The organism is Nocardia aurea (assembly GCF_003123685.1).
Lineage (GTDB): Bacteria > Actinomycetota > Actinomycetes > Mycobacteriales > Mycobacteriaceae > Nocardia > Nocardia aurea.
In genome coordinates this window covers 285,638-397,598 of sequence record NZ_QCYJ01000130.1, presented here as the reverse complement: position 1 = coordinate 397,598, position 111,961 = coordinate 285,638, and the positions used below count along the sequence as shown (strand labels likewise).

The 111,961-nt window shown below is 67.4% G+C and carries 118 protein-coding genes and 4 tRNA genes (2 of these 122 cut by a window edge); 82 read left to right on the top strand and 40 right to left on the bottom strand.

Features of this window, described 5'->3' with window-relative positions:
• The 5 genes from DAT37_RS33730 to DAT37_RS33710 form a co-directional block, all read left to right on the top strand.
• Positions 1-534 carry the 3' portion of a DUF445 domain-containing protein gene (locus DAT37_RS33730; RefSeq protein ID WP_408637473.1) on the top strand. The gene continues 858 nt to the left of window position 1, outside the view, so only the last 534 of its 1,392 coding nucleotides appear in the window; its start codon lies beyond the left edge, outside the window; the stop codon is at positions 532-534.
• Positions 535-711: 177 nt separating this feature from the next.
• Positions 712-1,212, top strand: a complete 501-nt coding sequence (locus DAT37_RS33725; RefSeq protein WP_109528913.1) for a helix-turn-helix domain-containing protein — start codon at positions 712-714, stop codon at positions 1,210-1,212.
• Positions 1,209-1,898 carry a heparin-binding hemagglutinin gene (locus DAT37_RS33720; protein WP_109528912.1) on the top strand — a complete coding sequence of 230 codons (690 nt, stop codon included), beginning with the start codon at positions 1,209-1,211 and terminating at the stop codon, positions 1,896-1,898. The genes DAT37_RS33725 and DAT37_RS33720 overlap by 4 nt, the downstream gene beginning before the upstream one ends.
• A gap of 61 nt (positions 1,899-1,959) precedes the next feature.
• Positions 1,960-2,265 carry a DUF2516 family protein gene (locus DAT37_RS33715; protein WP_109528911.1) on the top strand — a complete coding sequence of 102 codons (306 nt, stop codon included), beginning with the start codon at positions 1,960-1,962 and terminating at the stop codon, positions 2,263-2,265.
• 197 nt (positions 2,266-2,462) lie between these two features.
• Positions 2,463-3,506 carry an alpha/beta fold hydrolase gene (locus DAT37_RS33710; protein ID WP_109528910.1) on the top strand — a complete coding sequence of 348 codons (1,044 nt, stop codon included), beginning with the start codon at positions 2,463-2,465 and terminating at the stop codon, positions 3,504-3,506.
• A gap of 24 nt (positions 3,507-3,530) precedes the next feature.
• Here the strand turns inward: DAT37_RS33710 and purU are convergent, their stop codons facing one another.
• Positions 3,531-4,412, bottom strand: a complete 882-nt coding sequence (gene purU / locus DAT37_RS33705; protein ID WP_109529142.1) for a formyltetrahydrofolate deformylase — start codon at positions 4,410-4,412, stop codon at positions 3,531-3,533.
• Positions 4,413-4,794: 382 nt separating this feature from the next.
• Complete coding sequence (locus tag DAT37_RS33700) at positions 4,795-5,337, bottom strand: GNAT family N-acetyltransferase (protein WP_109529141.1); 543 nt, start codon at positions 5,335-5,337, stop codon at positions 4,795-4,797.
• Positions 5,338-5,489: 152 nt separating this feature from the next.
• Between DAT37_RS33700 and deoC the strand changes: the two genes are divergently transcribed.
• On the top strand, positions 5,490-6,161 hold the full coding sequence (gene deoC, locus DAT37_RS33695) for a deoxyribose-phosphate aldolase (RefSeq protein ID WP_109528909.1): 672 nt from the start codon (positions 5,490-5,492) through the stop codon (positions 6,159-6,161).
• A gap of 69 nt (positions 6,162-6,230) precedes the next feature.
• On the opposite strand, the gene DAT37_RS33690 is transcribed toward deoC, so the two are convergent.
• Genes DAT37_RS33690 through DAT37_RS33665 form a run of 6 tightly spaced genes read right to left on the bottom strand, consistent with a single transcriptional unit; the run spans position 6,231 to position 13,025 of the window.
• Positions 6,231-7,466: an allantoate amidohydrolase gene (locus tag DAT37_RS33690; protein ID WP_109528908.1), complete on the bottom strand. Its 1,236-nt coding sequence runs from the start codon at positions 7,464-7,466 to the stop codon at positions 6,231-6,233.
• A gap of 33 nt (positions 7,467-7,499) precedes the next feature.
• Positions 7,500-8,816 carry an FMN-binding glutamate synthase family protein gene (locus DAT37_RS33685; RefSeq protein ID WP_109528907.1) on the bottom strand — a complete coding sequence of 439 codons (1,317 nt, stop codon included), beginning with the start codon at positions 8,814-8,816 and terminating at the stop codon, positions 7,500-7,502.
• Positions 8,817-8,825: 9 nt separating this feature from the next.
• On the bottom strand, positions 8,826-9,527 hold the full coding sequence (locus DAT37_RS33680) for a GltB/FmdC/FwdC-like GXGXG domain-containing protein (protein WP_109528906.1): 702 nt from the start codon (positions 9,525-9,527) through the stop codon (positions 8,826-8,828).
• Positions 9,512-10,411: a class II glutamine amidotransferase gene (locus DAT37_RS33675; protein ID WP_109528905.1), complete on the bottom strand. Its 900-nt coding sequence runs from the start codon at positions 10,409-10,411 to the stop codon at positions 9,512-9,514. Before DAT37_RS33675 ends, DAT37_RS33680 begins: the two co-directional genes overlap by 16 nt.
• Before the next feature lie 29 nt (positions 10,412-10,440).
• Positions 10,441-11,787 carry a type III glutamate--ammonia ligase gene (gene glnT, locus DAT37_RS33670; protein ID WP_109528904.1) on the bottom strand — a complete coding sequence of 449 codons (1,347 nt, stop codon included), beginning with the start codon at positions 11,785-11,787 and terminating at the stop codon, positions 10,441-10,443.
• A 47-nt stretch (positions 11,788-11,834) separates the two neighbouring features.
• On the bottom strand, positions 11,835-13,025 hold the full coding sequence (locus DAT37_RS33665; protein ID WP_109528903.1) for an NAD(P)/FAD-dependent oxidoreductase: 1,191 nt from the start codon (positions 13,023-13,025) through the stop codon (positions 11,835-11,837).
• 253 nt (positions 13,026-13,278) lie between these two features.
• Here DAT37_RS33665 and DAT37_RS33660 point away from each other — a divergent pair, with 253 nt between their 5' ends.
• The 5 genes from DAT37_RS33660 (at position 13,279) to DAT37_RS33640 (ending at position 17,821) form a co-directional block, all read left to right on the top strand.
• On the top strand, positions 13,279-13,671 hold the full coding sequence (locus tag DAT37_RS33660; RefSeq protein WP_109528902.1) for a cupin domain-containing protein: 393 nt from the start codon (positions 13,279-13,281) through the stop codon (positions 13,669-13,671).
• Positions 13,672-13,673: 2 nt separating this feature from the next.
• The gene (locus DAT37_RS33655; RefSeq protein WP_109528901.1) at positions 13,674-14,207 is read left to right on the top strand and encodes a dimethylamine monooxygenase subunit DmmA family protein; all 534 of its coding nucleotides are present in this window, start codon (positions 13,674-13,676) and stop codon (positions 14,205-14,207) included.
• A 177-nt stretch (positions 14,208-14,384) separates the two neighbouring features.
• The gene (locus tag DAT37_RS33650) at positions 14,385-15,326 is read left to right on the top strand and encodes a PDR/VanB family oxidoreductase (RefSeq protein WP_109529140.1); all 942 of its coding nucleotides are present in this window, start codon (positions 14,385-14,387) and stop codon (positions 15,324-15,326) included.
• Positions 15,323-16,348 (top strand): heme-dependent oxidative N-demethylase family protein, encoded by a 1,026-nt coding sequence (locus DAT37_RS33645; protein WP_157978827.1) that lies wholly within the window; start codon positions 15,323-15,325, stop codon positions 16,346-16,348. Before DAT37_RS33650 ends, DAT37_RS33645 begins: the two co-directional genes overlap by 4 nt.
• A gap of 117 nt (positions 16,349-16,465) precedes the next feature.
• A complete protein-coding gene (locus DAT37_RS33640; protein ID WP_109528900.1) occupies positions 16,466-17,821 on the top strand; it encodes an ammonium transporter in 1,356 nt (451 codons plus the stop codon).
• A 73-nt stretch (positions 17,822-17,894) separates the two neighbouring features.
• Here the strand turns inward: DAT37_RS33640 and DAT37_RS33635 are convergent, their stop codons facing one another.
• A complete protein-coding gene (locus DAT37_RS33635; protein WP_198654562.1) occupies positions 17,895-18,584 on the bottom strand; it encodes a helix-turn-helix domain-containing protein in 690 nt (229 codons plus the stop codon).
• A gap of 48 nt (positions 18,585-18,632) precedes the next feature.
• Positions 18,633-19,355, bottom strand: a complete 723-nt coding sequence (locus DAT37_RS33630; RefSeq protein WP_198654561.1) for an LmeA family phospholipid-binding protein — start codon at positions 19,353-19,355, stop codon at positions 18,633-18,635.
• A 99-nt stretch (positions 19,356-19,454) separates the two neighbouring features.
• Here DAT37_RS33630 and DAT37_RS33625 point away from each other — a divergent pair, with 99 nt between their 5' ends.
• Positions 19,455-20,063, top strand: a complete 609-nt coding sequence (locus tag DAT37_RS33625; RefSeq protein WP_109528899.1) for a hypothetical protein — start codon at positions 19,455-19,457, stop codon at positions 20,061-20,063.
• A gap of 37 nt (positions 20,064-20,100) precedes the next feature.
• Here the strand turns inward: DAT37_RS33625 and DAT37_RS33620 are convergent, their stop codons facing one another.
• The 3 genes from DAT37_RS33620 to DAT37_RS33610 form a co-directional block, all read right to left on the bottom strand.
• On the bottom strand, positions 20,101-20,913 hold the full coding sequence (locus DAT37_RS33620) for a class I SAM-dependent methyltransferase (protein ID WP_232840159.1): 813 nt from the start codon (positions 20,911-20,913) through the stop codon (positions 20,101-20,103).
• Complete coding sequence (locus tag DAT37_RS33615) at positions 20,883-21,401, bottom strand: DUF2505 domain-containing protein (RefSeq protein WP_109528898.1); 519 nt, start codon at positions 21,399-21,401, stop codon at positions 20,883-20,885. Before DAT37_RS33615 ends, DAT37_RS33620 begins: the two co-directional genes overlap by 31 nt.
• 82 nt (positions 21,402-21,483) lie before the next feature.
• The gene (locus tag DAT37_RS33610) at positions 21,484-21,975 is read right to left on the bottom strand and encodes a DUF2505 domain-containing protein (RefSeq protein ID WP_109528897.1); all 492 of its coding nucleotides are present in this window, start codon (positions 21,973-21,975) and stop codon (positions 21,484-21,486) included.
• A gap of 91 nt (positions 21,976-22,066) precedes the next feature.
• On the opposite strand from DAT37_RS33610, the gene DAT37_RS33605 reads away from it, so the two are divergent.
• Positions 22,067-23,107 carry a UDP-N-acetylmuramate dehydrogenase gene (locus DAT37_RS33605; RefSeq protein ID WP_232840186.1) on the top strand — a complete coding sequence of 347 codons (1,041 nt, stop codon included), beginning with the start codon at positions 22,067-22,069 and terminating at the stop codon, positions 23,105-23,107.
• 86 nt (positions 23,108-23,193) lie between these two features.
• Positions 23,194-24,435, top strand: coding sequence for a L,D-transpeptidase (locus DAT37_RS33600; RefSeq protein WP_232840158.1), 1,242 nt, complete (start codon positions 23,194-23,196; stop codon positions 24,433-24,435).
• A gap of 6 nt (positions 24,436-24,441) precedes the next feature.
• On the opposite strand, the gene mscL is transcribed toward DAT37_RS33600, so the two are convergent.
• Both mscL and DAT37_RS33590 read right to left on the bottom strand, forming a co-directional pair.
• A complete protein-coding gene (mscL, locus tag DAT37_RS46300) occupies positions 24,442-25,005 on the bottom strand; it encodes a large conductance mechanosensitive channel protein MscL (RefSeq protein ID WP_109528895.1) in 564 nt (187 codons plus the stop codon).
• Between the two features lie 299 nt (positions 25,006-25,304).
• Positions 25,305-26,039, bottom strand: a complete 735-nt coding sequence (locus DAT37_RS33590) for an SDR family oxidoreductase (protein WP_109528894.1) — start codon at positions 26,037-26,039, stop codon at positions 25,305-25,307.
• A 72-nt stretch (positions 26,040-26,111) separates the two neighbouring features.
• Between DAT37_RS33590 and DAT37_RS33585 the strand changes: the two genes are divergently transcribed.
• The 8 genes from DAT37_RS33585 (at position 26,112) to DAT37_RS33550 (ending at position 35,209) form a co-directional block, all read left to right on the top strand.
• The gene (locus tag DAT37_RS33585) at positions 26,112-26,930 is read left to right on the top strand and encodes an alpha/beta fold hydrolase (RefSeq protein ID WP_109528893.1); all 819 of its coding nucleotides are present in this window, start codon (positions 26,112-26,114) and stop codon (positions 26,928-26,930) included.
• Between the two features lie 129 nt (positions 26,931-27,059).
• On the top strand, positions 27,060-28,493 hold the full coding sequence (mshA, locus tag DAT37_RS33580; protein ID WP_109528892.1) for a D-inositol-3-phosphate glycosyltransferase: 1,434 nt from the start codon (positions 27,060-27,062) through the stop codon (positions 28,491-28,493).
• Positions 28,490-29,008: a type III secretion system chaperone family protein gene (locus DAT37_RS33575; protein WP_109528891.1), complete on the top strand. Its 519-nt coding sequence runs from the start codon at positions 28,490-28,492 to the stop codon at positions 29,006-29,008. The genes mshA and DAT37_RS33575 overlap by 4 nt, the downstream gene beginning before the upstream one ends.
• Before the next feature lie 160 nt (positions 29,009-29,168).
• Positions 29,169-30,062, top strand: a complete 894-nt coding sequence (locus DAT37_RS33570; RefSeq protein WP_109528890.1) for an ROK family protein — start codon at positions 29,169-29,171, stop codon at positions 30,060-30,062.
• Positions 30,063-30,120: 58 nt separating this feature from the next.
• Complete coding sequence (locus DAT37_RS33565; RefSeq protein WP_109528889.1) at positions 30,121-30,858, top strand: phosphoglyceromutase; 738 nt, start codon at positions 30,121-30,123, stop codon at positions 30,856-30,858.
• A 190-nt stretch (positions 30,859-31,048) separates the two neighbouring features.
• Entirely contained in the window at positions 31,049-33,100 is a 2,052-nt protein-coding gene (locus tag DAT37_RS33560) for a CocE/NonD family hydrolase (protein ID WP_109528888.1), read from the top strand.
• A 187-nt stretch (positions 33,101-33,287) separates the two neighbouring features.
• A complete protein-coding gene (locus tag DAT37_RS33555; protein ID WP_109528887.1) occupies positions 33,288-34,523 on the top strand; it encodes a sensor histidine kinase in 1,236 nt (411 codons plus the stop codon).
• Entirely contained in the window at positions 34,520-35,209 is a 690-nt protein-coding gene (locus DAT37_RS33550) for a response regulator transcription factor (RefSeq protein WP_109528886.1), read from the top strand. Before DAT37_RS33555 ends, DAT37_RS33550 begins: the two co-directional genes overlap by 4 nt.
• A gap of 60 nt (positions 35,210-35,269) precedes the next feature.
• On the opposite strand, the gene DAT37_RS33545 is transcribed toward DAT37_RS33550, so the two are convergent.
• Positions 35,270-35,602 carry a hypothetical protein gene (locus tag DAT37_RS33545; RefSeq protein WP_109528885.1) on the bottom strand — a complete coding sequence of 111 codons (333 nt, stop codon included), beginning with the start codon at positions 35,600-35,602 and terminating at the stop codon, positions 35,270-35,272.
• Between the two features lie 103 nt (positions 35,603-35,705).
• Positions 35,706-36,530 (bottom strand): hypothetical protein, encoded by an 825-nt coding sequence (locus DAT37_RS33540; RefSeq protein WP_109529134.1) that lies wholly within the window; start codon positions 36,528-36,530, stop codon positions 35,706-35,708.
• A gap of 119 nt (positions 36,531-36,649) precedes the next feature.
• Here DAT37_RS33540 and DAT37_RS33535 point away from each other — a divergent pair, with 119 nt between their 5' ends.
• The 9 genes from DAT37_RS33535 to DAT37_RS33495 all read left to right on the top strand — a co-directional run bounded on the left by DAT37_RS33535 (position 36,650) and on the right by DAT37_RS33495 (position 45,401).
• A complete protein-coding gene (locus tag DAT37_RS33535) occupies positions 36,650-37,684 on the top strand; it encodes a Ppx/GppA phosphatase family protein (protein WP_109528884.1) in 1,035 nt (344 codons plus the stop codon).
• Entirely contained in the window at positions 37,681-39,357 is a 1,677-nt protein-coding gene (locus DAT37_RS33530; protein WP_109528883.1) for a hypothetical protein, read from the top strand. Before DAT37_RS33535 ends, DAT37_RS33530 begins: the two co-directional genes overlap by 4 nt.
• 13 nt (positions 39,358-39,370) lie before the next feature.
• Positions 39,371-40,285 (top strand): sugar phosphate isomerase/epimerase family protein, encoded by a 915-nt coding sequence (locus DAT37_RS33525; RefSeq protein WP_232840157.1) that lies wholly within the window; start codon positions 39,371-39,373, stop codon positions 40,283-40,285.
• 154 nt (positions 40,286-40,439) lie between these two features.
• Complete coding sequence (locus DAT37_RS33520) at positions 40,440-41,339, top strand: thioesterase family protein (protein ID WP_109529132.1); 900 nt, start codon at positions 40,440-40,442, stop codon at positions 41,337-41,339.
• A gap of 77 nt (positions 41,340-41,416) precedes the next feature.
• On the top strand, positions 41,417-42,250 hold the full coding sequence (proC, locus tag DAT37_RS33515) for a pyrroline-5-carboxylate reductase (protein ID WP_109528882.1): 834 nt from the start codon (positions 41,417-41,419) through the stop codon (positions 42,248-42,250).
• 242 nt (positions 42,251-42,492) lie between these two features.
• A complete protein-coding gene (locus DAT37_RS33510; RefSeq protein WP_109528881.1) occupies positions 42,493-42,756 on the top strand; it encodes a helix-turn-helix domain-containing protein in 264 nt (87 codons plus the stop codon).
• A gap of 239 nt (positions 42,757-42,995) precedes the next feature.
• Positions 42,996-43,097 carry a 30S ribosomal protein bS22 gene (locus tag DAT37_RS33505; protein ID WP_003402602.1) on the top strand — a complete coding sequence of 34 codons (102 nt, stop codon included), beginning with the start codon at positions 42,996-42,998 and terminating at the stop codon, positions 43,095-43,097.
• Between the two features lie 247 nt (positions 43,098-43,344).
• Entirely contained in the window at positions 43,345-44,376 is a 1,032-nt protein-coding gene (locus DAT37_RS33500) for an NAD-dependent epimerase/dehydratase family protein (RefSeq protein ID WP_198654579.1), read from the top strand.
• Entirely contained in the window at positions 44,373-45,401 is a 1,029-nt protein-coding gene (locus DAT37_RS33495) for a lysophospholipid acyltransferase family protein (RefSeq protein WP_109528879.1), read from the top strand. Before DAT37_RS33500 ends, DAT37_RS33495 begins: the two co-directional genes overlap by 4 nt.
• Positions 45,402-45,476: 75 nt before the next feature.
• On the opposite strand, the gene DAT37_RS33490 is transcribed toward DAT37_RS33495, so the two are convergent.
• A complete protein-coding gene (locus DAT37_RS33490; RefSeq protein ID WP_232840185.1) occupies positions 45,477-46,412 on the bottom strand; it encodes an HAD family hydrolase in 936 nt (311 codons plus the stop codon).
• A 208-nt stretch (positions 46,413-46,620) separates the two neighbouring features.
• On the opposite strand from DAT37_RS33490, the gene DAT37_RS33485 reads away from it, so the two are divergent.
• From DAT37_RS33485 to DAT37_RS33465, 5 genes are all read left to right on the top strand, one after another.
• Complete coding sequence (locus tag DAT37_RS33485) at positions 46,621-46,881, top strand: glutaredoxin family protein (RefSeq protein WP_109528878.1); 261 nt, start codon at positions 46,621-46,623, stop codon at positions 46,879-46,881.
• A 237-nt stretch (positions 46,882-47,118) separates the two neighbouring features.
• The gene (locus tag DAT37_RS33480; protein ID WP_232840156.1) at positions 47,119-47,961 is read left to right on the top strand and encodes a redox-sensing transcriptional repressor Rex; all 843 of its coding nucleotides are present in this window, start codon (positions 47,119-47,121) and stop codon (positions 47,959-47,961) included.
• Positions 47,958-49,397 (top strand): glutamyl-tRNA reductase, encoded by a 1,440-nt coding sequence (locus DAT37_RS33475; RefSeq protein WP_109528876.1) that lies wholly within the window; start codon positions 47,958-47,960, stop codon positions 49,395-49,397. The genes DAT37_RS33480 and DAT37_RS33475 overlap by 4 nt, the downstream gene beginning before the upstream one ends.
• Positions 49,394-50,443, top strand: a complete 1,050-nt coding sequence (gene hemC / locus DAT37_RS33470; RefSeq protein WP_109528875.1) for a hydroxymethylbilane synthase — start codon at positions 49,394-49,396, stop codon at positions 50,441-50,443. Before DAT37_RS33475 ends, hemC begins: the two co-directional genes overlap by 4 nt.
• Positions 50,440-52,002: a bifunctional uroporphyrinogen-III C-methyltransferase/uroporphyrinogen-III synthase gene (locus DAT37_RS33465; RefSeq protein ID WP_109528874.1), complete on the top strand. Its 1,563-nt coding sequence runs from the start codon at positions 50,440-50,442 to the stop codon at positions 52,000-52,002. The genes hemC and DAT37_RS33465 overlap by 4 nt, the downstream gene beginning before the upstream one ends.
• A 354-nt stretch (positions 52,003-52,356) precedes the next feature.
• On the opposite strand, the gene DAT37_RS33460 is transcribed toward DAT37_RS33465, so the two are convergent.
• Positions 52,357-52,659, bottom strand: a complete 303-nt coding sequence (locus tag DAT37_RS33460) for a hypothetical protein (protein ID WP_232840155.1) — start codon at positions 52,657-52,659, stop codon at positions 52,357-52,359.
• A 203-nt stretch (positions 52,660-52,862) separates the two neighbouring features.
• On the opposite strand from DAT37_RS33460, the gene hemB reads away from it, so the two are divergent.
• The 6 genes from hemB to DAT37_RS44465 all read left to right on the top strand — a co-directional run bounded on the left by hemB (position 52,863) and on the right by DAT37_RS44465 (position 56,998).
• Positions 52,863-53,840 (top strand): porphobilinogen synthase, encoded by a 978-nt coding sequence (gene hemB / locus DAT37_RS33455; protein WP_109528873.1) that lies wholly within the window; start codon positions 52,863-52,865, stop codon positions 53,838-53,840.
• 5 nt (positions 53,841-53,845) lie between these two features.
• A complete protein-coding gene (locus DAT37_RS33450; RefSeq protein ID WP_232840184.1) occupies positions 53,846-54,364 on the top strand; it encodes a hypothetical protein in 519 nt (172 codons plus the stop codon).
• A 325-nt stretch (positions 54,365-54,689) separates the two neighbouring features.
• Positions 54,690-55,295, top strand: a complete 606-nt coding sequence (locus tag DAT37_RS33445; protein ID WP_232840154.1) for a hypothetical protein — start codon at positions 54,690-54,692, stop codon at positions 55,293-55,295.
• Between the two features lie 487 nt (positions 55,296-55,782).
• A complete protein-coding gene (locus DAT37_RS33435) occupies positions 55,783-56,058 on the top strand; it encodes a hypothetical protein (RefSeq protein WP_109528870.1) in 276 nt (91 codons plus the stop codon).
• A gap of 384 nt (positions 56,059-56,442) precedes the next feature.
• Positions 56,443-56,592 (top strand): hypothetical protein, encoded by a 150-nt coding sequence (locus tag DAT37_RS44470; RefSeq protein WP_157978826.1) that lies wholly within the window; start codon positions 56,443-56,445, stop codon positions 56,590-56,592.
• A 184-nt stretch (positions 56,593-56,776) separates the two neighbouring features.
• Complete coding sequence (locus tag DAT37_RS44465) at positions 56,777-56,998, top strand: hypothetical protein (protein WP_157978825.1); 222 nt, start codon at positions 56,777-56,779, stop codon at positions 56,996-56,998.
• A gap of 61 nt (positions 56,999-57,059) precedes the next feature.
• On the opposite strand, the gene DAT37_RS33425 is transcribed toward DAT37_RS44465, so the two are convergent.
• Positions 57,060-57,452, bottom strand: a complete 393-nt coding sequence (locus tag DAT37_RS33425; RefSeq protein ID WP_109528868.1) for a hypothetical protein — start codon at positions 57,450-57,452, stop codon at positions 57,060-57,062.
• Positions 57,453-57,633: 181 nt separating this feature from the next.
• Between DAT37_RS33425 and hemL the strand changes: the two genes are divergently transcribed.
• The 10 genes from hemL (at position 57,634) to DAT37_RS33375 (ending at position 68,530) form a co-directional block, all read left to right on the top strand.
• Complete coding sequence (hemL, locus tag DAT37_RS33420) at positions 57,634-58,971, top strand: glutamate-1-semialdehyde 2,1-aminomutase (RefSeq protein ID WP_109529129.1); 1,338 nt, start codon at positions 57,634-57,636, stop codon at positions 58,969-58,971.
• A gap of 461 nt (positions 58,972-59,432) precedes the next feature.
• Positions 59,433-60,074, top strand: a complete 642-nt coding sequence (locus DAT37_RS33415; protein ID WP_109529128.1) for a histidine phosphatase family protein — start codon at positions 59,433-59,435, stop codon at positions 60,072-60,074.
• A gap of 98 nt (positions 60,075-60,172) precedes the next feature.
• Positions 60,173-60,796, top strand: coding sequence for a TlpA disulfide reductase family protein (locus tag DAT37_RS33410; RefSeq protein WP_109528867.1), 624 nt, complete (start codon positions 60,173-60,175; stop codon positions 60,794-60,796).
• A gap of 70 nt (positions 60,797-60,866) precedes the next feature.
• A complete protein-coding gene (locus DAT37_RS33405; RefSeq protein ID WP_109529127.1) occupies positions 60,867-61,742 on the top strand; it encodes a cytochrome c biogenesis CcdA family protein in 876 nt (291 codons plus the stop codon).
• The gene (gene resB / locus DAT37_RS33400; protein WP_109528866.1) at positions 61,739-63,505 is read left to right on the top strand and encodes a cytochrome c biogenesis protein ResB; all 1,767 of its coding nucleotides are present in this window, start codon (positions 61,739-61,741) and stop codon (positions 63,503-63,505) included. Before DAT37_RS33405 ends, resB begins: the two co-directional genes overlap by 4 nt.
• Positions 63,506-63,507: 2 nt before the next feature.
• Positions 63,508-64,467 carry a c-type cytochrome biogenesis protein CcsB gene (gene ccsB / locus DAT37_RS33395; protein ID WP_109529126.1) on the top strand — a complete coding sequence of 320 codons (960 nt, stop codon included), beginning with the start codon at positions 63,508-63,510 and terminating at the stop codon, positions 64,465-64,467.
• A 913-nt stretch (positions 64,468-65,380) separates the two neighbouring features.
• Positions 65,381-65,938, top strand: coding sequence for a hypothetical protein (locus tag DAT37_RS33390; RefSeq protein WP_109528865.1), 558 nt, complete (start codon positions 65,381-65,383; stop codon positions 65,936-65,938).
• A gap of 375 nt (positions 65,939-66,313) precedes the next feature.
• Entirely contained in the window at positions 66,314-66,655 is a 342-nt protein-coding gene (locus tag DAT37_RS33385; protein WP_109528864.1) for a DUF5713 family protein, read from the top strand.
• A 188-nt stretch (positions 66,656-66,843) separates the two neighbouring features.
• Positions 66,844-67,614 (top strand): SDR family NAD(P)-dependent oxidoreductase, encoded by a 771-nt coding sequence (locus DAT37_RS33380; RefSeq protein WP_109528863.1) that lies wholly within the window; start codon positions 66,844-66,846, stop codon positions 67,612-67,614.
• Between the two features lie 205 nt (positions 67,615-67,819).
• A complete protein-coding gene (locus DAT37_RS33375) occupies positions 67,820-68,530 on the top strand; it encodes a phage holin family protein (protein WP_109528862.1) in 711 nt (236 codons plus the stop codon).
• A 12-nt stretch (positions 68,531-68,542) separates the two neighbouring features.
• Here the strand turns inward: DAT37_RS33375 and DAT37_RS33370 are convergent, their stop codons facing one another.
• Together DAT37_RS33370 and DAT37_RS33365 are read right to left on the bottom strand one after the other, a co-directional pair.
• Positions 68,543-68,743: a hypothetical protein gene (locus DAT37_RS33370; protein WP_109529125.1), complete on the bottom strand. Its 201-nt coding sequence runs from the start codon at positions 68,741-68,743 to the stop codon at positions 68,543-68,545.
• Between the two features lie 118 nt (positions 68,744-68,861).
• The gene (locus DAT37_RS33365) at positions 68,862-69,071 is read right to left on the bottom strand and encodes a BldC family transcriptional regulator (protein WP_062983746.1); all 210 of its coding nucleotides are present in this window, start codon (positions 69,069-69,071) and stop codon (positions 68,862-68,864) included.
• 184 nt (positions 69,072-69,255) lie between these two features.
• Between DAT37_RS33365 and DAT37_RS33360 the strand changes: the two genes are divergently transcribed.
• From DAT37_RS33360 to DAT37_RS33340, 5 genes are all read left to right on the top strand, one after another.
• Positions 69,256-69,600, top strand: coding sequence for a DUF4229 domain-containing protein (locus DAT37_RS33360; protein WP_109528861.1), 345 nt, complete (start codon positions 69,256-69,258; stop codon positions 69,598-69,600).
• Entirely contained in the window at positions 69,597-70,682 is a 1,086-nt protein-coding gene (cds1, locus tag DAT37_RS33355; protein WP_109528860.1) for an L-cysteine desulfhydrase Cds1, read from the top strand. The genes DAT37_RS33360 and cds1 overlap by 4 nt, the downstream gene beginning before the upstream one ends.
• Before the next feature lie 90 nt (positions 70,683-70,772).
• A complete protein-coding gene (locus DAT37_RS33350; RefSeq protein ID WP_109528859.1) occupies positions 70,773-70,994 on the top strand; it encodes a helix-turn-helix domain-containing protein in 222 nt (73 codons plus the stop codon).
• Complete coding sequence (locus DAT37_RS33345; protein WP_109528858.1) at positions 70,994-71,575, top strand: Clp protease N-terminal domain-containing protein; 582 nt, start codon at positions 70,994-70,996, stop codon at positions 71,573-71,575. The genes DAT37_RS33350 and DAT37_RS33345 overlap by 1 nt, the downstream gene beginning before the upstream one ends.
• Before the next feature lie 71 nt (positions 71,576-71,646).
• Positions 71,647-72,030, top strand: a complete 384-nt coding sequence (locus DAT37_RS33340; RefSeq protein ID WP_109528857.1) for a phage holin family protein — start codon at positions 71,647-71,649, stop codon at positions 72,028-72,030.
• 23 nt (positions 72,031-72,053) lie between these two features.
• Here the strand turns inward: DAT37_RS33340 and DAT37_RS33335 are convergent, their stop codons facing one another.
• Both DAT37_RS33335 and DAT37_RS33330 read right to left on the bottom strand, forming a co-directional pair.
• A complete protein-coding gene (locus DAT37_RS33335) occupies positions 72,054-72,923 on the bottom strand; it encodes a 1,4-dihydroxy-2-naphthoate polyprenyltransferase (RefSeq protein WP_109528856.1) in 870 nt (289 codons plus the stop codon).
• 54 nt (positions 72,924-72,977) lie between these two features.
• On the bottom strand, positions 72,978-73,433 hold the full coding sequence (locus DAT37_RS33330) for an SRPBCC family protein (RefSeq protein WP_109528855.1): 456 nt from the start codon (positions 73,431-73,433) through the stop codon (positions 72,978-72,980).
• Between the two features lie 88 nt (positions 73,434-73,521).
• On the opposite strand from DAT37_RS33330, the gene DAT37_RS33325 reads away from it, so the two are divergent.
• Positions 73,522-77,073, top strand: a complete 3,552-nt coding sequence (locus DAT37_RS33325) for an AfsR/SARP family transcriptional regulator (protein WP_109529124.1) — start codon at positions 73,522-73,524, stop codon at positions 77,071-77,073.
• Positions 77,074-77,126: 53 nt separating this feature from the next.
• Here DAT37_RS33325 and DAT37_RS33320 read toward each other — a convergent pair whose 3' ends face one another.
• From DAT37_RS33320 to DAT37_RS33300, 5 genes are all read right to left on the bottom strand, one after another.
• Positions 77,127-77,954: an ABC transporter permease gene (locus DAT37_RS33320; RefSeq protein ID WP_109528854.1), complete on the bottom strand. Its 828-nt coding sequence runs from the start codon at positions 77,952-77,954 to the stop codon at positions 77,127-77,129.
• A complete protein-coding gene (locus tag DAT37_RS33315; RefSeq protein ID WP_109528853.1) occupies positions 77,951-78,940 on the bottom strand; it encodes an ATP-binding cassette domain-containing protein in 990 nt (329 codons plus the stop codon). The genes DAT37_RS33320 and DAT37_RS33315 overlap by 4 nt, the downstream gene beginning before the upstream one ends.
• Before the next feature lie 152 nt (positions 78,941-79,092).
• The gene (gene menE, locus DAT37_RS33310) at positions 79,093-80,247 is read right to left on the bottom strand and encodes an o-succinylbenzoate--CoA ligase (protein WP_198654560.1); all 1,155 of its coding nucleotides are present in this window, start codon (positions 80,245-80,247) and stop codon (positions 79,093-79,095) included.
• Positions 80,248-80,668: 421 nt separating this feature from the next.
• Positions 80,669-81,061 carry a VOC family protein gene (locus tag DAT37_RS33305; protein WP_109528852.1) on the bottom strand — a complete coding sequence of 131 codons (393 nt, stop codon included), beginning with the start codon at positions 81,059-81,061 and terminating at the stop codon, positions 80,669-80,671.
• Positions 81,062-81,086: 25 nt separating this feature from the next.
• Positions 81,087-81,980, bottom strand: a complete 894-nt coding sequence (locus DAT37_RS33300) for a 1,4-dihydroxy-2-naphthoyl-CoA synthase (RefSeq protein WP_109528851.1) — start codon at positions 81,978-81,980, stop codon at positions 81,087-81,089.
• A 197-nt stretch (positions 81,981-82,177) separates the two neighbouring features.
• Between DAT37_RS33300 and DAT37_RS33295 the strand changes: the two genes are divergently transcribed.
• From DAT37_RS33295 to menD, 3 genes are all read left to right on the top strand, one after another.
• The gene (locus tag DAT37_RS33295; protein ID WP_109528850.1) at positions 82,178-82,858 is read left to right on the top strand and encodes a PaaI family thioesterase; all 681 of its coding nucleotides are present in this window, start codon (positions 82,178-82,180) and stop codon (positions 82,856-82,858) included.
• A 142-nt stretch (positions 82,859-83,000) separates the two neighbouring features.
• A complete protein-coding gene (locus tag DAT37_RS33290) occupies positions 83,001-83,447 on the top strand; it encodes a DUF6918 family protein (protein ID WP_109528849.1) in 447 nt (148 codons plus the stop codon).
• A gap of 301 nt (positions 83,448-83,748) precedes the next feature.
• Positions 83,749-85,410, top strand: a complete 1,662-nt coding sequence (gene menD / locus DAT37_RS33285; protein WP_109528848.1) for a 2-succinyl-5-enolpyruvyl-6-hydroxy-3-cyclohexene-1-carboxylic-acid synthase — start codon at positions 83,749-83,751, stop codon at positions 85,408-85,410.
• Between the two features lie 154 nt (positions 85,411-85,564).
• Here menD and DAT37_RS33280 read toward each other — a convergent pair whose 3' ends face one another.
• The 3 genes from DAT37_RS33280 to DAT37_RS33270 form a co-directional block, all read right to left on the bottom strand.
• Entirely contained in the window at positions 85,565-85,792 is a 228-nt protein-coding gene (locus DAT37_RS33280; RefSeq protein ID WP_109529122.1) for a hypothetical protein, read from the bottom strand.
• Positions 85,793-85,933: 141 nt separating this feature from the next.
• Positions 85,934-86,170: a hypothetical protein gene (locus tag DAT37_RS33275; RefSeq protein WP_109528847.1), complete on the bottom strand. Its 237-nt coding sequence runs from the start codon at positions 86,168-86,170 to the stop codon at positions 85,934-85,936.
• 35 nt (positions 86,171-86,205) lie between these two features.
• On the bottom strand, positions 86,206-86,832 hold the full coding sequence (locus tag DAT37_RS33270; protein WP_109528846.1) for a TetR/AcrR family transcriptional regulator: 627 nt from the start codon (positions 86,830-86,832) through the stop codon (positions 86,206-86,208).
• Between the two features lie 79 nt (positions 86,833-86,911).
• Between DAT37_RS33270 and DAT37_RS33265 the strand changes: the two genes are divergently transcribed.
• Positions 86,912-87,946, top strand: a complete 1,035-nt coding sequence (locus tag DAT37_RS33265) for an aldo/keto reductase (protein ID WP_109528845.1) — start codon at positions 86,912-86,914, stop codon at positions 87,944-87,946.
• A gap of 73 nt (positions 87,947-88,019) precedes the next feature.
• Here the strand turns inward: DAT37_RS33265 and DAT37_RS33260 are convergent, their stop codons facing one another.
• The 4 genes from DAT37_RS33260 to DAT37_RS33245 form a co-directional block, all read right to left on the bottom strand.
• Positions 88,020-92,255: a bifunctional nitrate reductase/sulfite reductase flavoprotein subunit alpha gene (locus DAT37_RS33260; protein ID WP_109528844.1), complete on the bottom strand. Its 4,236-nt coding sequence runs from the start codon at positions 92,253-92,255 to the stop codon at positions 88,020-88,022.
• Between the two features lie 261 nt (positions 92,256-92,516).
• Entirely contained in the window at positions 92,517-93,227 is a 711-nt protein-coding gene (locus DAT37_RS33255; RefSeq protein ID WP_109528843.1) for a demethylmenaquinone methyltransferase, read from the bottom strand.
• Between the two features lie 135 nt (positions 93,228-93,362).
• Positions 93,363-94,505, bottom strand: a complete 1,143-nt coding sequence (locus DAT37_RS33250) for a glycosyltransferase family 4 protein (protein ID WP_109529121.1) — start codon at positions 94,503-94,505, stop codon at positions 93,363-93,365.
• Between the two features lie 112 nt (positions 94,506-94,617).
• Positions 94,618-95,082, bottom strand: a complete 465-nt coding sequence (locus tag DAT37_RS33245) for a DUF3592 domain-containing protein (protein WP_109528842.1) — start codon at positions 95,080-95,082, stop codon at positions 94,618-94,620.
• Positions 95,083-95,122: 40 nt separating this feature from the next.
• On the opposite strand from DAT37_RS33245, the gene DAT37_RS33240 reads away from it, so the two are divergent.
• Positions 95,123-95,629 carry a DUF2505 domain-containing protein gene (locus DAT37_RS33240; RefSeq protein WP_109528841.1) on the top strand — a complete coding sequence of 169 codons (507 nt, stop codon included), beginning with the start codon at positions 95,123-95,125 and terminating at the stop codon, positions 95,627-95,629.
• A gap of 69 nt (positions 95,630-95,698) precedes the next feature.
• Here DAT37_RS33240 and DAT37_RS33235 read toward each other — a convergent pair whose 3' ends face one another.
• From DAT37_RS33235 to DAT37_RS33225, 3 genes are all read right to left on the bottom strand, one after another.
• Positions 95,699-96,139 (bottom strand): VOC family protein, encoded by a 441-nt coding sequence (locus tag DAT37_RS33235; protein ID WP_109528840.1) that lies wholly within the window; start codon positions 96,137-96,139, stop codon positions 95,699-95,701.
• A gap of 63 nt (positions 96,140-96,202) precedes the next feature.
• Complete coding sequence (locus DAT37_RS33230; protein ID WP_109528839.1) at positions 96,203-96,628, bottom strand: helix-turn-helix domain-containing protein; 426 nt, start codon at positions 96,626-96,628, stop codon at positions 96,203-96,205.
• Positions 96,629-96,640: 12 nt separating this feature from the next.
• Positions 96,641-97,912: a geranylgeranyl reductase family protein gene (locus DAT37_RS33225; protein ID WP_109528838.1), complete on the bottom strand. Its 1,272-nt coding sequence runs from the start codon at positions 97,910-97,912 to the stop codon at positions 96,641-96,643.
• 207 nt (positions 97,913-98,119) lie between these two features.
• Between DAT37_RS33225 and DAT37_RS33220 the strand changes: the two genes are divergently transcribed.
• Positions 98,120-99,142 carry a polyprenyl synthetase family protein gene (locus tag DAT37_RS33220; RefSeq protein ID WP_109528837.1) on the top strand — a complete coding sequence of 341 codons (1,023 nt, stop codon included), beginning with the start codon at positions 98,120-98,122 and terminating at the stop codon, positions 99,140-99,142.
• Between the two features lie 211 nt (positions 99,143-99,353).
• A complete protein-coding gene (htpX, locus tag DAT37_RS33215; RefSeq protein WP_109529120.1) occupies positions 99,354-100,229 on the top strand; it encodes a zinc metalloprotease HtpX in 876 nt (291 codons plus the stop codon).
• An 87-nt stretch (positions 100,230-100,316) separates the two neighbouring features.
• Here htpX and DAT37_RS33210 read toward each other — a convergent pair.
• A tRNA-Tyr gene (locus tag DAT37_RS33210) sits at positions 100,317-100,399 on the bottom strand.
• A 184-nt stretch (positions 100,400-100,583) separates the two neighbouring features.
• Between DAT37_RS33210 and DAT37_RS33205 the strand changes: the two genes are divergently transcribed.
• The 17 genes from DAT37_RS33205 to DAT37_RS33125 all read left to right on the top strand — a co-directional run.
• Positions 100,584-101,075, top strand: coding sequence for a YajQ family cyclic di-GMP-binding protein (locus DAT37_RS33205; protein ID WP_109528836.1), 492 nt, complete (start codon positions 100,584-100,586; stop codon positions 101,073-101,075).
• A gap of 145 nt (positions 101,076-101,220) precedes the next feature.
• A tRNA-Thr gene (locus DAT37_RS33200) sits at positions 101,221-101,293 on the top strand.
• A 91-nt stretch (positions 101,294-101,384) separates the two neighbouring features.
• Positions 101,385-101,460, top strand: a tRNA-Met gene (locus DAT37_RS33195).
• 43 nt (positions 101,461-101,503) lie between these two features.
• Positions 101,504-101,674: a 50S ribosomal protein L33 gene (gene rpmG / locus DAT37_RS33190; RefSeq protein ID WP_011211653.1), complete on the top strand. Its 171-nt coding sequence runs from the start codon at positions 101,504-101,506 to the stop codon at positions 101,672-101,674.
• Positions 101,675-101,932: 258 nt separating this feature from the next.
• A complete protein-coding gene (locus DAT37_RS33185) occupies positions 101,933-103,003 on the top strand; it encodes a fused (3R)-hydroxyacyl-ACP dehydratase subunits HadA/HadB (RefSeq protein ID WP_109528835.1) in 1,071 nt (356 codons plus the stop codon).
• 277 nt (positions 103,004-103,280) lie between these two features.
• Positions 103,281-103,353: transfer RNA gene (locus DAT37_RS33180), tRNA-Trp, on the top strand.
• Between the two features lie 31 nt (positions 103,354-103,384).
• Positions 103,385-103,753 (top strand): preprotein translocase subunit SecE, encoded by a 369-nt coding sequence (gene secE, locus DAT37_RS33175; protein ID WP_109528834.1) that lies wholly within the window; start codon positions 103,385-103,387, stop codon positions 103,751-103,753.
• A gap of 113 nt (positions 103,754-103,866) precedes the next feature.
• Entirely contained in the window at positions 103,867-104,670 is an 804-nt protein-coding gene (gene nusG / locus DAT37_RS33170; protein WP_198654576.1) for a transcription termination/antitermination protein NusG, read from the top strand.
• A gap of 190 nt (positions 104,671-104,860) precedes the next feature.
• Complete coding sequence (gene rplK, locus DAT37_RS33165) at positions 104,861-105,295, top strand: 50S ribosomal protein L11 (protein WP_109528833.1); 435 nt, start codon at positions 104,861-104,863, stop codon at positions 105,293-105,295.
• A gap of 89 nt (positions 105,296-105,384) precedes the next feature.
• A complete protein-coding gene (gene rplA / locus DAT37_RS33160; RefSeq protein ID WP_109528832.1) occupies positions 105,385-106,098 on the top strand; it encodes a 50S ribosomal protein L1 in 714 nt (237 codons plus the stop codon).
• Positions 106,099-106,613: 515 nt separating this feature from the next.
• Complete coding sequence (gene rplJ / locus DAT37_RS33155) at positions 106,614-107,156, top strand: 50S ribosomal protein L10 (protein WP_109528831.1); 543 nt, start codon at positions 106,614-106,616, stop codon at positions 107,154-107,156.
• 66 nt (positions 107,157-107,222) lie between these two features.
• Positions 107,223-107,597: a 50S ribosomal protein L7/L12 gene (rplL, locus tag DAT37_RS33150; RefSeq protein WP_109528830.1), complete on the top strand. Its 375-nt coding sequence runs from the start codon at positions 107,223-107,225 to the stop codon at positions 107,595-107,597.
• A gap of 242 nt (positions 107,598-107,839) precedes the next feature.
• The gene (locus tag DAT37_RS33145) at positions 107,840-108,916 is read left to right on the top strand and encodes an ABC transporter ATP-binding protein (RefSeq protein WP_198654559.1); all 1,077 of its coding nucleotides are present in this window, start codon (positions 107,840-107,842) and stop codon (positions 108,914-108,916) included.
• A gap of 43 nt (positions 108,917-108,959) precedes the next feature.
• Positions 108,960-109,721 carry an MlaE family ABC transporter permease gene (locus DAT37_RS33140; protein WP_109528828.1) on the top strand — a complete coding sequence of 254 codons (762 nt, stop codon included), beginning with the start codon at positions 108,960-108,962 and terminating at the stop codon, positions 109,719-109,721.
• Between the two features lie 3 nt (positions 109,722-109,724).
• A complete protein-coding gene (locus DAT37_RS33135; RefSeq protein WP_109528827.1) occupies positions 109,725-110,591 on the top strand; it encodes an MlaE family ABC transporter permease in 867 nt (288 codons plus the stop codon).
• Complete coding sequence (locus tag DAT37_RS33130) at positions 110,588-111,937, top strand: MCE family protein (RefSeq protein ID WP_109528826.1); 1,350 nt, start codon at positions 110,588-110,590, stop codon at positions 111,935-111,937. Before DAT37_RS33135 ends, DAT37_RS33130 begins: the two co-directional genes overlap by 4 nt.
• An 8-nt stretch (positions 111,938-111,945) precedes the next feature.
• A protein-coding gene (locus DAT37_RS33125; protein ID WP_109528825.1) for an MCE family protein crosses the window boundary here: on the top strand, positions 111,946-111,961 show its beginning. The gene runs 1,049 nt beyond the window's last position; 16 of the gene's 1,065 nt are visible here — the first part of the coding sequence; it begins with the start codon at positions 111,946-111,948; its stop codon lies beyond the right edge, outside the window.

Sequence of the window (111,961 nt, the reverse complement as noted above, 5' to 3'; positions counted from 1 at the left end):
TTCACCTGGAAGGTGCGGTCGAATCCGGAGCACGAGGTGCGGCTGGCGGCGAACCGTTTCCTGGAGGAATTCGCCCACGATCTGCAATACGACGACGCCATGATCAAGAAGGCCGAGCGGATCAAAGCCCAGGTGATGGGCCGCGAGGAGATCACCGGTATGGCCGAGGCCACATGGCGGGCGGCCAAGCGGCTGATTCTGGAGTCGGCCGACGATCCGAACAGTACGCTGCGCCGCAAGGTGGCCGAGAACGTGCGTCAACTCGGTGAACGGCTTCGCGACGACGACGAGATGCGGACCAAGGTCGACGACTGGATCGACCGTGGCGCACGGTATCTCGTGGGGAACTACGCTGCGGAGATCACCACTCTCGTCACCGATACGGTGGCCAAGTGGGATGCCGAGGAGGCGAGTAAGAAGATCGAATTGCAGGTCGGGCGTGATCTGCAATTCATTCGTATCAACGGAACGGTGGTCGGTTCGCTCGCCGGACTGGCGATCTATTCGGTTTCGGAGTTGCTGTTCCACGGCTGAATAACTCGACAATGGTGTCCGGTTTAGCGACCGGTCATCGTTTCCCCACGTAGTGGCATTTATGTCGGTCTCTGACATAGAACGCTACATGTTTGCTGAAAGAGTGCTAGCAAGCTGCTTGCAACAGCTAGCACCCTGCCCTAGTATTGAACCCGTACAACCGCCAGAAGGTGAGTGATGGCTGACCAGCCCGAGGTTTCCGCCGAGTACACCGACAATCGCCAAGGATATTCGGACGAAGTCGGAGAACGAGGGGGGCGTGTTGCCAGCGCGGCGCACGATATCGGTGGTTTCATCAGGTCACAGCGAGAAGCCGCGCAAGTCTCGCTGCGTCAGCTCGCCGCATTGGCGGGGGTGAGCAATCCGTATCTCAGCCAGATCGAGCGCGGATTGCGCAATCCCTCCGCCGAAGTGCTCGCGCAGATCGCCAAGGCGTTGCGGGTGTCCTCGGAGGTGTTGTACGTCAAGGCCGGCTATTTGGAGCAGCGGCCGCACAGCCCGGTTCGGGATGCCCTGCTCGCCGATACGTCGGTCAGCGAACGGCAGAAGCAAGTACTGCTGGAGATATACGAGTCGTTTCGCCGCGAAAACGGAGGGAACGAGCCCGGGGGGGAGTGGGACAGCGACGTTCCGCGCACGACAACCGACACTCCGCCACGCCAGGAGAACGAAGAATGACCGAAAAGAACGCCACCGTCACCAAGCCCCTGTTCGCCGCGGTCGGCGCCGGGGACGCCGTCTACGCTCGCGCGCTCGATGTCGTCACCCAGGTGCGTGAACGCGCGACCACGACCGATGTCAGCGGCCGGGTGGAGGGGGCGCGCGAGCGCTTCGCCAATGTGCCCGCCGATGTGCAGGCCCAGTTCGAGACGCTGCGCGAGCGGCTGTCCGGGCTGCCCTCCGAGCTGCCCGAGGATCTCGCCGAACTGCGTGAGAAGTTCACCCCCGAGGAACTGCGCACCCTCGCCGAGAAGTACTACCGCCAGGTGCTCGACGTCTACGCCGATCTCGCCGTCCGCGGTGAGGAAACCGTCGACCGGTTGCGCGCCAACCACCTCGTCGAGGATCAGATCGAGCGCGTCGAAGGTCTCTACAAGGACGCGGCCGTGCGTGCCGAGGATGTCCTCGACCGGGTGAACGGCCTGCTCGGCCGTCCGGCCAAGGACGGGTCCGAGGTCGTCGAGCCTGCGGTCGCGCCGGTTCCCGAGCCGGTCGCGGACGCGGTCGTCGAGGCCGAGATCGTCGCCATCTCCACCGAGGCCGAACCGGCCGAGGAACTCTTCCCGGCCGAGCCCGCGCCGCCGAAGAAGGCTCCGGCGAAGAAGGCCGCCTCCAAGAAGGCCGCCGCGCCGAAGACCGTCTGAGCGTCCGTCCAGCCGGGCGCGGCCCCCGCACACCTCGGTGTGCGGGGGCCGCGCTCGTATGATGGGTGATGTGAACACCGTGAACGGGTTGACCGGACTCATCATGCTCGTGCTCTGGCTCGCGGCGCTGGGGGCGACGATCTTCGCGTTGATTCACGCCGTGCGCCAACGGCCGGACGCGTTCACCGCCGTGGACAAGCAGACCAAGACGATCTGGCTCGCGATCCTGGGCGTGGCGCTGTTGCTCCTGCTGCTCTTCCCCGCCGGATTGGGTCTGCTGTCGTTCATCGCGATCATCGCGACGGGCGTCTATCTGGCCGATGTCCGGCCGAAGGTGGACGAGATTCAGCGCGGTCCCCGCTGGTAGAAAGCCGATAACGCCCCGGCGCGGGGCGATATGTGAACACAGGCCGAGTTTCCGGGAACGCCCGGACTCGGCCTTTGTCGTATCCGGAGGGTTGCCGTGTCGGCGGGGCGGTGGCGGCGCGTGATCCGAGGGTGCGGACTGGCGGACAGACGTGAATCGGGGTTACTGTATCGAGAAGTAACACAAAGGAGTGTCCGATGCGCGCCTTGCCGCTCGAGAAGGTGGACCTGCCGGGGAAAGTCCGGGGGCTGCTCGACGTACACCGTGCCGACCTGAGGTCGCGCACCTATGCGATCACCGCCGTCAACCCGCCCACCGCGCCGCGCGAGGTCCGCACCGTGACCGCCGTCGACGGCGCGCGACTGCGGGTTCACGTCTACGGACCCGCCGGTGCGCCCGCGATCGTGCTCGTGCACGGCTGGACCTGCGCGATCGAATACTGGAACGCCCAGATCAACGCCTTCGCCGACGAATACCGCGTCATCGCCTACGACCAGCGCGGACACGGCGAGAGCGAACTCGGCACCGCCGACCTGACCATGGATCTGCTCGCCGACGACCTGGTCGCGGTCTTGGACGCCACTCTCGCCCGGGGTGAACGCGCCGTCCTCGTCGGCCACAGCCTCGGCGGCATGACCCTGCAAGCATGGGCGGGCCGCTATCCGGAACAGGTGGCCCAGCGCGCCGCCGCGGCGCTGTTGACGAATACCGCGCCGGGGTTGCTCGTCGGGGAGACCTTCGTCGTCCCGTTCTTCAACCGCCCGCGGGTACGTCTGCGCCGGACGATCGCACTGCCGCTGGTCCTGGGCAGGTACGGGTTGGGCATGCCGATCGTCTTCCCGCCGCTGCCCCCGGTGAAATGGCTTTTCGCCCGCCAGATCATGAGTCTGGCGGCGCGTCGCGAGCTGATCGACTACAGCATGGCCGTCGTCCGCTCGTGCCGGGCCTCGGTGCGCGCGCGCTTCGGATTGCTGCTCGCGGATATGGATCTGGGCGAAGCGGCGAGGAATCTGGTGGTTCCGACCACCATCCTGTCCGGATCCGACGATTTCATGACACCGCCGGTCCACGCCGAGCGGATCGCCGCGATGCTGACCGAGGTCGGCAGCCTGGTGCGGCACGAGGTGCTCGCCACCGGCCACCTCGGCAATGTCGAGATGTTCGAACGGTTCAACGAAGAACTGGCTCGGGTGCTCGACGCCGTCGCGGCCGACGAAGGGTCCGTGGAAGCCGCGGGCTGAAACCGGGCCTGCACCGGTGTCCGCTCAGGAGAACACCACGGTCCGGCGGCCGTGTACGAGCACGCGTCCCTCCAGATGCCAGCGCAGGCCGCGTGCCAGCACGACCCGTTCGATATCGCGGCCCTGACGGACCATGTCGCGCACATCGTCGGCGTGATCGATACGGCTGACGTCCTGCTCGATGATCGGCCCCGCGTCCAGTTCGGCCGTCGCGTAGTGGCAGGTCGCGCCGATCAGCTTCACGCCGCGGACGAAGGCCTGGTGGTACGGCCGCGCGCCGACGAACGACGGCAGGAAGCTGTGGTGGATATTGATCGCCCGGCCCGCCCAGTGTTCGCACAGATCCGCCGGGAGCACCTGCATGAACCGTGCCAGCACCACCGCGTGCGGGTCGTGCGCGTCGACCAGAGCCCTGACCTCGTCGAAAGCCGGACCACGCGCGGCCGGATCCTTGGGGAACGGCACGTAGTGGAATTTCACCCCGTGCGCCTCGGTCATGGACGCCAGGTCGGGATGGTTGCCGATCACCGCCTCGATCGTCGCCGGGAGTTCACCGGCGGCCGCCCGGCCGAGCAGATCGTGCAGGCAATGCCCATCCCGGCTGACCAGCAGCACCGCGCGACCGCGCGCCCCCGAATCGTGCACCCGCCACTCCGTCTCCGGCCCCAGATCCGCCGCGACCCCCGAGAAACGGTCGCGCAGTTCGTCCAGCTCGAACGGCACCGTCGACGCCGCGATGGCCTGGCGGGTGAAGAACCAGCCGGTCTCCGCATCGGAGTGGTACCCCGCCTCGACGATGGACCCGCCGAATTCGGCGATGAACGAGGTGATCCGGGCGATGATGCCGGGACGGTCCGGACAGCCCAGAGTCAGCACGTAGCGGCGGTCGTAGGAAGCGGAACTCATGAGCTGATCGTATTTATGCGCGCCCACCAGCGACGCGGCGGGTCAGCCGACTCCGCCCGCCCGCGATCGCAGGCAGCGATCACGTGATCGCGAGGCGATGTACGCCCCATCCAGACAACACCCGACCACCCCAACGCGAGCCCGGTAATCGACAACACGTTCGACCCCACTCGCCTAGGAAGTGCCGCACATCCTCGATAAGCCGCGCACCGGACGCGGACATCCCGCACTGACCCGCCACCAACGGCGCGAGCCCGACGAGCGCCCGTTCGCGGCCGTCTCGTTGCCGAGCGGTCGAAGCGCATGCGACGCAGTCGCGAGTCTCGACCGCTCGGCAACGAGACATAGCGGGCCGCGAACCCGCCGCACCAGCGGCCGAATTTCAGTAAAACGGTTCGGCGTAGCGGAATTCGCCGGTGATCCGGGGTTCGTAGGCGGTGAGGGTGCGCACCTGGAAGTGGGTGGTCCACGACGGGTCGTCGGGGTGGATGCCGACGCGGCCGCCGGGGACGAAGCCGAAGCGGGGGTAGTAGTCGAGGCTGCCGAGCAGGGCTACCAGGGGTTCGTCCAGCGCGTCGGCCGCGCCGAGGGCGGCGTGCACAAGGGCGGAGCCGACGCCGGAGCCCTGGTGGTCGGCGAGAACGCCGATCGGGCCGAGCCCGAGGGCGGGGTAGGGGCCGACCGAGGCTCGGGTCAGGCAGACATGGCCGACGACGACGTCGAATTCGACCGCGACGAGGGACAGGGTCGGGATCCAGCCCGCGTCGCCGCGTAGCCGTTCGACCAGGTCGACTTCGGGTGGGTCGGGGTCGTCGGCCGGATCGTCGGTGGGGACGGTATCGGCGGTTCGGCGCGGGGCGAACGCGCTGCGATGCACCGCGGCGATGGCGGTGGTGTCGTCGGCGCGTTCGCGACGGATCAGCACGATGTCTCCTCCCGAACGACTGCGAACCATCCGCGTACACCATCCGGCGAGGTCGGGCCCTACGGTGCCCGTCGCGCGCCGACGTCTACGAGTGTGCGGGAAGTGATGGAGGCACGCAATGGAATTCGCCCCCGGTGTGCCAGACTCACCCCATGTCAGACTCCGCGCCACTGACCAGAGCCGACGTGGCGGACCTCATCGATCACACGTTGCTCGCCCCCGAGGCGACCGCCGCCGACGTCGAAGCGCTGGTCGCGGAGGCGCGCGCCCTCGGGGTGTACGCGATCTGCGTCTCACCGTCGATGCTGCCGGTGCGCGCGCCAGGTGTGGTGATCGCCACTGTCGCCGGTTTCCCTTCCGGTAAACATCATTCACTGGTGAAGGGTGCCGAGGCCCGGCTCGCGGTGGATCAGGGCGCGGCCGAGGTCGATATGGTGATCGACGTGGGTGCGGCCGTCGCCGGGGACTATTCCGCGGTGCTGTCCGATATCGTGACCGTCCGCGAGGCGGTCGCCGATCGCGCTGTTCTCAAGGTGATCATCGAATCGGCGGCGCTGACCGACGAGGCGATCGTGCAGGTCTGCCGGGCGGCCGAGCGCGCGGGCGCCGATTTCGTCAAGACTTCCACCGGTTTCCACCCGGCGGGCGGTGCGAGCGCGCACGCGGTCCGGCTGATGGCGGAGACGGTCGGCGGACGGATCGGGGTCAAGGCGAGTGGTGGTATCCGTACCGCCGAGGCGGCGGCGGAGTTGATCGCCGCTGGTGCCACCCGGCTCGGGCTGTCGAAATCGCGCGCGGTGCTCGACGGTTTTCCCGAAGCCTGAGCGTATTGCCCTCGGGAGTTCCAGCGTGCGCCGCCGCTTCGACCCGTCTGCGACCGTGGATTCTCGCCATCAGGCGTTTTCGTCGGCGGTGATCCATTCCGCCATCACGTCGGCCAGCGCGCGGGCTCCCGCGCGGCAGTCGTCCGGTAGCGCGAATTCGGCGGGGGAGTGCGAGACGCCGGTCGGGTTGCGGACGAACAGCATGGCGGTGGGCACCACGGCGGAGAGGATTCCGGCGTCGTGTCCCGCGGCGGTCGGCAGGACCGGGATATCGCCGAGATGGCCGAGCGCGCGGGCGATGCGGTCGCGGGGTCCGGGCGGGAATTCCACTATCGGGGTAACGGATTCGGCTTCGATCCGCAGTTTCACCCCGTCACAGGCCGCATGCTTGTGCGCTTCGCTACTGATCCGTTCGACGAGCCCGGTCAGGGTGTCCTCGTCGGCGGCGCGGGCGTCGAGCCAGGCGAGTACCTCGGAGGGAATCGCGTTGGCCCCGTTGGGGAGTACCCGGATCTTGCCGAAAGTGGCGACCGCTTCGTGTAATTCGGCGGCCTGACGGGCCGTGTGCACCGACGAGGCGTAGGCGAGCATCGGATCGCGGCGGTCGACAAGCCGGGTCGCCCCGGCGTGGTTGGCCTCACCGGTGAAGGTGAACAGCCAGCGGCCGTGCGGCCAGATGGAGGAGGCGACGGCCAGCGGCTTGTCGACCAGGTCGAGGGCCCGGCCCTGTTCGACGTGCAATTCGACGTAGACGCCGACGCGGTCGGTCAGTGTGGGGTCGGCACCGAGATGCCGGGGATCGCGTCCGGCCTTCGCCATGGCCTCGCCGAGCGGGATACCGTCCGCGTCCCGCAGTCCGAGCGCGCGTTCGGGTTTCAGTGCGCCGGTGCTGAGTTGCGATCCGACACAGGCGACGCCGAAGCGCGCCCCCTCCTCGTCGGAGAAGGCCGCGACCGCGACCGGTCGATTCGGGACGATGCCCCGCGCCCGCACCTCGTCGATCGCGGCGAACGCGGACACCACCCCGAGCGGCCCGTCGTAGGCGCCGCCGTCGGGCACCGAATCCAGGTGCGACCCGGTGACGAAGGCATACTTCGGATCTCCCGACCAGCCCGGCGGCAGCCACCAGGCCCACAGGTTGCCGTTGCGGTCCTCCTCGACGGACATGCCGCGCTGGTCGGCGCAACCGGTGAACCATTCGCGCAGTGTCAGATCGGCGTCGTTCCAGGCGAATCGACGGTAGCCGCCGGTAGCGGGCTCGCGGCCGACGTCGAGGATCGAATCCCACAGGGCGTCGAAGGTCATGCGGTGTCCTGACTCGTGTGAAGGTGCGGCGGTTCAGTAGCGTCCGGGGATCCAGTTGGTTCCGGCCAGCGGCACCCTGGCCATGGCCGACGCCTCGACCGTGAGCGCGACCAGATCCTCCGGTTCGAGATTGCGCAGATGCGATTTCCCGCAGGCGCGGGCCAGGGTCTGGGCTTCCATGGTGAGCACCCGCAGGTAGTTCGCCAGCCGCCGCCCGGCCGCGACCGGATCCAGGTTGCGCGCCAGTTCCGGGTCCTGGGTGGTGATACCGGCGGGGTCGCGGCCTTCCTGGAAATCGTCGTAGAACCCGGCGGCCGAACCGAGCGCGGCGTACTGCTCGGCGTAGCGGGGGCTGTTGTCGCCGAGTGCGATCAGGGCGGCGGTGCCGATGGCGACCGCGTCCGCGCCCAGCGCCATGGCCTTGGCCACGTCGGCGCCGCTGCGGATACCGCCCGAGACGATCAGTTGCACCTTGCGGTGCACGCCGAGTTCCTGCAATGCCTGCACGGCCTGCGGGATGGCGGCGAGGGTGGGGATGCCGACGTGTTCGATGAAGACGTCCTGGGTCGCCGCGGTCCCGCCCTGCATACCGTCGACCACCACGACGTCGGCGCCCGCCTTCACGGCCAGTTTGACGTCGTAGTAGGTGCGGGTCGCGCCGACCTTGATGTAGATCGGTTTCTCCCAGTCGGTGATCTCGCGCAGTTCGATGATCTTGATCGCGAGATCGTCCGGCCCGGTCCAGTCCGGATGCCTGCACGCCGAGCGCTGGTCGACGCCCTGCGGCAGGGTACGCATCCGCGCCACCCGCTCGGTGATCTTCTGCCCGAGCAGCATGCCGCCACCGCCGGGTTTCGCGCCCTGCCCGAGCACGATCTCGATCGCGTCGGCCTTGCGCAGGTCGTCCGGATTCATGCCGTAGCGCGAAGGAAGATACTGGTAGACCAGATGTTTGGACTGACCGCGCTCCTCGGTGGTCATCCCGCCGTCGCCGGTGGTCGTCGAGGTGCCGACCTCGCTCGCGCCGCGCCCGAGCGCTTCCTTGGCCTGCCCGGACAGGGCGCCGAAACTCATTCCGGCGATGGTGATCGGGATATCGAGGCGCAGCGGGAATTTCGCGTGCCGATCGCCGAGAACCACATCGGTGTCGCAACGTTCCCGGTACCCCTCCAGGGGATACCGCGACATCGACGCGCCGAGGAAGAGCAGATCGTCGAAATGCGGGAGCGCGCGTTTGGCGCCCCAGCCGCGGATGTCGTAGATACCTGTCTCGGCGGCGCGCTGGATCTCGGCGATGACACCGCGCGGGAAGGTCGCCGATTCGCGGAGCACGGGATCGGTGATGTGCACGGTGGCCTCCTAGTAGGCGCCGACATTGTCGACGTGGAAGTTGTAGAGTTCGCGGGCCGAGCCGTAGCGGGTGAAATCGGCGGGGTCGGCGTCGAATCCGGCGTCGGACAGCAGTTGGGCGAGTTCGGCGAGATGTTCGGCCAGCATGGGTTTGGCGACGCAATCCGCGCCGAGCGAGGCGACCGTGCCGCGCACGTAGATTCGCGCCTCGTAGAGCGAATCGCCCAGCGCCTCACCGGCGTCGCCGCAGACCACCAGTCGGCCCGCCTGTCCCATGAAGGCGCTCATATGCCCGATATCGCCCCCGACGACGATATCGACGCCCTTCATCGAAATACCGCAGCGCGCGGCGGCATTGCCTTCCACGACCAGCAGTCCGCCGTGCGCGGTGGCACCGGCCGACTGCGAGGCGTCGCCGGTGATCCGCACCGTGCCCGACATCATGTTCTCCGCGACGCCGACCCCGGCGTTACCCCGCACGGTCACCTCGGCGCGCTGGTTCATGCCCGCGCAGTAGTAGCCGACGTGCCCTTCGATGACGACCTCGAGGTCGTCATCGAGGCCGCAGGCGAGCGCGTGCGCGCCGCGCGGCTCGGTGAGCGTCACCCGCCGAGGCGCGTCGGGGGCGTGCAACAGCGCGTTCACCTCGCGGACACTGTGTTCGCGCAGATCGAGACGGACGGTTTCCACGGTGGTCACTGCCGGTGCCATACGTACACCTCTTCCGGTTCGGGTTCGAAGATTCGGGCGTCGGCCACACCGGGCAGATTCGCCAGCGCGCGATATTCGGAGGCCATCGCGACCCAGCGCGGGGTTTCGGCGATGACGGCGGGTTTGCACGCGATCGGGTCGCGGACCACCGCGAAGGATTCCCTGTTGGCCACGAGCAGGGTGTAGAAGCCGTCGAACCGTTCGTTGAGCAGCAGCAGCGCCTTCTCCAGATCGACGCCGTCGGCGAGTTGCCCGGCGATGAAACGCGCCCCGACCTCGGTGTCGTTCTCGCTGTCGAACACCACGCCGTGCCGCTCCAGTTCGTGTTTGACGCTCATGTGGTTGGAGAACGAGCCGTTGTGCACCAGGCATTGGTCCGGGCCCACCGAGAACGGGTGCGAACCGGCGGCGGTCACCGCGGATTCGGTCGCCATCCTGGTGTGCGCGACGCCCTGCCAGCCCGAGGCGGCGGGCAGACCGAAACGGTGGGCGAGTTCGGTCGGATTGCCGACACCCTTGACCACGGTCAGTTCCTCGCCGAATCCGATGACGCGGGCGTTCGGCGCGTTGCGCCGCGCGGCGGCGACCAGGTCGGCGGGGGCGGCGGGGGCGTGCAGCACGGTGGTCGGCGCCAGGTCGATGACGGTCACCGCGACGGCGAGATCGGCTTCGAGCAGTGCGCCCAGTTCGGCGGCGGCGATATCGGCGTCGAGCAGCGAGACGGTCGACTCCCCGGCGGGCGACCAGATCGGGTCGCCGTAGACGGCCATTCCCGCCGAATCCGGTCCTCGGTCGCAGAGTTGGTCGAGCATATCGGTGAGTAGGGCTCCGAGCTGCGGATACAGCGCGGCGTCGCGCAGGTGCAGCCCGACTATTCCGCACATGGGAACTCCTTCGGGAAAGGGGGAGGTGGTCAGAACGCCGTCAGGTATTGGTCGATCTCCCAGGAGGAGACCGTGTTGTGCCAGGCGAAGAACTCGTCGCGCTTGAGGCGGGTGAAGTACTCGCTGACGCCGGGGCCCGCGGTATCGAGCGCGCCGGTGAGAACCGGATCGGCTTCGAGGGCGTCCATCGCGTGCAGCAGGGTCATCGGGAGCATGTCGCCGCGCCGTTGCGCGCTGCCGGGCGCGCCGGGATCGAGGGCCCGTTCGATGCCGTCGAGTCCGGCGGCGACGGTGGCCGCGATGGCGAGGTAGGGATTGGCCGAACCGTCACCGCCGCGCAATTCCACCCGGTGCTGATCGGGGACGCGCAGGTAGTGGGTGCGGTCGTTCCCGCCGTAGGTGGCGTAGCGCGGTGACCAGGTGGCGCCGCTGCTGGTCGATGTCGCGCCGATGCGCTTGTAGGAGTTGACCGTCGGCGCGATCACGGCTTGCAGTGCGCACGCGTGCTCGAGAATGCCCGCGATGAAGGAGTAGGCGGTGGGGGAGAGTCCGAGTCCTCGGGTGTCGCCGGGGTCGGGGAAGGCCGAGCCCGCGGAATTCCACAGCGACAGGTGCAGGTGCATACCCGAACCGGTCCGGTCGGCGAACGGTTTCGGCATGAAAGTGGCTCGCATACCGCGTTTCTCGGCGATCACCGAGAGCAGGTAGCGCGCGGTGATGACCCGATCGGCGGTGGTCATGGCGTCGGCGTAGGCGAAGTTCTGTTCGAACTGGCCGTTGGCGTCCTCGTGATCGCTGGCGTAGTTGCCCCAGCCGAGGCTGTTCATGGCCGAGGAGATCTCGGTGAGATGGTCGTACATCCTGGTGACGTCACGGGCGTCGTAACAGGGCTGCCTGCTGGTGTCGGAGGCGTCCGCGGTGCGGATCGCACCATCGGGATCGCGGTTGACCAGGAAGTATTCGATCTCCGCCCCGACATTGACGGTGAGCCCGGCCGCCGCCGACTTGCGCAGCATGCCCGCCAGGATGTTGCGCGGGGCGAACGGCCACGGTTCGCCCTCGACGTGCGGATCGCAGTGCACGAGCGCCAATCCGGGCCGGACGAACGGGATCGGGGTGAACGAGGTCGGATCGGGTACCGCGATCAGGTCCGGATCCTTGGGCTGCTGCCCCATGGTGCCCGCCGCGTATCCGGCGAAACCGGCTCCGTCGGAAACCAATTGGTCGATCGCCTCGACCGGCACCAGTTTGGCGCACGGTTTCCCGGACAGGGTGACGAACAGCGCGAGGATGTAGCGGGTTCCGGTGGCCTTCGCCATGGCGGCGAGATCATGCGGGGCGGTGGCGGTTTCGGGTACGGCGGTGTCGATGGCCATGGCGGGCTCCAGGGGTGGTCGAACGGCGGACGGAGAGGTCGGGGGTGTCATCGCATCTCGCCGGCGCCGAGGTAGGGATGCGGGCTGACCAGCGGATCGTTCTCGGCGAAACGCGAGTATCGGAAATCGTGGGGATCGACGTTCGGCAGTTCGGTTTTGCCGTCGGTGACCAGATCCGCCACGAGTTTGCCGACGGCCGGTGAGATCTTGAAGCCGTGCCCGGAGAATCCCGCCGCGAGGAAGAGTCCGTCGACGGGGGCCGGGCCGATCACCGGGTTGTAGTCGGGGGTGACGTCGTAGGCGCCGACGTAGGAACCGGTGATGCGGGGATCGGGCATCTCGGGTAGTCGGTGTCCGAGTTTGCGGATCGCCGTGTCGACGGTGCTCTCGTCGGCGCGGTTCACGTAGTCGTCGGGGTCGATGTACCGCGGTGCGCTGTGATCGGAATTGCCGAACAGCAGTTCGCCGTTCGGTTCACGGCAGAGATAGGACAGTCCGGCCAGATCCGACAGGACGGGGACGACCGGTGTCGGCTCACCCTGATCGACCAGTACCAATTGCGCGCGCTGGGCCTTGATGTCGAGATCGACGCCGACCCCGGCGGCCAGCGCGGGCGTCCACGGCCCCGCCGCGAGGATGACGGTTCCGGCGTGGATTTCCGACCCGTCGGCCAGCGCGACGCCGTAGACGTCGTCGCGGGGTCGACGCAGGAGCGCGCGCACCGGTGTGGACTGGCGGATCCGCACGCCGAGGGTCCGCGCCGAGGCGGCAAAGGCCATGCCCGCGAGGTAGGCCTCGCCGCGGCCGCCGAGCGGTTCGTAGGCGAAGGCGGCGAAATCGTCGAGGTGCATGCCCGGCCACAGCGAACCCATGGCGTCGTGGTCGATGAGTTGTACGTCGATATCGAGTGAACGCATCATCGCCACATTGGCGTGCAGTGGTCCGAGGTTGTCCTCGCCCACTCCGACGACGTAACCGCACTGCTGGAAACCCATGTCGTCGCCGAAGATCTCGGTGGCCCGCGTGAAGATGTCGACGCCGTACCAGGCCATCGCCGCCAGCGAGGGCGACCCGTAGTGGCAGCGCACGACGCCGCTGGATTTGCCGGTCATGCCGGAGCAGAGCGTGCCGCGTTCCAGGACGACGATATCGGTCTCGCCCCGGTCGGCCAGGGACCAGGCTATGGCCAGGCCTTCCAGTCCGCCGCCGACGATCACGTAGTTGTGGGTCTCGATCACTTCCGGTCCTCACTGCGGTGTTTCATGAGGTGATTCAAAGTCATTTCTCATGAAACATGCGCGATGTGACGGCGCTGTTACGTCGCTGTCAGCGCTCGATGACGCGAATAGCGTGCTCATAGTCGGGTGAACGGCGCTGCGACGCCGGTGGTCGCCCCCGGTTCGGCGGTGGATTAATCCGCGCGTAACCCACGAAAGCGTTTCCTCTAGTTACTCTCTGTTTCATCACAAGCACGATTCTTGGAGTGATCGCATGACCGCACCCGATTCCGCCGCGCCGAGCGAGGTCGCCCCGTTCCAGGTGACCTCGGGCTTCTGGAAATCCCTGCCGCAGATGCCGGTCGAGGAATATCCGGGGACCAGGGGATTCATCGACGACGTCTACGCCAACCCGGGCGGTTCGGAGATGTCGTCGGGATATTTCGAACTGGAGCACACCGACGCGCCGCTGGACTACCTCTACGCCTACGACGAGATGAAGGTGGTGCTCGAGGGCGAGTTCCGGCTGGAGAACCTGGACACCGGCCAGGTCGAGATCGCGGGCCCGAAGGACGCGATCTTCTTCCCCAAGGGTTCGCGCATCCGCTTCACCACGCCGTCGCGCGCGCTCGCCTTCTTCGTCGGCCATCGCTCGTTCGCGCCCTGACCATGAGTACCTCCGAAGTGGTGCTACCGGTCGGTGCGAACGTTCCGCGATCGACCGCGCGGACCGCGGCGGACCTTCCGATCGACACGAACGCGGCGCACTACGTCGTGGTCACGACCGACGGCGAGTCCGCCACTGCCGCCGCCGCATTCGCCGACCGGCTCGCCCCCATCCCGGTGATCGCCCTGGACGCGAGTGCCGGGACCGAGGCATTGATCGAAGTGCTCGCATCGGCGCGGGTCGGATGGCGGTTCGCGCTGCTCGGTGGTGACCCCGGGCTGTCGCGGTGCCGGGCCGCGTTGCGCGCGGCGGGGGTGATCGACGCCGAGATCGTCACGGCGGGGCCTGGCGGCCGGGCCGACGGACCGCGCGAGTTGTTCTGCGCGCACTGCCGGGCGGTCTCGGTCACCGACGCGCCGATCGGCGATGAAACCCCCTGTGGCGGTTGTGGTCAGCGGCTCGTCGTCTACTACCACTTCTCCCGGCGCATGCACGCCTATCTCGGCTATCGCCCGGATGTGGAGGAGTTGCGATGAGCGGCGTCGTGGGGGTCGTGAGTGGTGACAGCACACGGTCGCGTGGCGTCGGGAGCCCTGGCATCGGGCGGTTCGGCGGCCTCGCCGTGTACTGCGGCGCACCGTGTGACAGCGGAGTTCGGTACCGCGGCAGCGTCGATGGACTCGAGGGCGTCGCCGAAATCGGTGGTGGTCGAGATGCTCGATGAACTGGAACTCGCCGTCGCCCGGACCCGGATGCTGTGCGCCGACGTGCGCGAGATCGTCCTGTCCGATCCCTGCGGCGCGACCCTGCCCTCCTTCCCCGCGGGCAGCCACATCGCGGTCGAGTGGTCTCCGGGACAACGGAATTCGTATTCGTTGACCGGGCCGTCGGTCGAACCAGAGCGCTATTCGATCTCGGTGCGGCTCGATCCGGCCGGGCGGGGCGGTTCGCGTTGGGCGCACGAATTGCGGGTGGGCGACACGGTCCGCGTATCACCGCCGCGCAGTGAATTCGCGCCGGTGGCGACCGCGCGACACCACCTGCTGCTGGCGGGCGGTATCGGTGTCACGCCGATTCTGTCGCATGTGCGCGCCGCCGTGCTGTGGGGGCGTTCCTTCGAGGTCGTGTACGCCCACCGGTCCGGCGCGGCACCGCATCTGGACGAGATGAGCGCGCTGTGCGGTGATCGGCTGACCGTCGCGGAATCCAGGGAGCGGTTCTGGGAGAACGTGACTCCGGCGCTGGCGCGGAGTCCGCTCGGCACCCACCTCTACGTCTGCGGGCCCGCGTCGATGGTCGACGCCGTGACGGCGGCGGCAACGGCGGCGGGCTGGCCATCGGGGCGCGTCCACTCCGAACCGTTCGCCGCCGGGGCCGTCACCGGCGGCACGGCGTTCACGGCCCGGCTCGCCCGCAGCGGGACCGAACTCGCGGTGGCCCCGGATATCAGCCTGCTCGACGCCCTGCGCGAGCACGGCGCACAGGTGCCGAGCCTGTGCGGGCGCGGCGTCTGCGGCGAATGCAGGCTCACCGTGCGCGGCGGCCCCGTCGACCACCGCGACAGCTATCTCACCGACGACGAACGCGATCTCGGCGACAGCATCATGGCGTGCGTGTCCCGGGCCGCCGCGACCCATCTGGAGTTGGACCTGTGAGCACACCCCCGAGAATCGAGACGACCGCCGAGGACATCGCGCGCTATCCGTTCCCCTTGCCCGAGCGGCAGTACCGGTACAGCACCAATGTCGAACCCGCGGGCGGCCGGGTGGAGACCGCCGCGGGCGCCTGGGGACAACTGTGCATAGATATCGACAGGCATTTTCCCGCAGAATCCGCCGAGCGCGCCGCGATTCTGGCCGCCGACCCCACCAGGCACGCCTGCCTGCCGCATATGATCGCGGCCGCGTGGGACGCGATGCTGTTCATCCTGCGGGGATTGGCCGAGGGCTATCCCGAACGGATGAGTCTGACCCGCGACGGACAGGTCTACCACTGGCGCAATACCGACCTCGGGATAGACCGGAGTTTCGTCTTCGGCGACGCCGCGTCGCTACCCACCGATCCGCTGAGTTTCGTCTGCGCGCAGATCCAGGAGGATGTGGTCCTGCTCGATCAACGCGACGGCACCCTGTTCGCCGACGCGGGGGTGGTGACCTTCGCCGCGGACTGGTCCTTCGGCTTCGACGTCGGCATGAGTTTCCTCGAGATACACGGCCCGGTCCCGCGGATTCACGAGGAGCGCGTCATCACCCGCGCCCACGACTTCCTGATGCGGCTGGCCCCGGGGGAGAGTTATCGGCGCACGAACTGGACGCTGACCGTCGACGGCAAACTCGACACCTCCACCGAGGTCTATCCCGAATGGGGTCGTGACCGGCGCACGCTGGCCGAGGGGCCGCTCGCCGAGGTCGGCGACCGGCTCTACCTCCGCACCGAGGTCCAGCACCTGATCCGGCTGCCGAATTCGGGCGCGATCATGTTCCTGATCCGCACCTATCTGCTCCCGTTCCGCGCCGTCGCCACGGTGCCCGACTGGGGGGAACGGCTGCACGCCGTACTGGCCGAATTGCCCGACGATATGGCCGATTACAAGGGATTGACGCGCACGCGCGGTCCGGGTCTGCGGTGGCTGTCCGAATTCGGCGGTTTCGGGACGGCGCGGACAGCGGGGCCTTAACAGAAATGTCACCGGTTGACCGCTATCGGCAACTTGGGGCGTTCTTTACTTGTATTCAGCCGTTCACTATCAAGAGACAACGATTCGCGACGGCAGACACAAACGATGAGGGAAGCTATGACAGAAGCGATCGCCGCGGCGAATACCGCGTGGATATTGGCGGCATTCGCCGCCGTGAGCCTGATGGTGCCGGGCCTCGCCATGTTCTACGGCGGCATGGTCAGCATCAAGAACACCCTGAATATGGCGATGATGACCTTCGGCGCCTTCGCCGTGGTCGGCGTCCTGTGGATCATCTTCGGATACTCGGCCGTACTCGGCAACTCGATGGGCGGGATCGGCCTGCTCGGCGATCCGCTCGAATTCTTCGGATCGAGCCAGTTGCTGACCGCGCCCGCCGAGCCGGCCCTGCCGCCCGCGCTCGTCTCCGGATTCCAGCTGCTGTTCGCGTGTATCACCGTGGCGCTCATCTCCGGCGCCGTCGCGGACCGGATGAAATTCGGCGCGTGGATGCTCTTCGCCGGTGTCTGGGGCACGTTGGTGTACTTCCCGGTGGCGCACTGGGTCTTCGCCTTCGACTCCGCCGACGGATCGGTCGTGGGCGGCTGGATCGCCAACAACCTCAAGGCGATCGACTTCGCGGGTGGCACGGCGGTGCACATCAACGCCGGTATCGCCGCGCTGGCCCTGGTGCTGATCCTCGGCAAGCGCTCGACCTTCCCGAATGTGCCTCGCCCGCACAACCTTCCGCTCACCGTGCTCGGCTCGGGCATCCTGCTGTTCGGCTGGTTCGGATTCAACGGCGGTTCCGCGCTCGCGGCCAACAACAGCGCCTCGGTCGTCATCCTCAACACCGTCGCCGCGGCGTGTGCCGGCATCTGCGGCTGGCTGGTCGTCGAGAAGTTCCGTGAGGGCCACGCGACCTCGCTCGGCGCGAGTTCGGGCCTGATCGCGGCGCTGGTCGGCATCACCCCCGCCTGCGGCGCGGTCTCGCCGATCGGCGCGCTGATCATCGGTGTCGTGTGCGGTGCGGTGTGCTGCTTCGCGGTCTCGCTGAAATACCGCTTCGGCGTCGACGATTCGCTCGACGTGGTCGGCATCCACCTGGTCGGCGGCATCCTCGGCACCCTGATGATCGGCCTGCTCGCCGATCCCGCCGCTCCCAACGCCGTGGAGGGACTGTTCTACGGCGGCGGTGTCGACGTGCTGTGGCGTCAGGCGGTCGCGGTGCTGGCAGTGCTGACCTACACCTTCGTGCTGACCCTGGTGATCGCGAAGGTCATCGACAAGACCATGGGCCTGCGGGTCACCGAGGATCACGAGTCGACCGGCCTGGACGCCGCGACCCACGGTGAGACCGCCTACGTCATGGAGACCATCACGGTGGCGGGCCCGCCCGCCGTCGTCGCGGAGGCCGTCGAGGCCGCAGAGACCATCACCGCAGACGCGGCGCGTGCCGGAGTCGCCGACTGACGCTGCGGGACCGATGGAAAGAGCCGGTCGACCGGGACGCCACCCCCGGTCGACCGGCTTCTCCGTGTCCGCCTCAGTGCTCCTCGTGATTGTCCGGATAGGCGGTGACCGCGAGGAATCGGATGGGCAGCCGGACCAGCTCGTTCGGGCCGTGGATGCCCTCGCCGTCCAACAGCAGCGAATCACCCGGTCGCAGTGTGTATTCCGCGTCCCCGTGCCCGTAGACCATGACGCCCTCGAGCATGTACAGCAATTCGGTGCCCGCGTGCTGGAACCGGGGAAAGATCTCGCTGGCGTTGGTCAGCGTGACCAGCACCGGTTCGAGCCGTTTATGTTGTCCGCGTAGCGAACCGAGCAATTCGTAGTGGTGTCCGACCCTGGTGCCGCGCCCCACGATGATCGCGCCGTTGCCCGCGGGCACGTACACGGCCTCGCGCGCGCTGTCCGCGCCGCGGAACAGCGAGGTCACCGGAACGTCGAGTCCCGCGGCGAGTCTGGCCAGGGTGGACAGGCTGCACGAGGTCTGCGCGTTCTCGATCTTGGACAGCATCGCCTTGGAAATACCGACCCTGGTCGCCATTTCGCCGACCGAGAGCCCGCTGGCGCGGCGCAGCGTGCGCACCTGGCGCGCGATCGCGGCCTCGAGATCACCCGCGGTCGGGGGTTCTCCGATGACCTCGCGTTGCACCGGAGCGGGATCGCCGGTGTCGCGATGGATCTGCGGGGCGGTCACTCCGGGAGAAACGGGAGCAGAATCGGGCATTGCCCGATTCTACCCGGCGTTTCCTGTCAGTAGACGATTCGCGGTGTGTCAGCAGCTCATCTCTTTGTTGCCCTGATTCGCGGGCAATTCGGTGCGCCCGCCCGCGAGTTCGACGTCGATCCCGTTGTCGGTCACCTTGATCTCGGTCGGCTTCAGGCCCATGGGGTAGCTCTGCAGACTCTGGGAGAAGAGTTCGACGATGCCCTGGACCAGATCGGTGGGCATACCGATACCGAGCAGACGGGCCGATTTGGTCTCGATCTCGACCGCGCCGTTGCGGACCACCGGCTGCACCTGCAATTGTGCCAGGCCGCCGAGCACGTCCAGGGTCAGCATGTTGCTCGCCGACGAGGAACGCACACCGGTCACCAGATCACCGAGGGTCTGTTTGATGCCGTCGTTACTCCAGGTGACATCGGCCGACGAACCGCCGACCGTGCCGCCGCCGTTGTCCGCGAATTCGAGATCGTCGAATTTCGCGTGCACGACCATGCCGACGGCGGGACCGAATTTGTCCCCTTCGCTGTCGACGGTCACCGAAGAGATCTTGCCGTCGACCAGGCTGATGAGCAGGGGTTTGAACCCGAACCCGACATCGATGGTCGAACCCATCTCCTGTTCGAACTGGTCACTGATGCACCCGGCGAGCCGATGTCGCGCGTACGCCTCGCCGCCGACCACCAGGGTGGCGAGCAGGGTCACGACCACGGTGATCGCGATCACGAGGGTGCGGCGGCTGACGCTCGCGAATGCGGAAGGCTTCCTACTCATGCGGTCGATTCTTCCCGACATTTCTGTGCCCGCTATGTGGGCTCGTTGAGGGCATCGTTTGTGATATGAGCCACATGGATCGGGCGTAGCCTGATATCCATGGCTGGCGATGCGGCGGGCCGCGCACCCGAATCCGTTGACCAAGGTTGGCGCGTGCTGCGGCGTCTCGCGGGCAGGCACGCCGGATTCTTCACCACCAGGCAGGTGCTGCGCACCGGATGTGAGGTGCGGGTGCGCCACGCACTCGGCGACGGCACGGTGACCAGAGCGGGTGTCGGCCTGCTCCGACTATCCGAGTGGCCCGCCGGACCACTCGACGAATACGCCATGTGGGCGGCCTGGTTCGACGGGGCCGCCGCCGTCTCCCATCAGAGCGCCGCCGAATTGCACGGCGTCGGCAGACTGTGCCCGCGCTTCCTGCACCTGTCCGTCGGACGCGGGCGACCGCCGGTGACACCCCGGCTCGTCGTGCTGCGCAGGCCGCTCGCGGATATCGAGGTGGAATCCGCGGGCCCCTTCCTGGTGACGACACCGGTCAGAACCGTCCTCGACCTCGCCGAAGCCGATATCGGCCAATCCGCGCTGGACGAGGTGGTCGGCGACGCGATGGCCATCCACCGCTGCGACCACGACGAAATCCGTTCCGCCAGTGCGCGATTATCGCCCCGAGCCGCCGCCCGGGTACGGCGCGCGTTGACCGGCGTCTAGATCGCCCGCTGCCGCGCCGTACGCGCGGCGGTGACCATCACGGCGCGGGCCACGCGTTCGGTGCGACACTCGTCCACGGCACCGACAGCACGCAATCACGCATCCGCCTGCGATAGACCCGGAGCGGATAACCCTGCCCGCGTAGATATTCCGCCGCGGCACGCCACCGAACCCGCGGCCCGAACGGTGCGAGCGGCGCGGCCCTGGCCCACGCCCGGTCCGCCGCGGCCAACAACGCGTGGATCGGCTCGCCCGCGACATTGCGATGGATCAACACCTTGGGAAGACGTTCCGCGATATCCGACGGGCGCTCGACCGTGAACGGATCCCACGCCAGCGTCAGCGACAACGGGCCAGTACGGTCCAGCAGCACCCAGGCGCACCGACGGCCCAACTCGTCGCAGGTGCCGTCGACCAGCAGACCGTCCGGGGCAAGTCCGGAACGGATCGTCGCCCACGCCTCGGCCACCGCGGACTCCGGATACTGCCGCAGAACATTGAAGGCCCGCACGAGAACCGGACGCAGACCGGCCAACTCGAAACCGCCGCGCGCGAACGTCACGCCGTCGCGGCCGGCAACCACGCGCTGCGGATCGATCTCCAAACCCGTCACGCGCACATCGGGGCGCACGGTACGCAGCCGCGCCGCCAACTCGAAGGTGGTCCACGGACTCGCCCCGTAACCGAGATCGACGACCAGCGGATCGGGAGCTTCACGCAGCCGGGTGCGCACCAGATCGTCGTGCATCAGCCACCGATCACTGCGGCGCAGCCGATTGACCCCGGTGGTCCCGCGCGTGATCGTGCCGAGGGGTCTGCTCAGGTGGTCGGGTTTCGGGCTTCCAGCCACTTCACCGTCTCCGCCGCCTCCTCGCGGAACAGATCGACCAGATTCACCAGCATCAACTGCTCCAGACGCGGGCCGACCATCGGGATGTACACCTTGGCCTCGGACGAGAAGCGCATGGTCGTGCCGGTCTCGGTGGGAAACAGCCGGATCGTGCCGCCGAGACTGCCCGGACCGGCCGGAATCGACGCGGAGAACTTGCCGACGGTCTCCTCCTCCGCGAACGGACCCCAGCTCTCCTTGCGGGTGATGATCATGTCCTTGCGCATCACCGTCTGCGCGATCTCGGGCAGCATGTCCCTGGGCAGGGTGTGATGCAGCAGCACCTCGATGCCCGATTCGTCGACATCGACACTGACCACCTCGTTACCCGGGGTGTACTTGCGCATCTCGGCGACACGGGCCTCCCAATACTCCCGAGTCGACAACGCCTCGTACAGCTCCTTGGTGGTGTGGAGCGGATAACGGGCTGAATAGTCCAATCGGCGCATGAGGTGACATTTTGCCGCGCCTGCGGCGCGGCGTGGTTCGCGGCCCCTATGTCGCGAACCGGGGCGCTCGTCGGACCGGGGGTCAGCTGGTCTTGGTGGCGAGCCAGGTGTTGGAGAATTCTTCTTCGGACCGGAGCAAGTCGGTCAGGCGTTCCTGGATGGCGGCTTCGATCTTTCCGCCGAACAGGGGGATCTTGACCTCGATGCTGCCCTGCACGGTGGCGGTGGCGGAGGTGTCGTCGCCGGTCAGCTCGACGGTGCCGCGAACTTCGGCGGGAGCGCCGTCGACGCTGGCCTCGAAGGAGGCAGAGTTGCCGGTCCAGATCTCGGTGCGGGGGATGATCAGGTCGCCGGGGCGGACCGAGGTGATCGCGGTGGGAAGCAGCTCGGCGGCGATGGCCTGCACCATCTCGATACGGAGCGTATCGCCGTCGACGGTGAATGCGTCCAGACGTGCGTTCGGCCCGCCGACCTCGGCGATGCGGTCCTTCCAGTACTGCTCGTCGGCGATAGCCGCGCGCACCGCAGTGACCGGATAGGGGTAGCGGGCCGTGTACGCCAAGGGTGTAGCCATGTTCGGACACGCTACCGTCTTCAGCGTGCGAACTTCCCGGGTGGTGTCGTCGGACATCCTGCGCGAACTGCTGGTCGATACCGGTGCGCGGGTGCGTGCCTCGGTGCCGTTGGCCGAGCTGACCACCTTGCGGGTCGGCGGTCCGGCGACGGTCGCCGAATGCGCGTCGACCGAGGCTCTGGTGGCGACCGTGCGGGCCCTCGACGTCGCGGGTGTTCCGGTACTGCTCCTCGCGGGCGGCTCCAACCTGTTGATCGGCGACGACGGGTTCGACGGCGTGGTGGTCCGCGTGGCCAACGACGGCGTCGACATCGCCGCGGACGCCGTGGTGGCCGAGGCGGGCGCCTCGTGGGACGCGGTGGTCGCGGCCACGGTCGCGGCCGGGCTGGGCGGTCTGGAATGCCTGTCCGGCATTCCGGGGTCGGCGGGCGCGACGCCGGTGCAGAACGTCGGTGCGTACGGCGTGGAGGTGGCGAGCCTGCTGCGCCGGGTGCGACTGCTCGATCGCGCCAGCGGCGACATCCGCTGGGTCGGCCCGGCCGAACTCGGCTTCGGCTACCGGACCAGCGTGCTCAAACATCGCGACGACGCGGTGGTGCTCGCGGTCGAATTCGCGCTCGATCCGTCGGGGCGCAGCGCCCCGTTGCGCTTCGGCGAACTCGCGAAGGTCTTCGGCGCCGCCGAGGGGGAGACGCGACCGGTCGATGAGGTGCGCGCCGCGGTCCTGCGGTTGCGCGCGGGCAAGGGCATGGTGCTCGACCCGGCCGACCACGACACCTGGAGCGCGGGCTCGTTCTTCACCAATCCGGTCGTCGCGGCGGACCGGGTGGACGAGATCCTGGCCGCGATCACCGCGCATGTGGGTGATGTCACGGTGCCCACCTATCCCGCGCCGGACGGGGTCAAATTCTCCGCGGGCTGGCTGATCGAGCGCGCGGGTTTCGCGAAAGGTTTCCCCGGTCCGGACGCCGCGGCCGGGTTGTCGACGAAACACACGTTGGCACTGACGAACCGGGGTTCGGCGACCGCCGCCGACCTGGTGGCGCTGGCACGTACCGTGCGCGACGGTGTGGCCGAGCGTTTCGGCATCGTGTTGGAACCGGAACCGGTGACCGTCGGCGTCACCCTCTAGCCGAATTCCTCGCTGATCCGGACGAATAGGACGACACGGTCCTCTCTGATCGCGAGACCGTTTCCGCGCCGCGTAGATTCGAAGAAGTGAGCAGTCGCCCAGTGATTCGGAGACCGGCCGCCGTCGTCTCGGCCATCGCGCTCGTCGCGGTCGCCCTGGTGGCAGGGTGCACCATCAGCGGCGGAAGCGACGAGAAGACAGCGGAATCGAAGCCCGTCGCCGAGGTGACCGTGACGCCGGAGGACGGCGCGGAGGACGTCGGCCCGGTCGCCCCGGTTGCGGTCACCGTCGACGACGGCACCGTCGACCAGATCGCCCTGACCAATGCCAACGGCAAACAGGTCGCGGGTGAACTGAGCCAGGACCGGCGCACCTACCGGATCACCGAACCGCTCGGCTACGACGCCTCCTACACCTGGTCCGGCACCGCCGTCGGCACCGACGGCAAACCGGTCCCGATCGACGGCACCTTCACCACACTCACCCCGAAGTCGACCGCGCCCGCGACGCTGAATATCGGCGACGGCCAGGAAGTCGGCATCGCCGCGCCGATCATCGTGCAATTCAAGGGATCGGTATCGAACAAGGACGCGGTCGAGAAGGCGCTGACCGTCACCACCGAGCCGCCGACCGCGGGCGGATGGGCCTGGTTCCCCGACGACAACGGCGGATCGCGACTGCACTGGCGGCCCGAGCGGTACTGGGTGCCCGGCACTTCGGTCCACGTCTCGGCCAAGCTCTACGGCCTGGATTTCGGTAAGGGCGTCTACGGGGATTCCGATCTCACCTCGGATTTCCGCATCGGCCGCAGCCAGATCGTGAAAGCCGACGCGCCGAGCCATCGGATGCAGGTGGTCCGCGACGGCCAGACGATATTCGACTTCGCCGTCAGCTACGGCGAGGGCAACGAGCCGCGCAATGTGACGCGGTCCGGTGTGCATGTCGTCACCGAGAAATACGAGGACTTCATGATGTCGAATCCGCCGTTCTACGAGAACGTGCGGGAACGCTGGGCCGTACGCATCTCCAACAACGGCGAATTCATCCACGCCAATCCGGAATCGCTGTCGGCACAGGGATCGGCCAACGTCACGAACGGCTGTATCAACCTCTCGCCCTCGGACGCACAGGCCTACTTCCCGACCGCGCTCTACGGCGATCCGGTCGAAGTGACGGGCACCTCGATCGCGCTGTCGGCCGCCGACGGTGATCTCTACGACTGGAGTATCGACTGGGCTACGTGGCAGTCGATGTCGGCCGTCGACGGTTCCTCCACGCCCGTCGTCTCGGCGACCCCCGTGGCCCCGAAGGCCCCCGGCGGTCGCTGAGATCGCTCAGCCGCGAGCGGGCGAATTGACGGTGCGCGAATCCCTGGCCGCCGCGTCCCGACTCGCGGGCGCACGACCATCGGACGCGCTGTTGCGCGAAACCCCCTCGCGGGAGTCACCTTCGGCGGTGTCGGGATCCGCGTCCAGCGGAGACGGGGTGGTGCCATCGTCGGGATTGTGAGGATCGGCGGCATTCTGCTCGCGCAGCAGATTCCGGATCTCGATCAGCAGTTCGACCTCCGACGGCTCCTTCGTCTTCGGCTGTCCGAAGCGATTGGTCAACGTCTTCATCGGCAAGATCAGCACGAAATACAGGACCGCCGCGATCAATACGAAGTTGATCAGCGCGGTCACCAGCGGCCCGACCTCGACGAACGTCGCCGGTTTACTCGACACGAGTCGGAAACCCAGACCCAACTCACTACTGGTGCCGAAGACCGCGAGCAAGGGGTTGATGATGCCTTTGGTCACCGAAGTGACCACCGCGGTGAACGCGGTGCCGATGACCACGGCGACAGCGAGGTCGATGACATTGCCCCGCATCAGAAAATCTTTGAACCCCTTGAACATGCCTCTCCTGTGATATCGGCGGCCCGGGGGCCGCGGGTTCGCGGCCCTTTTTGTCTCGCGTCCGAGCGGTCGATACTCGCGCCTTCGGCGCATTGTCTCGACCGCTCGGACGCGAGACGGCCGCGAACGGTCGCTCGTAAGACTCGCTCCGTGGGGGGCGAGACGGTTGTGAACGGTTGCTTGTGTGACTCGCGCTTGTGGGGGGCGAGACGGTTGTGAACGGTTGCTTGTGTGACTCGCGCTTGTGGTGGGTGTGTTTGGGGGTGGCCCGTTGGTTGAAATTACCGGTTTCTCGGGATTTACGCCCTTCGGGCGAAGCGGCCGGGGTCTGCTTGGTCACGGGGTTTGACGATGATCTGGTCGAGGTTGACGTGGGGTGGGCGCGAGGCGACGAAGCCTACAATTTCGGCGATATCGGCGGCGACCAGTGGGTCGATTCCGTCGTAGACCTTCGCGGCGCGTTCGGCGTCGCCGTCGAAGCGGACCAGGGAGAATTCGGTTTCGACCGCGCCCGGGGCGATTTCGGTGAGCCGGACGGGCTGTCCGAGCAGTTCGCCGCGCAGGGTGCGGTGCAGTACGGCTTGGGCGTGTTTGGCCGAGGTGTAGCCGGAGCCGTTGTCGTAGGCGTGGAAGGCCGCGACCGAGGTGATGGTGACGATGAGGCCGTCGCCGGAGGCGATCAGTTTGGGGAGCAGCGCCTTGGTGACGCGCAGGGTGCCCAGGACGTTGGTCTCCCACATCCAGCGCCAGTCGTCCAGGTCGGCGTCGGCGACGGTCGACATGCCTTTCGCGCCGCCCGCGTTGTTGACCAGCACGTCCGCTGCTTCGATCGCGTCGGCGAAACGCGTGACAGATTCGTCGGAGGTGACGTCGAGTTCCAGTGCGGTGCCGCCGATCTCGTCGGCCAGATCCTTCAGGCGGTCGAGCCTGCGCGCGCCGACGTAGACGTGACAGCCCTGTGCGGCGAGTGTGCGTGCGGTGGCTGCTCCGATGCCCGAACTGGCTCCCGTGACGACGGCGATACGACTGGTCATGGATGCGATCCTAGGTGCGGGCGGTTTGCGGGGGTGGGGGCTGTTGCCCGGATCACCGTTAACCTCGGTGCCATGGCAATTGGGGAAGCGATCAGCGCGGACGGCACCGCGATCGTCTATCGATCGGCGGGTCCGGCCGCGGGCAGGCCGTTGGTTCTGGTGCACGGCTGGGCCGCTGACCTGCGGTGTTGGGGCGGAGCGGCCGATGATCTGGCCGAGCGCCACCGGGTGATCGCGGTCGACCTGCGTGGGCACGGCTACTCCGGCGCACCCGCGTCCGGCTACGACGACCCGACGAACTGGGCCGCCGATATCGCCGCGGTGCTCGCGGCCGAGGGGGTCGAATCCGGCGCGGTGCTGCTCGGCTGGTCCTACGGGGGCATCGTGATCTCGGACTATCTCGCCGCCCACGGTGCCGGCGCGGTCGCGGGCGTCGTCTATTCCGGGTCGATGGCCAATATCGGCCGTGATGTTCCCGGTGCGGAGACCGGCCCGACGCTGTTGACCGCCATGCCGGGGGTCTTCGAGGAGAGCGCGGGCCGCGCGGTTCGTGCCTTCGGCGGGTTCGGCGACGCCAATACCGGTTCCGGCGGCAGCGGAGTCGACGCGCAGCGGTTGTTCGGCGCGAGTCTGGCGACGCCGCCCGCGGTGCGCAAGGCGCTGTTCTACCGTTCGGTCGACAACACCGAGATGTTGCGCGCGCTCGATATCCCGGTGCTCGTCCTGCACGGGACCGCCGATCCGGTCGTTCCGGTCGACAACGGTCGCTATATCGCGCAGACGGCGCCGAATGCCCGCGCTTCCTTCTGGGAGGGCGCCAAGCACGGCTTGTTCCTCGAGGACCGCGACCGTTTCGTCACCGAGGTCTCCGCGTTCGTCGCGGGACTGTAATACCTGGTCGAACATGTTTTCGACCTGAGTGCCCCACGGGCGTGAGCGTCGTCACCGATACCTTGTGATGGCTGTCACTCGGCCGGTCAGGGTTGCGGGCGCCGGGGATGCACCGTGCACTATGGATATGTGAGTCAACGCCCGGATCTACGGCCCGATCGGATAGCCGTGCTATCGGTGCACACCTCACCGCTTGCCCAACCCGGCACCGGCGATGCGGGCGGCATGAACGTGTATGTGCTGCAAACCGCCGTTCAGTTGGCCCGGCGCGGCATCGAGGTCGAGATCTTCACCCGCGCGACCTCCTCCGATCTGCCGCCCGTCGAGGAGGCGGCGCCGGGGGTGCTCGTCCGCAATGTGGTGGCCGGTCCGTTCGAGGGGCTGGACAAACAGGATCTTCCGACCCAGCTGTGCCCGTTCACCGCCGAAGTTCTCCGCCAGGAGGCGCGGCATCAGCCGGGCCACTACGACCTCGTGCATTCGCACTACTGGCTGTCCGGCCAGGTCGGCTGGCTGGCAAGGGATCGCTGGCGGGTGCCGCTGGTCCATACCGCCCACACCTTGGCCGCGGTGAAGAACGCCGCGCTGGCCGACGGCGACAGCCCGGAGCCGATGACGCGGGAGATCGGCGAGAAGCAGGTCATCGCGGAGGCCGATCGGATGGTCGCCAACACCGCGGAGGAAGCGCGTCAGCTCGTGGAGCTCTACGGCGCGCCTGCCGACCGCATCGACGTGGTGCCGCCCGGCGCCGATCTCGCCCGCTACCGTCCCGGTGACAAGGCCGCGGCGCGCGCCGAACTCGGTCTGGCTCCCGATGAGCGGATCGTCGCGTTCGTCGGTCGTATCCAGCCGCTCAAGGCCCCCGATGTCCTGGTGCGCGCCGCCGCGGAACTACTGCGTGATCGCGACGCGAGCGGCGCGGGCAGATTGCGGGTGCTGATCGTCGGCGGCCCGTCCGGCACCGGGTTGCAGCGGCCGGACGCGCTGATCGAATTGGCCGCCGAACTCGGTATCGGCGATTCGGTCACCTTCCTGCCTCCGCAGCCGCCGGACCGGCTGGTCCAGGTGTATCGCGCGGCGGACCTGGTCGCGGTGCCCAGTTACAACGAGTCGTTCGGTCTGGTCGCCATCGAAGCGCAGGCCAGCGGCACCCCGGTCCTGGCCGCCGATGTCGGCGGACTCGGCACCGCGGTGCGACACGGCGAAACCGGTTTGCTCGTCCCCGGACACCGCATCGACGACTGGGCGGGCGCACTCGGCGCACTGCTCGACGATCGGCCGCGCCTGGCGCGGATGAGTGTCGACGCCGTGAAGCACGCGGCCAATTTCTCGTGGGCGCACACCGCGGACGGCCTGCTCACCAGCTACTGCGCCGCCCTGGCGGATTTCCGTTCCGACACGGCGGGTTTCGCTTTCGGCGCGGACGACGCCGTTGTGCTCGACGGCCCGTACGGTGTGCTGCGTGAGGACCCGCGCGAGTGGGTATCCGGTGAACGCGGCGGCCCGGTCGGCCAGCCCGGACCTCGGGCGCTGCGACGACGCCGGATGGGAGTGCCCCGATGACACAGCCAGAGCACACGGTCGCCGAGACCGCGCGGCTGATCGATGAGACGTTGCGCGAGCGCGAGATCGAGTACACCCATCCCAGCGAGGACGTGTTCGTCGTCATCCTGCCGGGTGAGCGCAAACTCAAGACGACGCTGATGCTGACCGTCGGCAAACACGGCGTGCGGATCGAATCCTTCGTCTGCCGTAAGCCGGACGAGAATTTCGAGGGTGTCTACAAATTCCTGTTGCGCCGCAACCGCCGTCTCTACGGCGTGGCCTACACCCTGGATCGGGTCGGCGACATCTATCTGATCGGCCGGGTGGCGACGCACGCCGTCACCGCCGACGAACTCGACCGGATCTTCGGTCAGGTGCTGGAGGCGGTCGACGCCGATTTCAACACCCTGCTCGAACTGGGTTTCGCGGAATCCATTCGCAAGGAGTGGAAGTGGCGGGTCTCGCGCGGTGAGTCGCTGAAGAATCTGCGCGCCTTCGAACATCTCGTCGACGCGTCGGATCAGCAGTCCTGAACCTGGCCGATACCCGCGCGTCCGAATCGCGGGCCGTGGCGGGAACCCCTGCCGAAATCCGTCACGGTGGCGGCACGTAGCGTTCTGTCGTTATGGAAGGCTGCCATCCGTGGGCGCCGCAAGCCATGTGGGCCCGGATGATCCGACGTGGGGGGTTGATATGACGGCGCTCGCGCTCGATATCGGGGCGACGAAGATCGCGGTGGGGCTGGTCGGTCCCGACGGCACGACCCACGAGGTCGGCCGGATCCAGGTGCCGGCCACGGGGGTGTGGGAAGCCTGCCGTGGATTGCTGCTCGCGGCCGCGAACGGCGCGGAGGTGCACGTCATCGGGATCGGTGCGTGCGGTCCGGTCGACGCGACGGTCGGTCTGATGCAGCCGATCAATATTCCGGAGTGGGCCGACGGCTTTCCGATCGTCTCCGCGGTCAAGGACGTATTTCCCGGCGCCTCGGTGCGTTTCGCGATCGACGGCGTCTGTCTCGCGCTGGCCGAGCGCCATTTCGGCGCCGCTCGCGAGACCCCGGACGCGCTCGCGATGACGGTCTCCTCCGGTATCGGTGGCGGCGTCATCGTCGGCGGCATGGTCGCGGTGGGGCACAGCGGTAACGCGGGTCATATCGGTCACGTGGTCGTGCCCGGTTCGACCGATCCGTGTGCCTGCGGCGGTGTCGGCTGTGTGGAAGCCGTTGCCAGCGGCCCGGCCTCGGTGCGCTGGGCACAGGAACGCGGCTGGGTCGGCGAAACCGGAAAGGACCTGGCCGAATCCGCCCACGAGGGCGACCGGATCGCCAAAGCGGCGCTGCGGCGGGCCGGAATCGCGCTGGGACAGGCGATCTCGTCGGCCGCGGCCTTGCTCGACGTCGATCTGGTCGTCGTCGGCGGCGGTTTCGCCCAGGCGGGCGAACCGCTGTGGCGGCCGATGCAGGAATCGCTCGGCGCGCACGCCAGGATCGGATTCCTGCGCGATCTCCAGGTCGTGCCGTCGGAGTTGGGTGATCGGGCGACGCTGGCGGGCGCGGGTTTGCTCACCGCCCTGACCGCGCCCGCCTGAGCGGGGTCGGTCGAGCCCACGGCAGGGCGGCGCGCCGGGAACATGCCAGAATGGCCGCATGACGTACACCCTCGTGCTGCTGCGCCACGGCGAGAGCGAATGGAACGCCCTCAATCTGTTCACCGGCTGGGTCGATGTCCACCTGACGGACAAGGGCATCGCCGAGGGCAAGCGGGCGGGCGAACTGCTCGCCGAGCAGGGCATCCTGCCGGATGTCGTCTACACCTCGCTGCTGCGTCGCGCGATCAGCACCGCGAATATCGCGCTGGACGCCGCGGATCGGCACTGGATTCCGGTGATCCGCGACTGGCGTCTCAACGAACGTCACTACGGCGCGTTGCAGGGCAAGAACAAGGCGCAGGTGCGCGACCAGTACGGCGACGAGCAGTTCATGCTGTGGCGGCGCAGCTACGACACCCCGCCGCCGCCCATCGATTCGGCCGACGAGTACAGCCAGGACGGCGACGCGCGATACGCCGGAATCGAGGTGCCGCAGACCGAATGCCTGCTCGACGTGGTCAATCGGATGATCCCGTACTGGGAGTCGACGATCTCCAAGGAGTTGCTGACCGGCAAGACGGTACTCGTCGCCGCGCACGGCAATTCGTTGCGCGCGCTCGTCAAACACCTCGACCGGATCTCCGACGACGATATCGCCGGTCTGAACATCCCGACCGGCATCCCGTTGCGCTACGAGCTGGACGAGAACCTGCGTCCGGTGCGTCCGGCCGAATATCTCGATCCCGAGGCCGCGGCCGCCGGTGCCGCCGCCGTCGCGAACCAGGGCGGTAAATAACCTTTCACGCTGTATCCGATGCGCCGTGGTCGACCGATCGACTGCGGCGCATCGTCGTTTCCGGAATGTCGCTAGTCGTATGTGAATGTGTATTCGTTCGGGTTTCTCTGTGACCGCGAGTACTTACCAACCGGTAAGTTCTGTACACTTCCGTTTCGTTCGATCAGTCCGGAGAGGTGGATCACGTCCGATGAAGTACGCGTTTCGGGTCACGGCGGCTGCGATAGCCACCGCGGTGCTCGTCCCCTTCCTCAGTGCGGGCGCCGCGGCCGCGCCCGTCTCGACCGGTCCGGACGGCGGCGCCGCCGGTGCGGCCTGGACGGCTACCGAGGACGGCCCCCAGCAATATCCGAATGTCTTCATCGAATGGGATGTGCCCATCACGATGGACGACGGCACCGTGCTGAAGGGCAATGTCTACCGACCCGCCGACGCCTCGGGACGTCCGATCGACACCCCGACGCCGACCGTGGTCAACCTCACGCCCTACACCAAACTGGTCTCCAATCTGGCCGATCACGCGCAGTCGATCCCCGGCCTGTCCGACGCGCTGCTGAACCTGTTCCGGCAGATCGATTTCAGCGGGACCGCGCTGTCGGGCGTCACCGATCTCACCAAGGCGTTCGGCGGCGGCGAACTCCGCAATTTCACCGTCGACCGACAGCTGATCAAGAGCGGTTACACCCAGGTCGTCGTCGATGTGCGCGGCACCGGATTCTCCCAGGGCGAATGGGACATGCTGCGCGGGCGCGAACAGCGCGACACCCTCGAGGTCATCGACTGGGCCGCGCGGCAGCCGTGGTCCGACGGCCGGATCGGGATGAACGGCATCTCCTACTCGGGTATCAACCAGGTGCAGGCCGCCGCCGCGCGACCGGCCGCGCTGAAGGCGATCTTCCCGGTGGTGCCCGGCAGCGACCTGGTCAACGACGTCCTCGCGCCCGGCGGTGGGTTCGGCTTCAATTTCATTCCGCTGTGGCTCACCGCGATCAACACCCTCAAATGGGTGCCCGACGTCCAGTCGATCGTCGAGGGCCAGTTCGACTACCAGTGGCTCGCCGACCGCGGCGCCTCACCGCTGACCTTCATGGACGTCTTCCTCAACGCCTACACCTCCACCCGCTTCCAGGACGCGGACCCCAGGCTGACCGAACTGCTGACCGACACCTCGCCCTCGCGCCGGGAATATCTCAGTGATCCGAGCCGGATCGAGGTGCCGACCTTCGTCGTCGGCGGCTGGCACGACCTGTTCACCTACTCCGAATCCAAGATCTACAACGAGATTCCGCTGCCGCCGGGACACAAGCAGTTGCTGATGGGCAACACCTATCACGTGAATTCCGGCAACGAATACGGCAAGCCGGGGCTGCCGCCGCGTCTGGACGTGCTCCAGCGCGCCTGGTTCGACAAGTGGCTCAAGGGCATCGACAACGGCATCGACGGTTTCGGCCCGGTCACCCTGCGCGAACAGGGTGGCGGGTGGATCACCGCCAACGGTTTCGGCGACACCGCGACCGGGGTCGACGAGGCCACCCATCGCCGGATGTATCTGTCGTCCGCGCCGAGCGGCACCTCGTCGGGTCTGTACGACGGTTCGCTCACGGTCGCACCGGATCCGGACGACGCGCGATTGACCGTCGCGCCCGGTCTCACCACCCTGTGCTCGAACGACGCGGCGCAGGGCAGCGCGGGCGTGCTGTCGGTCATCGTCGGCTGTGCTGAGGATTCCAGGATCGCCGAGTCGAACGCGCTCACCTTCACCAGCGAGCCGGTGACCGAGGCGACCTCGGTGTCCGGGCCGATCGCGGTTCGGCTGGAAACCGTCCAGGACGCCGAGGACGGCTATTGGACCGTCACCGTGAACGACGTCGCTCCCGACGGCAGGTCGACGGTGCTGTCCTCCGGTCAGCTGATGGCCTCGCTGCGCGAGATCGACGAGGCGAACAGCGCCAGATCCGCCAACGGCGACTACACCGATCCCCGGCCGTTCACCTCGCTGGACAGGCGGCTGCCGACGGTGCCCGGTGAGGTGACCACACTCGACATCACGCTGGCCGCCACCGAAGCGGTGCTGCGACCCGGCCATCGCCTGCGCGTCGACGTCTTCGCGGGCAATTTCCCCAAGGGGCTGCCGGTGCTGCCCATGCTGATCGACACGGGCCTGAAACCCCAGCATCTGCAACTGGATCCGAGCCGTCCCAGTTTCGTCAACATCCCGCTGCGGGGGAATCCGGGCTGGTGATCGCCCCGGTCGCGAGGCTCGAATCCTCGCCTCCCGTACCCCTCGCGCCGGGGCTTCTGCCCGATGCGAGGGGTATTGACGAACAACACGTAAACACGCGGCTAACGGCCCTGGAAGGGGTTGTGACCTGCGCGAAACTTCCTGTACCCGGCGTCGGGCGGGCTGTCGGCGACCGTACGATTCAAAGGTGAGTGTTCCGCAGGCGGTGCTGTTGGCAGTCCTCGCGGCTGTCGTCGGCCTGGCAGTCGGCGGACTACTGATCCCCTACGTGAACGCCCGTCAGGCCGAGCGCAGACAGGCCGATTCCGGACTCACCATGTCGCAGGTGCTGGACCTGATCGTGCTCGCCTCGGAGAGCGGAATCGCGGTCGTCGACGAATACCGCGACGTCGTGCTGGTCAACCCGCGTGCCGAGGAACTGGGACTTGTCCGCAACCGGCTGCTCGACGAGCGAGCCTGGGCCGCCGTGGAGAAAGTGCTCGCCAGCGGCGAGTCGTCGGAATTCGATCTGACCGCCAAGAATCCGCTCCCCGGTCGCAGCCGGATCGCGGTGCGCGGCGTCGCGCGCCCGCTCTCGCCCGAGGAGACCAGCTTCACCGTCCTGTTCGCCGACGACGATTCCGAGCAGGCGAGGATGGAAGCGACCAGGCGCGATTTCGTCGCCAATGTCAGCCACGAACTCAAGACCCCGGTCGGCGCGATGAGTCTGCTGGCCGAAGCGCTGCTGGAATCGGTCGACGATCCCGAGGCGGTGCGACATTTCGGCAACCGTGTCCTGGGGGAGTCGCGACGGCTGGGCAAGATGGTGACCGAACTCATCGCGCTGTCCCGGTTGCAGGGTGCGGAGAAGCTGCCGGAACTCGAGGTGGTCGACGTCGATACCGTCGTGACGCAGGCCGTCGATCGCTCGCGCACCGCCGCCGAGGCCGCCGGAATCACGGTCAGCACCGACCGGCCGAGTGGCCTGGAGGTGCTCGGCGACGAGACGCTGCTGGTCACCGCCCTGTCCAATCTGGTGGAGAACGCGATCGCCTACTCCTCGGCGGGCTCGCACGTCTCCGTCAGCCGTTCGCTGCGCGGCGATCACGTGGCGATGGCGGTCACCGACCGCGGCATCGGCATTCCCAAGGAAGACCAGGAGCGCGTCTTCGAGCGTTTCTTCCGCTCGGACAAGGCGCGCTCGCGTTCCACCGGCGGTACCGGACTCGGGCTGGCTATCGTCAAACATGTCGCGGCCAACCACAACGGTGAGATCACCCTGTGGAGCAAGCTCGGCACCGGATCGACGTTCACCCTGCGAATACCCGCACACTCCGAGGCCGAGGGAGAAGAATTCTCCGACGGTCCCGTGGTGAGTACGAGAGAAACCGCCCCGCGAACTTCGAGCGTGGGTAGACCCAATGGTGTGGAGGCACGCAGATGACCAGTGTTCTGATCGTCGAGGATGAGGAGTCGCTGGCCGATCCGCTCGCGTTCCTGCTGCGCAAGGAGGGGTTCGAGGTCACCGTGGTCGGTGACGGCCCGTCCGCGCTCGCCGAATTCGATCGCTCCGGCGCCGATATCGTGCTGCTCGACCTCATGCTGCCCGGCATGAGCGGCACCGATGTCTGCAAGCAGTTGCGCACCCGATCGGGTGTGCCGGTGATCATGGTGACCGCGCGCGACAGCGAGATCGACAAGGTCGTCGGCCTGGAACTGGGCGCCGACGACTACGTCACCAAGCCGTATTCGGCGCGCGAGCTGATCGCCCGCATCCGGGCGGTGCTGCGTCGCGGCGCGGGTGACGAGATCGACGGATCCAGCGAGAGCGGAGTGCTCGAAGCCGGTCCGGTGCGGATGGACGTCGACCGGCACACGGTGCTGGTCAACGGCAAATCGGTGACCCTGCCGCTGAAGGAATTCGATCTGCTCGAATACCTGCTTCGGAATTCGGGGCGCGTGCTCACGCGCGGCCAGCTGATCGACCGGGTCTGGGGCGCGGACTACGTGGGCGACACCAAAACCCTCGACGTGCACGTCAAGCGGTTGCGTTCCAAGATCGAGGCCGATCCGGCCAAGCCGGAACATCTCGTCACCGTGCGCGGGCTCGGGTACAAACTCGAGGCGTGACGCCGGGAGCGGCGGGGGCGGGACCGAATGGGCCCGCCCCCTTTTTCGTGCGGGAAGTTCTTACGGGAAGTAGGTCCAGGTCGGGCCGATGCCGGGGAAGTCGGTCAGGCGAAGGGTGATCCAGCCGAGGTCGTCTTCCTGCATGCAGTCGTAGATGGGCACATCGGCGCCGTTACCGCGGCAGGCGATGGTGTGCGACGTGCCGTAGGGGCTCATGATCACGTACTTGCCCTGGTCCTTGGCATTGAGCGCGCCCGGATCGAGGGCGGAGACGAAGTTCGCGGTGAAGTCTGCGTACTTGGCCGGATCGCCGTTCGGTTCGGCGTGCGCGGCGCCCGCCAGGGCGAGGGTGGAGCCGAGAGCAACTGCTACGAGGGTCAACGCTTTCTTCATGACAAGCCATCCAACCCGAAAAGGGTGAAGCGCGCATGGCGGGCAGATGACCGGACGGCTGCCCGCAGCTCACCGTTCGCGCAACCTTCGCGCGAACCGTCGGTCAGACGGGGGTGATCGGCAGCGAGTACTCCGCGTTGCGCAGCGCGTGCACGGTCGCCGGATGCACGGCGACCAGGCCGAGGCCCGTACGGCGCTCGCAATGGCGTGCCAGCTCCTCGTAGGCGGGTTCGCCGAGCAGTTCCTTCAATTCGGGAGCGTAGGACTGCCAGACCGGCTTGGCGCCGACGTGGGCGTCCGGCGAGCCCGAGCAGTACCAGTCCAGATCGAGCCCGCCCGGCCCCCAGCCGCGCCGGTCGTATTCGGTGATGACGGTCTTGAGGATCTGCACGCCGTCGGGCCGGTCCACCCAGTCCTGGGTGCGCCGGATCGGCAGCTGCCAGCACACGTCCGGTTTCACCGTGTGCGGTTCCAGGCCGCGACGCAGGGCCATGGTGTGCAGGGAGCAGCCGACGCCGCCCGCGAAACCCGGACGGTTGAGGAAGATGCACGCACCGTCGTAGCGGCGGGTGCGCAGCGCGGGCTCGTCCTCCAGTTCGTCGAGTTCCAGATAGCCCTTGCGCGTCACCTTGCCGTTCGACGCGGTGGCCTCGCCCATCAGCTGCCAGTCCTCCGGTGTGAGGAGTTTCACAGCCGCTTTCAGGCGGTCTCGATCGTCGTCGTCGGAGAGGAAAGCGCCGTGCGAACAGCAGCCGTCGTCGGGCCGGTCCGACAGGATGCCCTGGCAGGCCGGAGTCCCGAAAACACAGGTCCAGTTCGAGAGCAACCAGGTGAGATCCGCGGCGATCAGGTGCTCGTCATTTGCTGGGTCGACGAACTCGATCCACTCGCGCGGGAAATCCAGATCGACCTCGGGGCTGGGATCGATCTTCCCCGCTGGTCGGGGTGGGGCCGGGCTCCCGGCATCGCCGCGTTCCGTCACGCTCGCAGACGCTAACAGTTCGGTCGCCTCGGCTGAAGTGCCGGTCGACCCAGTACCGTGTTCATGTGCGCCTTGGGGTCCTCGACGTCGGAAGCAATACCGTCCACCTACTCGTGGTGGACGCGCACCGTGGTGGGCACCCGATGCCGATGAGCTCGACGAAGGCCGCGTTGCGACTGTCGGAGAACATGGACGACGAGGGCGCGATCACCGTCGAGGGCGCCGAACGGCTCATCGCGACGGTGGCCGAATTCGCCAGCATCGCCGAGACGTCCAGATGCGTGGAACTCATGCCGTTCGCGACGTCCGCGCTGCGTGAGGCCACCAATTCCGAGCACGTCCTCGGCCGGGTCCGGGCCGAGGCCGGTGTCGATCTGCAAGTGCTTTCCGGGGTGGACGAGGCCAGGCTCACATTTCTCGCGGTCCGCCGCTGGTACGGCTGGAGCGCGGGCCGCATCCTGAATCTCGACATCGGCGGCGGCTCGCTCGAGATGACCAACGGCGGCGACGAGGAACCCGATGTCTCGCTCTCGCTGCAACTCGGCGCGGGCCGCCTGACCAGGGATTGGCTGCGCGAGGACCCGCCGGGTAAACGTCGCATCGCCGTGCTGCGCGACTGGCTCGACGCCGAACTCGTCGTCCCGGCGCGGGAATTGATCGAGGTCGGACGGCCCGATCTGGCCGTTGGCACGTCCAAGACATTTCGGTCACTTGCCCGGTTGACCGGAGCCGCACCCTCTGCCGCCGGACCCAGGGTTCGTCGTACACTCACCAGTTCCGGCCTGCGCCAGCTGATCGCGTTCATCTCGCGGATGACTGCCTCGGACCGGGCGGAATTGGAAGGTGTGAGTTCGGATCGGTCACAGCAGTTGGTGGCTGGCGCATTGATCGCGGAGGCGAGTATGCGGGCACTATCGCTGGAATCCCTCGAGATTTGTCCGTGGGCGCTGCGCGAAGGGCTCATTCTGCGCAAACTGGATACCGATATGAACGGCGGACCCAGGGCGACGCAACTACCGGGACCGGCGGCCGACAGCGGCCCGCCGCGCTCCGGTGACGGGTCAGCGCTATCCGGCCCGATCGAAACGGTGTCGTCATGAGTAGTGAAGATTCGAAGCAGCTGTCTGTCGCGGAACTGCTCGCGCGCAACGGCGCGCAGGGCGCGTCCTCCGGCGGTGGCAGGCGCAGACGCGGCAATCGCGGGATCTCGGTCGCGGAACTGACCGGCGACCTGCCGGTCATCAAGGACGGCGGCAGCCATTCCGCCCACGCCGCACCGGAAGCCGACACTCCGGAACCGCCCGGCTACGAACCGCAGTCCTACGGGCCGCAGTCCTACGAGCAGCCCGCCTACGAGCCACCCGCGTACGAGGCGCCTTCCTACGAGACGCCGCGTTTCGACCCGTCGCAGTTCGGATCGGCCGCGCCGGAACCGGTTTCGTACACTCCGCCGGAGCCGGAACCGAGCTATTCGCCGATGTCGGGACCGATCACCCGCTACGACCCGCTCTCGCCCTACGCTCCGCCCGAACCCCCGCAGCGGGCGACCGATCCGCTGATGCAGCGTTCCGGGCGGGTCATGCCGGGCCGCGAGATGCCGGGCCCCAGTTCGCGACACAGCACCGAACCCGACGCCGCCGCCGGGCATTACGGCACGCCCGCGCCCACCTATCCGCCCGAGCCGCCGCCCGTCGCCGAGCCCCCAGCGCCGCGCCGCAGCGGTCGCAGGCGCCACCACGAACCGGACGAGTCGGCCACCCAGGTCTATCGACTGCCCGGGGTCGCCCCCGCTGAAAGCGCCCGCCCGGATCTCGGTGGGCGCAACGGGAATTCCCCCGCCCCCGAACCGCAGGAACCGCGTTCCCGCCAGGGCAGGGCGGCCAGAAGGCGCGCGGCGGAGGCGGAAGAGGGCCCGTCGACCGCGCCCTGGCAGGCCCCCGCCGAGGAATTTCCCCAGGAACCGGCGCAGCGGCCGCTGTCGCCCCTGGCCGACGGCGCGTCACTCGCGCCGCAGCGCAACCGTCCGCAGCCACCGGAACCCACCGGTCGTGGTTCCTCGCGGCGTGACGACCGGGGCCCTCGGACCGGCTCGCTACCCGCCTGGTCGCGGCGGCGTGCCCCCGCGCCCCAGGACGACGCACCGGAATCGGGCGGAATCTCCACCGCGGCGTGGTCGCTGGCCAGTCAGGACCAGCAGCTCGTGTCGGGTTCGACGGTCGCGGGCGATCTGCTGCGCGACGGCGTCGAACGAGCCGAGCGCGGCAAACGTGAGCGCGCCGGACGCGGACCGGTCGACCTGGTCGAACCGGACGAGGGGTACACCGACGTCTACGAGCCGTACGCCGACGGCTACGACGACAATTTCGACGCGGACGGTTTCGACGGACACGGTTTCGACGCCGACGATTACTACGACGACGATCCGGACGGCGACGAGGCCGGACCGAAACGAGCGAGCAAGAAGGCGAGCGGGCGTCGATCGCGCGCGACGCGACGAGATGAAGACGACGCGAACCGGCGGCAATGGCTGGTGCTCGGTGGTCAGAGCGCGGGCGCCGCTATCGCGGGGATGTTGCTGTTCAAGGGTTTCGAGCGCATGTGGGAGATGCTGCCCTGGGTGGCGCTGACCCTGGCGATGATCGTCATCCTCGGATTGGTGACGCTGGTCAGGATCCTGCGCAAGACCGACGACATCCTCAGTACCGTGATCGCCGTGGTCGTCGGCATCTTCGTGACGCTGGGACCACTCGCCTTCCTTCTCAGCACGAACTGAGCGGGGAGTGGCTGTGGGGAATATCGAGCGGGACGACGACCTCGGTGCGCGGATCCTGGTCGGCTTGTCGACCGCGTCGGTGTATCCACAGAACACCGAGTCCGCGTTCCAGTACGCGGCCGAACTCGGTTACGACGGTGTGGAATTGATGGTGTGGGCCGAGCCCGCCAGTCAGAGCATCGCCACGGTTCAGGGTTACGTGCGCAAGTACGGTGTGCCCGTGCTCGCCGTGCACGCGCCGTGTCTGCTCATCTCGCAACGGGTCTGGGGGGCCGATCCGGTCGCCAAACTCGAACGCAGCGTGCGGACCGCCGAAGCGCTCGGCGCGGGAAGTGTCGTGGTGCATCCGCCGTTTCGCTGGCAGCGTCGCTACGCCCAGGGTTTCGCGGCCCAGGTCGCCGAACTCGAGGAACACAGTTCGGTGATCGTCGCGGTGGAGAATATGTTCCCGATGCGCGCGGACACCCTGTTCGGTCGCAAGGAGACCTCGGTCAAGCGGCTGGAACGCAGGGGCGGACCGGGGCCGGGTCTGACGGCTTTCAGCCCCTCCTACGATCCGACCGATACCGGATTCCAGCACTACACCCTCGATCTGTCCCACACCGCGACCGCGGGCGCCGATCCGCTGCTGCTCGCCGCGCGGATGGGCGGCGGTCTCGCGCATCTGCATCTGGCCGACGGGCGTGGCGCCGCCCACGACGAGCACCTGGTTCCCGGCGAGGGGACCCAGCCGTGCGCCGAGGTCTGCGCGATGCTGGTCGAGTCCGGGTTCTCCGGCCACGCGGTCGCCGAGATCAATACCCAGAACGCGCGCACCACCGCCGACCGATCCGCGATGCTCGACCGCACACTCCGTTTCGCCCGCGAACATCTCAACGGGCAGACGCCCGCCCCGGCCACCTCGTCCTCGCAGGCCAAGAACGTGTGACGCGATCCGGGTCACCGGGAATGGCTCGGCGACCCCCCTTCGTTCTACGCTGTACGAACACCGCGTCACCGTGACCGGTCCCGGTGACCGCCAGCTGCGGCGGCATCGAGGTACCGCGATCGGATCCGGTGCGGATTCGACGACAGGAGTGACGATGACGACGGAGCTGACCGCGCACGTGGAGCGGCCCACCGCGACGGATGCCCCGTTCAGCCGCGTGTGCGCGCTGACCGAGGTGGACCCGACCGCTCCCGGCACCGGCCGCTACACCGGCGTCATCGATGAGATCTGGACGATCGGCAAGAAGGTGCACGGTGGCACCATGGTCGCCGGGAGCGCCGCGGCCGCGACCAACTGGCTGCGCGCCACCGATCCCGCCCTGGCCGAGATGGCCCCCATCGCGGCGAGTACGGATTTCCTCGGAGCGCCGGAACCCGGTGCTGTCGACTACGAGGTCAGCGTCCGCAAGATCGGTCGCCAGATCTGTCTGGCCGACGTCACCCTGATCCAGGGGGATCGCGGTCTGGTCCGCACGGCGTTCACCTTCGGCCGTCTCGACGACGTCGCTCCGGTGTACGCGCCCGAGCACGGCGACATGCCCGCCGAACCGCCCGCCGACGCCGCCGACTACGCGGACGGCTCCCCGATGGGCAAGATCGTGCACGTGGGGCAGGGCGCCGACCTGTTCCTGGATCGCGACTGGGCCCGTTTTCTGGAGGGACAGCGCGGCGAACCGCGGCTGCGGTTGTGGATGCGCCCGCGCGCGGGCGATCAGGCCGATCCCGAGGTGGCCGCGTACTTCGCGATCATGTCGGCCGATATGAGCCCGCCGGTTCCGATGAATCTCGGACATTTCGGCTGGGCGCCCACCGTGCAGATGACGACCTATCTGCGCCGCAGGCCCGCCCCCGGCTGGCTGCGCGTCATCGCGACCACCCACGAGGTCGGTGAGCGCATGTTCGACGAGGATCAGCTCGTGCTCGACTCCACCGGCGCGGTGGTCGCGCAGAGCCGTCAGCTGGCCCTCATACCGGTGCGTGATCCACGGGCCTGAAACCGCGACCCGGGGCCGGATAGGGACCGGTCGCCCCGTTTCTGACCGTGCCGGTATCGCGTCTAGCCTTGACCCCCATGACGAGAATTGCGGTGATCGGTGGCGGTCGCATCGGGGAGGCGTTGATCGCGGGTTTGCTCGAGTCCGGGCGTGCGAGCAAGGATCTGGTCGTCGTCGAGACGTACAAGGATCGGGCCGAGCTGATCGCGGAGCGCTTCGGGGTGCGGGTGACCGATTCGGTGACCGACGCGGCCGTCGGCGCCGATCTGCTGGTGATCGCCGTCAAACCGGGCGATGTCGACACGGTGCTCACCCAACTCGGCAAAGCCGACCTCGGCGGCGACAACGATCAGGTCCTGGTCTCACTGGCGGCCGGTGTGCCGACCGCGCGGCTCGAGGCCAAGCTGCCCGCCGGATTCCCCGTGGTGCGGGTGATGCCCAATACCCCGATGCTGGTCGGTCAGGGCATGAGCGTGCTCGCCCCCGGCCGCTACACCCGGCCCGAGCAGTTGGCGCTGGTGAACGAACTCCTGGCCGCGGTGGGTCGGGTCGCGACGGTCGCCGAGGCCCAGATGGACGCGGTGACCGCGTTGTCGGGTTCCGGTCCCGCGTACTTCTTCCTCGTGGTCGAGGCCATGGTCGAGGGGGGCGTCGGACTGGGGCTCACCAGGGAGGTCGCCACCCAGCTCGTGGTGCAGACGATGATCGGCTCCGCGGCCCTGCTCGACGATTCCGGCCAGAGCGCGGTGGAATTGCGCGCCGCGGTCACCTCGCCCGCGGGCACGACGGCCGCCGCCCTGCGCGAACTGGAGCGCGGCGGTCTGCGCTCGGCCTTCATGGAAGCGCTGCACGCGGCCAAGGATCGCTCCGCCGAACAGGGGGCCAACGACGGGAACGGTGTCGCGTCCTGACCGCGCGCTCGTGAACCGGTGATTGCGGTGCGGCGAACCTCGAACAACGCAAATCGAACACCGCGCGTCCGCGAGGTGACTCGCCGATGCCCTGCAAGCGGCGCTGATTTCTCACACCCGTCGCAGTAATCCCATTGGCAACGCTAAGCTTCAAGGAGCACGTGCGTGTCTGTTCCGCCGGTGGGGAAGCCGGCGGCGCGGACGTGCCGGAGGTCAATGGTGCAATGATGTCTGCGAATAAGATGTCTGGAAATAATTCGGGTTCATCGCCTGGTTCGTCGGGTCCATCGGGCAGCCGAGCGAGTTCGGGGCAACCCTTACTCGGCGGAGGTACGCAGTTCCTGACGGTAGCCGAGGTCGCGAATCTGATGCGGGTATCCAAAATGACGGTGTATCGGCTCGTCCACTCGGGTGAACTGCCCGCGGTGCGCGTCGGTCGCTCGTTCCGGGTACACGCGAAAGCGGTTCACGACTACCTCGAGACGTCCTACTTCGACGCGGGGTGAATCGAATCCATCCGGCCCGCGGCGCGTGACGCGCCCGCGGGCACCAGCTCGCGTCAGCACGGAGGGCCCCGGAAGCGCCGCCTCAGGGGCGGGTAGCATGGACCCTCGGTTCGTGTTCGCCTGCCGACGGCGCCCCTTTGTGGTGTCCGGTGCCTGCCGGCGGCGCGAGCACCGAAAATGGCGTACGCCCCGAGCGTGCGCGCCGACCAGCCGAGTAGAGAGAACGCGAGGACAACCCTATGGGTTCTGTGATCAAGAAGCGTCGTAAGCGCATGTCGAAGAAGAAGCACCGTAAGCTGCTTCGCCGTACACGTGTTCAGCGGCGCAAACTCGGCAAGTAAGCTCGCGCTCGAAAGATGAGGCTCGTCACCCCTGTGGTGACGGGCCTCTCTTTTTGAAACAACACGATTTGCAATGCGCGAATGTATCCGGTGACTGAAGTCATCGTTAGAACCTGGTTAATACTCTCGGTGTCTCGGACGGTAGCGGTTACGCTTGAACCGCCAGGAAATCGAAATGAGGGCCTCGTAGGTGGGATCCGGTGCCGTGGGATCTGAGGTAAGAGACGCTGACGCGCCGAACGTCGTGATGGTGACGGGTGCGAGCCGATTCTTCGGTGGCAATACCGTTGCTCGGCTCGCGCAGGACCCGGGGATCGATCGGGTCGTCGCGGTCGACACCATGACGCCGAGCCGTGAGCTGCGCCGTCGCATGGGACGCGCCGAGTTCGTTCGCGCCGATATTCGAAATCCGTTGATCCGCAAGGTGATCAGCGGATACGACGTGGATACCGTCGTCCATGCCGCGATGCTGTCGCGCCCGCCGGCCGGTGGCGGCCGTGCGGTGATGAAGGACCTCAACGTCCTCGGCGCGATGCAGTTGTTCGCGGTCTGCCAGAAATCGCCGTCGGTGCGCAGGGTGGTCGTGCGTTCGACATCGGCGGTTTACGGATGCAGCGCCAAGGACCCCGCGAAATTCACCGAGGAAATGAGCGCGCGAACCCCACCGCGCGGTTGGTTCGCACGCGACATGATCGAAATCGAAAGTTTCGTCCGCGGACTCGCCCGACGCAGACCCGATATTTCCGCGTCGATATTGCGTTTCGCGCCGATTGTCGGACCGCGACTGGCCGGGCGCGGCGTGCAGTATCTGCAATCCCCGGTCACCCCCACCGTCTTCGGTCGTGACGCGCGGCTGCAACTGCTCCACGAGGAGGACGCCGTCGCCGCGCTGGAACAGGCGGCGCGGATGGCGCCGGGCGGCACCTACAATGTGGCAGGGGACGGTGCGCTTACGCTGTCCCAGGCGTTGCGGCGCGCAGGCCGCATCGAACTGCCGGTTCCTTTCATCCTGTTCCGCACCGCGGGACGGGCGCTGATGGGGCCGGTCATGCGTGAGTTCACCGGCGAACAGCTCGATTATTTCCACTTCGGATGTGGCCTGGACACGACCCGGATGCGGACCGAACTCCAGTTCGTGCCGCGCTGGACAACGGTGCAGGCGTTCGACGACTTCATCGGGGGCGCAGCGTTGCGGCCCGTCTTCGATCCCGCGTGGATCGATGCCGCAGAAAATAAACTGCTCGGCCTGCTCGGGGCCGGTACGGGAGCACATTCATGAATCACGTAGCGAAAGTGATCCACCTCCACGATCAGAATGTGGAGTCGCGTCAGCGGGTCGCTGTTCGACGCCGACCGGAATTCCAGACCGGGGACACGGCGTCGGGCCGGGTGACCTCGCTCAGTGACCGCCGCGCCAGCACCGAACCGCCGCAGCCCCGGTCGGTATCGGACCTGGTGCGCGGTGCGCTCACCGCGCAGATCGGCAAGACGGCCGAATTCGCGCGCCGCCGCGTCACCGGCGACTACCAGATCGACGAGTTCGGATTCGACGAGCACCTGCTCGAATCGGTCATCCTGCCCGCGCTGCGGCCGATGTCGGATATGTGGTTCCGCGTCGAGGTCAACGGCATGCAGCACATCCCCGAGGTCGGCGGCGCGCTCATCGTGGCCAACCACGCGGGCACCGTCCCACTCGACGGGCTGATGCTCCAACTGGCCGTGCACGACCACCACGCCAAACAGCGTGCCCTGCGCCTTCTCGCCGCCGACCTGATCTTCGAAATGCCGGTACTCGGCGTGCTCGCCCGCAAGGCGGGACACACCCTGGCCTGCCGCGAGGACGCCGAACGCCTGCTGCGCGCCGGCGAGTTGACGGGCGTCTTTCCCGAGGGTTTCAAGGGCGTCGGCAAGAACTACTCCGACCGGTACAAGCTCCAGCGCTTCGGCCGGGGCGGTTTCGTCGCCGCCGCGGTGCGCACCGGCGTGCCGATCATCCCGTGCTCGATCGTCGGATCCGAGGAGATCTACCCCAAACTGGCCGACCTCAAGCCGCTCGCCCGGCTGCTCGGCCTGCCCTACTTCCCCGTCACGCCGCTGTTCCCGCACTTCGGCCCGCTCGGCGCACTGCCGCTGCCCTCCAAGTGGTACATCGAATTCGGCGAACCCATCGCGACCACGGCGTACGAGCCCGAAGCCGCCGACGACCCGATGACCATGTTCGAGGTCACCGACCAGGTACGCGAGACGATCCAGCAGACCCTGTACAAGCTGCTCACCAAGCGCCGCAACCCTTTTACCGGTTAGATCCCCGATAACCCAGCCCCCGCCCGGCGCGAGTCTTACGAGCGCCGCGAACCCCGCGGCCCCGGCCGCCGAATATCAGTGTTCTCGGCGGCGGGTTATCGCCGCGGCGACCGCGCCGCCGGCGGCACCGAGGGCCAATGCGGTCGGCACGCCGATCTTGGCGGCTTTGCGGCCGGTGCGGAAGTCGCGGATTTCCCAGCTTCGGTTCTTGGCGACCTCGCGTAGGTCGGAGTCGGGGTTGATGGCGACGGCGGTGCCGACCAGCGACAGCATCGGGACGTCGTTGTGGCTGTCGGAATAGGCGGTGCAGCGTTTGAGGTTCAGGCCCTCGCGTATTGCGAGGGTGCGCACGGCGTGTGCTTTTCCGAGGCCGTGCAGGATATCGCCGACGAGACGGCCGGTGAATTTCCCGTCGACGCTTTCCGCGACGGTGCCGAGCGCGCCGGTGAGGCCGAGTCGTTTGGCGATCACCTGGGCCAATTCGACCGGGGTCGCGGTGACGAGCCAGACCTGCTGGCCGGCGTCCAGGTGCATCTGCGCGAGTGCGCGGGTGCCGGGCCAGATCTTGTCGGCGATGATCTCGTCGTAGATCTCCTCGCCGAGGGCGGCGAGTTCGGCGGTGGGACGGCCCGCGATGAAGGCGAGGGCTTTCTCCCGGCCCGCGGCCATATCGGTGCTGTTCTCCTTGCCGGTGACGCGGAATTTCACCTGTTTCCAGGCGACGTCGACCAGGTCGGAGGTCTTGAAGTATTTCCGCGCGGCGAGCCCACGGGCGAAGTGCACGATGGAGGCGCCCTGCACCATGGTGTTGTCGACGTCGAAGAACGCGGCCGCGGTCAGGTCACGCGGGGTTTCCGGGCCGAGACCTTCCGGCGGCCCGCCCGCGGCGATCTCGGCGTCGTGCAGCGACAACGCCGCGTCGGCGCTGGCCTCGCCCGCCAGATTGGCGCGCACTTCCTCCTCGCTCGGGCCGAAAGGACTCCGAGAGATGCGTGCGAGCTGGTCTTGCAGGTTCTGACCGAATCTGCCCTGATTCCACCTGACCGGAAACTCGCCGAAGCGCCCCGCGATGAATCCCGCCCTCTCGATCTTCGATCGTTCCGGCACCAATTACCTCCGCCCGTCGCGCGCGAACGTGTCCACACTAGCGGGATCCGGCGACAGTTTCGGCGGACCAGGGGTACTGGATCGACCGTGGCGAGGGGATTTAATTACACTCATGACCAATCCCACACATTCTGTGACGCTGCTGACGAGATCGGGTTGCGGACTGTGTTCCACAGCACTCGAACAGCTGCGCGCGATCTGCGGCGATTTCGGTATCGAACCGGGCACCGTCGATGTCGACGAGGCCGCGGCCACCGACCCTGGCCTGCGGGCGGAGTACGGCGACCGGCTTCCTGTCGTGCTGCTGGACGGCCGTGAGCACAGCTATTTCGACGTGGACGAGTCCCGTTTGCGCGCCGATTTGCGTCGATGAGGAAACGCTGTTCGCGTCCGTTTCCGCCGCACCGCTGGTCGCAGCGGAAAATGAGGCCAATTTCACCGACTTTGTGAAGGGCTGCACAAGCGGTTACGGTGGTGGCACGCGACCCGCATGCCGAGGCTGCGGAGCCGCCCTGAAATCCGAAACATCGATCATGGCACCGGGCCGCCCCGGGTCAGAGGTCGAGCGACGAACCGGATGACGAGCAATCCGGGACGAGGAGCCTACGACGTGACAGAGCAGCATGAGGCGCCGAGTGGCGTCTCCGGCAGAGCTCTGCAGAAGACGGTGCCGAACAAGGACATTCCGCAGGCCACCGTCGGGCGCTTGGCTACCTATCTCCGTGTCCTCGCGATGTTGGCCGAGGATGGAGTCCTCATCGTATCGAGTGAGGAACTGGCTGTCGCGGCGGGTGTCAATTCGGCCAAGCTGCGCAAGGATCTGTCCTTCCTCGGGCCCAACGGTGTCCGGGGTGTCGGCTATGACGTCGCCAAGTTGCGCACCAGGATCGAGGATGTGCTCGGACTCTCCGACGGACATCGCGTCGTACTGGTCGGCGCGGGCAATCTGGGCCGCGCCCTCGTCGGCTACGGCGGGTTCAAGCGACGCGGTTTCACGGTGGTCGGCATCTTCGACAACGACCCCTCGGTGATCGGCCGGACCGTCGCCGGTCTCTCGGTGCGCGATGTCGCGGTGCTGCACGAGGCGGTCATCGCGCTCGACCCGACCATCGCGGTCATCACCGTCCCCGACGACGCCGCGCAGGGTGTGTGCGACCGCCTGGTGGCCGCCGGTGTCCAGTCGATCCTGAGTTTCGCGCCGAGCGTGCTCGACGCGCCGCCCGCGGTGGAGGTCCGCCGGGTGGACCTCGCGGTGGAGATGCAGATGCTCTCGTTCGAGCGCACCCGCAACACCGAACCCGAACCTCTCGCGGAAGTGGCGTCGGCCGTGTCGGGCCGGATCGCCCGCCGCGCCCCAGCTCCGCGCACCGGAGCCGCGCGTGCGGCGATCACGCACTCGACCTCGCATCAGGCAACGGAGCCAAGCAGCAAGGGATCGGTGGTTTCACCATGAGCGTTCTTCTGGTCGGGATCTCGCATCGGAGCGCCCCCGTCTCGGTCCTGGAGAAGGTGGCCATCACCGACACCGACCGTCCCAAGCTGATCGAACGGATGCTGACCTCGGACCACGTCTCGGAGGCGATGATCGTCTCGACGTGCAACCGCATCGAGGTCTACGCGGTGGTCGACGCCTTCCACGGCGGTCTCGCCGAGGTCGGCGACCTGCTCACCAGACATTCCGGGCTTCCGCTGGCGGATCTGACCAAACACGCCTACGTGCGCTACAGCGAGGCCGCGGCCGAACACCTGTTCGCGGTGTCGTCCGGGCTGGATTCGATGGTGGTCGGCGAGCAGCAGGTGCTCAGCCAGATCCGCGCCGCCTACGCCTCCGCCGACGCCCAGCAGGCCGTCGGGCGGACCCTGCACGAACTGGCCCAGCACGCGCTGCGGGTCGGCAAACGCGTGCATTCGGAAACCGGTATCGACCGGGCGGGCGCGTCGGTGGTCTCGGTCGCGCTGGACAAGGCCAAGTCGGTCCTGCGCGGCACGGCGGATTCCGCCGACACCGCCCTGGTCGGGCGCACCGCGGTGGTCGTCGGCGCCGGTGCGATGGGCGGGCTTGCCGTGGCCCATCTCTCGCGCGCGGGCATCGGCCGGATCATCGTGGTGAACCGCACCATCGAGCGGGCCCGCAGGCTCGCCGACACGGCGGCGGGCTACGGCGTCGAATCCTCGGCTCTGGAACTGTCGGGTCTGACCGAGGCCATGGCCGCGGCCGACGTCGTCATCACCTGTACCGGAGCGATCGGCGCCGTGGTGACCCTGGCCGATACCCACCGGGCGCTCGCCGACCGCGATCGGGCCGAAATCCCCTCCGCCGAAAAGCCGCTGGTGTTCTGCGACCTCGGACTTCCGCGCGACGTCGAACCCGCGGTCGCCGGACTGCCCGGCGTCTCGGTCATCGATATCGAGACGCTGCAACACGATCCGGCCGCGGGCGCCGCCGCCGACGACACCGCGGCCGCGCGTGCGATCGTCGCCGACGAACTCGCCAAATACCTGGCGGGCCAGCGGATGGCCGAGGTGACACCGACCGTGGCGGCGCTGCGCCAGCGGGCCGCCGAAGTGGTCGAAGCCGAACTGCTGCGCCTGGATTCGCGACTGCCGAGCCTGGCCGATCCGGAACGCGACGAGGTCGCGCGCACGGTACGTCGCGTGGTCGACAAACTGCTGCACGCGCCGACGGTGCGGGTCAAGCAACTGGCGTCGACTCCGGGCGGCGACAGCTACGCCGAGGCCCTGCGCGAACTGTTCGAGCTCAAACCCGGTGCGGCACAGGCGGTCGCCGCGCCGATGGAGATCACCACGCTCGCCGGTGACCTCGGCGCCGCGCTTGCCGACGATTTCACCACCGGCCACCTGGGTGAGGAACAGGGGAATCCCCGATGACGCGCCTTCAGGAAGAGGACAACGTGACAGTGCCCGGCACGCGCCGTTCCTGGCGGATCGGGACCCGCGGGAGCCTGCTCGCGCGCACCCAGTCGGGTACGGTCCGCGACGCGCTGATCGCGGCGGGGCACGAGGCCGAACTGGTCATCGTGAGAACCGTCGGCGACGAATCGTCCGAGCCGGTGGTCGAACTCGGCGTCGGTGTCTTCACCTCCGCGCTGCGCGAGGAACTGGCGGCCGGGAATATCGACATCGCGGTGCACTCCTACAAGGATCTGCCCACCGCGCCCGACCCGCGTTTCACCATCGCGGCCGTCCCGCCCCGCGAGGATCCGCGCGACGCCCTGGTGGCGCGCGACGGTCTCGTGCTCGGTGAACTGCCCGCCGGGTCGAAGGTCGGCACGTCCGCGCCGCGCCGCGCGGCCCAATTGCTCGCACTCGGGCTCGGTCTCGAGGTGCTGCCGCTGCGCGGCAACCTGGACACCCGGCTGAGCAAGGTCGCCGACGGCGAACTCGACGCCGTGATCGTCGCGAGAGCCGGGCTGGCCCGGATCGACCGGCTGGACGCGGTCACCGAGTCATTGGAACCTGTGCAGATGCTGCCCGCCCCCGCGCAGGGGGCGCTGGCGGTCGAATGCCGCAGTGACGACAGCGCGTTGATCGAGACGCTGTCGCAGTTCGACGACGCGGCCACCAGAGCCGCCGTCGTCGCCGAGCGCGGTCTGCTCGCCGAATTGGAGGCCGGTTGTACCGTCCCCGTCGGCGCGCTCGGAGAAGTCGTCGAATCGATCGACGACGACGGCCGGATCTTCGACGAACTCTCGCTGCGCGGATGCGCCGCCGCGGTCGACGGATCCGATGTGTTGCGCGCCTCGGTGGTCGGTTCACCGCAGGACGCGGCGGAACTCGGCCGGGCCCTGGCCCGCGAATTGCTGGAGCTCGGTGCGCGCGAGCTCCTCACCTCAGACTTCACCCCACCCCAGCCCAATGGAGAACAGCCGATCATGAGCGAGCGAAGCGAGCGAATCACAGAGGTGCAGGCATGAGCCGAGGGACGAAGAAGCACCCGGGTCGGATACTGTTCGTCGGTTCGGGCCCCGGTGACCCGGCATTGCTCACCGTGCGTGCGCGTGAAGTCCTCGGGCGGGCCACACTGGCGTTCACCGACCCCGATGTCGACAAGGGCGTACTCGCGCTCATCGGCTCGGCGGTCGAGGAAGACGAGGACGGCACCCGTCCGGTCGACGTGCGCCCCGCGCTCGGCGAACCGGCCGAGGTCGCCAAGACCCTGATCGCGGAGGCCCGCAACGGCCACGACGTGGTCCGGGTGGTCGCGGGCGATCCACTGACCACCGACGCCGTGATCAACGAGGTCAACACCGTCACCCGTTCGCACATGGTCTTCGAGGTGCTGCCCGGCCTGCCCAGCGGTTCCTCGGTGCCCAGTTACGCCGGTATCGCGCTCGGCTCGGGTCATACCGAGGCCGATGTGCGCGGCGAGGTCGACTGGGCGGCGCTGGCGTCGGCCCCCGGCCCGCTGGTACTGCACGCCACCTCCGGCCATCTGGCCGAGACGGCGAGCGCGCTGGTCGAACACGGTATGGCCCCGCAGACCCCGGTCGCGGTGACCGTGCGCGGCACCACCCGTCAGCAGCGCACCATCGAGGCGACGCTGGCGACGCTGAACAGCGCGGCGTCGGAACTGGTCGGCCCGCTGGTGGTGACCATCGGCAAGGTCGTCGCCGCGCGGTCGAAGATGTCGTGGTGGGAATCGCGCGCGCTGTACGGCTGGACCGTGCTGGTGCCGCGCACCAAGGATCAGGCCGCCGAGATGAGCGAGCGGCTCGTCACCCACGGCGCCATCCCGATGGAGGTGCCGACCATCGCGGTCGAGCCGCCGCGCAGTCCCGCGCAGATGGAACGCGCGGTCAAGGGTCTGGTCGACGGCCGCTACCAGTGGGTGGTGTTCACCTCCACCAACGCGGTGCGCGCGGTGTGGGAGAAATTCGCCGAATTCGGTTTGGACGCACGGGCTTTCTCGGGCGTCAAGATCGCCTGCGTCGGCGAGGCCACCGCGGACAAGGTGCGTTCGTTCGGCATCAACCCGGAACTGGTTCCCAGCGGGGAACAGTCCTCCGAGGGTCTGCTGGCCGATTTCCCGCCCTACGACGACGTTTTCGATCCGGTCAACCGAGTCCTGTTGCCCCGGGCCGATATCGCGACCGAAACCCTGGCCGAGGGTCTGCGTGACCGCGGCTGGGAAATCGACGACGTCACCGCCTACCGGACCGTGCGTGCCTCGCCGCCGCCCGCGGAGACCCGCGAGATGATCAAGACCGGCGGTTTCGACGCGGTCCTGTTCACCTCGTCCTCCACCGTCCGCAACCTGGTCGGCATCGCGGGCAAGCCGCACACCCGCACCATCGTGGCCTGTATCGGCCCGAAGACCGCCGAGACGGCGATCGAATTCGGTCTGCGCGTCGATGTCCAGCCCGAAGTCGCCCAGGTCGGTCCCCTGGTCGAGGCACTGGCCGAACACGCGGCCCGATTACGCGCCGAGGGCCTGCTGCCCCCGCCGCGCAAGAAGAGCCGCCGCAGTAGGTAGCTGTGATTTTGGCGGCCCGGGGGCCGCGGGTTCGCGGCCCCTTTTGTCTCGCGTCCGAGCGGTCGATACTCGCGACTTCGTCGCATTGTCTCGACCGCTCGGACGCGAGACGGCCGCGAACAGGGCGCTCGTCAGGCTCGCGCCTGTGGTGGGGTGCGTGTTGATGGTTCGGACGCGAGACGGCCGCGAAACTTGTTGTGGACGGTTGGGAGCGGTGGTCGACTTGTTGCAGGACCGCCGGTCTGCGGTGGTGAGCGGTTGTGAATCCATCGTGGACGGTCGCGAACCTGTCCGGAGCGGCGAGCCGTCGCGGGCCCGCCGTCGGACCGTCGCGAATCCTCGCGAACAGCGGCCTCAGCGGCTGTAGCGCAGGAGGGTGCGCACCAGGCGGCAGGTGCTGTCGGAGGGCGGGCGGATTCCGATGAGATCGGCGGTGCGCCTTATTTTCTCGTTGCTCGCCTGATTCGGCAGGTAGACGCCGGAATCGAGCATCGCGATGGTCAGCCGCATGGCCTTGAGCCTGCGGTTGTGGGTGACGTACCACTTGCGTGGTCTGCCCGCGGGCAGCGGGCGCTTCTCCAGCGGGACGAAGGGCTCGATGAGCTTCGAATTCGGTGCGGCGGTCCGGCTGCTGGCGGTCTGGCTGATGGCGGCCATGATCGTCCTCCCCTCGGGTCGGGAATCCGCGTTGCGTGAATCTGCGGTTATCTGAGATCTGTGCGAATTCCCTCGAACACATCTTCGATTCTACCCGCACCCACCGACAGAAAACGGCTGGCCGCGAAGGCTTTCGGCGGACCTGTCGGCGGTCGCGCCGGGCGGTCGCGACAGCCCGCCGGAGCAGGCGTATCGTCCATTTCATGACCGGATTGGACCGCCCGCGGCGGTTGCGCCGCACCCCCGCGCTGCGTCGTCTCGTGGCCGAAACAACCCTGCGGCCACGGCATCTGGTGTTGCCGATGTTCGTCGCCGACGGGTTGGAGGAACCGCGTGAGATCGGTTCCATGCCGGGGGTGATGCAGCATTCGATGGATTCGCTGCGCAAGGCGGCGGTCGAGGCGGTCGCGGCCGGGGTCGGAGGACTGATGCTCTTCGGCGTTCCGCTGCCCGAGGACAAGGACGCGACCGGCAGCAAGGCCAGCGATCCCGACGGCATCCTGAACCGGGGGCTGCGCGCGCTCGCCGACGAGGTCGGCGGGTCGACGGTGATCATGGCCGACACCTGTCTGGACGAATTCACCGATCACGGGCACTGCGGCGTCGTCGCCTCCGACGGCGCGGTCGACAACGACGCCACCCTGCACCGCTACGTCGACATGGCGCTGGCCCAGGCGGAGGCGGGCGCCGATCTGCTCGGCACCAGCGGCATGATGGACGGTCAGGTCGGCGCGATCCGGCGCGGCCTCGACGCGGTCGGGCACACCGACACCGGCATCCTCGCCTACGCGGCCAAATACGCCTCGGCCTTCTACGGCCCGTTCCGCGAGGCGGTCTCGTCCTCGCTGGAGGGTGATCGCCGTAGCTACCAGCAGGATCCGGCGAACCGCCGCGAATCGTTGCGCGAACTGCACCTCGACCTGGCCGAGGGCGCCGACATCGTCATGGTGAAACCCGCCATGTCCTATCTCGACATCCTGCGCGAGGTCGCCGACCGGTCGACGGTCCCGGTCGCGGCGTATCAGATCTCGGGCGAGTACGCGATGATCACCGCCGCCGCCGAACGCGGCTGGATCGACCGCCGGGCCTCGGTGCTGGAATCGCTGACGGGTATCCGTCGCGCGGGCGCCGACATCGTGCTCACCTACTGGGCCGCCGAGGCAGCACACTGGTTGTCGTGACGAATATGCACTACCCGGTGAGTGTCGGACCGCCTCCACGCCCGCCTATGCCCGAAGACGTCCGCACCGCGTGGCAACTGTGGTGGGGTGTGATCGGATTCGGCGTCGTGCAACTCACGGCCTCGATGATCGCGGCGCTCGGGCAACGACAGGATTTCGGCGAGCAGATACTCGAGCAATTGCGCGAGACCGATCCGAATACCACTCCCGCTTTCGCCGATGCGGTGGTTCTGGTCGTCTTCGTCATGGTGGTGCTGGTCGGCCTGGTGATCTCCGGGCTCGGGATTTTGTTCGTGTACATGTTCGGGCGCGGCAAATTGTGGGCACGGACGCTGCTGACCGTCGTCGGTGTCTGGTTGGTGTTCATGGCCGTCGGCACGCTGTTCACTCTGGACACGGTGGGCGGGGTCGCGACACTGGTCGCGGGGGGTGCGTCGATCGTTCAGGGCGTGCTCGCGGGCGGTGCGATTTTTCTGGGTCATCGTCGTGATTCGACCGCTTACTTCCTGATGAACCGTCGGTAAACAACAGGCAACCGGGCACGAAGTTTGTCGGGGGCGGGGCGGCATGTATGGTGAGGGTTGTCACAGTGGACATGGGAACCGGTAGTTGTCGGTCGCGCGTTCGTCTTACCTTGCGTAAGAGCGCCTTCCGAAAGCTCCGGGAGATCGGAGGCATCGATGCGCGTGGTCATCCAACAGCCACAGAGCATTCGGCGAGAGCTGCTCGTGCTGAGCCTGCTGATCCTGTTCGGTGTCCTCACCGTCGCCCTGTTGCTGCTGCCCGGTGTGGTCGGCTGATCCTGCCCGCTCTTCGCCACGGTTCCGTCCGCGTGATCGGCCCGACGTCGTGACCGAACCGCAAGACGCCACCGTCCTGTTCTTCGAGCCGGGCGCACGCTGGCGCAGCGTCGCCTACGGCCCCGTCCTCTGCGCGATCGTGCTGATCGTCGAAATCGTCTCGTCGAGTCCCGTGCACTGGTTCGCCCTGATCTTCTGTGGTGCCCTCGTCGCGGGTTTCGTCGCCCTACAGGTGGTCGCGGGTCAACGACACGTCAGTGTCGAACTCACCGACACCGCCCTGCGCGACGGCGCGGAAACACTCCCGCTGAGCTCTATCGCCGAAGTGCTCCCCGAACGCGACCCCAACTCCTGGGACGACGAGGAATGGGAATCGGCGCGTGTGATCGGGGAATTGACCGGCGTGCCCCGACGGCGCACCGGGATCGGTCTGAAACTCGCCGACGGCGGTCTGGTGCAGGCATGGGCGCGCGATCATCGTGGGCTGCGTGCGGCGTTGGAGTCGGCGGTGTCATCGCGGTCGTCCGGTGATGGGGAGTCGGTGGAGACGGTCGGGACTTCTGAGATGACCGGGAAGTCCGAGACGGTCGCGAAATCAGAGCCGGCGGTGAAGTCCGAGGCGGTCGGGAAGTCCGAGGTGCCGGGACGTCCGTGACTGTCGCGAAGGAGTCCATTACGCACGGAAAAACGGCGACGCAGAGGCAATCTGAGACGGTTGGAGATTTCGACGGGCTGGGTGAGTCCAGCCGGCATATCGATCTCCGGGACGCCGATTCGGTGGGCGATACGGCGACTTCCGAGAATTACCAGTCGACGGAAGACCGCGAGAACTCGGAACAGCCTGGAACAGCCGAGAGCATCGGTGAGCCCGGGCGGTCCGAGAGCACCGGGGTGCACCGGGACTCCGAGGATTCCGGGAGCGCTGAGGTATCGGAGGGGACCGATATGGTCGAGGGATCGGGTAGGTCCGTCTAGCTCCGGGCTGCCGGCAGTACGGATGACCGATGTGCCGGGAGAAGTGCGGATGCCGGGACGCGCCCGAACACCGGGGACGTCGACACGAGCGGGAACTTCGCCGAATGCCGATGCGTCGGGCAAGATCGAGGAGTCCGGGAAACGACTCGGCGAGAAGGGAGACGGCCGTGAAGCGAGCGACGAGCACAGCTCTCGGCGAGGCGGTGATCGCCCTGCTCTGCGTGATCGGCGCGGTCCTGAGCTGGGGAAACGGTGTGGTGACGACCACCTTCGCGCCCATCGGCGACCTGCCGGCCTTCGATTCGACCCGCTATATGGCGCCGTGGCTGGTACTGGCCGCCTTCCTGGTCTGCGTGGCCGGGTTGCTCGTCATAGACGGTGCGGCGCGGGTCGTGCGGTCGAAAGGACAGACCGCGTTCAATGGAAGGTCAGGCCCGGTCTGACGCATTCATGCGGACACCTTGTGTGACCGCTTTGTGCGGACTCCGGTGTGACCGCACTCGTGAGGGCTCCCGATGTGACAGCACTTGTGAGGTCCCTGTGTGACCCCCTCGGGGTGACCCCACTCGGACGGGGCCGCGCAGCCAGGGTGAAGGGGCTCGGAAATCAGCCGGGGAGGACAACGGTGACCGCACCCGCGTGACCGTCGTGGGCAACCACTCGGACCACTTCCACAGAACTGCCCGCACCGCATACCGTTTCGGTGTCCCGGACCCGGGCATGCCTATCCCATGAAGCCGAGAACGTACGCGACGATTGCCCTAGCGCTGGTAGCGGGCGGCCTAATCGGTGGTTCCACCGCGACGGCGCAGGTGCCCGAAGCGTCCGTGGCTACCATCGAGCCCGCGTCATCTTCCGGACCGCTACGGCAAGGTTTGCTCCCCACCGTGCCGCCGGGAACGCTGCGCGTGCTGCCCGCCCCGCTGGCCTGCCTGCTGTCTACCGGTTCCGCGCTCTTCTGCGTCGGCGTGACCTAGCGGCGAAACCGGCTCCGGCACTTCGGGTGTGGTCCCGACTCGGTTGCCGACATTCCTGGCCGACGGCGTGTCGCGGACGCGTGTCGGTAACGGACGCACCCTCGCCACCGACGTGTCGGGCGGCAGCATCATCGACCACGGTGATCGACTGTCGCCCAATATATTTCGATGGAAGGTGTTATCTGTGAGAGTTCTGGTGGCGAAATTCGGCGTAGCGCTGGCGTCGGTGGCGGCGGTCGGGCTCACGTCCGGTCCCGCGACGGCGGCGCCGAGCGGGCTGCCGCTGGAGAACGCCCCGGCCGCGGAGCAGGTTCTGCTCCCCGAGTCCGGTTCGGCCGGCATCTACAACAACTTCATGTGCCAGTTGCACACCATCTCGGCCGACGTGCCGTGCATGTACTCCTGAGAAACCGGCACGCGTAGTGCCGCTGCCGACCGCGGGCGAACGGCCCGCGGTCGGCAGCGCACTACTGGGTCCAGTTCTGATAGATGTCGAATACGCGACCGTCTCTGGTGCCCGGCGCGTTCAGGTACAGGGTGATCGAACCGTCGGGATGGGTCGTCGTCTCGGAGATGACCTGCCGCAACGAGGCGTGCACGCCGCCGTTCGCGTCGCGGTAGATCTGGGTGTCGCTGTGCAGGCCCGCGCCGATCCGGTTCAGCGGCACGACCATGGTGACCAGTGCGGGGATCGGGCCGCCCGCCAGCGCCTCGGTCTCGTCGTGGCTGAGTTGCACACCGATCCGGCCCTGGTCCGGCTGGGCCAGCGGAACCGCTGCGGTCGCCGTCGCGGCGCCGAAGCAGAGGGCCGCGGCGCTGACCGCGGCGAGGGTGACAGTCCTGATGACGGTGATCCTCATATAAGCGACTCCTGGGCCGATGCGGATGCGACAACGCCCGAGATTACGCACCGGCAATCCTCCAGCGACCGATATCGCCGTCGAAGGATCGGCGTGTTGCCGATCACCGGAAGTGCGGCGTGCATCACTCCACTACACCCTGTCGTCGACCCCGCCCGCGCGGGCTGAGACACTGGAGGCCGTGAGTTCTTCTCCGCGCGTGACCAGGGCCGCTGTACCGATTTCCGCTCAGCTCTTCGACCGGGCGAGTTCGGTTATCCCCGGCGGCGTCAATTCGCCGGTACGAGCGTTCAAATCGGTGGGCGGCACGCCCCGATTCATCGCCTCGGCCGACGGATACACGTTGACCGACGCCGACGGCAACGAGTACGTCGACCTCGTCTGCTCGTGGGGTCCGATGATCCTCGGCCACGCCCATCCCGCCGTCGTGGAGGCGGTCCAGCGAGCGGCGACAAGCGGTCTGTCGTTCGGCGCGCCGACCGAGGCCGAGATCGAACTCGCCGAAGTCATCGCCGACCGGGTCGATCCGGTGGAGCGGGTGCGGCTGGTGAACTCGGGCACCGAGGCCACCATGAGCGCGGTCCGGCTGGCGCGCGGCTACACCGGTCGCGCCAAGATCATCAAATTCTCCGGTTGCTATCACGGGCACGTCGACGCGCTGCTGGCCGACGCCGGTTCCGGTGTCGCGACACTCGGCCTGCCGACCTCGCCCGGTGTCACCGGCGCCCAGGCGGGCGACACCCTGGTGCTGCCCTACAACGACCTCACCGCCGTCGCCGAGACCTTCGCCGCCAACCCCGGTGAGATCGCCTGCGTGATCACCGAGGCCGCGGCGGGCAATATGGGCGCGGTCGCGCCGCTGCCCGGTTTCAACGAGGGCCTGCGCGCCCTCACCGCCGAACACGGCGCGCTGCTGATCATGGACGAGGTGATGACCGGTTTCCGGGTCGGCCGCGCGGGCTGGTTCGGACGCGAGGGCGTCGCGGGCGATCTCTACACCTTCGGCAAGGTCATGAGCGGTGGCCTGCCCGCCGCCGCCTTCGGCGGGCGCGCCGAGATCATGAATCAACTCGCCCCGCTCGGCCCGGTCTATCAGGCGGGCACGCTCTCCGGTAATCCGGTCGCCGTCGCCGCTGGTCTCGCCACCTTGCGCGCGGCCGACGACGCCGTCTACGCGGCACTCGATCGCAACGCGGATCGGCTCGGCGGCCTGTTCACCGAGGCGCTCACCGCGGCCGGGGTCGAGCATCAGGTGCAGTTCGCGGGCAATATGGTGAGCGTGTTCTTCGCCGATCGCCCGGTGACCGACTACGCGGCCGCCAAGGCCAGCCAGACCTGGCGTTTCCCCGCCTTCTTCCACGCCCTGCTCGACGCCGGGGTGTACGCGCCGCCGAGCGCGTTCGAGGCATGGTTCGTCTCGGCGGCGCTCGACGAGGACGCGTTCGACCGTATCGCCGCCGCTCTGCCCGCCGCCGCACACGCGGCCGCGGCCGCCACCCCCGAAGGATCCCGCGCGTGAGTTCCGACCTCGAACAGCCCGACGACCCACAGCGACGGGTGGAAGGCACGCCCGTCGACTCCGCTGTGGACTCCACCGCACCGGCCACCGGTGACCCCAGCGGCACCGTGTCCGAGTCCGTCGATTCGGACGGGAGCGTCGGCACGACTGTCTCGGAGGCGAGCGAAGGCGGGGCGGTCGCGTCCGCTGCGGACGCCGCGGAGCCCGAAGCTGTCGCTTCCGACGAGACCGTGTCCGTCGTTCCCGAGTCCGATGCACGGTCCGGCGAGGCTGCGTCCGAGTCCGAGGCCCTCGCCGCCGTCGCGCTGGTCGAGGGGGTAGACGTCGCCGACGCCGTCGCGCGAGCGGCCGGGGTCGACGAGCCCGAGACCACCACCGCCGTCTCGGCTGTTCCCTCCGTTTCCTCCGCCACGACCGCCGTGCCCCGCCCGGCCGAACCCGAGGTCGAATTCGAGCCGGAATTGGTCGACGCGAGCCTGGAGACGATCGTGCACGTGCTGCGGCACGGTGAAGTGCACAACCCGAAAGGCATCCTCTACGGCCGACTGCCCGGTTTCAGCCTGTCGGTGACGGGCCGGGCGCAGGCGGGGGCGGTCGCGCGGGCACTGTCCGATCACGATCTGAGCGTGGTGATCGCCTCGCCGTTGCAGCGCGCCCAGGAGACCGCGGAGCCGATCGCCTCGCAGCACGGTCTGGTGGTTCGCACCGACGAGAATCTGATCGAGGCGGGCAATACCTTCGAGGGCCTGCGTGTTTCGGTCGGTGACGGCGCGCTGCGCAAGCCGAGGCACTGGTGGAAACTGCGCGACCCGTTCACCCCGTCGTGGGGCGAACCGTATCTCCAGATCGCCCATCGCATGCTCGCCGCCGTGAACAAGGCGCGGGTCGAGGCGGCCGGACACGAGGCCGTGCTCGTCTCGCACCAACTGCCGGTCTGGACTCTGCGCCGATTCCTCCAGGGCCAGCGGCTCTGGCACGATCCGCGCCAGCGGCAGTGCTCGCTGGCCTCGCTGACCTCGCTGGTGTACCAGGGCGACACTCTCGTCGACATCGTCTACTCCGAGCCCGCGGGCGGGTCGGACCCGTCGGTACACGGCGCATGATTCGTTCCGCCCGTTCCACGACGGCTGTGTCACGCCGTTGCGCGGCACATGTGTCACGCCGTTCCACGGCACATATGTCACGCCGTTCCACGGCACACATGTCACCGACGCGTCGAATCCCGGTTCGACGCGTCGGTCCGGTGCTGCTCGCCTGCGTCGCGCTGGTCGCGGCCCTGACGGGTTGCTCGACCGGATCGGACGCGGTGGCTTCGGGCGGCACCTTCGAATTCGTCTCGCCGGGCGGTAAGACCACCATCCTGTACGACCCGCCGAGTTCGCGCGGCACCATCGGCAGCCTGTCCGGCGAGGATCTGATGACCGAGGGCAAGACCGTCTCGGTCCAGGACTTCCCGGGCAAGGTGGTCGTGCTGAACCTGTGGGGCCAGTGGTGCGGTCCGTGCCGCGCCGAAGCACCCGCCCTCGAACAGGTCTACGAGGCGACCGAGGACAGTGGCGTCGTATTCCTCGGCATCAACGTCCGCGATCCGCAGCGCGACAAGGCCCAGGATTTCGTGACCGACAACAAGATCGGCTATCCCTCCATCTACGACCCGTCCATGCGGACCCTGCTCGCGCTCGGCGGCGATTTCCCGACCAGCGTGATCCCGACGACGCTGGTGCTCGACCGTGATCACCGGGTGGCGGCGGTGTTCCTGAAATCGCTGCTCGCCGAGGATCTGCAACCGGTGGTAGCCCGTGTCGCGGCGGAGGTTTCGCAGTGATCGGCGTCGGTGCCGCGGGACGGTCGAATCCTGCGGAGCGCTCGCAGGCTCCGGCGGGAAGGCCGTGCTGATGGTGCTCGCGAGTGTGGGGGATTCGTTCCAGCAGACCGCGGCGACCGGGCCGCTGCTGCTCGCGTTGGGGGCCTGCGTGCTCGCCGGACTCGTGTCCTTCGCGTCGCCGTGCGTGGTGCCGCTCGTGCCCGGCTATCTGTCCTATCTCGCGGGCCTTGTCGGTGCGGAGGCCCCGCCCGCGACCCTCGCGCAGGCCAGCGGTGCGCGGCGCGGTGCGGTCGCCGTCGCCGAACGGGCCGACGGCTCGGCAGCGGCGGCCGAGGTATCCAAGGAGCAGATCAGAGCGGGGCGGATGCGGGTCGCCGGTGCGGCCGGGCTGTTCGTCGCCGGGTTCACCGTGGTGTTCGTGCTCGCCACCGCCACCGTCTTCGGCGTCATCCAGACCCTGAACATGAATCGTGAACTGCTGCAACGTATCGGCGGCGTGGTCACGATCCTCATGGGTTTGGTGTTCATCGGGTTGGTGCCCGCGTTGCAGCGCGACACCAGGATGGAACCGCGCAGGCTGACCGGCATTCTCGGCGCGCCGTTGCTCGGCGCGGTCTTCGCCCTCGGCTGGACGCCGTGCCTGGGCCCGACGCTCTCCGGTGTCATGGCGGTATCCGCGGGTACCGACGGCACCACCGCGGCGCGCGGGGTCGCGCTCATTGTCGCCTACTGCCTCGGGCTCGGATTGCCGTTCGTGATCCTGGCATTCGGGTCGGCCACCGCGCTGCGCGGTGTCGGCTGGCTGCGGCGCAATTCACGCACCATCCAGGTCATAGGCGGCATCCTGCTCGTCGCGGTCGGCGTCGCGCTGGTCACGGGGGCGTGGGATCAGTTCGTCGGCTGGGTGCGCGACGCGTTCGTCTCCGAGGTGACGCTGCCGATATGACGATGACCGAAACGCCGTCCACCGCCGCGTCGGCCCCGCCTCCGCGCCAGTCCCTGCCGGGACGCCTCTGGGCGGTGGTGCGCAACGCGTGGCGCGGGCTGACCAGCATGCGCACCGCGCTGGTGCTGCTGTTCCTGCTCGCGCTGGCCGCGATTCCGGGCGCGCTGCTGCCGCAACGCAATCTGAACACCCAGAAGGTCGAGCAGTACATCGCCGACCGTCCCACCCTCGGGCCGTGGATGGACCGGTTCGAACTGTTCGACGTGTTCTCCAGCTTCTGGTTCACCGCCGTCTACGTGCTGCTGTTCATCTCGCTCGTCGGCTGCATCCTGCCGCGCTGCCTCGACCACTACCGCGCGCTGCGCACCCCGCCGGTGCCGACGCCGCGCAATCTGGCCAGGCTGCCGCTGCATCACGAACAGACCGTCGACGCCACGCCGGAACAGGTCATCGAACTGTCGCGGACCCGGTTGCGCGGATGGCGCACCGAGATCCGCTCCGGTGGCGAGCGGGCGCGCGAGGGCGAGATCACGCTCTCCGCCGAGAAGGGGTACACCCGCGAACTCGGCAATCTGGTGTTCCACCTGGCACTGGTCGGGTTGTTGATCGCCATCGCGGTCGGCAAGTTGTTCGGTTACGAGGGCAGCGTCATCGTCATCGCGAACAACGGGCCGGGTTTCTGCACCACCTCACCCGCGGTATTCGATTCGTTCAAGGCGGGCAACGTCAACGACGGCACCGGCATGACCCCGCTGTGTGTGCGCGTCAAGGATTTCAAGGCCGACTATCTGGAGAGCGGCCAGGCCGAGATGTTCACCTCGAATATCGAATACCAGGCGGGCGAGGATCTGCGGACCGATACCTGGCGTGCCACCGATATCCGGGTCAACCATCCGCTTCGCGTCGCCGGTGACCGCCTCTACCTGCAAGGCCACGGTTTCGCGCCGACCTTCACCGTCACCTTCCCGAACGGGCAGACCCGCACCGAGACCATCCAGTGGCGTCCCGACGACGCCCGCACCTTCCTGTCCAGCGGCGTGCTGCGCATCGACCCGCCCGGCGGTATGTACGCGACCGAGGAGGAACGCCGCAAGAACCAGATCGCCATCGAGGGTCTGTTCGCGCCGACCGCGTTCTTCCACGGGAATCTGCTGACCTCGTCGTATCCGGCGATGAACGATCCCGCCGTCGCGGTCGACATCTACCGGGGCGACACCGGACTCGACACCGGCAGGCCGCAATCGCTGTTCGCGCTGGACTCCGAGCAGATCCGACAGGGCAGGTTGAGCAAGGAGGCCAGGGTCAACCTGCGTCCCGGCGAATCGACCACCCTGCCCAGCGGCGCGAAGGTGACCTTCGACGGCGCACAGGAATTCGTGAACCTCCAGGTCTCGCACGATCCGGCCCAGAAGTGGGTGCTGGTGAGCGCGCTGGCGATGATGGCGGGGCTGCTGGTCTCGCTGCTGGTGAAGCGTCGGCGCGTCTGGATCCGGGTCTACCCCGAAGCGGACGGAGCCGGTACCGTTGGTCAACGACGTGCTGTAGTAGAGATGGGTGGGCTCGCCAGAACCGATCAGGCCGGTTGGGGTGGTGAATTCGAACAGCTACGAGAGCGTCTGCTCGACGAGCCGGAACTTCGCGGCGGCGGACCCGCGCGCCCGGCCCCGGAATCCGGGCAGCCCGCCGAACCGGGCGCGACGAACACCGCCGCGTCGAGCACCGAGCCGAAACCGGCGCGCGACGCCGACCCGACCGGAGAGTGACCATGCAGATCGACGAAAACCTCGCACGCTACAGCGACTTCGCCTTCAAATCGGCGATCGTGGTGTACGCGATCGTGGTGATACTGCTGATCTGGCAGTACGCGACCACGCGCGCCAACCAGGTGGCCGAGCGTGAACTCGCGATGGCGGGCGGCCTCGGCTCCGGCCCGGGCAAGATCGAAGCACCCGTCGCGCGACCGCTGTCCGAACGTCTCGGCAATATGGCGTTCTCGGTCCTCGTCGTCGGCATCGTGCTCCAGGTGCTCTCGATCGTGTTGCGCGGTTTCGCGACCCACCGCTTCCCGCTCGGCAACATGTACGAATTCGTCACCATGGCGACCGCAGCCGCCACCGTCGTCGGCATCATCTTCCTGCGCGAACAGCGCTACCGCTCGATGTGGGCATTCCTGCTCGTCCCGGTCATCCTCCTGATGTTCCTGGCGGGCACCGTCCTCTACGCCGACGCCGCCCCCGTCGTCCCCGCCCTGCGGTCCTTCTGGCTCCCGGTGCACGTCACCATCGTCAGCGTCGGCAGCGGCGTCTTCCTCGTCTCCGGCATCGCGAGCCTGCTGTTCCTGTACCGCATCCGCCAGCCCGAAGGCCAGGAATCCGCCAACATCCTCGGCACCATCGCCAAACGTCTCCCCGACGCCCGCACTCTCGACCGCCTCGCCTACAAAACCACCATCATCGGCTTCCCCCTCTTCGGCGCGGGTGTCATCCTCGGCGCCATCTGGGCCGAAGCCGCCTGGGGCCGCTTCTGGGGCTGGGACCCGAAGGAAACCTGCTCCTTCATCGCCTGGGTGCTGTACGCCGCCTACCTCCACGCCCGCGCGACCAGTGGGTGGCGCGATACGAAGGCGGCGTGGATCAATGTGGCGGGTTTCGTCGCGATGCTGTTCAACCTTTTCATCATCAACATCGTGATCTCGGGGCTGCACAGCTACGCGGGGTTGAACTGACCAGGGTTGACCTGCGCATTCGCGTCGGTTATCGAGGCTGTTCAAGCGAAAGACCGTATTCCGGCCTGTCTCGCGCTTGCATTGCGGCGGCGCTTGCTCTTGCGAAATTCCGATTCCAGCCGTCGCGGGAACAGTTATTATCGCAATTCTGACGCACTCTCGGCTCGGTTGCGAGGATAAAAATTAGCAGGCATCGGGGCGCGGCTTCGGTATTGATGTTTCGGGACCGGTGGTACTTATTGTTCTGAACGATTTCGGATATATCGGGTGCCTATGCCCACTGAAGCTGTTGAAATTCGAAATTCGGAGCCAGTCGTTGGTACGTCATATCGTCTGATCCCCGTTGGTTCGCGTACTCGGAGCGGTATGGTTCCGTGCACGCTGTCCCTGCTGCGGAGGTAGCGAGTCGAACGAATTGCCGTGTCACACGGCGTGGTATGCGAAGTCGATTGCGAGTCTCTCTCTGAAGCAAGGAGGCGACCCGGGTGTCCGCGCCAGTGGTCGGTGCGGGTTCAGCCGAAGCGAGAGCGGCTCGTCGACATAGTTACCGCTCGAGAGGCGAGGGCAGCGCATTCGCCCATACGAAGAACGGTCGGAGCGAAGAACACGCATCGACCCCGCGGGTATGCAACCAAGTCGGTAGGCAAGGTGCAAGTGCTGAACGGGATCAGTGGCATAGACAAGCCGGTGACCTCGACGGGACACTTCTCCGTCGCGGCGACTTTACGGGATGTACCAATTGACATCGCTTGACGCCATCGCGTGACTTTCTTGCGTCCCTCTCGTACTATTGCGCGAGTTCCATTCTCGACACTAGCTGGTGATTGAAACGTCCGGTCGACATCGCAGCCCGGCGGCGCCCACGGGCCGCACCTCCCTGATTGTTTGCAGCATCGCCGCGACCGCGCCCGCGATGATCTGGATGTCGTTGCGGCCGAGCGGGGCCGACGTGCAGCAGGTCAGCGCGGTCTCGGCGCCGGCGCCGGGGCCGGGGCCGTCGGCTATCGAACTCGATTCGTTGCCCGTCCTGGCGCACGACGCGCCGGCGCCGAGGGTACGCCCGGTTGCCGCAGACGACGAAGAGGCGGCACCGTCGGCTCGGAAGGCGAAATTCCCGTGCGCGACGGAGTGGAAGGGCACCCGGCCGCATGTCGCGCAGGTCAGTCACATGTTGCAGCAGATGTTCGGGATTTCCGATATCGGTGGCGCGCAGGGGCGCTCCGGCGGCGATCACGGTGCTGGTCTCGCGCTCGACATCATGACGCCGAACCCGGCCCAGGGTGACGCGATCGCCGCGTTCGTGCTGGCCAACAAAGCGCGATTCGGCGTCAACTACGTGATCTGGCAGCAGCGCTACAACGATGGCGGTGGGTGGTCGTTCATGGAGGACCGCGGCAGCCCGACCGAGAATCACTACGACCATGTACATGTCTCGTTCGCGGCGTCCGGGGCAGCGAATCTCACCTGCTGATCAGGGGTTCGGCGTGCGGTTCGGCACTACCGAGTACTCCGGATCTGTTGAGCAGGCCGAGCGTGGTCGTGGTGATCGCGCCTATCGCGATCAGTTCTTGCCAGTCGAGTCCGGCATTACCCGGTCTGCACAGCTACGCGGGATTGAACTGACGAATTCTCGCGTGCGATCGCGCTGCGATCAGGTATGGCCGTCGACCATTCGGCTCATCGGTACGCGATGAGTTTTCGGTCGCGTCGATCATCGAGTCCGCCGCGACTTCGGAGTCAGCCCTTGCGCGGCGGACGGTGTCAGCGTACGTCACCCGTCTGTGGTCCGCAATTTCGGGTCGCGTGAAATGATCGGGCGGCCAAATCGACGACAAGGCGGACCGTCATGCCGATCAGTAACGAGCAGGTGCTCGTGCACCGCTTTCTCCGCCTTCTCTACGAGGACGATTACTATCCCGACCCGGTGGTGCGTCGGGGCGAAGCGATCTTCGTGCGGCTCTGTGAACGCATCGAGGCCGAGCGGCCCGCCGACTTATCCGCGCTGTATCGCCTCACTCACGCCGCCACCGAGGAATTCAATGAGCTGGAGGCCGAGTTCGACGCGGCCGGCAGCGAAATCGAGACCGTGGCTCGTGACGAGATAGGTCAGGATTTCTGGTTTCTGGCCAACGCCTACGGTTTTCACGACGCCGATATCGAAGAACTGATCGCCCCTCGGGAGTGGTGAACAGGACGTTGGCCGGTAGCGGAGCCGACCGTCCGCGCATGACCACCGATCTCGTCTCGAGCGACGAGGGAGTTCGCGCACCCCCTGGCGCCGCGCCTCCGAGACGATAATATGGTTCTGGATTGAGAGAATGACATTCTGGATCGGCTCGGCACATCCCCTCGCCGGTCCCGTGGAGAGGACGAGCTGTGGGTCTACCCGGGTTGAGCGGGAAGGTTGTCGTTGTCGCGGGCGGGGGGAGCGGGATCGGGGCCGCGACGGCGCTGCGGCTCGGTGCGCAGGGGTGGCGGGTGCTCGTGGGCGATCTGGGGGAGTCGGCGGCGGCGGGGACGGCGAAGCTGATCGCGGAGGCCGGGGGAACCGCGGCGGCGGTGGGGTTCGACCTGGGTGAGCCGGATTCGGTGCGGGGGTTGTTCGATGCGGCGGTCGCGGAGTTCGGGGGTGTGGACGCGCTGTTCAACGTGGGGGCGGATATGGGGGCGGTGCGCAACGACAGCAATGTCGTCGATATCGATCTGGAGATCTGGGATCGGACGATGACGGTGAATCTTCGGGGGTATGTGCTGACGATGAAGTACGGGATTCCGTTGATGCTCGCTCGCGGGGGCGGCGTGATCGTCAATACCTCGTCGGCGGCGGCGTTTCAGGGGGAACCGGCGCGGCCCGCCTATGCCACGGCGAAGGCGGGGATCGGGGCGTTGACGCGGCATGTGGCGTCGCGGTGGGGGCGGGAGGGTATCCGCTGTAACGCGGTCGCGCCCGGGTTCACCGCCACCGAGAATATTCGGTCCGCGCCGCATTGGCCGGAGCTGCAAGCGGGGGCGCTGAAGCGGATGCACAGTCCACGGGTCGGGGAGACCGGTGATATCGCGGCGACGGTGGCCTTCCTGATGTCGGAGGACGCCGCGTGGGTCAACGGTCAGGTTCTCAACGTCGACGGTGGCACCATCATGCGTTGATCTACCCCGGTCGGGCGGTTTGCTGAACGGCTTCCGAGCATCGAGGGCGGCCGTCGTGATCAGGCCGTTCCGCCCGCGTTCGTCCTGATGAATCCCCGTTGTCGACAGGCGATTTCCTCGTCACCGGCGCGGTAGCGAGGGGCCGGTTGGTTCCGGGGGCGATTCGCGGAATACCGCACCCCCTCGATATGGGACGATCTGCGGCGTGGCAGCACAGAGGGCCGGGTTCTCGGCGTGGCCGGAGCAGTGGCGGTGGGACGACGACCGGGTCGAGTCCTACCGCGCGCGGGGTATGAGCGGGGTCGTGGTCGAGGAGATCACGGTGGGGGGTGTGCGGGAATCCGGTGTGCTCCTGCCGATGCGGCAGCCGCCGAAGTGGCAGGGTGTCGTATTCCTGTTGATGGGGCTGGTTTTCCTGTCGGTCGCCGTGCTGCTGTTGGTCGAGGCGTTCCTGATCGATGAGTGGCTGGTGCTCGGCGGTGTCGCGGTATTCGTCGCGATCGCGGGGGTGGCGCTGTTCGCCGCCTATCGCGGGTTGATCGTGCACCGACTGGTGGTTCCCGGGTTGGTGATCACGCCGACGCGGGTCGTCCGGCGCGGCGGCAGCGGGGATCTGATGGTGGTCGCGTGGGCCGATATCGCCGGGGTTCGGCCCTACGTGCGAGAGACCGGCCCGGCGAAATGGCACAACATGTTCGGTGTGGACGTGCGTGATCCCGACGTGTTCTGGCAGGCGGCTGGGCGTCGGCGCGGTGGCAGGGTCGCTCGCGCGCTGGCCGGGGCCGAGGTCGTCATGGTGTCGGACGCGGTCATGCTGATGAATCCGCTGGTGGCCTACCACCTGATCCGGCACTACTTCGAGAATCCCGATCTGCGACCGCATGTGTGCCGGTCGGTGCGACGCGATCCGTCCTGACGGGGGCGCGTTTCAGCGGTCGGTGGTGCCGTCGCCGTCGCGATGTTGCTGTCTGGATATCTTCCACAGGAAATCGGGGTCGTCGTCGGGGCCCTTGATCGGGGCGCGCCGGGGCCGACCCGGGGGCGGCGCGGCCGAACTCTGGGGGCCGAACGCCTTCCAGCACAGCACCGCGACCGCCGAGACCGCGATGAGCGCCAATAGGTAGATCACGTCGCTCACCTCCTGCTGACGAGGGTAGCCGCGTATCGGGCCCGCGCGCATCGGGGACTCCGAAACGGCGGGTGCGCGGACCGGGCGCGGGCAGTGAAGGCCGCCCGCGCGAACCAGGTCAGCGTGCTGTCGCCTCGGTGGTGAGGGACTTCAGCAGTTGGAGTACCTCGGACTCCCGGAACCGGCGGTGACCGCCCGGCGTACGCAGAGATCCGAGTCGACCGGCATGAGCCCAGCGGGTGACGGTCTTGGGATCGACGTGGAACATGGCAGCCACTTGCCCCGGGGTCAGTAAGGTGTCCTGGCCGCCGACGGTGATCGCAGTCATAGCAAACCTCTCCGTTCTCGACAGTTCCCTCATCAGATGGCGCAATCGTTGCACCCCGACCCCTAGGTACGCGAACCACCTACAGTTGGTAAAGGCGAAGTAATGGACAAAACGGATAGGTCTCGGACGTCGGCGGCGGGTGGGTGAACGAAGGGCGGACCGGGCTTCGCCTACTCTGTGTGCCGTGAGCGACGCAACTCGACCGGACGGCGCATCCGCCCAGCAAACCTCCGACGCGGGCAAACGGCTGGCCAAGAATCTGGCGCTGTACACGGTGGCGCGGTTGGCTCTGGTCGTGGTTCTCACCGCGGCGATCATTCTGGTCGCGAGGTTGGTGCGGGTCGAGGTGCCGGTGATCGTGGCCGCGCTGTTCGCGCTGATCATCGCCATGCCGCTGTCGCTGACGCTGTTCAAGAAATTGCGCGCGAAGGTGAACGAGGACATCGCGGTGGTCGACGAGAAGCGCCGCAAGGACAAGGCCCGTCTGCGCGCCAGGCTGCGCGGCGAGGACGGCGGCGCGTCGGCGTGAGGCAGTGCGATCGCAGCACTCCGCGCGACTGGGTCGACAACGCGGTGCGATTGATCGACGCGGATACCCAACGCAGCGCCGACACCCATCTGCTGCGTTATCCGCTGCCCGCCGAATGGGGCATCCAGCTGTATCTGAAGGATGAATCCACCCATATCACCGGCAGTTTGAAACATCGGCTGGCACGCTCGCTTTTTCTGTACGCGATCTGCAACGGGTGGGTCACCGAGGGGACGACGGTGGTCGAGGCGTCCTCGGGATCGACGGCGGTGAGCGAGGCGTATTTCGCGAAGATGCTCGGACTGGATTTCGTCGCCGTCATGCCCGCGAGCACCTCGCCGCAGAAGATCGCGCTGATCGAAGCGCAAGGCGGCCGATGTCATTTCGTGGCACGACCGCCCGATATGTACACCGAGGCCGCTCGGTTGGCGACCGAATGCGGCGGACATTTCATGGATCAGTTCACCAATGCCGAACGCGCCACCGACTGGCGCGGCAACAACAACATCGCCGAATCCATCTTCGAGCAGATGGAGCTGGAAACGCATCCGGTGCCGACGTGGGTGGTGGTCGGCGCGGGTACCGGGGGGACGAGCGCGACTATCGGCCGGTATCTCCGATACCGCCGTCACGCCACGAAATTGGCCGTCGTCGATCCGGAGAATTCCGCGTTCTTCGGCGGGTACGAGTCCGGTGACGCCGGCTATCGGACGGACAGGTCGTCGCGAATCGAGGGGATCGGGCGTCCGAGGGTGGAACCGTCGTTCGTCGGCCAGGTGGTCGACCGGATGATCCTGGTTCCCGATGTGGCCTCCATCGCCGCGGCGAGGCGGGCGAGCCGGGTCATCGGCAGGCGGGTCGGCGGTTCCACGGGTACCAATCTGTGGGGGGCCTACGCGCTGATCGCCGAGATGCTGGCCGCCGGGCGGACCGGCAGTGTGGTGACTCTGCTCTGCGACGGCGGGGACCGTTACGCGGGAACGTATTTCGATGACGCCTGGGTGGCGGCACAGGGGATGATCCTGGCCGAGTCGACCGTGGTCATCGACGAATTCCACGCCACCGGCAGGTGGACCGGATAGCGGTCGCTCCCCGGAGTGGGCGCGGTCCCGCGCGCTCCTTGTTGTCAATTTTTGTTGACATCGCCTCCGTCGTCAATCAAAATTGACGACATGACGGAAGCAACCACCCTGGCGGCCGCCGCGGGCAGTCCCGACCCCACGGTCGGGCTGCGCGCCGTGCTCGCGCTGCGTCGGCTGCTCGAGCGGCTCGAAGCGATCCAGGTTCAGAACGCGAGAGCGCAGGGCTGGTCGTGGCAGGCCATCGCGGACGCGCTCGGGGTCAGCAAACAGGCGGTTCACCAGAAACACAGTTCGAGAGACAGGAAGCGCTGATGTTCGAACGATTCAGCAGGTCGGCCAGGACCGCGGTCGTCTTCGCCCACGAAGACGCGCGGGAATTGCGGTCGTCGACCATCGAGATGGAGCACGTCCTGCTCGGGCTGCTCGCGCAGGCCGAACCCGAGCTGAAGGCACTGCTCGCCGAGGTGGGCGTCACCCACGACGGGGTCAAGCAGATGCTGGCACAGCGCGGCGCGGGCGATCCGCTCGGCCCGGAGGACGCCGAAGCGTTGCGTTCCATCGGCATCGACCTCGACGCCGTGCGCGAAAGCTTGGAGGCCAACTTCGGGCGTGACGCACTCGACCAGCCGGTTTCCGAGGATCACGGCGGATTCTTCGGTCGTGGCCGGGGCGGGCGTTTCGGGCATATCCCGTTCACCAAGGACGCGAAAAAAGTGCTGGAACTGTCGCTGCGGGAAGCGGTGGCGCGCAAGGACAAAAGCATCGAATCCGGGCATCTGTTGCTCGGCATTCTGCGCAGCCCGAACCAGACGACCGTGTCCCTGTTCGGCGGTTCCGGGCCGATCCATGATCTGCGTCCGAAGGTGCACGCACTGCTCGACGGTGCCGCCTGAGTGCTCGGGTCCGTCATCGTGGCATCCGGCGAATCCCACGGGAATTCGCGGAAGCGACCTAGCATTGCCCCATGCAGCTAGTTATTCGGTTGATCATCAACGCGGTGGCCATTTGGTTGGCCGCCGCATGGGTCGACAAGATCGACATCATCAGCCCCGAGGACGAGACCTCGAGCAAGGTCATCGTCGTGTTGGCCGTCGCGGCGGTGTTCACCCTGGTGAACGCGCTGGTCAAACCGCTGGTGAAATTGTTGTCGCTGCCCCTGGTCGTGCTGACCCTCGGGCTGTTCCTGCTGGTGGTCAACGCGCTGATGCTGATGCTCACCGCGTGGCTCACCGACGCGTTCTCCGACTACGGCCTCGAGGTCGACGGCTTCTGGGCGGCGGTACTCGGCGGCATCATCATCTCGCTCGTCAACTGGGTGCTCGGGATCCTGGTCCCGGACAACGACTGAACCACCCGCTCGGCCTCGACGTCCTAGGCGAAGCCGAGCGCGAGCGCGGTGAGCGCCGACCACACCAGCAGGGCGAGCCCGGAGTCGCGCAGCGCCGGAATGAGTTCCATCCCGTTCTTGCCTGTGCGCACCGGCGCGTTGGCGCGGATCGCCAGCGGCACCGCCAGCACGCCGACCAGTGCGAACGGGGTCCTCGCCACCAGCGCGGCGGTGGCGACGAACGGGATCGCGAGCAGCGCCAGGTGCAGTGTCCTGGTGCGAGGATCACCGAGTTTCACCGCGAGTGTGGTCTTTCCGGATTCGGTATCGGTGGGGATATCGCGCAGATTGTTGGCGACCAGCACCGCGCTGGAGAACGCGCCGACCGCGACCGCGAGCACGGCGCCGACCCAGTCGATCCGCTCGGCCTGCACGAACTGGGTGCCGAGTACGCCGATCAGGCCGAAGAAGACGAAGACGGCGAGTTCGCCGAACCCGCTGTAGCCGTACGGGTTCTTGCCGCCGGTGTAGTACCAGGCGCCCGCGAGGCAACCCGCGCCGACGAGCAGCAGCCACCACGCCGTGCTGAAAACCAGGACGAGTCCGATGACCGCGCCGACGGTGAGACTGAGAATCGCGGCGTTCTTGACCGCGGCGGGCGCGGCGACCCCGGAACCGACCAGGCGCAGCGGCCCTACCCGGTCGTCGTCGGTGCCGCGCACGCCGTCGGAATAGTCGTTGGCGTAATTGACGCCGATGATGAGGGCGAGCGAAACCAGCAGCGCGAGTGCGGCCTTCCACCAGACGAGTCCGTCGATGGACGCGGCCGCCCCGGTGCCTGCCAGCACCGGAGCGATCGCGTTCGGCAGGGTTCGGGGGCGGGCCCCCTCGATCCATTGCGCTGCAGTAGCCATGCGCCGAGCCTATCGGGAGCCGAACTCGCGCGCCCCGTCCCGGCCCGGCTCGGTCTAGGCCTCGGCCACCGACTTCAGCCTGGCCAGACCCTTCTCGAAATCCTTGCCGACGATCTTGTCCATCGGCATCACCTTCGAGACCAGGCCCATCAGGCCGGTCTGGCGGCCGGTCATCTTCCAGACCACCTCGGTGCCGTCCCGCACCGGGTTGAGGGTGAAGGTGACCTGGTTGACGGCCTTCCACGGTTTCTCGAATTCCAGCCTGACACCGATTTCCCGGTCGGCGCTCGACACGATCTCCATACGCCCCGCACCCGCCTTGCGGTTGCCCGACCAGGAGTACTTGGCGCCGACGCCGGACTGCGGACCGGCGTAGGAGCGCTGGAGTTGCGGATCGAGATCCTCCCACGGCGACCACTTGGTCCACTCGTGGAAATCGTTGATGTACGCGTGAACGCGCGACGGCGCAGCCGAGACAACGGCCTGCCGGACCACTTCGAACTCAGCCATGGGCCCAGCGTAGGTGACCCGACGCCCGAGACAGCGGGAGAAAACCATGACGCACCGAGCGCAGTCCCTCGCATACGATTATCTCGGTATGTTTCCTGACGAGGGCGGTCCGCACCGCCGCAGTCGAATCGCGACGACGCCCGCGGCGCACTCGGTCGTGGTCGCCCTGTTGGGCGAGGTCGCGTTGCGCCGCGACGGCGCGCTCACCGCCGTGCCCGGAACCCGGTCGCGGCTACTGCTCGCCTCGTTGGCGCTGCGTCGGGGTCGCAGTCGCAGCGCGCAGGCGCTCATCGATGACGTGTGGGCCGATCAACCGCCGCGCGCCCCGATGAACGCGCTGCACACCCAGGTGTCGCGGCTGCGGTCCGCACTCCCCGACGGCGCGCTGGAAATCGGGCCCGCCGGGTATCGGCTGACGCTCGCCGTCGACCAGGTCGATCTGGCGCTGGCGGGGGATCTGCTGCTGCCCGCGCGGCGGGATCGCGAACGCGGCGACGGCGCGGGCTGCCTGGACGCGGTCGCGCGGGCCAGGGCGCTGTGGCGCGGGGAGCCGGGCGCGGATCTGCCCTCGGGCGAGGTCGCCGACGCGCTGCGGGACCGGGCCGCGGAGATCCTCACCCATCTCGACCTGCTCGAATTGGCCGCCAGGCAGGATATGGGCGATATCGACGGCGCGCTGGGGTTGGCGCGGCGGCGAGCGGCGAGCGATCCGCTGGACGAACCCGCCGAAGCGACGCTCATGCGCCTGCTCGCCACGGCGGGACGGGCGAACGAGGCGTTGGAATCCTTCGCCGCGTTCCGCGCCCGGTTGGCCGATCAATTGGGCGCCGACCCCGGGCGGGCGTTGGTCGAGTTGAATACCGCGATCCTGCGCGGGGAGCCGATCGACCGTGCGGAATCCGGCGTCGTGGGCGCGCGGTCGACCGGCGCGAGCGCGCCGACGCTCACGGTGGTGACGGGTGCGGCCGATTCCCCCGGAGACGAGGCGAAGGCCGTGTTGCGAGCCGTGCGTCCGGCCGAGGGCACCGCGACCGCTGACGGCCGGGGGGAGTCGAACGATCCGGCTGCCGCGCGAACGGCATTCGACGGATCCGCGTCGGCGTCCGGCGCGGGTTTCGATATCACGGCTCGGCCCGCGGGTGTGGAGTACGCGGTTCCCGCGGCGATCGGATTGCGTGCCGCGCCGAACGCGCTGCTCGGACGCGACGCCGACCTCGACGCCATCGTGGGGTCGCTCGACACCTCGAGGGTCACCACGGTGCTCGGCCCCGGCGGTACCGGCAAGACTCGCGTCGCCAACGAGGTCGGCGCGCGGGTCGCCCGTTCGCGTCAGGTGCTGATGGTCGAGTTGGCCTCGGTGCGCGCCGATGCCGCCGACGCGCGGGTGGAGGTGGAGGCGGCGATCAGCGCGGCACTCGGCCTGAGCGAGATCGCCTTCGATTCGGCGAGTTTGCGGACCGGGTACACCGCCGATCCGAGGCGGCGGCTGCGCGATGCCCTCGCGGCCCGATCCATGCTGCTGATCCTGGACAACTGCGAACATCTCATCGACGCGGTGGCGATGGTCGTCGCCGATCTGATCGGCCTGGCCCCCTGGCTGACGGTACTCACCACCAGCCGCGCGCCCCTGATGATCACCGCCGAGACCGTCTACCCCCTGCCCGCGCTGACGATCGACGCCGCCGGTTCGCCCGCCACCGAGCTGTTCGAGGCCAGGGCCCGCGCCGTGCGCCCGACGGTGCGGCTCGACGCCGAGGTCGTCGCCCAGTTGTGCCGGACGCTGGACGGGCTGCCACTCGCCATCGAGTTGGCGGCGGCGCGGGTTCGGGCGATGAGCGTCGAGGAGATCAACTCCCGGCTCGCGGATCGTTTCGCGCTGCTGCGCAACGGTGATCGCAGTTCGCCCGAACGCCACCGCACCCTGCACGCGGTCATCGACTGGAGTTGGAATCTGCTGGACGAACCGCAGCGGGTGGCCCTGCGCAGGCTGTGCCGGTTTCCGGGCGGTTTCGGGCCCGAGGCCGCCGAGGCGGTCGCGGGCGGACCAGACGTCGGCGACGTGATGACCGCGCTGGACGGGCTGGTCAACCAGTCGCTGCTCACCGTTTACGACGAGGACGTCCTCGGCACCCGCTATCGGATGCTGGAGACGGTCAGGGAATACGGGCAGGAACGGCTCGCCGCGTCGCCGGGAGAGTCCGAAGCGGTGATCGAACGGATGACGCGGTGGTCGTGCGATTTCGCGGAAGCCGTGGCGAACAGGTATCTCGACGGTGACCAGATGGAACTCGCGCGCGCAGTCACCACCGAACTGGATAATCTGCTGGCGGCGCTGCGCTATGCCATCGAACGGCGTGACGCGCGCTCCGCGTACACCATATTCCCGGTGGTCGGCACGCTGTGGGTGATCCGCGGTTCGCATATGGAAGTGGTCGCGTGGGCGGCCAGGGTGGTCGACCTGGACGAGTCCTGCACCGAAGGCGCCGCTCTACGTTCGGATCTGGTGCTGATCACCCTCGAGATGACGTTCCTGCACCTGTTCTACACCACCAAGGATGTGCGTTACCTGGCTCGACTGCGGTGGCGAGTACGCCGATTGCTGGGCAGCCGAACCGATCTCGACCAGACCGCCAGGTTCATCGGTGAGATCATGCTCAGCCGTTCGGATGGATTCGGCGCGGCGAGGCGTATCGCGGAGGCGGTCGTGCACGGCGACTCGCAGACCAAGGCCACCGCACTGCTGTTGCGCGCCAACATCAAAGAGAACCAGGGCGATGTGCGCGGCTCCACCCACGACGCGATCCGCGCGCTGGAGGAGTTCGGCCACAATCAGATCTGGAGCGTGGCCATGGTGTGCAACCACCTGGGGCAGGTGTTCGGCCAGACCGCCGAATACCGGGAATCGGTGGACTACTACCGGCGCAGCCTCGACATGCTGTTGCATCTGGGCGTCCACGAGGACACCGTGGAGACTCGGAGCATGCTCGCCGCCTCGTTGATCGGCGCGGGCGACTTGGCACAGGCGCGGCGTGAACTCGAGGCCGCCATGGGGACGACCGATTTCGGGGCCACCGACATTCCGCCGGGGATGAACCTGCACGGGCTGGCCTTGCTCGTGCAGGGCACCGCGGAACTGGCCATCGCCGAAGGCGATTTCGAGGAAGGGGTGCGACGCTACGACCGGGCGCTGCGATTGACCGGCTGGCCGCGTTCGGAGATGGGGCCCGGTCCCGGAGGGGAGCTCATGGTCGCGGCCGCGGTGCTCGACGCCAGGGTGCTGTACGGCGCGCCCGAATCCTCCGCCGACCTGGTACGGAAACTACTCGATCAGGGCTCGGCCATGCTGTCGGAATACCCGGATCTTCCCCAGATCGGCGGTCTGGCCTGCGCGGTCGGCTCGTATCTGATCGCGACCGGTCTCGATCCCGACCGTGGACTGCTGTTGCTCGCGCTCGCTCCCGAAGTCAACGCGCGCCAGGATTTCGCGTCGATGCGTTTGGATCTGCACCGGTCGGCCGCCACCGCGAAACTCGGCGCGCGCCGAGTGACGGAAGCGACCGAGACCCATCGCGGGGTCGGCCGCAAGGTCGCCTCGGACGAGATCATCCGCGTCATCGGCGAATTGCGCGACGCACGCTGACGACGAACGACCGCCGTCCCGATATACGGGACGACGGCCGGTCGTCGGGTGTCTCACGCCTTGCGCATGTACGCCCGCACGGTGATCGGGGCGAGAACCGTGACGAGCACGGCGGCGCCGACCAGCGTCCAGACGAAATGACTGCCGATATGGCCGTCGTTCATCAGATCCCGGCACGCGTAGATCAGATGGGACACCGGGTTGACGTTGACGAAGCCCTGCATCCAGCCGGGCATGGTCTCCGGTTGCACGAAGGCGGGGGAGCAGAAGGTCAGCGGGAACATGATCAGCATCGAATAGCCCTGCACCGCGGAGGCCTTGTTCGCGATCACGCCGAAGAACGCCCAGATCCAGCTGGTGGCGAAGGACGCGACGATCACCAGCAGCGCCGCGCCGACGACGCCGACCACGCCGCCGTGCGGGCGGTAGCCCATGATCAGACCCATCACGACGGTCAGTGTCGTGGCGATGAAGTAGCGCACCATATCCGCGGTGAGCGCCCCGGACAGCGCCGAGATGCGGGCGATGGGCAGGGATTTGAAGCGGTCGAAGACGCCTTTCTCCATGTCCTCGCGCAACTGCACGCCGGTGGTGACCGAGGTGAGGACGACGGTCTGCACCATGATGCCGGGGATGATCAGCGGCAGATAGCTTTTCACGTCGCCGGAGATCGCGCCGCCGAAGATGTAGGTGAACATCAGCGTGAAGATGATCGGCTGGATGACGACGTCGAAGAGCTGTTCGGGATTGTGCTTGATCTTGAGCAGGCCGCGATAGGCCATCGTCATGGTGTTGGCGAAGGTCTGACGCAGGTCGATCGCGGGTGCCGGGGTCGGCAGCGGCCGTGGCACGGTGGCCGGCTCGGTGAGGGTGGCGGTCATGCCGCGCTCCGTTCGGTGTCGTCCGCGCTTTCGGTGGCGGGATGGCCGGTGATGGTGAGGAAGACCTCGTCGAGGCTCGGCTTGGAGACATTGATCTCCTCTACCGCGATCTCCCACTCGCGCAACCGGATCAGCAGATCGGTGGTCATATCGGCGCTGCGCAGCGGCGCGGTGAGTCTGCCTGCCTCGGGGGTGATCTGGGCCTCGGTGCCGAGGAAATCGCTGACGATGCGCTTGGCCTCGTCCAGTTGCGATCTGTCGGCCAGGGTCAGGTGCAACGACGAGCCGCCGATGGAACTCTTGAGCTCGTCGGCGGTGCCGTCGGCGATCACCCGTCCCCGGTCGATGACGGCGATCCGGTCGGCGAGCTGATCGGCCTCGTCGAGGTACTGCGTGGTCAGGACCACCGTCGCGCCCTCGCGGACCAGACGGCGGATGGTCTCCCACATCTGGGCGCGGGTGCGCGGGTCCAGACCGGTGGTCGGTTCGTCGAGGAAAAGCAGCGGCGGCGCCGAGATCAGGCTCGCGGCCAGATCCAACCTGCGCCGCATACCGCCGGAGAAATTCTTCAACGGTTTGTTCGACGCTTCGACCAGGTCGAATTCCTCCAGCAGTTCGACGGTTCTGCGGCGTGCGTCGGATCGGCTCAGGCCGAGCAGGCGGGAGAAGATCATCAGGTTCTCGGTCGCGGTGAGATCCTCGTCGACCGAGGCGTACTGCCCGGTGACGCCGATCAGCGAGCGCACGGCCGCGGGTTCGGAGGCGACGTCGTGGCCGAAGATGCGGGCACTGCCGCCGTCGGGCCGCAGCAGGGTCGCCAGCATGCGGATGGTTGTCGTCTTGCCCGCGCCGTTGGGTCCGAGTACGCCGTACACCGCGCCCTGCGGCACCGCCAGGCTGACGCCGTCGACGGCCCGCTGCTCCCCGAACACCTTGACCAGGTCGCTCGCCTCGACGGCGAGCGCTGAAGTGGGTGTGTAAGTCATGGGGACAACTGTGCGGGCGTCGTCTTGCACGGCCCTTGCACGACGATGGCGGGACCGCTTGCACGGTCCCGGCCACCACCGCTGCCAGAGTGCCACCGCTGTCAGAGTGTCGCCACTGTCAGAGCGTCACCGCTGCCGGGATGTCACCGCTGTCAGTACGTCGAGCTGGAGAGCAGTTCGCGCAACTTCGCGCGATTGGGTTTGCCCGGACCGTGCACCGGCAGTTCGTCGAGCAGTGCCAGTTCGCGCGGCGCGGCGATGGCGTCGAGTTCGCGTTCGACGTACTCGCGTAACTCCTCCAGCGTCGGGCTCGCGCCCTCGGTGGGAACCACCGCGACCGCCACCCGCTGCCCGAGACGTTCGTCGGGCAGGCCGAGGACGACGCATTCGCTGATCGCCGGATGCGAGACCAGCACGGCCTCGACGACCTGCGGGATCACCACGAGTCCGCCGGTGAGGATGGCCTCGTCCAGGCGACCGCTGATGCGCAGTACGCCGTCGTCGAAGGTGCCCGCGTCCTCGGTGCGGAACCAGCCCGGTTCGGCGAAAGCGGGATGATCGGGATGGCCCCGGTAGCCGGTGGCGATCATCACGCCGCCGAGCAGCACCCGGCCGTCCTCGATCCGCACCTTCGCGCCGTCCAGCGGCACGCCGTCGTAGACGCAACCGCCGCAGGTCTCGCTCATGCCGTAGGTGCGAACGACATTGATGCCGGCCGCCTTCGCGCGTTCGTACACCGGTTTCGGGGTGGCCGCGCCGCCGACGAGTACCGCGTCGAGATCGGCGAGTGCCGCCCTGGCCGCGGGATCGTTCAACACTTTGATCAGTTGCGTCGGCACCAGCGAGGTGTAGCGGCGTGGCCCGCGCATCCCGGAGATGGCCCCGGCCAGGGCCTCCGGGAGGAATCCGCCCGAGACGTCGAGCACGGCCGGTTCGGTACCCGCCTCGATACTGCGCAGCAACACCTGGATACCCGCGATGTGGTGGGTGGGCAGGGCGAGCAGCCACGTGCCCGGCCCGCCGAGGCGATCGTGGGTGGCGGCGCAACTGGCCCGCAACGCGGCCGCCGTGAGCATCGCGCCCTTGGGCGCGCCCGTGGTGCCGGAGGTGGTCACCACCAGCGCCACCTCGTCGTCGATCGGCTCGCCGGGGGCGAGCGCGCCGCTGAGCCGATGGGCTTCGCGGCGGTCGCTGCTCGGGATCGGCAGCCACGCCGGACCGCTGCCCTCCAGTGCCGCGCGGAGGTGAGGTATCACATCACCCAGCGCGGAGCCGCTCGGCATGGGAAGTGTGCGCAGTGTGCTCACGACGCCGCCCCGTTCGACGACGCCGCCTCACTCGATGACTCCGCCTCGTTCGACACAGCCGTCTCGTTCGACACAGCCGTCTCGTTCGACACAGCCCCGTTGGACTGTCTTCCCGCACCCACGGGCGGAGTACCTTCGGTTCGCTCGCTGGGCTCCCTCACGTCAGGGATCGTGTCATGTCCGCGCCGCCGCGCACGGACAGGGTCGGTGTGCTGGGGAGACGCAGACGAACTGCGGCCATTCCCCGGTAACAGGATTCAACTACGCCAGGCATCGGAGACTGCGATTCACTCGTCGGAAACTCGGAATCGGCGGCCGCCCGGACATCGGCGGCAGGGCGTCCACCCGAGCGTTATGGTCCTCGTCGTAACCCGCCTTGGCAACTCGACCTTCGGCGCGACGGACCGGCTCGGGTTTCATCCTAGTCGCCTGACCAGCGTGAATCGCGCCGGATCGGATGCTCGGGGGGAATCTCGACCAGGACGATCGGCACTCCGTCCGGGTCGCGAATCCACATCTCGATCAGGCCCCACGGCTCCCGTTCCGGCGCGCGATCGATCCGTATCCCGGCCAGCGCCAGTTCCGCCGCCGCGTCGGAGAGATCGCGCACCTGCAACCAGATCGCGCCCGCGAACGCCGTCGAGACGCCCGATCCGCCGTGGGCCGCGACCTCCACCAGCGACTGCCCGGCGAAGAAGACGGTGCCGCCCGGATATTCGCGCGCGATCGCCAGACCGAGGCCGTCGCGATAGAAGGCCAGTGTCTCCCGATAGTTCGCGGGCCGCAGGATGACCCGGCTGCTCAAGATCTCCACAGTGCCGATCCGTCCCTCGGGTGAGTCAGAAGTACCAGGGGTACGGGGTCCAGTCGGGGTCTCGCTTCTCCAGGAACGAGTCGCGCCCCTCGACCGCTTCGTCGGTCATGTAGGCCATGCGCGTCGCCTCGCCCGCGAACAGCTGCTGACCGACCAGACCGTCGTCGAGCAGGTTGAACGCGTATTTGAGCATGCGCTGGGCCTGGGGGGATTTGCCGTTGATATCGGCGGTCCATTCCAGCGCCACATTCTCGAGTTCGGCGTGATCGACGACCTTGTTCACCGCGCCCATGTGATGCATTTCCTCCGCGGTGTAGGCGCGACCGAGGAAGAACACCTCGCGGGCGAATTTCTGCCCGACCATTTTCGCCAGATAGGCGCTGCCGTAACCGCCGTCGAAGCTGCCGACATCGGCGTCGGTCTGCTTGAAACGTCCGTGTTCGCGGCTGGCCAGGGTCAGGTCGCACACCACGTGCAGACTGTGCCCGCCGCCCGCGGCCCAGCCGTTGACGAGCGCGATGACGACCTTCGGCATGAACCTGATGAGGCGCTGGACCTCGAGGATGTGTAATCGGCCCGCGCGCGCTTGGTCGACGGTGTCGGCGGTGTCACCGCTGGCGTACTGGTAGCCGTTGCGACCGCGGATGCGCTGGTCGCCGCCCGAGCAGAAGGCCCAGCCGCCGTCCTTGGGGCTCGGGCCGTTGCCGGTGATCAGCACGGCGCCGACATCGGGGGTCATCCTGGCGTGGTCGAGCGCGCGGTAGAGCTCGTCGACGGTGTGCGGGCGGAACGCGTTACGGACTTCTGGTCGATCGAACGCCACTCGCACCGTGCCCTGTTCGATATGCCGGTGGTAGGTGATGTCGGTCAGGTTCTCGAATCCCGGAACGGGCCGCCACAGCTTCGGATCGAAAGTCACACCGTGATTATCACGTGCGGCCGATTGTGTCGTGGAGGTGACGCCCGTGTGATTCCCCCGTTGATAGTTCCATCCGGTGGGGCCTGCCGATTCGACGGTGTATAACGACGCGATACGGTGCAGGTGAGGAGCGGGCGGACCGGTGACCCGGAATCGCGCCGCGGTGCCGGAGGCGAGTGTGAACGAGGCGGAGAATCATGAGTGAGCAAGGCAGACCCGTGGGTGTCGAGGCGGCGCCTCGGATCGACAGCAGTGCGGTGGACGCGGCGGACCGGTACGAGCGCCACGGCGGCTTTCCCAAATACTCGCAGGCGCAACCGGGTCCGGCATACGGCGAATTCGTCGAGACGATGCGCACCCTCCAGGACCTCACCGTCTGCGTCGACGCGCCGGACGAGGTTTTCGCCGACGCGCTGGGCAAGGCGCGCGAACTGGCCGAACTCCTCGAGCCGTATCGGGCCGTCGAAGGCCAAGGCCCCGCGGGCCGGGTCATGCACCTGCCGGGTCGTGGCAGCCTGCTGATGCTGCCGTGGACGGTGCGCGAGGCCGGGCCGGACGGCATCACCATGTCCGGCGTCTTCCGCCGGTATCACCTCGGCGGCAACGGCGCCGCGCACGGCGGCGTGCTCCCGCTGCTCTTCGACGACCTGTTCGGAATGATCGTGCACTACGCGGGCAGGCCGATCAGCCGCACCGCCTATCTTCACGTGAACTACCGCAAGGTGACACTGCTCGATACGCCGCTGACGGTGCGCGGCCGCGTCGACCGGATCGAGGGCCGCAAAACCTTCGTCACCGCCGAATTGCTCGATGAGCAGGGCGAATTGCTCGCAGACTGCGAAGGATTGATGGTGCAATTGCTGCCGTGGCAGCCCTGAGCGCGCTGTCCGGATGCGCCGAGAGCGCCGTCGTGCGAAGGTGAAGCGGGCCCGTTGCCGGGTGAGCGACGTGTGACGCTCGGCACCAGTGCGTATAGTGGCGTGCGCTCGTTCATCGACACCGATCCGGAGGAACCTGAAAGTGGTTGCAGCACTGTCTGAATCCCTGCTCATCGACGCCAAGCGCGCGGCTTTTCTCGCCGACGCCAAAGATGTTCTGGACGCCGAGGTGTCGGACAAGGGTGGTGCGTCCGGCCTGGCCGTGAAGGGTGGATACGCGGCGGTCAAGAAGATCAGCCCGTCCATCGTTCCCGACGCGCTGGAGTCGTTGGCGCCCAAGCTCGTCGCGCAGCTCGACCCGTTCTGGCAGGAATACACCGCGTCGGGTGAGGGTCGTTTCGCCGACCTGCTCGTCGCCAAGTCCGACGCGGTCGCCGAGGCGTTGCTCTCGGTCACCGACGCCCGCGCCGAGTCCTCGACCCGTCCCGCGTTGCAGAAGGTGTACTCCTCGATGCGCTCGTCGGCGAAGAAGAATGTCATCGAGGCGCTGCCGCGACTGGGTGATCTCGTGCAGAAGCACGCCGTGTAATTGCGGCCGTCGCCACGTCGCACGTCGAACGGCCCCGCTCGATGAGGGCCGTTCGACGTGCGACGGGTACTGCCCGATCGACACCGTGCGGCACGGGTGGTCCCATCGGCGCCGAGGCGCGGCGCCGTGGCGTGAGCGTCGATCGTCATGATCTCTGCCGCATGTCATCTCGGCCGCACCGCTCTCGCTTCCGTCGCCAGGTCGCGGCGGCTCCGCCCCGCGCGCGGTTCGGGCGCGATGGATCCGGCACTGTGAGCAGGCTGACGAAGACGTCGGGTGGCCTGTCTGGGAGGCTGGAGTCGTGAACCCGTCAACAGCGCAGGCGCAGGTGGTCGTCGACGAATTCGTGCGCGGCGGGGTGCGGGACGTCGTGCTGTGTCCCGGTTCACGCAACGCGCCGCTGGCATTCGCGCTCCAGGCCGCCGACGTGGCGGGCAGATTGCGGTTGCACATGCGCATCGACGAGCGCACGGCGGGATTTCTCGCCATCGGCCTCGCCGCCGCGGCGCAACGTCCGGTGCCGGTGGTGATGACGTCGGGGACCGCCGTCGCCAATCTCGGCCCCGCTGTCCTCGAGGCGAATTACGCCAGGATGCCGCTGATCGTCGTCAGCGCGAACCGGCCCTACGACATGCTCGGCACCGGCGCCAACCAGACCGTCGAACAACTCGGTCTCTTCGGCAGCCAGGTCCGGGCCACCATCAGCCTCGGTCTCGCCGAATTCGACGCCGCGGGCGGAACCGCGGGCGCCGAACAGGGCGGCACGGTGTACGCCCAGCAGAACAGCGTCTGGCGTTCGGCCGTGTGCCGGGTGCTCGCCGCCGCGCGCGGCACCCGTTCGGGCAACGCGGGCCCGGTGCATTTCGACATCCCGTTGCGCGAACCGCTCGTCCCCGATCTCGCGCCGGGTGAGATCGCCCCCGCGGGCCGCGACGGCGACCGCGCGTGGACCTCGACCGAATACGCGACTCTCGACGTTCCACTCGCCATCGACCTGACGCCCGATACCGTCGTCATCTCCGGCCACGGCGCGGGGCTACGCCCCGAACTGGCCGATCTGCCGACCGTCGCCGAACCGACCGCGCCCATGCACGGTCCGGCGCTGCACCCGCTGGCATTGCCGCTGCTGCGACCGAAACAGGCGATCATCACCGGCAGGCCGACCCTGCACCGCCAGGTGTCCAAGGTGCTGGCCGATCCGGCGGTCACGGTGTTCGCGCTGACGACCGGCCCGCGCTGGCCCGATGTCTCCGGCAATGTCGTCGGCACCGGCACGCGCGCGGTCACCTCCGGCGCGCCGCGCGCGGAATGGCTGGCGCGCTGCCGCGAACTGGACGCGACCGCGAATCAGGTGGTGCGCGAGGAATTGGCCGCGCACCCGAAGCCGACGGGGCTGCACGTCGCGGCCGTGGTGATGGACGCGTTGCGCGACGGTGACCAGTTGCTGCTCGGCGCGTCCAATCCGGTACGCGACGCGGCACTCGTCTCGTCGCCGCGTCCCGGTGTGCGGGTGCTGTCCAATCGCGGTGTCGCCGGAATCGACGGCACCGTCTCGGCGGCGGTCGGCGCGGCTCTGGCGCACGACGGTCGCACCGTCGCGTTGATGGGCGATCTCACCTTCCTGCACGACGCGTCCGGTCTGCTCATCGGCCGTGGCGAACCGCGGCCCGAGGATCTCACCATCGTGGTGGCCAACGATGACGGCGGCGGCATCTTCGAACTGCTCGAACAGGGCGATCCGCAGTACGCGGGTGTTTTCGAACGCGTCTTCGGCACACCGCACGGCATGGACCTGGCCGCCCTGTGCGCGGCCTACCGCATCCCGCATCGGCAGGTCGATCCCGAACAGCTCGGCATCGAATTGGCCGCGCCCGCGCACGGGGTGCGGGTGCTGGAGGTGGCCACCGAGCGATCGAGCCTGCGAGAATTGCATGCCGCCGTCAGGGCCAAGATCGCTGTCTGAGCCCGGACGCCGACCTCCGCGCGAGCGGCCTCGAGCCACCCGGTCCGTTCAACTCGGCGTCGGTGCGACCGATGGCGTGCCCGAGTCGGCCTGGTCCGCACGAACCGCAGTCGCTGGGCTCGGGAGTCCGCGCGAACCGCGGATGGTGGGGCGATTATTCGCTGAGCTCGAAGGACTCGTCGTCGGGCGGCACTTCGATCGCCTGGTCGACGATATCGGCGACATCCGCGTGCCAGGTATCCGCGTCCACGGCGTCGGCGAGTACCTGTTCGTCCTGTTCGGCGTCGTCCGGTGACACCGGGGTGGATTGTTCGGCCAGGTCGGCGTCGGATACCTCGCCGACGCCCGGCACCGCGTTCGAAGATGTGCTGCGATCGGTCATCGTGTGCTCCTGTCCTCGTCGCTCTCGCCCGGGTACCCGGTCCCGCGAGGTGAAACAGTCCAGCAGCATCGAGGATGCGCCTCTCGGGCCGATCCGGCGGCCGAACGGACGGATCGACCGTGTGTCGCGGCGTCGCGCCGCTCACTCCCCGTCCCGCGCCCCGCTCCCGTTCGCCGGATGTTCCACCAGCGCCACCAGTCGATTGGCCATGAATCTCGCGGTGCGCACCGGGGTACCGGTACGGGTCACCTCGCTGACCTCGACCACGCCGCGCGCTATCCGCACGTCGACTCGTCTGCCCGCTCGCGTCGCCGCTATCTCGTAATTGCTCGACCTGTCGCCGATATCGACGACGATCTCCACTCGATCACCCTTCATCTCCCAATTATCCTCTTATCCAGCGTCTTTCGCTGTCACGACTCAGCGGCATTCCGCACCAGGGTCCCCGCGCGAACCGCGTCGAACGCCGCGCGCGCCGCGGTAGCGGCCACGGTCTCGTCGATCGGGTCGCCGCTGGCGAGCAGCCGGTAGTACAGCGGCGCGGAGACCGCCGAGAGGACGGCGCGCGGATCGGTGCCCTCGGGCGCCTCGCCCCTGGCGACGGCGGCGCTCACGCACGGCGACCATTCGGTGAGCCGCACGTCGTAGAAGCGGCGCAGGGCCGCGGCGGCCGCCTCGTCGCAGGTGGCCGCGGCGATGACGGCACGGAACAGCCGCCCCTGGCGCGGATCGGTGAGCGTGCGCGCGACCAACCGCGCGTTGGCGGTGAGATCGCCGAGCAGTGAGCCGGTGTCGGCCCGTGCGACGGACTGTTCGGCCATGTCGACCAGCAGATCGGTCACCAGCCCGGTCGCGCTGCCCCAGCGTCGGTAGACGGTGGTCTTGCCGACCTCGGCGTGGGCGGCGACCTCGGCCAGATCCAGTTCCGCGAAACCTCTTTCGGCCAGCAGATCGCCCGCGGCCCGCAGTACCGCTTCGCGGACCCGGGCGGTGCGCCCGCCCGGCCGGATCGATCCGGGAGCGGTCTCTTCGGAAGTCATAACGGTACTCCAGTTTCATTTACGCGCCGACGGGTGTAGCGTTCGAGTTAACGGAACTATAGACCCTTTAGGAGTTGCCATGGAGTACCGACGGCTCGGCGCATCCGGTCTGCTCGTCCCCGCACTGAGTTTCGGCGCGGGCACCTTCGGCGGACGCGGAGCGCTGTTCAGCGCCTGGGGCGACACCGACGCCGCGCAGGCGCGCAGACTCGTCGACATCAGCGTCGAGGCGGGGGTCACGATGTTCGATACCGCCGACGTCTATTCCGACGGCGCGTCCGAGGAAGTCCTCGGCGCGGCCATCGCGGGCAGACGCGATCAGGTATTGATCTCGACCAAGGCGGGCCTGCCGACCGGCCCGGGTCCGTACGAAGCCGGTTCCGGACGGGCGCGACTGATCGGCGCGGTCGAGAATTCGCTGCGCCGACTGGGAATCGAGCACATCGACCTGTTCCAGTTGCACGCCTTCGACGCGCGCACCCCGGTCGAGGAGACACTGGGCGCGCTCGACGATCTGGTCCGCGCGGGCAAGATTCGCTACCTCGGCGCTTCCAACTTCGCGGGCTGGGAGCTGATGAAATCACTCGCCGCCGCGGACCGTGACGGGCTCACCAGGTATGTCGCGCATCAGGTCTTCTACTCGCTGGTCGGGCGCGATTACGAATGGGAGCTGATGCCGCTCGGACAGGATCAGGGTGTCGGCGCGGTCGTGTGGAGCCCGCTGGGCTGGGGACGGCTCACCGGCAAGATCCGGCGCGGGCAACCGCTTCCCCCCGGTAGCCGCCTGCACCAGACCGCGGAAGCGGGTCCACCGGTGGACGACGAACTGCTCTACGACGTCGTCGACGTGCTCGACGACATCGCCGCCGAAACCGGGAGGACGGTCCCGCAGATCGCCCTCAACTGGCTGTTGAGCCGCCCGACCGTCGCCACCGTCATAGTCGGGGCCCGCGACGAGAACCAACTGCGTCAGAATCTCGGCGCTGTCGGCTGGCAACTCGAACCGGAACATCTGGCCCGTCTCGACAAGGCGAGCGCGACGACCCCGCCCTACCCCTACTACCCCTACCGCCGCCTGCCCGACTTCGCCCGGCTCAACCCGCCCCTCGTCTGATTTCGGGGCACTGCGCCGCACCCGACGGACACTGCAAGGGGATAGGGCCCGACGCGGTCGACCGACTCCCGGATCAGTAGACGTCGCGTACGTAGCGTTTATCGGCGATCAGCTGTTTCTTGAACGCGAGCGCGGCGGGTTCGTCGAGTTTGCCGTGGATCTGGGCGATGCGGAGCAGGGTGTCGTCCACATCCTTCGCCATGCGCGCGGCGTCACCGCAGACGTAGAAATGGGCTCCGTCACGCAGCCACGACCACAGTTCCGCACCGTGTTCGATCATCCGGTTCTGCACGTAGATCCGCTCGCGCTGATCCCGGGAGAAGGCCAGATCCAGGCGGGTGAGGAAACCCGAGCGGAACATGTCCTCGAGTTCGGCGCGGTAGTAGAAGTTCTGCGCGGCGTGCTGTTCGCCGAAGAACAACCAGTTCCTTCCGGTCGCGCCGAGTGCCCTGCGCTCCTGGAGGAATCCGCGGAACGGGGCGATCCCGGTACCGGGGCCGACCATGATCATCGGCGCGTTCGGGTCCAGCGGCGGCCGGAAATGCGGTGCGCGCTGGAGGAAGATGGGGACTTCCGCGCCGACGCCGTCCACACGATCCGCGAGATAGGTCGAGCACACGCCGCCGCGCCTGGCCGCCGAACCCGCCATCGCCGGATCGCCGTAGCGCACCACGCCGACGGTCAACTGCACCTCGTCGGGGCTGACCAGCGGACTCGATGAAATCGAATACTGGCGCGGCTGCAACTTCTTCATCGTCGCGAGCCAATCGACCAGATCGGCGCGCACCGGGAAATCGCGCAGCACGTCGACGGCTTGGCGATCCCACAGGTAGTTGTCGAGTTCGTTGCGGTTGTCGCGGCGCAGCAGTTTGGCGAGTTGCTGACTCGGATTGTGGTCGGCCACGAAGGTCAGCAGGTCGTGACTGATCTTGGTGATGTCGTAGTGGGTGCGCAGCGCCTGCGACAGCGGCACCTCCCTGCCGTCGACCTCGATACCGCGCCGCCCGTCCAGACCGGTGGCGTCGAGCCATTCGGTCACCAGGGATTCGCAGTTGGCGGGCCATACGCCCAGCGAATCGCCGACCTCGTAGGCGGCGTTCAGTCCGCGCAGGTCGAATCCGAACTGACGCACCTCTTTCGAGGAGCCCGGTCGCGACAGTTGTTCGTTGCGCACCAGCGACGTCGTCAGCGGCGCGTGCCGGGTGAACGGCGCGGAATTGTCGCGCCGGGAACGTGCGGGCGCGGGCGCCGAACGGGTCAGCGTCATGGTCGCGCCGCCCGTGGCGATCGGTACGGCAGCCCTCGGCGCGGGGCCGCCGCCGGCCGGGACCGTCCCCGGTACCGGGTCGGCGGGACCGGATTCGGTTCCGCCGCCGGAACCGCCGAGCGCGGCCAGCACGTCGTCGAGCCACCGCTCGGCGGATTCGCGATAGTCCGGTTCGCTGTCGGTGCGCGCCAGCAGCCGGGTGGCTCCGCGTTCGGCCAGTTTCGTGTCCAGTTTGCGGCCGTGCCCGCAGAAGTCGTCGTAGGAGGAATCACCGAGAGCGAAGACCGCGTAGCGCATACCGGTGAACCGGACCACGCTGTCGTCGAGCCGATCCCAGAAATCCGCGCCGTTGTCCGGCGGGCCGCCGTCGCCGAAAGTACTGCTGATCAACAGCACATCGCCGGTGAGCACCCCGAGTTCGCACGAATCCATGTCGAGCAGTCTCGGCGCGTAACCGGATTCGGCGAGTCGCTCGGCCACCTCGGCGGCGAATTCCTCCGCGTTGCCGGTCTGGGACGCCCACAGCACCGTGACGGGCGCCGCCGGGGTTTCCTCGCCCGCGAAGTCGGCGTCGACGAGACCCGCGCCACGCGAGTACATACCCGCGAGCATGCCGTCGATCCACATCCGGCTGCGCGCGGACAGCGGCGCCGATTCGGGCAGCACCGGCTGGCCGACGACGGGAAGCGATTGCAGCGCCGCCAGATATCCGCCCAGGTAGATCTGCTCGACATCACTCAGTGTCGGCGCGATACCGCTGTCGAGGCCGAGCATGACGGCCAGCGGATGCGCCTGCGCCGCACCGTTTCCGGCCCCGGCGCCGACCATCGCGGGGGTGTCGCGTTCGGGTTCCGGCACCGGCGCGACCCGCCGCAGCGATACCGCGCAGGCCTTGAACTCCGGTTGCAACGACGCGGCGTCCACCGCGTCGTTGGTGACGGCGTTGATGGTCAGGTATTCGCCCTGTTCGTCGTTCCAGTGGAAGGGGGCGAAACAATCACCGGGTCGCACGCGGTCGCTGATCTGCACCGGAAGCACCGCGCGGCCACGCCGCGAGGCGATTTCGAGCTGGTCACCCGGCCGCAGATCGAGCCGTTCGGCGTCCTCGGGATGCACCTCGATGAACGGCTTACCGTTGAGCTTGTTCAGCTTGGTGATCTTGCCGGTTTTGGTCATCGTGTGCCATTGGTGCTGCAACCTGCCGGTGTTCAGCACGAACGGATAGTCGTCGTCGGGCATCTCGTCCTGCGCCATATGCGGGCGCGGCCAGAAGACGGCCTTGCGGCTCGGTGTGGCGAAAGCCAGACGCGGCCGGTGTCCGGATTCATCGACGAACAGGGTCTGGCTGACACCGTCGTTGAGGTAGCGCACCGGATTACGGCGCGCGCCCGGCTCGGCGCACGGCCACTGCATCGATGATTCGCGCAGCGCGTCGTAACTCATGCCGCGCAGGTCGTAGCCGGTCGCGGGATTGGCGAAACGCTGGATCTCGGCGAACACCTCGGCGCTGGAGTCGAATTCGAAACCGGGGAACCCCATCGCGGTGGCGATCTGGGCGATGAGCAGCCAATCGGGGCGCGCCTGTCCCGCCGGTTCGACCGACTGCTGCAACAGGGTGACATTGCGTTCCGAGTTCACCATCACCGCGTCGGCCTCGGCCCACAGCGTGGCGGGCAGCAGCAGATCGGCATAGGAATTGGTGGCGGTCTCGGTGTAGGTGTCCTGGGCGATGACCAGATCGGCGGCCTCGAGACCGGCGATCACGGTTTTGCGATTCGCGACCGAGGCGACCGGATTGGAGCAGATGATCCAGGCGGCCTTGATCGAACCGTCCGCCATCGCGCGGAACATCTCGATGGTGCCGGGCCCGGCCTCGGTGCGCAGGGTGCCCGGCGCGAGATCCCAGGCGGTTTCCACGAAGGCGCGGTCGGCGGCGGCCAGCAGACTGCGCTGGCCCGGCAGACCGGGGCCCATGTAGCCCATCTCGCGTCCGCCCATCGCGTTGGGCTGACCTGTGAGCGAGAACGGCCCGCTGCCGGGACGGCTGATGGCGCCGGTGGCCAGGTGCAGATTGCACAGCGCGTTGGTGTTCCAGGTGCCGTGGGTGGACTGGTTCAGGCCCATCGTCCACAGCGACATCCATTCGCCCGCCTCGGCGATCATCGCGGCGGCGGTCCTGATATCGGTCTCGGCGAGTCCGGTGATCCCGGCGACCACGTCCGGGGTGTACTCGGCGAGGAATTCGGGCATCGCGTCCCAGCCCTCGGTGTGCTCGGCGATGAATTCCTCATCGATGTCGCCGTTGGTCACCAGCAGATGCAGGATGCCGTTGAGCAGCGCCAGATCGGTGCCGGGTTTCAACTGGAGGAACAGATCGGCGCGCGCGGTGGTGTCGGTGCGCCGCGGATCGACGACGATGAGTTTCGCGCCCGCCTTGAGCCGGTCGGCCATGCGCAGGTAGAGGATGGGGTGGCAGTCGGCCATATTGGCGCCGATCACGAAGAACAGGTCGGCGTGCTCGAAATCGTCGTAGGAGCCGGGCGGCCCGTCGGAGCCGAGCGATTGCTTGTAGCCGGTGCCCGCACTCGCCATGCATAGGCGCGAGTTGGCCTCGATGTGGACGGTGCGCAGGTAGCCCTTGGCCAGTTTGGTCGCCAGGTACTGCGCCTCCAGCGACATCTGACCGGAGACGTAGAGCGCGATCGCGTCGGGGCCGTGTTCATCGAGGATGGCGCGCAGCCGGTCGGCGGCCTCGGTGACCGCGGCGTCGACGGGGACGGGCACCGGGGCCTGTCCGCGCTCGGGCCGCCGGTAGGCGGTCTCCATCCGGCCGGGCGTCTTCATGAGTTCGAGGTGGGTCGCGCCCTTGGTGCAGAGCCTTCCCGCGTTGGACGGATGGGATTTGTCGCCGCTGACCTTGGTGATCATCGGTTTACCGGTGGCGTCGGGGGCGGTCTGCACGGTGATTCCGCAGCCGACGCCACAGTAGGAGCACGCCGTGTTGGCGGTGCCTCCCGTGCGAGCCGTTACTGCATCCGACATGCTTCCGATAATGGCCATCGGCCGTTGCGTCGCATTTACCCAGCGTTATCGTCAGATGACAATTAACCTCACGGCGTGAATCCACGGCGGTGAGATCGCTGGAGGGGCGGGTGTTCTCCGACCCGAACAGCCCCGATCACCTGCGGCGATGACGGCCGGTTCGCGCGATGGTCGTCGGCGCGAACCGAAACCTGTGTCACGTTGTCGCCGTCGGCCCGGCTGACGTGAGTGTCGTCACTGTGATTGCCCGGAGGCGATCGACTAGAGCTTGTAGGCCCGGTGCAGCGCGACGATGCCGCCGGTCAGATTACGCCATTTCACCGAGGACCAGCCCGCGTCGGCGATCCGCATCGCGAGCTGTCGCTGGTTGGGCCAGGCCCTGATGGATTCGGCCAGATAGACGTAGGCGTCGGGGTTGCTGCTCACCGCGCGCGCCACTCGCGGCAGCGCCTTCATCAGGTATTCCATGTAGACGGTTTTGAACACCGGGACCACGGGTGTGGAGAATTCACACACCACGAGTCTGCCGCCGGGTTTGGTGACGCGCAGCATCTCGCGCAGCGCCCGCGGGGAGTCCGAGATATTGCGTAGGCCGTAGGAGATGGTCACCGCGTCGAAGGAGTCGTCGGCGAAAGGCAGCGCGGTGGCGTCGGCCGCGACCATCGGCACATCGCGGAACTGACCGGCGGCGAGCATGCCCTTGGAGAAATCGGCGGCCAGGCACCACGCGCCCGACCTGGCCAGGTCGAGCGTGGAGATACCGGTGCCCGCCGCGAGGTCGAGGACGCGCTCACCGGGGCGCGGTGCCACCGCTTTGCGGACCGCCCACCGCCAGTACCTGTCCTGGCCCGCCGAGATGACGGTATTGGTGATGTCGTACCGCTTCGCGACCCCGTCGAACATCGACGCGACCTCGTGCGGCTGCTTTTCGAGCGAGGCCCGAAACGATTCCCGCTGCTCTGTTTTCGCCACGGGTTCGACCCTAGTGCGCGGGCCGCCCGCGCGACCACGTCGACCGCCCGAGCGCGCTGGCACGTCGCGCCGTCGTGGCAGGTCGGGCGGGGTGCGCGGTGATCGGCCGCACAGCCGCCCACCAGCCACAGCGGCTCAGGCGGTGTGCGGCAGCCTGACCCGCATACCGGTCACCTCGCCGTAGTGGCCCATCAGTTCGGCGCAGATCGCGGGCCAGGTGCGGTGCAGGACCGATCCGCGGGCCGAATGCGCGAATCTGGCCCGGATCTCGGGGTCGCGCAGCGCGCCGACGGCGCTCGGCAGCAGTTCCTCGAAGCGGTCGACCGGAAGCAGATAGCCGTTGCGGCAGTGCGCGATCAGGTCGCGCGGGCCGCCCGCGTCCGGGCCGATCACCGGTACGCCCGCGGCCAGCGCCTCCTGCACGCCCTGGCAGAACGTCTCGTGCTCGCCCGCGTGCACCATCACGTCCAGGCTCGCGTACGCCCGCGCCAATTCGGCGCCGCCGAGTTCACCGGTGAACACCGCGTTCGGCATGAGTCTGCTCAGCGCGGCCCGATCGGGTCCGTCACCGACGATCACCAGTTGGATATCCGGATCGTGGGCGAGAACCGCGAGTCGCTCGACATGTTTCTCCGGGGCGAGCCGCCCGACGAAGCCGACCAGCAGCCGCTGCGAATCCGCGAGCCAGCTCGCCCGCGTCCGCGCGGAGCGCGCCGAGGGTGCGAACCGGGCGATATCCACACCTCGGCCCCAGCGGTGCACACGGGGGATGCCGTGTGTGCGCAGATCCTCGGCCGCCGCGCGCGAGGGTGCGAGTGTTCTGGTCGCGCCCTCGTGGATGCGCCGCGTCCAATGCCAGGCGGCCTTGGCGGTCAGTCCGAGTCCGTAGCTCTTGGCGAATCCGGCGACATCGGTCTGGTAGACGGCCACCGTGGGCAGATCGAGGCGAACGGCCGCCCCCAGCCCGCCTGCCCCGAGCAGGAACGGCGAGGCCAGATGCACCACGTCCGCGCCGAACTCCCCTATCGCTGCCGTGATACCGGGTTGCGGCAGCCCCACCGGCAGGGAACTGATCCTGGGGACCATCACCGCGGGCACCCGGTGCACCCGGAAACGGCCGTGCTGACGCGGGGCGGGCGGCATTCCGCGCGGGGTGTCCGGCGCGATGACGAGCGCCTCGTGACCGTGCCGATCCAAGTGGTCGATGATGTGGAGGACAGAGTTGACGACGCCGTTCATATTCGGCAGGAACGACTCCGAAACGATGGCTACGCGCACCACTTCAGCGTGACCGCCGGAACGCGCCGACCCGCCACGCCGACGTGACGATCGAGAAAACGTCCGGCGAACTATTGGAGCGCTGGATCCGAGCGCGTCGAAGAATCGCTGGTCAGAGGGCTCGCACCGTCGTCGACGGGCGTCGACGGCCCATTCGGGTGAGAATCCACAGGGTCGGGAGCGCGAGCAGCCAGGCGACGACGATCACCGACAGCGCGGGCAGCAGCGCCACGCGCACATCGCGGCCCGCGACCCGGACCAGATCGGGATCGGCCCGGTTGTACTCCACGTTGATGCGCTCACCCGCGGTGAGATTGGTCGGATACAGCACGCCGACCTTGGGATTGTGGGTTTCCCCGTCCGGGGTCACATAGATCACCGCCGACCGCAGCCGTCCCGCCGAGAGCACCTCCGCGGTGGTCACCCCCTTGTCGGAACTGATCAGGTAGTCGTTGCGCCACGCGGCGAGCACGAGCAGACCCATCAGGACACTGACCACCGCCGCCGCGATGCAGACACCGAACTTCGCCCGCCTCAGACGAACGGCCCGCCTTTCGGACTGGCTGGTTTCCGACACAGCGACAGGCTACCGACCGACTCGACTAGCGTGAGCGCCCATGTCCCGAAAATTCAGCTTCACCGTGCCCTACGCTGTCCCGGTCGAAGATCTCCACCGGGCATTGACCGGCGACGGTGTCTGGCACGCCAGATTCGCCGAGGCCGAAACCGCGACCTTCGACCTCTCCCATCCCGAGGGTGCGGGCACCATTCGCATCCACATGACCGAAACCGCGCGCAGGGACAAGGTTCCCGCCATCGTGCGCACGGTGCTCAAGAGTGATCTCGTCCTCTCGCGCACCGACTACTGGCAGGCGCTCGACGGCGAACTGGCCAAGGGCGTCTTCGAAGCCACGACCACCGGTGTCGCGGGCGAGATGAGCGGCGCCTACACGCTGCGCCCCACCGCCGAGGGTTCCGAGATCGAGGTGGTCGGCACCGTGAAGGTGAAGGTTCCGCTGGTGGGCGGGGCTATCGAGCCCCTGGCCGAACAGCTCTACCGCAAGGTGATCAACAGCGAGCGCGCGTTCGTCGAGCAGTGGGTGACCAGCCAGGCCAGCGCCTGACGACGCCGCGAATTCGGGCCCGTGACCGGTGACGGTGGCGGGCCCGAATCGTGTCACCATCCGCCGTCACTATCCCTTGAAGGCAGCCGGATCGAATTCCCTCGGCTCGACCAGCACCAGCCAGTTCCCGGAATTGTCGCGGATGATCGCCTCGACGCCGTAGGGGCGTTCCGCGGGCGGCGCGACGAATTCGACGCCCTTGGCCGTCAGATCCTCGAACGCCTTCTGACAGTTCTCGGTTCTCAGCCCGAGCGCGCCGTGGGTGCCGTTGGCCAGCGAGCGCCGGATCGCGTCGGCGAGATTGTCATCGAGCGGCGGCCCGGGAATCATCAGGGTCACCTCGAGTTCGGGATGGTCCGGATGGATGATGGTGACCCAGCGGAAGCCGTTGTCACCCATCGCGATATCGGTGGCTTCCACGAATCCGAGGTTGTCGATATACCACCGTTTGGCCGCGTCCTGATCGGTCACATACACCGTGACCAGCGAGATATTGGAAATCGTCGTCATGGGAACAGGCTATTTCGGTTCTGGTTCGGCGGGCTTCTCCGAAATTGCGGTGTCGGGCTCGATTCACTCGCGGGTGCGGTCGGACAGGCCGTGCATGAAGACGTAGCAGCCGGGAATGCGCGGCGCGCCGTCGGCGAATTTCGCCTGGTATTCCGAGGGGGCGACGCCGACGAGCTGCCGGAATTTGGTGCTGAAGGAACCGAGACTGGTGTAACCGACGAGCATACAAACCTCGGTCACCGTGAGATTCGTGGCGCGCAGCAGATCCTGGGCACGCTCGATCCGGCGTTCGGCCAGGTAGAGCGCCGGTGTACGGCCGTAGACGGCGGTGAACGCGCGCAGGAAATGGTATTTGGACACCCCGGCCGCCGCGGCCAGCTCATCGAGATTCAGCGGGTCGGCGTACCGGCGATCGGCCAGGTCCCGTGCCTTGCGCAGATGCGGCAGCAGGTCGAGTGCGGGCAGCCTCGGTGCCTGCGGTTCGGTCATGGCCCTCACCCGTCAGGAGAACGGCTGTAATTCGTCCATGCGCATCGAGCCACGGCCCGCCAGCCGCCAAGCCCGCGCGGTGAGGTCGAGATCCTCGTCGGTGACGAGATTGCCCATCACTCGAACGGCGGTGCGCTGCAAGTATTTCGACCGCATCACCGGGGGACCGCCGAGTGGGACCATGCGCGGGTGGGTGGCCAGGCCCGCGATGCGGCGCGCCACCGAGAACGTGCGCCCGTAGCACGCGCGCAGCAACTCGGGCCAGACCCGGGTGAGGTCCGGTTCGTCGAGCAGGCCCGCGAGCATATGGCCGCCTTCGAGGCCGTAATCGATACCCTCGCCGTTGAGCGGGTTCACACAGCCCGCCGCGTCGCCGATCAGCACCCAGTTGCGCCCCGCCACATTCGACACCGCGCCACCCATCGGCAGCAGCGCCGACGCGATCGCCCGCAGTTCGCCCTCGAACTGCCATTCCTCGTAGCGCTGCGAAGTGTAGTGCCGCAGTAGGGGTTTCAGCGCGATGTGGGAAGGGCGGGCCTCGGTCGCGAGCGAGCCGACACCGATGTTGACCTCGCCGTTGCCGAGCGGGAACACCCAGCCGTAGCCGGGGACGAGTTCGCCCTCGGCATCGCGCAACTCCAGATGCGAGGTGATCCACTGGTCGTCGCTGCGCCCGGATCTTATGTAGGCGCGCGCGGCGGTGCCGTAGGCGTAGCGGCGGTGCCAGGTCCGGCCGAGCAGCTTGCCCACGGGGGAGCGGACCCCGTCGGCGACGACCAGACGCTCGCAGGCGATGGTGCGCGAGCCCGTCGCGGTCTCGACCGTCACGCCGGTGACACGATCACCGTCGCGAGTGACTTCCACCACCTTTGTGCCGTCCAGCATGCGCGCGCCCGACTTCACCGCGGTCTCGCGCAACTTGTCGTCGAGTTCGGTTCGGGGAACGGCGCTTCCGTAGGTCGGGAAGGATCCGGCGGGCCAGCTCAACAACGCCTCACGGCCGAAACCGGTCATTCGGAGGCCGTGATTGACGGTGTGGGCGCGCACCCATTCGCCGAGTCCGAGATGTTCGAGTTCCTTTGTCGCGCGCGGAGTCAGCCCATCGCCGCAGGTCTTGTCCCGTGGGAAGACCGCGGAATCGATCAGCAGCACATCGCGGCCCGCGCGCGCGGCCCACGCGGCCGAGGCCGACCCGGCCGGGCCCGCGCCGACGACCAGCACCTCGGCCCTGCTCGGCAGCGCGTCGCCATCGCCGCTCGCGGGAGTGACATCCGGTGAGCCCATGCGCTCATACTTGCAGGGCGCTCGCGCCGATGTCGACGGCGGACCCGTCCTCGGTGGCGGATACCTCACCCCACGGCTGGTGATTCCGCCGAGGCGAATATGTGGAAAAGTGGGCGGTACGCCGTGGAGTGACGGTGTTCATGGGCCGCGCGGCGCGGACACGCTAGGTTCTTCACCGTGGGGTCGGACGCATCGCTGGGAGAAGAGATGAGCACATCGGCTGTGACAGAGCAGAGCACGGTGGTGGCCGGGGTCGATCTCGGTGACACCGAGCTGGCGTCGACCGTGCGCAATGCCCTGGAACAGGTCGAGAAACTGCTCATCGACGAACTGTCCGACGGCGAGGATTTCCTCCAGGAAGCGGCTCTGCACCTGGCACGCGCGGGCGGTAAGCGGTTCCGTCCGTTGTTCACCGTTCTCACCGGTCAGCTCGGACCCAATCCCACCGATCCGGCGTTGATCACCGCGGGCACCGTTGTCGAACTGGTGCATCTGGCCACCCTGTACCACGACGACGTGATGGACGAAGCCCAGATGCGTCGCGGCGCACCGAGCGTGAATTCGCGCTGGGGCAACAACATCGCCATCCTGGCGGGCGATTACCTGTTCGCCCACGCCTCGCGGCTGACTTCGACCCTCGGGCCCGACGCGGTGCGCATCATCGCCGAGACCTTCGCCGAGCTGGTCACCGGTCAGATGCGCGAAACCATGGGCGCGCGCGAATCCCAGGATCCGGTCGAGCACTACCTGCGTGTGGTCTGGGAGAAGACCGGCTCGCTGATCGCCGCCTCGGGCCGTTTCGGCGGCACCTTCTCCGGCGCCGACACCGCGCACGTGGAACGGCTCGCCAGGCTCGGCGACGCGGTCGGCACCGCCTTCCAGATCTCCGACGACATCATCGACATCTCCTCGGCCTCGGAACAGTCGGGCAAAACTCCCGGTACCGATCTGCGTGAGGGTGTGCACACCCTGCCGGTGCTGTACGCGTTGCGCGACGAGGGCCCCGAGGGCGACCGGCTGCGCGTCCTGCTCGCCCGTCCGCTGGAATCCGACGAGGAGGTCGCCGAAGCGCTCGAACTCCTCGCCCGCTCCCGGGGGATGGCGCTGGCCAAGGAGAAATTGCAGGGGTACGCCGATATCGCGCACGCCGAACTGTCCGCGCTCCCGCCCGGGCCCGCCAACGACGCGCTCGAGCGTCTGGTGCGCTACACCATCGAGCGGGTGGGCTGAGCTTCCTCCCGGCTGCCGCGCCCCTGTTACCGATCAGGAACCTTTCCCCGACTCGCGTCGTTGACCTGGTGTGATGCAATCGGCGGTGGGCGATATCGGACGTCGGTGAGATCGGCGTGCGGCCCATCGCGACAACCGATGTCGTGTGCTCGCGGGTGACTCGTGCCCGGGCGGCGGCGAGTCACAGCCGGAGAGGCGGAACAGGGCGGATATGCACGGGTATGCGAATGGGCTGAAGACGTTCGGTCTGATGGTCGGTCTCTCGGCGCTGATCGTCTTCGCCGGAGCCATGTTCCGTAGTCCCACGATCCTTGTCGTCGCGATCCTGCTCGCGGTCGGGGTGAACGCGTACGCGTATTTCAACAGCGACAAACTCGCGCTGAAGGCGATGCGCGCGCAACCGGTCAGCGAATTGGAAGCGCCGGTCATGTACCGGATCGTGCGCGAACTCGCGACGACGGCGCGCCAGCCCATGCCGCGGCTCTACGTCAGCCCGACCAACGCCCCCAACGCCTTCGCCACGGGGCGGAGTCCGCGCCATGCCGCGGTCTGCTGCACCAGCGGAATACTCCAGATTCTCGACGAACGGGAATTACGGGCGGTGCTCGGTCACGAGCTGTCCCACGTCTACAACCGCGACATCCTCATCTCCTCGGTCGCGGGCGCGCTCGCCGCGGTCATCTCGGGGCTCGCCAATCTGGCCTTCTTCGCGTCGATGTTCGGCGGCCGTGGCAACGGCGAGGGCCCGAATATCATCGGGGTCTTCCTCGTCTCGCTGCTCGGTCCGATCGCCGCGACGCTGGTCAAACTCGCCGTCTCCCGTTCGCGGGAATACCAGGCGGATCAGTCCGGCGCGGAACTGACCGGCGATCCGCTCGCCCTGGCCTCGGCGCTGCGCAAACTGGAGCGCGGTGTGCAGGCCGCTCCGCTGCCGCCGGAGCCGCGTTTGACGGCCCAATCGCATCTGATGATCGCCAACCCCTTCCGCGCGGGCGAGCGCGCCACCCGTTGGTTCTCGACCCATCCGCCGATGGCCGAGCGTATCGCTCGTCTGGAGGAGATGGGGGGCGGTCCCCACCTGCACTGATCCAACGGCTCGGATCGGGGCCGGACAAAGAAAATGAGCGAGCCGTTCACATATTTCGCGTGAACAACTCGCCCATTCGTATTCGGGTGGCAGGTGTAGGATTCGAACCTACGTAGGCTTTCACCGACAGATTTACAGTCTGCTCCCATTGGCCGCTCGGGCAACCTGCCGTCGCGCTTCTCGGCGCGCAAGTGAGCTTACAACGTACCCCTCCCGAAATTGCAAACCGGCTGGACAGTGCCCTGCCGTAGTGCCCGTGCGATGCGACGGGGACGGTCGTCGGCGGGTAGAACTGACAGTGGCCGTATTCCGGTCGAGGTGAGCCCGTAGGACTGTCAGGAACAGGAGCGCAGTGTGGCCGATTCGTCTTTCGATGTCGTCAGCAAGGTCGACCGGCAGGAGGTCGACAACGCCCTGCACCAGGCGGAGAAGGAGTTGAACACCCGCTACGACTTCCGCGGCACCGGCGCGACGATCGAGTGGTCCGGCGAGGAGAAGATCGTGCTCACCGCGGAGGCGGAGGAGCGGGTCAAGGCCGCGCTCGAGGTGTTCAAGGAGAAATTGATCCGACGCGATATCTCGCTCAAGGCGTTCGACGCGGGCGAACCGCAGCCGTCGGGAAAGACCTACAAGATCACCGGCACGCTGGTGCAGGGGATCGACGCCGAACACGCCAAGAAGATCTCCAAGAAGATCCGCGATGAGGGCCCCAAGGGCGTGAAGGCGCAGATCCAGGGTGAGGAGCTGCGCGTCAGCAGCAAGAAGCGCGACGATCTGCAGGCGATCATCTCGCTGCTGAAGGGCGAGGATTTCGGGATCGCCCTGCAGTTCGTGAACTACCGCTAGCCGGTGGCGGGCGGCCACCGGACCGGTGGCCGCAAAAACCGCTCTGACCACCCGGTTTGGAACTGCGACCGGTAGGTGTGTAACCTCGTTCAAGACTTCGCCGCGCCGAAGTCGAGCAAGTGGTTTTCGGTGCGGAGCTAGTCATGCCCCCTTAGCTCAGTCGGCAGAGCGTTTCCATGGTAAGGAAAAGGTCAACGGTTCGATTCCGTTAGGGGGCTCGCCGGATTGCCGGTGGTGACCGACTCGGCATCGCTAAACGTTCCCACGTGAGAGGGAGCCGGGCGCGTCATCTAGGCAATGCGTCCACGTGGCGGTGTAGCTCAGTCGGTAGAGCAAACGACTCATAATCGTTGTGTCGCCGGTTCAAGTCCGGCCATCGCTACCATAGAACCGATCAGACCATCTGGTTGACCGAAAGAAGGAATGTCGTGGCCGCGAAGTCCACCGATGTCCGGCCAAAGATCACCTTGGCCTGCGAGCAGTGCAAGCATCGCAACTACATCACCAAGAAGAACCGCCGCAATGATCCGGATCGGCTGGAACTGAAGAAGTTCTGCCCGAACTGCGGAACCCACCGGGCGCACCGCGAATCCCGCTAGTCCATTCGACGCGTGCCGCTGCCGCGTGATTGGGCACCGGGTTCGAATCCCGGTTATCTCGGACGTGAAGCTGCGAAGGGCCGGACAGATATGTCCGGCCCTGAGTGCGTTTACGGATTCGACGGTGGTGGTTGACCGCGAGCGACAGTTACTCACAGCCAGCGAAAGGCGGACAGGTAGCCGAGCGTCTGCGAGGCCGTGTCCGCTCCGCCGAGACCTCGCGTTGCGGGGTCAGATAGGTACAGTCCTTCCGTGACAATGAACACCGGTACAGCAGAAGCGGTCCAGGCGAGCGAGGCAGATTTCGACCCCGCCGCTCACGCGGCGGCGATGGTCGGTCACCACTACCGCGTCGACGACTACTACGAGGTCGGCCGTGAGAAGGTTCGCGAATACGCCCGCGCCGTGCAGGACTACCACCCGGTGCACTGGGACGAGGACGCCGCGCGCGAATACGGCTACGACGGGCTGCTCGCACCGCTGACCTTCATCTCGCTGGTCGGCATTCTGGCCCAGCGCAAGCTGTTCGAGACGATCGTCACCGGTTACGACCTCAGCCAGATCATGCAGACCGACCAGATCCTGGAATTCCATCGCCCCATCCGGGTCGGTGACCAGCTGACCTGTGACGTCTACCTGCATTCGTTCCGGCAGGCGTTCGGCGGCGACATCATCGTCACCAAGAACATCGTCACCGCGCAGAACGACGAGATGGTGCTCACCACCTACACCACGCTCATCGGACGCAGCGGCGGCGATATCGACCCCGATCTGACCGGCGCGGTGCGCAACGTGCTGATGCACGGCATCGACGAGGAAGCTCCCGCGCACCGCCCGCGCACCGGGGTGCCGGGCGCCGTCGCGCCCGCCCCGGTCGCCGCCGTCCCCGATATCGCGCCGAGCAAGAGCGCGCTCGCGTTCGAGGACGTCGCCGTCGGCACCGAACTTCCGCCGCGCACCGTCCGCCTGACCCGCGGCGATCTGGTCAACTACGCGGGCGTCTCGGGCGACGCGAACCCGATCCACTGGAGTGACGAGGTGGTCGGACTCGTCGGCCTCGACAATGTGGTGGCGCACGGCATGCTCTCGATGGGTCTCGGCGGCGGTTTCGTGACGTCGTGGCTGCGCGATCCCGGCGCGGTCAAGGAGTACAACGTCCGCTTCACCAGCCCGGTCTACGTCGGCTCGGAAGAGGCCGCCGAGGTGGAGTTCACCGGCAAGGTCAAGTCGGTGGATCCGCAGACCCGGACCGCGGTGATCGCCATCGTGGCGAAGTCGGCGGGCAAGAAGATCTTCGGGCGCGCGACCGCGACGGTCGCGCTGGCATGACCGGGGCGGCGTACCCCGCCTGACCTGGTCGCCCGACCCGGATTGGCTATCTGCGCGGGCGGTAACGTAGACTCAGGTTTCTGGGGTCACCAGCCGCTGCGCGCTGCTCTATGGGGCTGGTTCCAGACGGTCCGGATGATATCCCTGGAGGATTTCTTCGGGGTCGTCACGGGGCCTGCAACCGCCGGAGTGGCGCGTGTGTTGTGTGACACCGGGTACAACTGAATACGGAAGAGTGGTCGGACGAGTGCGGGACTTGTTCCGGATGTCCGACCGAAGGGGCGTAGCTCAATTGGCAGAGCAGCGGTCTCCAAAACCGCAGGTTGCAGGTTCAAGTCCTGTCGCCCCTGCCCTGAATGCCGGCGACGAGAGAGGATCGACGTGAGCGACGAGCGGGACACCCGCGGCGCGCATGATGACGACGACGCCGTAGCACGGCCGAGCGGTAAGCGTTCCGCTCGGCGTAACCGCGCCGGATCCGCTCCCGTCGACACCGGTTCGGTGGCAACGATCGAGCGTCCGTCGAAGGCGGGCAAAACGGCCGCCAAGACCAAGCGCAGCAACCCGATCTCCAAGTTGATCAAGTTCTTGCGCGAGGTCGTCGCGGAACTGCGCAAGGTGATCTGGCCGAACCGTAAGCAGATGATCACCTATACGAGCGTTGTCCTGGTGTTCGTGGTCTTCATGGTCGCGTTCATCAGCGGGTTGGATCTGGCGTTCATCAAAGGTGTCAACTGGCTGTTCGGCTGAGCACCCGCGAACGCCGACACCGGTAGCCGATCCCGGGGCGGGCGGAGCATGACGCCGCGTCCGGCCCCGGCACGCAGAGGATGTACGTGACGACACAGGAAGCGAGTGCCCCAGTGAGCACCCCGGAGAACGACACCAACGACGAGTTCCCGGTCGACGACGCGGCGGATGCCGTGGAGACCGTCGAGGAATCTGCTGTGGTCGACAAATCCGAGTCCGCTGCGTCCGAATCCGACGAATCGGAGTCCGTCGAATCCGAGCCCGTGGTCGACGCCGCTCCGATCGACGCCGAACCCGCCGATCCCGTCGCCGAGATGAAGGCAGCGCTCAAGCGCGCCCCCGGTGATTGGTATGTCATCCACTCGTACGCCGGTTACGAGAACAAGGTCAAGGCCAACCTCGAGACCCGCGTGCAGAACCTGGATCTGGAGGAGTACATCTTCCAGGTCGAGGTGCCGACCGAAGAGGTCACCGAGATCAAGAACGGCCAGCGCAAGCACGTCAACCGCAAGGTGCTGCCCGGCTACATCCTGGTGCGGATGGAACTCAACGACGAATCGTGGGGCGCGGTGCGCAACACTCCCGGTGTCACCGGTTTCGTCGGCGCGACCTCGCGTCCCTCGCCGCTGTCGATCGATGACGTGGTGAAATTCCTCGTCCCGGCCGCGCAGCAGCAGAAGAAGCCCGCGGCGGCGGGCGCCGAGGGCTCCGGCTCCACCGATGTGGCCCCCAAGCCCGTCATCGAGGTCGACTTCGAGGTCGGCGAGTCGGTGACCGTGATGGACGGACCGTTCGCGACGCTGCCCGCCAGCATCTCCGAGGTCAACGCCGAACAGCAGAAGCTCAAGGTGCTCGTGTCGATCTTCGGTCGCGAGACTCCGGTCGAGCTGGCGTTCACGCAGGTCGCGAAGATCTGATCGGCGGGGGCCGCACCGTGGCCCCACGCGAAGGACCAGGGCACGGCCCCGGTAAGGTGTGTTGGTTCGTGCGCGGATCCGATGCGCGTCATCGGATCCGTGTGCTGATGCCGGGCCCGCGCGTCCGGATGCGGGCCGTGCCCGCAACAGGCTTACGGCAACCGTAAGGAACCGAAACCAAGGAAGAAAGATGCCCCCCAAGAAGAAGAAGCTCGCCGGGATCATCAAGCTGCAGATCCAGGCCGGCCAGGCGAACCCGGCTCCTCCGGTCGGCCCCGCGCTCGGTCAGCACGGCGTCAACATCATGGAGTTCTGCAAGGCGTACAACGCCGCGACCGAGTCGCAGCGTGGCAACGTCATTCCGGTCGAGATCTCGGTGTACGAGGACCGGACATTCGACTTCAAGTTGAAGACCCCGCCCGCCGCCAGGCTGCTGCTCAAGGCCGCCGGTGTGCAGAAGGGTTCGGCCGAGCCGCATCGCCTCAAGGTCGCGAAGGTCACCATGGACCAGGTCCGTGAGATCGCCAAGACCAAGCAGGAAGATCTGAACGCCAACGATATCGATCAGGCGGCCAAGATCATCGCGGGTACCGCGCGTTCGATGGGTATCACCGTCGAGGGCTGAGTACCGCCTTCCGAGCGACTCCGCTCCCGAGTGGGAGGGCCGGCCAGGCCCGACAACCACTTCTGAACCTATAACGAGGACAGAGAATCATGGCAAAACGAAGCAAGGCGTATCTCGCCGCGGCCGAGAAGGTCGACAAGTCCCAGCTGTACTCGCCGCTGGCCGCGACGCGGCTCGCGAAGGAGACCGCCACCACCAAGACCGACGCGACCGTCGAGGTCGCCGTTCGTCTCGGTGTGGATCCCCGTAAGGCCGACCAGATGGTGCGCGGCACCGTCAACCTGCCGCACGGCACCGGTAAGACCGCTCGCGTCATCGTGTTCGCCGCGGGCGAGAAGGCCGCCGAGGCCGAAGCCGCCGGTGCGGACGCTGTCGGCGCCGAGGATCTGATCGAGCGGATCCAGGGCGGCTGGCTGGACTTCGACGCCGCTATCGCCACCCCCGACCAGATGGCCAAGGTCGGCCGGATCGCGCGCGTCCTGGGCCCGCGCGGCCTGATGCCGAACCCGAAGACGGGCACGGTCACCAACGATGTGACCAAGGCCGTCAACGACATCAAGGGCGGCAAGATCAACTTCCGCGTCGACAAGCAGGCCAACCTGCACTTCGTCATCGGCAAGGCGTCCTTCGACGACGCCAAGCTGGTGGAGAACTACGGTGCCGCGCTGGACGAGATCCTGCGCGTCAAGCCGTCGACCGCCAAGGGCCGCTACGTCAAGAAGATCACGGTCTCGACGAACACCGGACCGGGCATCCCGGTGGACCCGAACCGCACCCGCAACCTCCTGGAGGAGGACGCGTAAGTAGCGCCCGAGGTCTCGTACCTCACCGATCACCGCCGAGGGCGGGAACGCGAGCCGCGTTCCCGCCCTCGGCCGTTTTCGGCACCGTTCCCATCCCGATCACGCACGGACACAACAACTTCGACGGGGCGTCGAAATCGGTCTCACAGGGCGCGATGAGCGCGACACGTGTCCGCGAGGCGTGGTTCCGCGCGGCGGTCGGACCCTGTTTTGGCAGATGGTGGGCCTACCGGGTACATTGAACGTCAGTCATCGACCAGTTCGATAACTACCCAATCCGTTCTACCGAAGACCGTTGGTCGTCGATCCCGCACGGGGTCGGTCGAAGGTCCGGCGACATTGCCGGCGGCCCACGCAGGGAGAGCCGAGGTCGGGAACTCGATTCGCTCGCCGAGTCGGTTGTCCTGTGCGCCCCGGAACGCTCTGCGTCCGGGGCGTTAGTTTTGTCCGTGATTCGCCGGGCCCTGGTTTTCGACAGTTCGTAGACGAACCGACATCCAGAGAGGAGGCGAAGTATGGCAAAACCCGAGAAGGTTACCGCGGTCGAGGAGATCACCGAGCAGTTCAAGAGCTCCACCGCCACCGTCGTCACGGAATACCGTGGCCTGTCGGTCGGCAAGCTCACCGAGCTGCGTCGGGCGCTGGGCACGGAGGCCACCTACTCCGTCGCCAAGAACACGCTGGTCAAGCGTGCCGCCGCCGAGGCGGGCGTGGAAGGCCTCGACGACCTGTTCGTCGGACCGACCGCGATCACCTTCATCAGCGGTGAGCCTGTCAACGCGGCCAAGGCCCTCAAGGCCTTCGCCAAGGACAACAAGGCGCTCGTCATCAAGGGCGGGTACATGGACGGCGCGCCGCTGTCCGTGTCCGAGGTCGAGCGGATCGCCGACCTGGAGACCCGTGAGGTGCTGCTGGCGAAGCTGGCCGGTGCCATGAAGGGCAACCTGGCCAAGGCCGCTGGTCTGTTCAACGCTCCCGCTTCGCAGGTGGCCCGCCTGGCCGCCGCGCTGCAGGAGAAGAAGCAGGCCGAAGAAGGCGGAGCCCCCGCCGCCGAGTGACCTCCGGTCTCTCACGGGTGACGGCGTCACCCGACCCACATACTCATTTCCCCGAAAGGAACAACAATGGCCAACGTTGACGAACTGCTCGAGACCTTCGGCAACATGACCCTGCTCGAGCTGTCGGACTTCGTCAAGAAGTTCGAAGAGAAGTTCGAGGTCACCGCGGCTGCCCCCGTCGCCGTCGCCGCCGTCGGCCCCGCCGCGGTCGAGGCCGTCGAGGAGCAGGACGAGTTCGACGTCGTGCTCGAGAGCGCGGGCGACAAGAAGATCCAGGTCATCAAGGTGGTCCGTGAGATCGTCTCCGGCCTGGGCCTGAAGGAAGCCAAGGACCTCGTCGAGAGCGCCCCGAAGGCCATCCTGGAGAAGGTCGCCAAGGATGCCGCCGAGGCCGCCAAGGCGAAGCTGGAAGAGGCCGGCGCCAAGGTCGCGGTCAAGTAATTCGAAGAATCACGTCGAACGGGCGGTTCCCTGCGGGGGACCGCCCGTTCCGCGTTTCGCGCGTGCGAGCACGCGGTCATTGCGAATATTGAGAAGGTTTGTGGGTTACTCTTCGGTCAGGTTGGGGTGTGCCGTGTCTCGCTCGTGGGTTAGAGTGACCGAACCCACTATCACACGCACGCCGCGATGACCGAGCGCGCGGTTCGCGGTGGGGTGCTCGCTGAGAAAAAGTGGAGGTTGGCGTGGGCGTCGAGGTCAGGACCGAGGGTGTTACCAAATCCTTCGGTTCCCAGCGAATTTGGCAGGATGTCTCTATCACTCTGCCGTCGGGCGAGGTCAGCGCACTGCTCGGTCCGTCGGGTACCGGTAAGTCGGTGTTCCTCAAGTCGTTGATCGGGTTGTTGCGCCCGGAGCGCGGGTCGATCTTCATCGACGGCACCGATATCACGACGTGTTCGAACAAGGAGCTCTACGAGATCCGCAAACTCTTCGGTGTGCTGTTCCAGGACGGCGCGCTGTTCGGCTCGATGAATCTGTATGACAACATCGCGTTCCCGTTGCGTGAGCATACGAAGAAGAACGAGTCCGAGATCAAGAAGATCGTGATGGAGAAGCTCGAGCTGACCGGTCTGCTCGGCGCGGAGGGCAAGCTCCCCGGTGAGATCTCCGGCGGTATGCGCAAGCGTGCCGGGCTGGCGCGTGCGCTGGTGCTGGATCCGCAGATCATCCTCGTCGACGAGCCGGACTCGGGTCTGGATCCGGTGCGTACGTCGTATCTGTCGCAGCTGTTGATCGATATCAACGCCCAGATCGATGCCACGATCCTGATCGTCACGCACAACATCAACCTGGCCCGTACGGTCCCGGACAATATCGGGATGCTGTTCCGCAGGCAGTTGGTGATGTTCGGTCCGCGCGAGGTGCTGCTGACCTCCGAGGAGCCCGTGGTCAAGCAGTTCCTCAACGGCCGCATGATCGGCCCGATCGGCATGTCCGAGGAGAAGGACGAGACCCAGATGGCCCGCGAGCAGGCCATGGTCGACGCCGGTCACCACCACGGTGGCGCCGAAGAGGTCGAGGGCATCATCCCGCAGATGAAGGCCCAGCCGGGTATGCCGGTACGCCAAGCGGTACACCGCCGTAAGCAGCGGGTACAGGAAATCCTCCACACGCTGCCACACGCCGCGCAGGTCGCCATCCGCGAATCACTCGCGGAGAACGACGACACACAGGTCATGGCATACAACACCGCCGATCTGAACAAGTACCAGGGCGGCGCGTTCGACTCAACAGTTCGACACAACACAACCAGCGGGTAACATACGGTCCGTGAATCGGACCTTCGCGCGTGTGTTGACTCCAATGGAGTCGGCGTTTGCGCAGGCGGGCAACATTTTTGCGCTGTTCATCGATGTCGTTCGCAAGACCTTCAAGAAGCCGTTCCAGTGGCGGGAGTTCATCGAGCAATCGTGGTTCATCGCGAGTGTCTCGATCCTGCCGAGTGCGTTGGTGGCCATCCCGTTCGGCGCTGTCGTGGCGTTGCAGACGGGTTCGCTCATCAAGCAGTTGGGCGCCGAATCCTTCACCGGCGCAACCAGCGTGCTGGCCACGGTGCAGCAGGCCGCACCGGTCGTGACCGCGTTGATCATCGCGGGCGCGGCCGGTTCCGCCGTTGCGGCCGACCTCGGCGCGCGGACCATCCGCGAAGAGATCGACGCGATGGAAGTGCTCGGCATCGACCCGATCCAGCGCCTGGTGGTACCGCGCGTGCTCGGCATGATGCTGGTGGCCCTGCTGCTCAACGGCCTGGTCTCGGTCGTCGGCATCGCGGGCGGCTATTTCTTCAACGTGCTGCTCCAAGGCGGCACTCCCGGCGCGTATCTCGCGTCCTTCTCGGCACTGGCTCAGCTGCCCGATCTGTGGATCGGGGAGATCAAGGCGCTGGTGTTCGGTCTTCTCGCCGGTGTCATCGCCGCGTACAAGGGGCTGCATCCCAAAGGTGGTCCGAAAGGAGTCGGTGACGCGGTGAACCAGTCCGTGGTGATCACATTCCTGGTGCTCTTCTTCGTCAATCTGGTTTTGACGTTGGTGTATCTGCAGGTCGTCCCCGCCAAGGGCGCATGATCCATGGCCACTCCCTATCGGAACCCGGTCATCGCCAAGACGACACGCCGGGTCGGTGAGATCGCGCGCGCACCACTGAATGTCATCGATCGCGCGGGCGACCAGATGTCGTTCTACGCCCGGGCCATCGCGTGGATCCCGCGCACCGCGGTGCACTACCGCAAGGAGGTCATGCGGCTGCTGGCCGAGGTGACCTTCGGAACCGGCGCGCTCGCCGTCATCGGCGGCACCATCGGCGTCATCGTCTTCATGTCCGGTTCGGTCGGCGTCGTCGTCGGTCTCCAGGGTTTCAAGGCGCTGGACTCGCTGGGTAGCTCGGTACTGACCGGCTTCTTGACGGCCTACATCAACACCCGTGAAATCGCGCCGCTGGTGGCGGCTTTGGCCCTCTCGGCCACGGTGGGCTGCGGTTTCACCGCGCAATTGGGCGCCATGCGGATCTCCGAGGAGATCGACGCGCTCGAGGTGATGGCGGTGCCCGGTGTGCCGTTCCTGGTCACCACCCGCGTGATCGCCGGTTTCGTCGCGGTCATCCCGCTCTACGTCGTCGGCCTGCTCGGCACCTTCATCGCCTCGCGCCTGATCAGCGTGTGGTTCAACGGGCAGTCCAGTGGTTCCTACGACCACTACTTCAGTCTGTTCCTGCCACCGGAGGATGTGCTCTATTCGTTCCTCAAGGTGCTGGTCTTCGCGTTCGTGATCATCCTCGTGCACTGCTACTACGGCTTCAACGCCACCGGCGGTCCAGCCGGTGTCGGCGTCGCCGTCGGGCGTGCGGTGCGCGCGGCGATCGTGCTGGTCAATGTGCTCGATTTCTTCCTGAGCCTGGCGATCTGGGGCACGACGACCACCGTGCGGGTCGCCGGATGAGCCGCGGGCAGACCTGGCGCAGGACGGAGAAACTCCGCGTCCGGGTACTGGGTGTCACGTTCTTCGCGCTGGTCGCGCTGTTCCTGTGGTCGACCGTCGCGATCTACAACAAGCAGTTCGTGAAGACGGTCGACGTCGACCTCATCACCGACAGCGTCGGCAACGCGTTGACCCGCAACGCGGATGTGAAGGTCCGCGGCGTCAATGTCGGAGAGGTCCGTTCGAGCAGTTCCGAGGGCGGCAAGGTGACCCTGGACCTGGCGATCGACCCCGCGAAGGCCGAGCAGATCCCGGCCAACGCCACCGCGCGGCTGCTGCCGAAGACACTGTTCGGTGAGCGGTACGTGGATCTGATCATTCCCGAGGAGCGCAGTCCGCAGCACCTGACCGACGGTCTCACGCTGTATCAGGACCAGAGCGGCAACGCGATCGAGATCAGCAAACTGCTCGACGATCTGATGCCACTGCTCCAGGCCATTCCGCCGCAGGATCTGGCCGCGACGCTCGGCGCGCTGTCGCAGGCGCTGGCCGGTCAGGGCACCGCGCTCGGCGTCACCATCGACCGGCTCGACGGCATCTTCCGCGAGGTCAACGCGGTCATGCCGGAATTGCAGGACGATCTGCGAAGTTTCGCGACGGTGGCGGCCACCTATTCCGACGCCGCGCCGCAGTTGATCGACGCGCTGAACAATCTGCGCACCACGAACGCGACGATCGTGCAGCGTCGTTCGGATATCGACACGCTCTACGCGGTCCTGACCCCGACGTCGGCGAGTACCGCCGATTTCCTGGTCGCCAATCGCGACAATATCGTCGATATCGCCGCCGATTCTCGTCCGGCGTTGGAAATGCTGGCCAAATACTCGCCGACCTACGCCTGCACGATGGCGAATTTCGCGAAGATGAAACCGCGTATCGACGACATCATGGGGATGGGTAAGGACAATCCAGGCTCCCGGGTGACGATCGAATTGGTCAACACGCGCGGCAGATATCTGCCCAACCAGGACGAGCCGCGCTGGTTCGATACCAGGCCGCCCTGGTGTGTCGCCGAGTATCCGCTCGGCGTCGACGTCGGCCAGTACATCAGCGGCCCGCCCAACGACGGCTCCTACGCGGTGCCGAGTCGTAATCCCGGCGATCAGACCACCGGCTATCTGCCGGAGCCGCAGCTCGGGGTCTTCCCCGCCGGACAGGTCCCCACGGTCGCGGGCTCGCCGGGCGAACAGCAGTCGCTCGGCGCGATCTACGGTGCGGCGCACGGTGTCTCGCCGGAGGAAGTGCCCGGTTGGGTGACACGGGCCGGTGCGCCCGCGTTCCGCGGTAGCGAGGTGAGTGTGCGATGAGGGCGAAAATGCGCGGGCTCGGCG

Bases quoted from the DNA above. Each gene is read 5' to 3' on its own strand.
- DAT37_RS33475 (WP_109528876.1), top strand. From the start codon at position 47,958: ATGAGCGTTCTTCTGGTCGGGATCTCGCATCGGAGCGCCCCCGTCTCG.
- DAT37_RS33425 (WP_109528868.1), bottom strand. From the start codon at position 57,452: ATGAGGATCACCGTCATCAGGACTGTCACCCTCGCCGCGGTCAGCGCC.
- DAT37_RS33295 (WP_109528850.1), top strand. From the start codon at position 82,178: ATGAGTGAGCAAGGCAGACCCGTGGGTGTCGAGGCGGCGCCTCGGATC.
- DAT37_RS33345 (WP_109528858.1), top strand. From the start codon at position 70,994: ATGTTCGAACGATTCAGCAGGTCGGCCAGGACCGCGGTCGTCTTCGCC.
- DAT37_RS33275 (WP_109528847.1), bottom strand. From the start codon at position 86,170: ATGAAGGGTGATCGAGTGGAGATCGTCGTCGATATCGGCGACAGGTCG.
- ccsB (WP_109529126.1), top strand. From the start codon at position 63,508: ATGCAGATCGACGAAAACCTCGCACGCTACAGCGACTTCGCCTTCAAA.
- DAT37_RS33650 (WP_109529140.1), top strand. From the start codon at position 14,385: ATGCTCGATGAACTGGAACTCGCCGTCGCCCGGACCCGGATGCTGTGC.
- DAT37_RS33710 (WP_109528910.1), top strand. From the start codon at position 2,463: ATGCGCGCCTTGCCGCTCGAGAAGGTGGACCTGCCGGGGAAAGTCCGG.
- DAT37_RS33510 (WP_109528881.1), top strand. From the start codon at position 42,493: ATGTCTGGAAATAATTCGGGTTCATCGCCTGGTTCGTCGGGTCCATCG.
- DAT37_RS33365 (WP_062983746.1), bottom strand. From the start codon at position 69,071: ATGACTGCGATCACCGTCGGCGGCCAGGACACCTTACTGACCCCGGGG.
- DAT37_RS33550 (WP_109528886.1), top strand. From the start codon at position 34,520: ATGACCAGTGTTCTGATCGTCGAGGATGAGGAGTCGCTGGCCGATCCG.
- DAT37_RS33280 (WP_109529122.1), bottom strand. From the start codon at position 85,792: ATGACCGATCGCAGCACATCTTCGAACGCGGTGCCGGGCGTCGGCGAG.
- DAT37_RS33465 (WP_109528874.1), top strand. From the start codon at position 50,440: ATGAGCCGAGGGACGAAGAAGCACCCGGGTCGGATACTGTTCGTCGGT.
- DAT37_RS33240 (WP_109528841.1), top strand. From the start codon at position 95,123: ATGTCCCGAAAATTCAGCTTCACCGTGCCCTACGCTGTCCCGGTCGAA.
- mscL (WP_109528895.1), bottom strand. From the start codon at position 25,005: ATGTTCAAGGGGTTCAAAGATTTTCTGATGCGGGGCAATGTCATCGAC.
- DAT37_RS33690 (WP_109528908.1), bottom strand. From the start codon at position 7,466: ATGACCTTCGACGCCCTGTGGGATTCGATCCTCGACGTCGGCCGCGAG.
- DAT37_RS33450 (WP_232840184.1), top strand. From the start codon at position 53,846: ATGCACTACCCGGTGAGTGTCGGACCGCCTCCACGCCCGCCTATGCCC.
- DAT37_RS33270 (WP_109528846.1), bottom strand. From the start codon at position 86,832: ATGACTTCCGAAGAGACCGCTCCCGGATCGATCCGGCCGGGCGGGCGC.
- DAT37_RS33235 (WP_109528840.1), bottom strand. From the start codon at position 96,139: ATGACGACGATTTCCAATATCTCGCTGGTCACGGTGTATGTGACCGAT.
- DAT37_RS33530 (WP_109528883.1), top strand. From the start codon at position 37,681: ATGAGTAGTGAAGATTCGAAGCAGCTGTCTGTCGCGGAACTGCTCGCG.
- rplL (WP_109528830.1), top strand. From the start codon at position 107,223: ATGGCCAACGTTGACGAACTGCTCGAGACCTTCGGCAACATGACCCTG.
- DAT37_RS33320 (WP_109528854.1), bottom strand. From the start codon at position 77,954: ATGACCGCCACCCTCACCGAGCCGGCCACCGTGCCACGGCCGCTGCCG.
- DAT37_RS33570 (WP_109528890.1), top strand. From the start codon at position 29,169: ATGACGGCGCTCGCGCTCGATATCGGGGCGACGAAGATCGCGGTGGGG.
- DAT37_RS33485 (WP_109528878.1), top strand. From the start codon at position 46,621: ATGACCAATCCCACACATTCTGTGACGCTGCTGACGAGATCGGGTTGC.
- DAT37_RS33585 (WP_109528893.1), top strand. From the start codon at position 26,112: ATGGCAATTGGGGAAGCGATCAGCGCGGACGGCACCGCGATCGTCTAT.
- DAT37_RS33230 (WP_109528839.1), bottom strand. From the start codon at position 96,628: ATGACCGAACCGCAGGCACCGAGGCTGCCCGCACTCGACCTGCTGCCG.
- DAT37_RS33505 (WP_003402602.1), top strand. From the start codon at position 42,996: ATGGGTTCTGTGATCAAGAAGCGTCGTAAGCGCATGTCGAAGAAGAAG.
- DAT37_RS33720 (WP_109528912.1), top strand. From the start codon at position 1,209: ATGACCGAAAAGAACGCCACCGTCACCAAGCCCCTGTTCGCCGCGGTC.
- rplJ (WP_109528831.1), top strand. From the start codon at position 106,614: ATGGCAAAACCCGAGAAGGTTACCGCGGTCGAGGAGATCACCGAGCAG.
- DAT37_RS33405 (WP_109529127.1), top strand. From the start codon at position 60,867: ATGGTGCTCGCGAGTGTGGGGGATTCGTTCCAGCAGACCGCGGCGACC.
- DAT37_RS33715 (WP_109528911.1), top strand. From the start codon at position 1,960: ATGGGTGATGTGAACACCGTGAACGGGTTGACCGGACTCATCATGCTC.
- DAT37_RS33330 (WP_109528855.1), bottom strand. From the start codon at position 73,433: ATGGCTGAGTTCGAAGTGGTCCGGCAGGCCGTTGTCTCGGCTGCGCCG.
- DAT37_RS33560 (WP_109528888.1), top strand. From the start codon at position 31,049: ATGAAGTACGCGTTTCGGGTCACGGCGGCTGCGATAGCCACCGCGGTG.
- resB (WP_109528866.1), top strand. From the start codon at position 61,739: ATGACGATGACCGAAACGCCGTCCACCGCCGCGTCGGCCCCGCCTCCG.
- DAT37_RS33185 (WP_109528835.1), top strand. From the start codon at position 101,933: ATGAACACCGGTACAGCAGAAGCGGTCCAGGCGAGCGAGGCAGATTTC.
- DAT37_RS33610 (WP_109528897.1), bottom strand. From the start codon at position 21,975: ATGGCTACACCCTTGGCGTACACGGCCCGCTACCCCTATCCGGTCACT.
- DAT37_RS33495 (WP_109528879.1), top strand. From the start codon at position 44,373: ATGAATCACGTAGCGAAAGTGATCCACCTCCACGATCAGAATGTGGAG.
- DAT37_RS33615 (WP_109528898.1), bottom strand. From the start codon at position 21,401: ATGCGCCGATTGGACTATTCAGCCCGTTATCCGCTCCACACCACCAAG.
- DAT37_RS33675 (WP_109528905.1), bottom strand. From the start codon at position 10,411: ATGTGCGGAATAGTCGGGCTGCACCTGCGCGACGCCGCGCTGTATCCG.
- DAT37_RS33130 (WP_109528826.1), top strand. From the start codon at position 110,588: ATGAGCCGCGGGCAGACCTGGCGCAGGACGGAGAAACTCCGCGTCCGG.
- DAT37_RS33460 (WP_232840155.1), bottom strand. From the start codon at position 52,659: ATGGCCGCCATCAGCCAGACCGCCAGCAGCCGGACCGCCGCACCGAAT.
- DAT37_RS33390 (WP_109528865.1), top strand. From the start codon at position 65,381: ATGATCTGGATGTCGTTGCGGCCGAGCGGGGCCGACGTGCAGCAGGTC.
- DAT37_RS33410 (WP_109528867.1), top strand. From the start codon at position 60,173: ATGTCACCGACGCGTCGAATCCCGGTTCGACGCGTCGGTCCGGTGCTG.
- DAT37_RS33640 (WP_109528900.1), top strand. From the start codon at position 16,466: ATGACAGAAGCGATCGCCGCGGCGAATACCGCGTGGATATTGGCGGCA.
- purU (WP_109529142.1), bottom strand. From the start codon at position 4,412: ATGAGTTCCGCTTCCTACGACCGCCGCTACGTGCTGACTCTGGGCTGT.
- DAT37_RS33520 (WP_109529132.1), top strand. From the start codon at position 40,440: ATGACGACGGAGCTGACCGCGCACGTGGAGCGGCCCACCGCGACGGAT.
- DAT37_RS33265 (WP_109528845.1), top strand. From the start codon at position 86,912: ATGGAGTACCGACGGCTCGGCGCATCCGGTCTGCTCGTCCCCGCACTG.
- deoC (WP_109528909.1), top strand. From the start codon at position 5,490: ATGTCAGACTCCGCGCCACTGACCAGAGCCGACGTGGCGGACCTCATC.
- DAT37_RS33315 (WP_109528853.1), bottom strand. From the start codon at position 78,940: ATGACTTACACACCCACTTCAGCGCTCGCCGTCGAGGCGAGCGACCTG.
- rplK (WP_109528833.1), top strand. From the start codon at position 104,861: ATGCCCCCCAAGAAGAAGAAGCTCGCCGGGATCATCAAGCTGCAGATC.
- DAT37_RS33565 (WP_109528889.1), top strand. From the start codon at position 30,121: ATGACGTACACCCTCGTGCTGCTGCGCCACGGCGAGAGCGAATGGAAC.
- DAT37_RS33680 (WP_109528906.1), bottom strand. From the start codon at position 9,527: ATGGCACCGGCAGTGACCACCGTGGAAACCGTCCGTCTCGATCTGCGC.
- htpX (WP_109529120.1), top strand. From the start codon at position 99,354: ATGCACGGGTATGCGAATGGGCTGAAGACGTTCGGTCTGATGGTCGGT.
- DAT37_RS33545 (WP_109528885.1), bottom strand. From the start codon at position 35,602: ATGAAGAAAGCGTTGACCCTCGTAGCAGTTGCTCTCGGCTCCACCCTC.
- DAT37_RS33350 (WP_109528859.1), top strand. From the start codon at position 70,773: ATGACGGAAGCAACCACCCTGGCGGCCGCCGCGGGCAGTCCCGACCCC.
- DAT37_RS33725 (WP_109528913.1), top strand. From the start codon at position 712: ATGGCTGACCAGCCCGAGGTTTCCGCCGAGTACACCGACAATCGCCAA.
- proC (WP_109528882.1), top strand. From the start codon at position 41,417: ATGACGAGAATTGCGGTGATCGGTGGCGGTCGCATCGGGGAGGCGTTG.
- rplA (WP_109528832.1), top strand. From the start codon at position 105,385: ATGGCAAAACGAAGCAAGGCGTATCTCGCCGCGGCCGAGAAGGTCGAC.
- DAT37_RS33630 (WP_198654561.1), bottom strand. From the start codon at position 19,355: ATGAGTAGGAAGCCTTCCGCATTCGCGAGCGTCAGCCGCCGCACCCTC.
- DAT37_RS33590 (WP_109528894.1), bottom strand. From the start codon at position 26,039: ATGACCAGTCGTATCGCCGTCGTCACGGGAGCCAGTTCGGGCATCGGA.
- DAT37_RS33655 (WP_109528901.1), top strand. From the start codon at position 13,674: ATGAGTACCTCCGAAGTGGTGCTACCGGTCGGTGCGAACGTTCCGCGA.
- DAT37_RS33325 (WP_109529124.1), top strand. From the start codon at position 73,522: ATGTTTCCTGACGAGGGCGGTCCGCACCGCCGCAGTCGAATCGCGACG.
- hemC (WP_109528875.1), top strand. From the start codon at position 49,394: ATGACGCGCCTTCAGGAAGAGGACAACGTGACAGTGCCCGGCACGCGC.
- DAT37_RS33225 (WP_109528838.1), bottom strand. From the start codon at position 97,912: ATGGGCTCACCGGATGTCACTCCCGCGAGCGGCGATGGCGACGCGCTG.
- DAT37_RS33635 (WP_198654562.1), bottom strand. From the start codon at position 18,584: ATGCCCGATTCTGCTCCCGTTTCTCCCGGAGTGACCGCCCCGCAGATC.
- DAT37_RS33575 (WP_109528891.1), top strand. From the start codon at position 28,490: ATGACACAGCCAGAGCACACGGTCGCCGAGACCGCGCGGCTGATCGAT.
- DAT37_RS33660 (WP_109528902.1), top strand. From the start codon at position 13,279: ATGACCGCACCCGATTCCGCCGCGCCGAGCGAGGTCGCCCCGTTCCAG.
- DAT37_RS33220 (WP_109528837.1), top strand. From the start codon at position 98,120: ATGAGCACATCGGCTGTGACAGAGCAGAGCACGGTGGTGGCCGGGGTC.
- DAT37_RS33500 (WP_198654579.1), top strand. From the start codon at position 43,345: ATGGTGACGGGTGCGAGCCGATTCTTCGGTGGCAATACCGTTGCTCGG.
- DAT37_RS33140 (WP_109528828.1), top strand. From the start codon at position 108,960: ATGGAGTCGGCGTTTGCGCAGGCGGGCAACATTTTTGCGCTGTTCATC.
- glnT (WP_109528904.1), bottom strand. From the start codon at position 11,787: ATGGCCATCGACACCGCCGTACCCGAAACCGCCACCGCCCCGCATGAT.
- DAT37_RS33135 (WP_109528827.1), top strand. From the start codon at position 109,725: ATGGCCACTCCCTATCGGAACCCGGTCATCGCCAAGACGACACGCCGG.
- DAT37_RS33260 (WP_109528844.1), bottom strand. From the start codon at position 92,255: ATGTCGGATGCAGTAACGGCTCGCACGGGAGGCACCGCCAACACGGCG.
- hemB (WP_109528873.1), top strand. From the start codon at position 52,863: ATGACCGGATTGGACCGCCCGCGGCGGTTGCGCCGCACCCCCGCGCTG.
- DAT37_RS33385 (WP_109528864.1), top strand. From the start codon at position 66,314: ATGCCGATCAGTAACGAGCAGGTGCTCGTGCACCGCTTTCTCCGCCTT.
- DAT37_RS33625 (WP_109528899.1), top strand. From the start codon at position 19,455: ATGGCTGGCGATGCGGCGGGCCGCGCACCCGAATCCGTTGACCAAGGT.
- DAT37_RS33340 (WP_109528857.1), top strand. From the start codon at position 71,647: ATGCAGCTAGTTATTCGGTTGATCATCAACGCGGTGGCCATTTGGTTG.
- DAT37_RS33335 (WP_109528856.1), bottom strand. From the start codon at position 72,923: ATGGCTACTGCAGCGCAATGGATCGAGGGGGCCCGCCCCCGAACCCTG.